Annotated in this window: 105 protein-coding genes, 2 tRNA genes and 2 pseudogenes (1 of these 109 only partly in view); 77 read left to right on the top strand and 32 right to left on the bottom strand. The window is 60.7% G+C overall.

The window, feature by feature from the left end:
- Positions 1 to 119, bottom strand: the beginning of a protein-coding gene (locus GGD57_RS07080) for an NAD(P)/FAD-dependent oxidoreductase (protein ID WP_184468229.1). The gene continues 1180 nt to the left of window position 1, outside the view; only the first 119 of its 1299 coding nucleotides appear in the window; the start codon lies at positions 117 to 119; its stop codon lies off the left edge, out of view.
- A gap of 9 nt (positions 120 to 128) precedes the next feature.
- On the bottom strand, positions 129 to 1565 hold the full coding sequence (locus GGD57_RS07075) for a glutamine synthetase family protein (protein ID WP_184468227.1): 1437 nt from the start codon (positions 1563 to 1565) through the stop codon (positions 129 to 131).
- A gap of 87 nt (positions 1566 to 1652) precedes the next feature.
- Between GGD57_RS07075 and GGD57_RS07070 the strand changes: the two genes are divergently transcribed.
- The 4 genes from GGD57_RS07070 to GGD57_RS07055 all read left to right on the top strand — a co-directional run bounded on the left by GGD57_RS07070 (position 1653) and on the right by GGD57_RS07055 (position 8043).
- Positions 1653 to 2873 carry an NAD(P)/FAD-dependent oxidoreductase gene (locus tag GGD57_RS07070; RefSeq protein ID WP_184468225.1) on the top strand — a complete coding sequence of 407 codons (1221 nt, stop codon included), beginning with the start codon at positions 1653 to 1655 and terminating at the stop codon, positions 2871 to 2873.
- 180 nt (positions 2874 to 3053) lie between these two features.
- Positions 3054 to 3197: a hypothetical protein gene (locus tag GGD57_RS07065; protein WP_010067509.1), complete on the top strand. Its 144-nt coding sequence runs from the start codon at positions 3054 to 3056 to the stop codon at positions 3195 to 3197.
- Positions 3198 to 3510: 313 nt separating this feature from the next.
- A complete protein-coding gene (locus tag GGD57_RS07060) occupies positions 3511 to 6042 on the top strand; it encodes a methyl-accepting chemotaxis protein (protein ID WP_184468223.1) in 2532 nt (843 codons plus the stop codon).
- 153 nt (positions 6043 to 6195) lie between these two features.
- Complete coding sequence (locus tag GGD57_RS07055) at positions 6196 to 8043, top strand: methyl-accepting chemotaxis protein (RefSeq protein WP_184468221.1); 1848 nt, start codon at positions 6196 to 6198, stop codon at positions 8041 to 8043.
- A gap of 89 nt (positions 8044 to 8132) precedes the next feature.
- On the opposite strand, the gene GGD57_RS07050 is transcribed toward GGD57_RS07055, so the two are convergent.
- On the bottom strand, positions 8133 to 8372 hold the full coding sequence (locus GGD57_RS07050; RefSeq protein WP_184468219.1) for a hypothetical protein: 240 nt from the start codon (positions 8370 to 8372) through the stop codon (positions 8133 to 8135).
- A 90-nt stretch (positions 8373 to 8462) separates the two neighbouring features.
- Between GGD57_RS07050 and GGD57_RS07045 the strand changes: the two are divergent.
- Positions 8463 to 9332 (top strand): annotated as a pseudogene (locus tag GGD57_RS07045) (LysR family transcriptional regulator).
- A 51-nt stretch (positions 9333 to 9383) separates the two neighbouring features.
- On the opposite strand, the gene GGD57_RS07040 reads toward GGD57_RS07045, so the two are convergent.
- On the bottom strand, positions 9384 to 9620 hold the full coding sequence (locus GGD57_RS07040) for an SMc00767 family acetate metabolism repressor (protein WP_003570242.1): 237 nt from the start codon (positions 9618 to 9620) through the stop codon (positions 9384 to 9386).
- Positions 9621 to 9641: 21 nt separating this feature from the next.
- Entirely contained in the window at positions 9642 to 10931 is a 1290-nt protein-coding gene (gene aceA, locus GGD57_RS07035) for an isocitrate lyase (RefSeq protein ID WP_184468217.1), read from the bottom strand.
- Between the two features lie 191 nt (positions 10932 to 11122).
- Between aceA and GGD57_RS07030 the strand changes: the two genes are divergently transcribed.
- The 5 genes from GGD57_RS07030 (at position 11123) to GGD57_RS07010 (ending at position 16741) form a co-directional block, all read left to right on the top strand.
- Complete coding sequence (locus GGD57_RS07030; protein WP_184468215.1) at positions 11123 to 12532, top strand: helix-turn-helix domain-containing protein; 1410 nt, start codon at positions 11123 to 11125, stop codon at positions 12530 to 12532.
- A gap of 143 nt (positions 12533 to 12675) precedes the next feature.
- On the top strand, positions 12676 to 13773 hold the full coding sequence (locus GGD57_RS07025) for a polyamine ABC transporter substrate-binding protein (protein WP_184468212.1): 1098 nt from the start codon (positions 12676 to 12678) through the stop codon (positions 13771 to 13773).
- Positions 13774 to 13860: 87 nt separating this feature from the next.
- Positions 13861 to 15003, top strand: a complete 1143-nt coding sequence (locus tag GGD57_RS07020; protein ID WP_184468210.1) for an ABC transporter ATP-binding protein — start codon at positions 13861 to 13863, stop codon at positions 15001 to 15003.
- Positions 15004 to 15007: 4 nt separating this feature from the next.
- Positions 15008 to 15919, top strand: a complete 912-nt coding sequence (locus GGD57_RS07015; RefSeq protein ID WP_184468208.1) for an ABC transporter permease subunit — start codon at positions 15008 to 15010, stop codon at positions 15917 to 15919.
- A 3-nt stretch (positions 15920 to 15922) separates the two neighbouring features.
- Complete coding sequence (locus GGD57_RS07010) at positions 15923 to 16741, top strand: ABC transporter permease (protein ID WP_085736276.1); 819 nt, start codon at positions 15923 to 15925, stop codon at positions 16739 to 16741.
- A 7-nt stretch (positions 16742 to 16748) separates the two neighbouring features.
- On the opposite strand, the gene GGD57_RS07005 is transcribed toward GGD57_RS07010, so the two are convergent.
- A complete protein-coding gene (locus tag GGD57_RS07005) occupies positions 16749 to 18641 on the bottom strand; it encodes an AsmA family protein (protein ID WP_184468206.1) in 1893 nt (630 codons plus the stop codon).
- Positions 18642 to 18815: 174 nt separating this feature from the next.
- On the opposite strand from GGD57_RS07005, the gene GGD57_RS07000 reads away from it, so the two are divergent.
- Complete coding sequence (locus tag GGD57_RS07000; RefSeq protein WP_184468204.1) at positions 18816 to 20768, top strand: acetoacetate--CoA ligase; 1953 nt, start codon at positions 18816 to 18818, stop codon at positions 20766 to 20768.
- 264 nt (positions 20769 to 21032) lie between these two features.
- Here GGD57_RS07000 and GGD57_RS06995 read toward each other — a convergent pair whose 3' ends face one another.
- On the bottom strand, positions 21033 to 24887 hold the full coding sequence (locus GGD57_RS06995; protein WP_184468202.1) for a sensor histidine kinase: 3855 nt from the start codon (positions 24885 to 24887) through the stop codon (positions 21033 to 21035).
- A gap of 213 nt (positions 24888 to 25100) precedes the next feature.
- Here GGD57_RS06995 and GGD57_RS06990 point away from each other — a divergent pair, with 213 nt between their 5' ends.
- The 9 genes and pseudogenes from GGD57_RS06990 (at position 25101) to GGD57_RS06945 (ending at position 31029) form a co-directional block, all read left to right on the top strand.
- The gene (locus GGD57_RS06990) at positions 25101 to 25550 is read left to right on the top strand and encodes a phasin (RefSeq protein WP_085736283.1); all 450 of its coding nucleotides are present in this window, start codon (positions 25101 to 25103) and stop codon (positions 25548 to 25550) included.
- Positions 25551 to 25679: 129 nt separating this feature from the next.
- A tRNA-His gene (locus tag GGD57_RS06985) sits at positions 25680 to 25756 on the top strand.
- A 656-nt stretch (positions 25757 to 26412) separates the two neighbouring features.
- Positions 26413 to 27012, top strand: coding sequence for a hypothetical protein (locus GGD57_RS06975; RefSeq protein ID WP_184468199.1), 600 nt, complete (start codon positions 26413 to 26415; stop codon positions 27010 to 27012).
- Positions 27002 to 27276, top strand: a pseudogene (repC, locus tag GGD57_RS06970) (replication initiation protein RepC); the annotation flags it as partial. The gene GGD57_RS06975 and the pseudogene repC, both read left to right, overlap by 11 nt.
- A gap of 78 nt (positions 27277 to 27354) precedes the next feature.
- Positions 27355 to 28128 carry an NYN domain-containing protein gene (locus GGD57_RS06965; protein ID WP_184468197.1) on the top strand — a complete coding sequence of 258 codons (774 nt, stop codon included), beginning with the start codon at positions 27355 to 27357 and terminating at the stop codon, positions 28126 to 28128.
- A 271-nt stretch (positions 28129 to 28399) separates the two neighbouring features.
- Positions 28400 to 28966: a T4SS efffector SepA family protein gene (locus GGD57_RS06960; RefSeq protein ID WP_184468195.1), complete on the top strand. Its 567-nt coding sequence runs from the start codon at positions 28400 to 28402 to the stop codon at positions 28964 to 28966.
- A gap of 231 nt (positions 28967 to 29197) precedes the next feature.
- On the top strand, positions 29198 to 29812 hold the full coding sequence (locus tag GGD57_RS06955; protein WP_184468193.1) for a hypothetical protein: 615 nt from the start codon (positions 29198 to 29200) through the stop codon (positions 29810 to 29812).
- 563 nt (positions 29813 to 30375) lie between these two features.
- Positions 30376 to 30813: a DUF4174 domain-containing protein gene (locus tag GGD57_RS06950; protein ID WP_184468191.1), complete on the top strand. Its 438-nt coding sequence runs from the start codon at positions 30376 to 30378 to the stop codon at positions 30811 to 30813.
- A 45-nt stretch (positions 30814 to 30858) separates the two neighbouring features.
- Positions 30859 to 31029, top strand: a complete 171-nt coding sequence (locus tag GGD57_RS06945) for a hypothetical protein (RefSeq protein WP_097613114.1) — start codon at positions 30859 to 30861, stop codon at positions 31027 to 31029.
- Here GGD57_RS06945 and GGD57_RS06940 read toward each other — a convergent pair.
- Together GGD57_RS06940 and GGD57_RS06935 are read right to left on the bottom strand one after the other, a co-directional pair.
- Positions 31026 to 31907 carry a LysR family transcriptional regulator gene (locus GGD57_RS06940; protein WP_184468189.1) on the bottom strand — a complete coding sequence of 294 codons (882 nt, stop codon included), beginning with the start codon at positions 31905 to 31907 and terminating at the stop codon, positions 31026 to 31028. The genes GGD57_RS06945 and GGD57_RS06940 overlap by 4 nt on opposite strands.
- Complete coding sequence (locus GGD57_RS06935) at positions 31904 to 32218, bottom strand: putative quinol monooxygenase (RefSeq protein ID WP_184468187.1); 315 nt, start codon at positions 32216 to 32218, stop codon at positions 31904 to 31906. The genes GGD57_RS06940 and GGD57_RS06935 overlap by 4 nt, the downstream gene beginning before the upstream one ends.
- A gap of 178 nt (positions 32219 to 32396) precedes the next feature.
- Here GGD57_RS06935 and GGD57_RS06930 point away from each other — a divergent pair, with 178 nt between their 5' ends.
- The 8 genes from GGD57_RS06930 to GGD57_RS06895 all read left to right on the top strand — a co-directional run bounded on the left by GGD57_RS06930 (position 32397) and on the right by GGD57_RS06895 (position 41096).
- The gene (locus GGD57_RS06930) at positions 32397 to 33893 is read left to right on the top strand and encodes a CoA-acylating methylmalonate-semialdehyde dehydrogenase (protein ID WP_085736289.1); all 1497 of its coding nucleotides are present in this window, start codon (positions 32397 to 32399) and stop codon (positions 33891 to 33893) included.
- Between the two features lie 225 nt (positions 33894 to 34118).
- Positions 34119 to 34601, top strand: coding sequence for an iron-responsive transcriptional regulator RirA (gene rirA / locus GGD57_RS06925; RefSeq protein ID WP_184468185.1), 483 nt, complete (start codon positions 34119 to 34121; stop codon positions 34599 to 34601).
- 359 nt (positions 34602 to 34960) lie between these two features.
- Positions 34961 to 36556 carry an ABC transporter substrate-binding protein gene (locus GGD57_RS06920; RefSeq protein WP_085736292.1) on the top strand — a complete coding sequence of 532 codons (1596 nt, stop codon included), beginning with the start codon at positions 34961 to 34963 and terminating at the stop codon, positions 36554 to 36556.
- Between the two features lie 88 nt (positions 36557 to 36644).
- Positions 36645 to 37649 carry an ABC transporter permease subunit gene (locus GGD57_RS06915; protein ID WP_184468183.1) on the top strand — a complete coding sequence of 335 codons (1005 nt, stop codon included), beginning with the start codon at positions 36645 to 36647 and terminating at the stop codon, positions 37647 to 37649.
- A gap of 9 nt (positions 37650 to 37658) precedes the next feature.
- On the top strand, positions 37659 to 38549 hold the full coding sequence (locus GGD57_RS06910; protein WP_184468181.1) for an ABC transporter permease subunit: 891 nt from the start codon (positions 37659 to 37661) through the stop codon (positions 38547 to 38549).
- Entirely contained in the window at positions 38549 to 39565 is a 1017-nt protein-coding gene (locus tag GGD57_RS06905) for an ABC transporter ATP-binding protein (RefSeq protein ID WP_184468179.1), read from the top strand. Before GGD57_RS06910 ends, GGD57_RS06905 begins: the two co-directional genes overlap by 1 nt.
- Entirely contained in the window at positions 39562 to 40515 is a 954-nt protein-coding gene (locus GGD57_RS06900) for a peptide ABC transporter ATP-binding protein (protein WP_184468177.1), read from the top strand. Before GGD57_RS06905 ends, GGD57_RS06900 begins: the two co-directional genes overlap by 4 nt.
- A 41-nt stretch (positions 40516 to 40556) precedes the next feature.
- The gene (locus GGD57_RS06895; RefSeq protein ID WP_184468175.1) at positions 40557 to 41096 is read left to right on the top strand and encodes a gluconokinase; all 540 of its coding nucleotides are present in this window, start codon (positions 40557 to 40559) and stop codon (positions 41094 to 41096) included.
- Here the strand turns inward: GGD57_RS06895 and GGD57_RS06890 are convergent.
- The 3 genes from GGD57_RS06890 to GGD57_RS06880 form a co-directional block, all read right to left on the bottom strand.
- Positions 41086 to 42333, bottom strand: a complete 1248-nt coding sequence (locus GGD57_RS06890) for an NAD(P)/FAD-dependent oxidoreductase (RefSeq protein ID WP_184468174.1) — start codon at positions 42331 to 42333, stop codon at positions 41086 to 41088. The two genes, GGD57_RS06895 and GGD57_RS06890, sit on opposite strands and share 11 nt — an antisense overlap.
- A 74-nt stretch (positions 42334 to 42407) precedes the next feature.
- On the bottom strand, positions 42408 to 42908 hold the full coding sequence (locus GGD57_RS06885) for an isoprenylcysteine carboxyl methyltransferase family protein (RefSeq protein WP_184468172.1): 501 nt from the start codon (positions 42906 to 42908) through the stop codon (positions 42408 to 42410).
- Positions 42905 to 43960, bottom strand: a complete 1056-nt coding sequence (locus tag GGD57_RS06880; protein ID WP_184468170.1) for a 3-oxoacyl-[acyl-carrier-protein] synthase III C-terminal domain-containing protein — start codon at positions 43958 to 43960, stop codon at positions 42905 to 42907. Before GGD57_RS06880 ends, GGD57_RS06885 begins: the two co-directional genes overlap by 4 nt.
- 170 nt (positions 43961 to 44130) lie before the next feature.
- Between GGD57_RS06880 and GGD57_RS06875 the strand changes: the two genes are divergently transcribed.
- From GGD57_RS06875 to GGD57_RS06865, 3 genes are read left to right on the top strand one after another with little or no spacing between them, the layout of a single operon-like run.
- Positions 44131 to 44667, top strand: a complete 537-nt coding sequence (locus GGD57_RS06875; protein ID WP_184468168.1) for a tetratricopeptide repeat protein — start codon at positions 44131 to 44133, stop codon at positions 44665 to 44667.
- 48 nt (positions 44668 to 44715) lie between these two features.
- Complete coding sequence (locus GGD57_RS06870) at positions 44716 to 45321, top strand: RNA polymerase sigma factor (protein WP_184468166.1); 606 nt, start codon at positions 44716 to 44718, stop codon at positions 45319 to 45321.
- Positions 45318 to 46121 carry an anti-sigma factor family protein gene (locus GGD57_RS06865; RefSeq protein ID WP_184468164.1) on the top strand — a complete coding sequence of 268 codons (804 nt, stop codon included), beginning with the start codon at positions 45318 to 45320 and terminating at the stop codon, positions 46119 to 46121. The genes GGD57_RS06870 and GGD57_RS06865 overlap by 4 nt, the downstream gene beginning before the upstream one ends.
- An 11-nt stretch (positions 46122 to 46132) precedes the next feature.
- Here GGD57_RS06865 and GGD57_RS06860 read toward each other — a convergent pair whose 3' ends face one another.
- The 3 genes from GGD57_RS06860 to GGD57_RS06850 form a co-directional block, all read right to left on the bottom strand.
- Complete coding sequence (locus GGD57_RS06860; RefSeq protein ID WP_184468162.1) at positions 46133 to 46324, bottom strand: hypothetical protein; 192 nt, start codon at positions 46322 to 46324, stop codon at positions 46133 to 46135.
- On the bottom strand, positions 46308 to 48233 hold the full coding sequence (locus GGD57_RS06855; RefSeq protein WP_246713574.1) for a putative bifunctional diguanylate cyclase/phosphodiesterase: 1926 nt from the start codon (positions 48231 to 48233) through the stop codon (positions 46308 to 46310). The genes GGD57_RS06860 and GGD57_RS06855 overlap by 17 nt, the downstream gene beginning before the upstream one ends.
- A gap of 457 nt (positions 48234 to 48690) precedes the next feature.
- A complete protein-coding gene (locus GGD57_RS06850) occupies positions 48691 to 49479 on the bottom strand; it encodes a glycosyltransferase family 2 protein (protein WP_184468158.1) in 789 nt (262 codons plus the stop codon).
- 255 nt (positions 49480 to 49734) lie between these two features.
- Here GGD57_RS06850 and rfbA point away from each other — a divergent pair, with 255 nt between their 5' ends.
- From rfbA to GGD57_RS06740, 22 genes are all read left to right on the top strand, one after another.
- Positions 49735 to 50646: a glucose-1-phosphate thymidylyltransferase RfbA gene (gene rfbA / locus GGD57_RS06845; RefSeq protein ID WP_184468156.1), complete on the top strand. Its 912-nt coding sequence runs from the start codon at positions 49735 to 49737 to the stop codon at positions 50644 to 50646.
- A gap of 25 nt (positions 50647 to 50671) precedes the next feature.
- On the top strand, positions 50672 to 51046 hold the full coding sequence (locus tag GGD57_RS06840) for a sugar 3,4-ketoisomerase (RefSeq protein ID WP_184468154.1): 375 nt from the start codon (positions 50672 to 50674) through the stop codon (positions 51044 to 51046).
- Position 51047: 1 nt separating this feature from the next.
- Positions 51048 to 52154 carry a DegT/DnrJ/EryC1/StrS family aminotransferase gene (locus GGD57_RS06835; protein WP_184468583.1) on the top strand — a complete coding sequence of 369 codons (1107 nt, stop codon included), beginning with the start codon at positions 51048 to 51050 and terminating at the stop codon, positions 52152 to 52154.
- Entirely contained in the window at positions 52151 to 53029 is an 879-nt protein-coding gene (locus tag GGD57_RS06830; RefSeq protein WP_184468152.1) for an ABC transporter permease, read from the top strand. The genes GGD57_RS06835 and GGD57_RS06830 overlap by 4 nt, the downstream gene beginning before the upstream one ends.
- A complete protein-coding gene (locus GGD57_RS06825; protein WP_184468150.1) occupies positions 53029 to 54348 on the top strand; it encodes an ABC transporter ATP-binding protein in 1320 nt (439 codons plus the stop codon). Before GGD57_RS06830 ends, GGD57_RS06825 begins: the two co-directional genes overlap by 1 nt.
- Entirely contained in the window at positions 54345 to 55325 is a 981-nt protein-coding gene (locus GGD57_RS06820; RefSeq protein ID WP_184468148.1) for an NAD-dependent 4,6-dehydratase LegB, read from the top strand. Before GGD57_RS06825 ends, GGD57_RS06820 begins: the two co-directional genes overlap by 4 nt.
- A complete protein-coding gene (locus tag GGD57_RS06815) occupies positions 55318 to 56031 on the top strand; it encodes a nucleotidyltransferase family protein (protein ID WP_184468146.1) in 714 nt (237 codons plus the stop codon). The genes GGD57_RS06820 and GGD57_RS06815 overlap by 8 nt, the downstream gene beginning before the upstream one ends.
- Positions 56024 to 56869, top strand: coding sequence for an NAD-dependent epimerase/dehydratase family protein (locus tag GGD57_RS06810; protein ID WP_184468144.1), 846 nt, complete (start codon positions 56024 to 56026; stop codon positions 56867 to 56869). Before GGD57_RS06815 ends, GGD57_RS06810 begins: the two co-directional genes overlap by 8 nt.
- A gap of 1 nt (position 56870) precedes the next feature.
- On the top strand, positions 56871 to 57941 hold the full coding sequence (locus tag GGD57_RS06805) for a radical SAM/SPASM domain-containing protein (RefSeq protein WP_184468142.1): 1071 nt from the start codon (positions 56871 to 56873) through the stop codon (positions 57939 to 57941).
- 120 nt (positions 57942 to 58061) lie between these two features.
- Positions 58062 to 59078 (top strand): N-acetylneuraminate synthase family protein, encoded by a 1017-nt coding sequence (locus tag GGD57_RS06800; protein ID WP_184468141.1) that lies wholly within the window; start codon positions 58062 to 58064, stop codon positions 59076 to 59078.
- The gene (locus GGD57_RS06795) at positions 59075 to 59752 is read left to right on the top strand and encodes a cytidylyltransferase domain-containing protein (protein ID WP_184468139.1); all 678 of its coding nucleotides are present in this window, start codon (positions 59075 to 59077) and stop codon (positions 59750 to 59752) included. The genes GGD57_RS06800 and GGD57_RS06795 overlap by 4 nt, the downstream gene beginning before the upstream one ends.
- Positions 59734 to 60699, top strand: a complete 966-nt coding sequence (locus tag GGD57_RS06790) for a glycosyl transferase (RefSeq protein ID WP_184468137.1) — start codon at positions 59734 to 59736, stop codon at positions 60697 to 60699. Before GGD57_RS06795 ends, GGD57_RS06790 begins: the two co-directional genes overlap by 19 nt.
- The gene (locus tag GGD57_RS06785) at positions 60696 to 61397 is read left to right on the top strand and encodes a WbqC family protein (RefSeq protein ID WP_184468135.1); all 702 of its coding nucleotides are present in this window, start codon (positions 60696 to 60698) and stop codon (positions 61395 to 61397) included. Before GGD57_RS06790 ends, GGD57_RS06785 begins: the two co-directional genes overlap by 4 nt.
- On the top strand, positions 61394 to 62026 hold the full coding sequence (locus tag GGD57_RS06780) for a PIG-L deacetylase family protein (RefSeq protein WP_064826994.1): 633 nt from the start codon (positions 61394 to 61396) through the stop codon (positions 62024 to 62026). The genes GGD57_RS06785 and GGD57_RS06780 overlap by 4 nt, the downstream gene beginning before the upstream one ends.
- 8 nt (positions 62027 to 62034) lie before the next feature.
- Positions 62035 to 62889 (top strand): hypothetical protein, encoded by an 855-nt coding sequence (locus tag GGD57_RS06775; protein ID WP_246713572.1) that lies wholly within the window; start codon positions 62035 to 62037, stop codon positions 62887 to 62889.
- Position 62890: 1 nt separating this feature from the next.
- Positions 62891 to 63757 carry a methyltransferase, TIGR04325 family gene (locus GGD57_RS06770; protein WP_184468130.1) on the top strand — a complete coding sequence of 289 codons (867 nt, stop codon included), beginning with the start codon at positions 62891 to 62893 and terminating at the stop codon, positions 63755 to 63757.
- Complete coding sequence (locus tag GGD57_RS06765; protein WP_184468128.1) at positions 63754 to 64740, top strand: class I SAM-dependent methyltransferase; 987 nt, start codon at positions 63754 to 63756, stop codon at positions 64738 to 64740. The genes GGD57_RS06770 and GGD57_RS06765 overlap by 4 nt, the downstream gene beginning before the upstream one ends.
- Positions 64741 to 64754: 14 nt before the next feature.
- On the top strand, positions 64755 to 65633 hold the full coding sequence (locus tag GGD57_RS06760; protein ID WP_184468126.1) for a glycosyltransferase family 2 protein: 879 nt from the start codon (positions 64755 to 64757) through the stop codon (positions 65631 to 65633).
- Positions 65630 to 66637 carry a class I SAM-dependent methyltransferase gene (locus GGD57_RS06755; protein WP_184468124.1) on the top strand — a complete coding sequence of 336 codons (1008 nt, stop codon included), beginning with the start codon at positions 65630 to 65632 and terminating at the stop codon, positions 66635 to 66637. Before GGD57_RS06760 ends, GGD57_RS06755 begins: the two co-directional genes overlap by 4 nt.
- Before the next feature lie 12 nt (positions 66638 to 66649).
- On the top strand, positions 66650 to 67783 hold the full coding sequence (locus GGD57_RS06750) for a CgeB family protein (RefSeq protein ID WP_184468122.1): 1134 nt from the start codon (positions 66650 to 66652) through the stop codon (positions 67781 to 67783).
- Positions 67783 to 68595, top strand: a complete 813-nt coding sequence (locus GGD57_RS06745; protein ID WP_184468120.1) for a class I SAM-dependent methyltransferase — start codon at positions 67783 to 67785, stop codon at positions 68593 to 68595. The genes GGD57_RS06750 and GGD57_RS06745 overlap by 1 nt, the downstream gene beginning before the upstream one ends.
- A complete protein-coding gene (locus GGD57_RS06740; RefSeq protein ID WP_184468118.1) occupies positions 68592 to 69563 on the top strand; it encodes a hypothetical protein in 972 nt (323 codons plus the stop codon). Before GGD57_RS06745 ends, GGD57_RS06740 begins: the two co-directional genes overlap by 4 nt.
- A 44-nt stretch (positions 69564 to 69607) precedes the next feature.
- On the opposite strand, the gene rfbB is transcribed toward GGD57_RS06740, so the two are convergent.
- Positions 69608 to 70663, bottom strand: a complete 1056-nt coding sequence (rfbB, locus tag GGD57_RS06735; RefSeq protein ID WP_184468116.1) for a dTDP-glucose 4,6-dehydratase — start codon at positions 70661 to 70663, stop codon at positions 69608 to 69610.
- Between the two features lie 179 nt (positions 70664 to 70842).
- Between rfbB and gmd the strand changes: the two genes are divergently transcribed.
- Both gmd and fcl read left to right on the top strand, forming a co-directional pair.
- Entirely contained in the window at positions 70843 to 71904 is a 1062-nt protein-coding gene (gene gmd / locus GGD57_RS06730) for a GDP-mannose 4,6-dehydratase (RefSeq protein WP_184468114.1), read from the top strand.
- Entirely contained in the window at positions 71905 to 72855 is a 951-nt protein-coding gene (gene fcl / locus GGD57_RS06725) for a GDP-L-fucose synthase (protein ID WP_184468112.1), read from the top strand.
- 306 nt (positions 72856 to 73161) lie between these two features.
- Here the strand turns inward: fcl and GGD57_RS06720 are convergent.
- Positions 73162 to 73235 (bottom strand) — tRNA-Gln (locus tag GGD57_RS06720).
- Between the two features lie 243 nt (positions 73236 to 73478).
- Here GGD57_RS06720 and GGD57_RS06715 point away from each other — a divergent pair.
- From GGD57_RS06715 to GGD57_RS06705, 3 genes are all read left to right on the top strand, one after another.
- Positions 73479 to 75041, top strand: a complete 1563-nt coding sequence (locus tag GGD57_RS06715; RefSeq protein WP_184468110.1) for a Ppx/GppA phosphatase family protein — start codon at positions 73479 to 73481, stop codon at positions 75039 to 75041.
- Between the two features lie 111 nt (positions 75042 to 75152).
- Positions 75153 to 75872 (top strand): RlmE family RNA methyltransferase, encoded by a 720-nt coding sequence (locus GGD57_RS06710; RefSeq protein ID WP_184468108.1) that lies wholly within the window; start codon positions 75153 to 75155, stop codon positions 75870 to 75872.
- A 34-nt stretch (positions 75873 to 75906) separates the two neighbouring features.
- Positions 75907 to 76290 (top strand): VOC family protein, encoded by a 384-nt coding sequence (locus GGD57_RS06705; RefSeq protein ID WP_184468107.1) that lies wholly within the window; start codon positions 75907 to 75909, stop codon positions 76288 to 76290.
- Between the two features lie 4 nt (positions 76291 to 76294).
- Here the strand turns inward: GGD57_RS06705 and GGD57_RS06700 are convergent, their stop codons facing one another.
- Positions 76295 to 77719, bottom strand: a complete 1425-nt coding sequence (locus tag GGD57_RS06700; RefSeq protein ID WP_184468105.1) for a DHA2 family efflux MFS transporter permease subunit — start codon at positions 77717 to 77719, stop codon at positions 76295 to 76297.
- A gap of 241 nt (positions 77720 to 77960) precedes the next feature.
- On the opposite strand from GGD57_RS06700, the gene GGD57_RS06695 reads away from it, so the two are divergent.
- From GGD57_RS06695 to GGD57_RS06670, 6 genes are all read left to right on the top strand, one after another.
- Positions 77961 to 78953 carry an MBL fold metallo-hydrolase gene (locus tag GGD57_RS06695; protein ID WP_184468103.1) on the top strand — a complete coding sequence of 331 codons (993 nt, stop codon included), beginning with the start codon at positions 77961 to 77963 and terminating at the stop codon, positions 78951 to 78953.
- A gap of 208 nt (positions 78954 to 79161) precedes the next feature.
- Entirely contained in the window at positions 79162 to 80646 is a 1485-nt protein-coding gene (gene guaB, locus GGD57_RS06690) for an IMP dehydrogenase (RefSeq protein WP_184468101.1), read from the top strand.
- A 2-nt stretch (positions 80647 to 80648) separates the two neighbouring features.
- Complete coding sequence (locus GGD57_RS06685) at positions 80649 to 81203, top strand: hypothetical protein (protein ID WP_184468099.1); 555 nt, start codon at positions 80649 to 80651, stop codon at positions 81201 to 81203.
- 158 nt (positions 81204 to 81361) lie between these two features.
- Positions 81362 to 81778, top strand: coding sequence for an MAPEG family protein (locus GGD57_RS06680; RefSeq protein WP_184468097.1), 417 nt, complete (start codon positions 81362 to 81364; stop codon positions 81776 to 81778).
- Positions 81779 to 81966: 188 nt separating this feature from the next.
- Positions 81967 to 85062: an autotransporter outer membrane beta-barrel domain-containing protein gene (locus GGD57_RS06675; RefSeq protein ID WP_184468095.1), complete on the top strand. Its 3096-nt coding sequence runs from the start codon at positions 81967 to 81969 to the stop codon at positions 85060 to 85062.
- 274 nt (positions 85063 to 85336) lie between these two features.
- Positions 85337 to 85978: a TetR/AcrR family transcriptional regulator gene (locus GGD57_RS06670; RefSeq protein WP_184468093.1), complete on the top strand. Its 642-nt coding sequence runs from the start codon at positions 85337 to 85339 to the stop codon at positions 85976 to 85978.
- Positions 85979 to 86081: 103 nt separating this feature from the next.
- On the opposite strand, the gene GGD57_RS06665 is transcribed toward GGD57_RS06670, so the two are convergent.
- Positions 86082 to 87038, bottom strand: coding sequence for a LysR substrate-binding domain-containing protein (locus GGD57_RS06665; RefSeq protein ID WP_097613246.1), 957 nt, complete (start codon positions 87036 to 87038; stop codon positions 86082 to 86084).
- Positions 87039 to 87295: 257 nt separating this feature from the next.
- On the opposite strand from GGD57_RS06665, the gene GGD57_RS06660 reads away from it, so the two are divergent.
- Positions 87296 to 87595 carry a DUF1127 domain-containing protein gene (locus GGD57_RS06660; protein WP_184468091.1) on the top strand — a complete coding sequence of 100 codons (300 nt, stop codon included), beginning with the start codon at positions 87296 to 87298 and terminating at the stop codon, positions 87593 to 87595.
- A gap of 89 nt (positions 87596 to 87684) precedes the next feature.
- Here GGD57_RS06660 and GGD57_RS06655 read toward each other — a convergent pair whose 3' ends face one another.
- The 5 genes from GGD57_RS06655 to GGD57_RS06635 form a co-directional block, all read right to left on the bottom strand.
- Positions 87685 to 88548: a DUF937 domain-containing protein gene (locus tag GGD57_RS06655; RefSeq protein ID WP_184468089.1), complete on the bottom strand. Its 864-nt coding sequence runs from the start codon at positions 88546 to 88548 to the stop codon at positions 87685 to 87687.
- 147 nt (positions 88549 to 88695) lie between these two features.
- A complete protein-coding gene (locus tag GGD57_RS06650; protein ID WP_184468087.1) occupies positions 88696 to 90069 on the bottom strand; it encodes a glutamate--cysteine ligase in 1374 nt (457 codons plus the stop codon).
- Between the two features lie 147 nt (positions 90070 to 90216).
- Positions 90217 to 90954 (bottom strand): 16S rRNA (uracil(1498)-N(3))-methyltransferase, encoded by a 738-nt coding sequence (locus GGD57_RS06645; RefSeq protein WP_184468085.1) that lies wholly within the window; start codon positions 90952 to 90954, stop codon positions 90217 to 90219.
- Positions 90955 to 91075: 121 nt separating this feature from the next.
- On the bottom strand, positions 91076 to 92572 hold the full coding sequence (locus GGD57_RS06640; protein ID WP_184468083.1) for an inorganic phosphate transporter: 1497 nt from the start codon (positions 92570 to 92572) through the stop codon (positions 91076 to 91078).
- 63 nt (positions 92573 to 92635) lie between these two features.
- Positions 92636 to 93184 carry an NUDIX hydrolase gene (locus GGD57_RS06635; RefSeq protein WP_184468081.1) on the bottom strand — a complete coding sequence of 183 codons (549 nt, stop codon included), beginning with the start codon at positions 93182 to 93184 and terminating at the stop codon, positions 92636 to 92638.
- A 265-nt stretch (positions 93185 to 93449) separates the two neighbouring features.
- Between GGD57_RS06635 and GGD57_RS06630 the strand changes: the two genes are divergently transcribed.
- Together GGD57_RS06630 and GGD57_RS06625 are read left to right on the top strand one after the other, a co-directional pair.
- Entirely contained in the window at positions 93450 to 94328 is an 879-nt protein-coding gene (locus tag GGD57_RS06630) for a LysR substrate-binding domain-containing protein (RefSeq protein ID WP_184468079.1), read from the top strand.
- A 98-nt stretch (positions 94329 to 94426) separates the two neighbouring features.
- On the top strand, positions 94427 to 95584 hold the full coding sequence (locus GGD57_RS06625; RefSeq protein WP_184468077.1) for an adenosylhomocysteinase: 1158 nt from the start codon (positions 94427 to 94429) through the stop codon (positions 95582 to 95584).
- A gap of 19 nt (positions 95585 to 95603) precedes the next feature.
- Here GGD57_RS06625 and GGD57_RS06620 read toward each other — a convergent pair whose 3' ends face one another.
- Positions 95604 to 96500 carry a LysR family transcriptional regulator gene (locus GGD57_RS06620; protein ID WP_184468075.1) on the bottom strand — a complete coding sequence of 299 codons (897 nt, stop codon included), beginning with the start codon at positions 96498 to 96500 and terminating at the stop codon, positions 95604 to 95606.
- A 146-nt stretch (positions 96501 to 96646) separates the two neighbouring features.
- Between GGD57_RS06620 and GGD57_RS06615 the strand changes: the two genes are divergently transcribed.
- From GGD57_RS06615 to GGD57_RS06600, 4 genes are all read left to right on the top strand, one after another.
- Positions 96647 to 98086 (top strand): FAD-linked oxidase C-terminal domain-containing protein, encoded by a 1440-nt coding sequence (locus tag GGD57_RS06615; RefSeq protein ID WP_184468073.1) that lies wholly within the window; start codon positions 96647 to 96649, stop codon positions 98084 to 98086.
- Entirely contained in the window at positions 98083 to 99282 is a 1200-nt protein-coding gene (locus GGD57_RS06610; protein WP_184468071.1) for an FAD-binding protein, read from the top strand. Before GGD57_RS06615 ends, GGD57_RS06610 begins: the two co-directional genes overlap by 4 nt.
- Before the next feature lie 238 nt (positions 99283 to 99520).
- A complete protein-coding gene (gene glcF / locus GGD57_RS06605; RefSeq protein WP_184468070.1) occupies positions 99521 to 100831 on the top strand; it encodes a glycolate oxidase subunit GlcF in 1311 nt (436 codons plus the stop codon).
- Between the two features lie 43 nt (positions 100832 to 100874).
- On the top strand, positions 100875 to 101315 hold the full coding sequence (locus GGD57_RS06600) for a hypothetical protein (protein ID WP_184468068.1): 441 nt from the start codon (positions 100875 to 100877) through the stop codon (positions 101313 to 101315).
- A 34-nt stretch (positions 101316 to 101349) separates the two neighbouring features.
- Here GGD57_RS06600 and GGD57_RS06595 read toward each other — a convergent pair whose 3' ends face one another.
- The 3 genes from GGD57_RS06595 to GGD57_RS06585 all read right to left on the bottom strand — a co-directional run bounded on the left by GGD57_RS06595 (position 101350) and on the right by GGD57_RS06585 (position 103725).
- Positions 101350 to 102024 carry an outer membrane protein gene (locus GGD57_RS06595; protein WP_085736368.1) on the bottom strand — a complete coding sequence of 225 codons (675 nt, stop codon included), beginning with the start codon at positions 102022 to 102024 and terminating at the stop codon, positions 101350 to 101352.
- A gap of 123 nt (positions 102025 to 102147) precedes the next feature.
- Complete coding sequence (locus tag GGD57_RS06590; RefSeq protein ID WP_097614568.1) at positions 102148 to 102840, bottom strand: L,D-transpeptidase; 693 nt, start codon at positions 102838 to 102840, stop codon at positions 102148 to 102150.
- 135 nt (positions 102841 to 102975) lie between these two features.
- On the bottom strand, positions 102976 to 103725 hold the full coding sequence (locus GGD57_RS06585; protein ID WP_184468066.1) for a L,D-transpeptidase: 750 nt from the start codon (positions 103723 to 103725) through the stop codon (positions 102976 to 102978).
- Positions 103726 to 103973: 248 nt separating this feature from the next.
- On the opposite strand from GGD57_RS06585, the gene GGD57_RS06580 reads away from it, so the two are divergent.
- Together GGD57_RS06580 and GGD57_RS06575 are read left to right on the top strand one after the other, a co-directional pair.
- Positions 103974 to 104603 carry a DNA-3-methyladenine glycosylase I gene (locus tag GGD57_RS06580; protein ID WP_184468064.1) on the top strand — a complete coding sequence of 210 codons (630 nt, stop codon included), beginning with the start codon at positions 103974 to 103976 and terminating at the stop codon, positions 104601 to 104603.
- Entirely contained in the window at positions 104600 to 105103 is a 504-nt protein-coding gene (locus tag GGD57_RS06575; protein ID WP_184468062.1) for a hypothetical protein, read from the top strand. The genes GGD57_RS06580 and GGD57_RS06575 overlap by 4 nt, the downstream gene beginning before the upstream one ends.
- 17 nt (positions 105104 to 105120) lie before the next feature.
- Here the strand turns inward: GGD57_RS06575 and GGD57_RS06570 are convergent, their stop codons facing one another.
- Positions 105121 to 105825 carry an HAD family hydrolase gene (locus GGD57_RS06570; protein ID WP_184468060.1) on the bottom strand — a complete coding sequence of 235 codons (705 nt, stop codon included), beginning with the start codon at positions 105823 to 105825 and terminating at the stop codon, positions 105121 to 105123.
- Between the two features lie 232 nt (positions 105826 to 106057).
- Between GGD57_RS06570 and GGD57_RS06565 the strand changes: the two genes are divergently transcribed.
- Positions 106058 to 107107, top strand: a complete 1050-nt coding sequence (locus GGD57_RS06565; protein ID WP_184468058.1) for an aldo/keto reductase — start codon at positions 106058 to 106060, stop codon at positions 107105 to 107107.
- Between the two features lie 94 nt (positions 107108 to 107201).
- Here the strand turns inward: GGD57_RS06565 and copM are convergent, their stop codons facing one another.
- The 3 genes from copM to GGD57_RS06550 all read right to left on the bottom strand — a co-directional run bounded on the left by copM (position 107202) and on the right by GGD57_RS06550 (position 108819).
- Positions 107202 to 107561 carry a CopM family metallochaperone gene (gene copM, locus GGD57_RS06560; RefSeq protein WP_184468056.1) on the bottom strand — a complete coding sequence of 120 codons (360 nt, stop codon included), beginning with the start codon at positions 107559 to 107561 and terminating at the stop codon, positions 107202 to 107204.
- 54 nt (positions 107562 to 107615) lie between these two features.
- Entirely contained in the window at positions 107616 to 107984 is a 369-nt protein-coding gene (locus tag GGD57_RS06555; RefSeq protein WP_184468054.1) for a hypothetical protein, read from the bottom strand.
- Between the two features lie 82 nt (positions 107985 to 108066).
- The gene (locus GGD57_RS06550; RefSeq protein ID WP_184468052.1) at positions 108067 to 108819 is read right to left on the bottom strand and encodes a hypothetical protein; all 753 of its coding nucleotides are present in this window, start codon (positions 108817 to 108819) and stop codon (positions 108067 to 108069) included.
- Positions 108820 to 109054: 235 nt separating this feature from the next.
- Here GGD57_RS06550 and hisS point away from each other — a divergent pair, with 235 nt between their 5' ends.
- The 3 genes from hisS to hisG all read left to right on the top strand — a co-directional run bounded on the left by hisS (position 109055) and on the right by hisG (position 112623).
- On the top strand, positions 109055 to 110578 hold the full coding sequence (gene hisS / locus GGD57_RS06545) for a histidine--tRNA ligase (RefSeq protein ID WP_184468050.1): 1524 nt from the start codon (positions 109055 to 109057) through the stop codon (positions 110576 to 110578).
- A 231-nt stretch (positions 110579 to 110809) separates the two neighbouring features.
- Positions 110810 to 111931 carry an ATP phosphoribosyltransferase regulatory subunit gene (locus GGD57_RS06540; protein WP_184468047.1) on the top strand — a complete coding sequence of 374 codons (1122 nt, stop codon included), beginning with the start codon at positions 110810 to 110812 and terminating at the stop codon, positions 111929 to 111931.
- Positions 111928 to 112623 carry an ATP phosphoribosyltransferase gene (gene hisG / locus GGD57_RS06535; protein WP_184468045.1) on the top strand — a complete coding sequence of 232 codons (696 nt, stop codon included), beginning with the start codon at positions 111928 to 111930 and terminating at the stop codon, positions 112621 to 112623. Before GGD57_RS06540 ends, hisG begins: the two co-directional genes overlap by 4 nt.
- Positions 112624 to 112794: the final 171 nt, after the last annotated feature.

Genomic DNA, 112794 nt, shown 5'->3' with positions numbered 1-112794 from the left:
GCGACGTCTGCTGTTCTCGACCCGTCGAGGGCGGCATAGGTCGGCCGCTCCCCCGCGGTTGCCTGATACCAGGATAGTCCCGGCGCGATCGGGCTCTGCCACATCTCCAGCGATGCCATGACGGTCCCTCACACGTTGAGCAGAAGGAATTCCCGCTCCCAGGGGCTGATCACCTGCATGAAGGTCTCGAATTCGCCGCGCTTGACGCCGGCATAAAGGCCGATGAACTGCGAGCCGAACATTTCCTCGAAGGCCGGCTCGTCCTCGAGCAGCGCCACGGCTTCCAGGAGGCCGCGCGGCAGGTCGATCGAGCCCTCATTGGCCGAATCTTCGGTCGGCGCCGTCGGCTCGATCTGCTTCATGATGCCGAGCAGGCCGGCGGCGAGCGAGGCGGCGAGCGCCAGATACGGATTGGCATCCGAACTCGGCAGCCGGTTTTCGACGCGCCGGGCCTGCGGATCGGAAACCGGAACGCGGAAGGCCGTCGTGCGGTTGTCGTAGCCCCAGGCATTGTTGACCGGGCAGGACATGTCGGGCTGCAGGCGCCTGTAGGAGTTCACATAGGGCGCCAGCATCGCCATCGCGCTCGGCACGAATTTCTGCATGCCGCCGATGAAATGGAAGAATTCCTTCGATGCCGATCCGTCCGCATTGGAGAAGACGTTCCTGCCCGTCTCGATATTGACCACCGACTGATGGATATGCATCGCCGAACCCGGCTGGCCTTGCATCGGCTTGGCCATAAAGGTCGCATAGATGTCGTGCTTCAGCGCCGCCTCGCGGATCGTGCGCTTGAACAGGAACACCTGGTCGGCAAGTTCGATCGGATTGCCGTGGCGCAGATTGATCTCGAGCTGCGCCGGTCCTTCCTCGTGGATCAGCGTATCGATCTCGAGGCCCTGCTTCTCCGAGAAATGGTAGATGTCGTCGATCAACTCGTCGAACTCGTTGATGCCGGCGATCGAATAGCCCTGGCCGCCGAGGATCGAGCGGCCGGACCGGCCCTTGGGCGGGTGCAGCGGATAGTCGGGATCGTCATTCTTGGCGACCAGATAGAATTCGATCTCCGGCGCCACGATCGGCTTCCAGCCGCGCTCGTGATAGAGGCTGAGGATCCGTTTCAGCACGTTGCGCGGCGTATAGGATACTTCGCCACCGTCCGAATCGACGATGTCGCAGATCACCTGCGCCGTCGGGTCGGTCTCCCAGGGCACGACGGACAGCGTCGAAAGATCGGGCATCAGTTTCAGGTCGCTGTCGCGCGGCTCGTAGCGGAAGCTCTCCGTCTCGTCAGGATATTCACCCGAAATCGTGTGCCGGTAGATCGCCGACGGCAGCGCCAGGGACGTGTTCGAGGTGAATTTCGAGCTCGGCATCATCTTGCCGCGCGGCACGCCGGCAAGGTCCGGCGTGATGCATTCGATGTCTTCGATGCCCCTGTCCCTCAGCCACCGCGCTGCTTCCTTCCAGTTCGCAACGCCGCGCAGGGATCCGGGGTCCGGGGGTGTCTGCTTCGAGGCGGGTACGTTTCTGGCAGGCTTCAGCGTCGTCTTTTTTGGGGACATGACACACCGGTTTGGTTGATCGTGGCGCCATCATAACCGGACTTTGCCAATTGGCGAGGGGTTGAGAACGTTGACTTTCGCCCTTTGATGGAAAAAGAAGGCGCGACTTTCATTGGGGAAACGGGTTTGCAGCGCAAAAGCGACGTCATCGTCATCGGCGCCGGGGCGGCGGGCATGATGGCGGCTATCCGGGCCGGAAAACGCGGCCGCTCGGTCGTGATCCTCGACCATGCAAGGGCGCCCGGTGAGAAGATCCGCATATCGGGCGGCGGCCGCTGCAATTTCACCAATATCCATGCCGGGCCGAAGAACTTCCTCTCCGCCAATCCGCATTTCTGCAAGTCCGCACTCGCCCGTTTCACGCCCGCCGATTTCATCGCCATGGTCGACCGCCACGGCATCGCCTGGCATGAAAAGACGCTCGGCCAGCTTTTCTGCGACGACAGCGCCAAGGACATCATCCGCATGCTGCTGGAGGAGATGCGCGCAGCCGGCGCAACGCTGCATCTCGGCACCGAGATATCAGGCGTCGAAAGGATCGGCGAGGGCTACCGCGTCTCCGCAGGTGAGGACGTCTATGACGCATCGTCGCTGATCGTCGCCACCGGCGGCAAGTCGATCCCGAAGATGGGCGCCACCGGCTTTGCCTATCGCCTCGCCGAGCAGTTCGGCCTTCCCGTGCTCGAAACACGCCCCGGCCTCGTGCCGCTGACACTCGATCCCGGCCTGCTTGAGGCCGTCGCCCCGCTCGCCGGCATTTCCGCCCCGGCCGAAATCCGCCATGGCAAGACGGCTTTCCGCGAAGCGCTGCTCTTTACCCATCGGGGCTTGAGCGGCCCCGCCATCCTGCAGATCTCCTCTTTCTGGCGCGAAGGCGACGAGATCGTCGTGGCGATCGAACCGGATATCGACATCGCGGCGCATCTGAAGACGGCAAAACAGCGCAATGGCCGTCAGTCGCCGCAGACCGCTCTTGGCGACATCCTGCCGAAGCGCCTGGCGCAATTTCTCGCGGAACGCGAAAAAATCTCCGGCAACATGGCCGACCTGCCTGACAAGGCGTTGCTGCGCCTTGCCGCCAGCGCCCAGAATTTTGCGCTCAAACCATCCGGCTCGGAAGGCTACCGCACCGCCGAAGTGACGCTCGGCGGTATCGATACGGCAGCGCTCGATTCCCGCAGCATGGAGGCAAAGGCCGTGCCCGGGCTTTATTTCATCGGCGAATGCGTCGATGTCACCGGCTGGCTCGGCGGCTATAATTTCCAATGGGCCTGGGCATCCGGTTTTGCTGCCGGCGAATACGCCTGAAGCTCCCTGTTTTTTCCTGTCGCCCGGAACGCTTCGCGCTGGAAATACAGATTCAAGACTTCTTAATAGAGGTGCGCCATCCTGTCTCAATTGGCGGTTTGCAACATCGTTCCTAGATAATGCTTTACCGGCAAGCTGTTTTGTTGGATTGTTGTATCAGACAGAAGTGAGGTTTCGAGCATGACCGGAAACACACGACGCGCCCGCGCCATCGCAATTGCCGAGGCAAAGCCGAACGCCCGGATGGTCGCCCTGCGTTATCTGATGCTCGCCGCCGGCGCCACCGCCGCCAGCCTCGCGCTGCTGCTGTCGCACCTCATCTGATCTCGTCCGCCGGCCTTGAAAGAACATTGCGGCATGTCGATTGTCGCGCTGCGGTGTTGCGGCCGGCAATTTGCAACTATTTCACTGCCTTGGCTTAACCTGCCATGACCGCTTATCCGAAAATTAATACCTAATCTGACACAATTGCCCGCGATTATTTGGGCATCTCCAAGTTGTTTGGACATGAACTGGCAATGACTGCCGCCCGGCTTCCGGGTTCCCCAATGTAAATTTAAAAACAGCTCGATGTGTACCCGGCTGGCGCCAGATGGCCGCCTGCGGGAGGAGTGGTGTATGAAAGGCCCGGAACGCCATGTTGATTGACAAGATTCTTTCCCGCTTCAGGATCAAGACGAAAGTTCTGATCTTCGTTCTGCCTTTCGTCGTCTCCATTTCGGCGGTGGGCCTGACGGGCCTTTACGCTTCGGGACTTCTGCAGGGCCGCATGGAAATATCCAACAGCGTGCTGCAGTCGCTGAGCGGCTTCAAGGATCTCTACGGTTCGATGGACGATTTCCTGCGCATCACCAGCCAGCAGGCGCGCGACAAGCTGACTGCGGAACTGAAGACCCAGCAGGGCGTGCTCGACCAGACGCTGAACCAGGTCGGCGAAGAGGCCGCCGGCCGCGACAGCCTTGCCGAGGCGTCGCGCCGCACCAAGGATATATCGGGCGTCGTCGACAAGCTGTGGGCGCTGCATGAACAGGAGCAGGCCCTGCATGAACAGATCGACGCGGCGCAGAAGAGCCTGATCAGCACCCGCTTCACGGTCTCCTACCAGGCCGAGGAATTGCAGACCGCGCTGCAGAACGACGAGGGCGCCGCCACCATCACGCTGCGCACGGCCGACCGCCTGCTGAAGGGCGGCGATTTCCTCGGCACCGTCGCCAGCGGCTACAGCAAGCCGCAGACGCCGCAGGACAAGATCGCCTACATCAACGAACAGATGCCGGCGATCATCAAAGCTCAGCGGCAGATCGCCATTTCGGTTCCGACCAATCAGAAGAACGTCATCGACGCGCTGACCGCAACCATCGACAGCATCAAGGCGATCACCCAGCTGCCCACTCCGAGCGATGAGGACATCGCCGAACTCGGCCGTCTGGTCTCGCGCTTCCGCCAGACCTCGACCTATACGCAGCTGACGGCAACGCAGAAGATGCGCGAGGCGACACAGCGCTTCGCCGAGCTCGAAGGCCGCATCGCCCAGACCAATTCCGTGCTTCAGGATACGCGCCGCCTCGAAAATTCCGTCTATGCGCTGCAGATCGTGCTTTCCGATTTCCTCGCCAACTCCAGCCAGGATAACCTCGTGCGCCTGCAGCAGCAGGCCGGCACGCTCGGCAAGGACATGCAGGTGCTGATCACCAGCGCCAAGGGCATGGGCTTTGCCGAAGGCATCTCCGGCGCGATCCAGCCGGCACTTGACGCCATCTCCGGCGGCGGCTCGAAGATCGTCGATACGATCGGCGAGCGCGTTACGGCCTATGCTGCGGCCCGCCAGGAACTCGACGGCATCTGGAAGAAGCTGACCGATTTCGCCGAGCTGCAGAAGCAGACGGCCGGCACTGAGCGCACCCAGGCAAACAGCATCTCGGTCATGACCACCGGTCTCGGCATCCTCCTGTCGATCCTTGGCGGCATCGCCCTGGTCCTGACGCTGCAGCGCCCGATCAGCCAGATCACCGGCGCCATGCGCCGCATCGCCGAAGGAGCGCTGGATACCAGCATCTCTGGCGAGCAGCGCTATGATGAAATCGGCGACATGGCCCGCGCGCTCGGCATCTTCAAGGAAAACGCCATCTCGAAGATCCGCATCGAGGAACAGAGCGACGAGGAACGCGCCGCCGCCGAACACGAGCGCCAGCGCAACGACGCTGAAAAGCGCGAGATGGATCGCCAGATCGAATTTGCGGTCAACGAGCTCGCCGCCGGCCTCGAACGCATGTCGCAGGGCGATATTTCGACGACGATCGAAACGCCCTTCATCGGCCGCCTCGAGCAGCTGCGCCAGGATTTCAACGGCTCGATGATGCGTCTGCAGGCGACGATGAGCCAGATCCGCGACAATGTCGAACTGATCCAGGGCAACGGCAACCAGATGGCCCAGTCGGCCGAGGATCTGTCGAAGCGCACCGAACAGCAGGCCGCCTCGCTCGAAGAGACCGCCGCCGCCGTCGATGAGATCACCGTCACGGTCCGCTCGTCGGCCGAACGCGCCAAGGACGCCGACCAGATCGTCCGCCAGGCCAAGCGCAGCGCCGATGATTCCGCCGTCGTCGTCAGCAATGCGATCGACGCGATGGGCCGTATCGAGGATGCCTCGCGCCAGATCGAGCAGATCATCGGCGTCATCGACGAGATCGCCTTCCAGACCAACTTGCTGGCCCTCAATGCCGGCATCGAGGCGGCGCGTGCCGGTGAAGCCGGCAAGGGTTTCGCGGTGGTGGCGATGGAAGTGCGCGAACTGGCCCAGCGTTCCGCAGCCGCGGCGCAGGAGATCAAGGGCCTGATCAACAAGTCGACCAACGAGGTCAGCTCCGGCTCGCAATTCGTCCAGGAGACCGGCACGGTGCTCGCCAAGATCAGCGCCCAGATCGTCACGATCAGCCAGCATGTCGAGATGATCGCCCGCGCCAGCCACGACCAGTCCAATGCGCTGCAGAGCGTCAATGCCACCGTCAACCAGATGGACCAGATGACGCAGCAGAACGCCGCCATGGTGGAAGAAACGACCGCCGCCAGCCGCGAACTGGCCGACGAGGCCGATTCTCTGCGCAGGCTCATCCAGCAGTTCAAGATCGACGGCGAGATGGCAGTGGCACCGGTTTACCGCGCCGCCTGATCGTCGCCTGATCTGTCTTCATTCGAACGGCCCCGGCTTTTACCGGGGCCGTTTCTGTGTTTCAGTGTCGCGCAACTTGCGGCCCTGATTTACGGAAAATTTTCCTTAACGCTTTTCGCTTAATTTAGCCTTGGTTTTCCGCCGGGGGTTTTGATGCTGCGCCTTTTCTCTACGTCGATCGTTCGCCAGATCGTTGCGATCACGCTGTTTCTGCTGGCGATCAGCACGGCCGCCATCGTCGGTGTGACCTATTACAATCTGAGCCGCTATGTCATGGACGGCGCGGTTGCCGACGCCCGGGAAGCCACCCGCGCCATGGCCGTCCTCTACGGTGCGGCCGATCAGGCGGCAAAGATCGAGCTGAAGGACAATCAGATCTCCGCCGTCACCGAAGACGCCGTTCCCACGCTTGCCGATCATTCGCTGGTCGACCGCACGGCGCAGTCGATCGCCGGTGTCGCCACCATCTTCCAGAAGCAGGGCAGCGACTACGTTCGCATCTCCACAAACGTCAAGAAGGAAAACGGCGACCGTGCCGTCGGCACCAAGCTCGTCGCCGAGCATCCTGCCCAGCCGGTTCTTGCCAGGGGCGAAGCCTATTATGGCCCGGCGGATCTCTTCGGCCGCAAATTCATGACCGGCTATTTCCCGATCAAGAATGCGTCGAACGCCAATGTCGGCATTCTCTTCATCGGCATTCCGATGGAGCTCTATTACCAAAGGCTGAATGAGCTGCAGATGCTGGTTCTCGGCGTCGGCCTCATTGTCATGCTCATCGTCGGTGTTCTCGCCTTCTATGCAATCCGCCTGTCGGTGAAGCCGCTGCAGGCGCTGACCGCGAGCGTTCATTCGATTTCCGCTGGCGATCTCGATGGCGCAATTCCCTGCGTCGACAAGAACAACGAGTTCGGCGATATCGGCCGGGCCTTGGCATTGTTCCGCGACAGCGCCCGGGCGCGGCGCGACCTGGAAACGCAGGCAGCCGAACAGCGCGCCTTGAGCGATGCCGAACGCGCCCGCAACGATGCCGACAAGCGCTCGCTCGACAGCCAGATCGACTTTGCCGTCAACCAGCTTGCCGCCGGCCTCGGACGCCTGTCGCAGGGCGATGTCTCGGAAACGATCGGCACGCCTTTTGTCGGCCGGCTGGAGCAGCTGCGCGTCGATTTCAACGCTTCTCTGCTGCGGCTCCAGGATACGCTCTCCGGCATCCGCGACAGCGCCTCGACCATCCAGCGCAACAGCGGCGCCGTCTCGGTTTCGACAGGCGAGCTTTCCAAGCGCACCGAGGCGCAGGCGGCAAGCCTCGAAGAGACCGCCGCGGCGGTGGAGGAGATCACCGTCACGGTTCGCTCGTCGGCCGAGCGCGCCCGTGAAGCCAACAATGTCGTTGCCGCCACCAAGAAGACCGCCGACAATTCCGGCGCCGTCGTCGGCGATGCCGTCGCCGCCATGGAGCGCATCGAGCAGGCCTCGCAGCAGATCGAGCAGATTATCGAGGTGATCGACGATATCGCCTTCCAGACCAATCTTCTGGCGCTGAACGCCGGCATCGAGGCGGCCCGCGCCGGCGAGGCCGGCAAGGGTTTTGCCGTCGTCGCCCAGGAGGTCCGCGAACTCGCCCAGCGTTCCGCCGATGCGGCGCGCCAGATCAAGTCGCTGATCGAAACCTCCAGCCGGGAAGTGACGGTAGGCTCCGAGCTGGTTCAGAAGACCGGCAGCGTCCTTGCTTCGATCAGCCAGGAGATCATCGCGATCAGCGGTCATGTCGAGACCATCGCCACCGCCAGCCGCGACCAGTCGGCAGCACTTCAGGAGGTCAACGGTTCGGTGAACGCCATGGACCAGATGACCCAGAAGAACGCCTCGATGGTGGCCGAGACGACGCAGGCAAGCCGCCTGCTTGCCGGCGAAGCCGATACGCTGATGGCGCTGATCGAGCGCTTCCGCATCATCGCAGAGCCCGCCGCCGCTCACCGCGGCGCAAGGAAAGTCGCCTGAGGCACGCGGCTAGAGCATTTCCGCTTTTCTTCAAATCGCGAAAATGCTCTATCTCTTTGTTTTTACGCAATTCCTGACGCAAAACCGCTTCACACTTTTGCTGGAATTGCTCTAGAGCCGCCGCAGGATCGTGCCGCGGCTTTACGGCCCAGTTCCTTCGACGCAACGCGCTTCAAGATGAACTCGAGCGAGGTCAGCCAAGTGGCGAAGCGGATGACGCTATCGTCTCCGAACTCGGCATAGAACCGATCCTCCTCCGCCTTGCCTCCGCCGGGCTTGCGATCGTGCCGAAATCCCTGGATGCCTCCGATGATGAGCATGTCGATCATGGCAATGTCCTTTCCTGGTGAAGACACTCCATGATTTAGGCTTCGAATTTCTCTTCATAAACAGAGAAAATCCCGCTATGTTTTTCATTGATGAAAAACGCGAATTGGGATTCCTACCAGCTTTTCCTGCAGGTCGCCCGCCTCGGCGGCCTGACGGGAGCAAGCATGGCAAGCGGGCTCAGCCCTGCAACCGTCGGCCGGCGCATGCTCGATCTCGAACAGGAGATCGGACGCGCCTTGTTTTCGCGCAGCCAGACCGGCTACCGCCTGACCCGGGATGGCCAGGCGCTGCTCGACCACCTTCAGGAGATGGAGGCCGCCGCCCGCAAGGTCGACGCCTGGCGGCAATCGGGCGAGGGTGGCACGACCGTCCGGATCGCCGCCGGCACCTGAGTCGCCTGGCTGCTGACGGAGAATTTCGCGGCCATCCGCATGCCGGGCGATGCTTTCGCCATTTCGCTGACCATCGGCGAGGCGCGCGCGAGCCTTGCCTATCGCGAGAGCGATATCGGCATTCGCGCCTTCGAGCCGGAGGAGGCCAATCTTGCCGCACGCCGGCTCGGCGAGGTGGCCTATGCCTGTTATATCAGACGCAACGCCGCCGAGACCGACGAACGCTGGATTGCGGTCGCCGAGGAGGAGGCGATCTCGGCCTATCTGCGCTGGCCGCACGCCCATGCCGCAACGGATATCGTCGCCACCGTCAACCGGCCGCGGTCGCTGCCGGATCTGGTGCGCGCCGGCGCCGGCAAGGCGGTGCTTCCCTGTTTCGTCGGCGATCTCGATCCGCAATTGCAGCGGCTTGGCGGCGAGCTGCCGGAATTGCGCCATGCGCAATGGATCGTCATGAATGCCGAGGACCGCCATCGCCCGGAGATCCGCACGGTCGCCGACCGTATGACCAGGCTGATCAGAAGCTATGCCGATCTCTTCGCCGGAAAACGGCCGAGCCGCGGCTGAAATTGACGATGAAACGCCCGCGCATCTCTTGGGATGTGCGGGCGTTTCTCCTCAATGCCGGTTGGTGACGACGACGGGGATCAGCAGGTCGCCCCAGTTGCCGTCTCCGCCGTGATGGCGGGCCGAGCGCACCAGTTCGACCGAGACGCCGGCCTCGACGGCTTTCATGACCGATTGGTTCAGCCGGTGCAGGTCGTTGGCGAGCATGCGGATCGTCGTCTGCTGATCCTCGCTCATGCTGGTCGCCTGCTCCTCGGCCCGTTCCCTGACGCGTGAAATGGATGCCATGGTCTTCTCCTCCTCTTCAGGTTATTCCGCAGCCGGTTTGAACTGCGCATGTTCGGTCGAGCCGTGCATTGCCGTGGTCGAAGACCGGCCGCCGGTGATGGCGAGCGACACGGCGTCGAAATAGCCGGTGCCGACTTCGCGCTGATGTTTGGTGGCGGTATAGCCGTTGGCCTCGGCGTCGAATTCCGCCTGCTGCAGTTCGGAATAGGCCGACATCTGCCGCTGCCGGTAGCCGCGCGCCAGTTCGTACATGCCGTAATTCAGCTGGTGGAAGCCGGCGAGCGTGATGAACTGGAACTTGTAGCCCATCGCCCCGAGCTCGCGCTGGAACTTTGCAATCGTCGCCTCGTCGAGGTTTTTCCTCCAGTTGAAGGACGGTGAGCAATTATAGGCAAGCAGTTTGCCGGGATGGACCTTGTGCACGCCTTCGGCAAAACGCCGTGCCTGCTCGAGATCCGGCTTCGAGGTCTCGCACCAGATGAGGTCGCAATGCGGCGCATAGGCGACGGCCCGGGCGATGCAGGGCTCGATGCCGTTCCTGACCTGGTAGAAGCCTTCGACCGTGCGCCCGGCATCATAATCGACGAAGGGCTGATCGCGCTCGTCGATATCGGAGGTCAGCAGTTTCGCCGCTTCCGCATCGGTGCGGGCAATGACGAGCGTCGCGACCCCCATGACGTCGGCGGCAAGCCGGGCGGCGTTGAGATTGCGGATATGGGCGGCCGTCGGGATCAGCACCTTGCCGCCGAGATGGCCGCATTTCTTCTCCGAGGCGAGTTGATCCTCGAAATGGACGCCGGCCGCACCCGCCTCGATATAGGCCTTCATGATCTCGAAGGCGTTGAGCGGTCCGCCGAAGCCGGCTTCCGCATCGGCGACGATCGGTGCGAACCAGGTGTCGACCGAAAGGCCCTGGCCCTCCGAAGTCTCGATCTGATCGGCGCGCTGCAGCGTGCGGTTGATGCGCTTGGCAAGCTCCGGCCCGGCATTGGCGGGATAGAGCGACTGATCGGGATACATCGCCGATGCCGTATTGGCGTCGGCCGCCACCTGCCAGCCGGAGAGATAGATCGCCTTCAGCCCGGCGCGCACCATCTGCATGGCCTGGTTGCCGGAAAGCGCGCCGAGCGCATTGACGAAATCCTCCTGGCGCAGCAGCCGCCACAGCCGGTCCGCCCCCATTTCGGCCAGCGTATGGGTGAGCGCCACCGAGCCCCTGAGCCGCTGCACGTCATCGGCCGAATAGGGCCGCTCGATGCCGTCGAAGCGGCCCGCCGGTGCATTTGGAACGAGCTTGTAAAAATCGGTCATGCTGATCTCCTCACGAAAAACCGTTGTCTGGGGTGTTGATGACAAGATTGACAATATTATCCGCAAAGGCCAGGAAAACCTTTGATTTCTGGGCTGGAAAGAGGTTAAGATGACGAGGATTGACAGGCCGGCTCTGTGAATTTGTAAAATTTTGTAAATACTGGCGCCGCGTGCTTGTCAAAGGGTGTGACATGACGGAACGGAAAATATTCGCGGGCCCGAAAGTCAGGCGCATCCGCAATGCGCTGATGCTGACGCAGACCGCCATGGCCGAGGCGCTGGAAATATCGCCGTCTTATCTGAACTTGATCGAGCGCAACCAGCGGCCGCTGACGGTGCAACTGCTTTTGAAGCTTGCCAGCGTCTATCGGGTCGATCTGGAGGAGTTGCGCGGGCACACCGGCGGCAGTCTCGGCCAGCTTAAGGAAGTCTTTGCCGATCCGCTTCTCTCCGGCGAACTGCCCGGCGACCAGGAACTGGTGGAGGTGGCCGAGGCTGCCCCCAATGCCGCAAGCGGGATGATCAAGCTCTACCGCGCCTATCGCGAGCAGGCGGCAAGGCTGTCCGACCTGACGGCGCTGATGGCGGCCGAGGGCCATGCGCCGGTTGCCGCCGGCCGGTTGCCGCTCGACGAGGTGCGTGAGACGCTGGAGCGCAGATCTGCCTATTTCGGACGGATCGAGACGGCGGCGGAAGCCTTTGCCGCGACCTTGCCCGGCGGCGTCGATCTTGCGGCCGGCCTGAAGGATTGGCTGCGCGCCGAGCGCGGCATCGCGGTGCGTGTCCTGCCGGTCCACGTCATGCCGGATCTGCGCCGCCGCTTCGACCGGCATTCGATGCGGCTTTTCATCTCGGAGCGCCTGTCGCAGGCCGACCGTGCGCACGAGATGGCGGTCGAGGCAGCGACCCTTGCCTTGGCTCCGGCAATCGATGCCGAGCTCGACGATCTCCAGCTCTCCTCCGCCGAGGCCCGCCGCATCGCCCGCTTCGAGCTTGCCCGCATCGCCGCCCTGGCGCTCGCCATGCCCTACGAAGCCTTTCTGTCGGCGGCCAAGGCGACGCGTTACGATATCGATATTCTGCGGGCGCGCTTCGGCGTCTCCTTCGGCCATGCCGCCGCCCGCCTTGCCATGCTGCAGCGGCCGGGCGCGGCCGCCATTCCCTTCTTCTTGATCGAGATCGATGCGGCCGGCCACCGGCTGCGCAGGGCGGGCGCCCAGGGCTTTCCGCAGGCCCGCTTCGGCGGCGGCTGTCCGAAGCTCAATATCCATGCCGCCTTCCTGCAGCCGGGTCAGATTCTTGCCGAAACGGTCGTCATGCCGGATGGCGCATCCTTCCTGACGGTCGCCCGCACACTGGAGGGGCCGAGCGTCGAATTCGGCGAAAGGCTGAGGCGCACTGCGATCCTGATCGGCTGCGACGCCGCCCTTGGCGACAGCCTGGTTTACGGCCAGGCGACGGCGCTCGATGCGGTCGAGATCGGCCCGTCCTGTCGGCTGTGCGAGCGGCGCGGCTGCCTTTCCCGCGCCGAGCCGCCGGTAACGCGGCCGCTCGGGCTCGACGAGATGGTGGCCGGGCTCAGCGCCTTCGACTTTCAGTGACTGTGAAATCCCGGTGACTGGGAAATCATTGAGCGTGCAGGATTTTGCGCTTGTGGGCTGTGAAATTCCTTCTTAGTCTGCGAGCAAAACCAGAGGGAAAAGATCTCCGGGGGTGCGGAATCTTTGAACAAACAGGAGAAGTCATGAGGTCAATCATCCCAAGCGTGACGGCTGCGGCCGTTGCTGCACTCCTTGCCGCTGCTCCGGCCTTTGCCCAGGAGCGCGTGGTTAACGTCTACAACTGGTCGGATTATATCGACGACAGCATCCTTACCGACTTCACCAAGGAAACCGGCATCAAGGTCGTCTACGACACCTTCGATTCCAACGAGACCGTGGAAACCAAGCTGCTGGCCGGCGGCACGGGTTATGACGTCGTTGTTCCCACAGCCGACTTCCTGCAGCGCCAGATCCAGGCCGGCGTCTTTCAGAAGCTCGACAAGTCGAAACTGCCGAACCTTTCCAACATGTGGGATGTGATCCAGCAGCGCACCGCCGAATATGACCCGAACAACGAACACGCGGTCGATTACATGTGGGGTACCGACGGCATTGGCTACAATGTCAAGAAGGTCGCCGAAATCCTCGGTCCCGATGCCAAGCCCGGGCTCGAAGTGATCTTCGATCCGAAGGTCGCCGCAAAGTTCAAGGATTGCGGCATCTACGTCCTCGACACGCCGAAGGACGTCATCACCACGGCGTTTCGTTATCTCGGCCTCGACCCGAACTCCACCAAGGCCGAGGATTTCAAGAAGGCCGAAGAGCTGCTGACGGCCGTCCGCCCGAATATCCGCAAATTCCACTCGTCCGAATATATCAACGCGCTTGCCAATGGCGACATCTGCATCGCCTTCGGCTATTCCGGCGACATGCTGCAGGCGCGTGACCGTGCGGCCGAAGCCAAGAACGGCGTCGAGGTCAATTATTCGGTGCCCCCGCAAGGCGCCCAGATGTGGTTCGACATGATGGCGATCCCCGCCGATGCGCCCCACGTCGCCGAAGCCCACGAATTCCTGAACTACATGATGCGGCCCGAGGTCATCGCCAAGGCGAGCGACCACACCTTCTATGCCAACGGCAACAAGGCTTCGCAGCAATTCGTCAGCAAGGACATTCTGGAAGATCCGGCGGTCTATCCGACCGAAGCGGTGATGAAGAACCTCTTCACGGTCAAGCCGTGGGATCCGAAAACGCAGCGCCTGGGGACGCGTCTCTGGACGAAGATCGTCACCGGCCAGTAATTCAAGCTTGGGCCCGGACGGAAACGTCCGGGCCTTTCAATTACCGGCCTGGGTGGAGGCCGGGAAAACCTTTATTCGGGGAATAATATGAAGTCTCTCGGCAATATCCGCCGCGCTTTTGCGCCTTGGACCGATCCCTCTGCAAAACCCTTCATTGCTTTCAAGAATGTCACCAAGCGCTTCGGCGATTTTACCGCCGTCGACGATCTGTCGCTGAATATTTATCACCGCGAGTTCTTCGCGCTGCTCGGCGCTTCGGGTTGCGGCAAGTCCACGCTCCTGCGCATGCTTGCCGGCTTCGAGCAGCCGACCTCGGGCGAGATCGTTCTCGACGGCACCGACATGGCCGGCACGCCGCCCTACAAGCGGCCGGTCAATATGATGTTCCAGTCCTATGCGCTTTTCCCGCACATGACGGTGGAGAAGAATATCGCCTTCGGCCTGAAGCAGGACGGTATGGCCAAGGACGAGATGACTGAGCGCGTCGCCCAGATGCTGAAGCTCGTCAAGCTCGAGCAATTCGCCTCCCGCAAGCCGAACCAGCTTTCCGGCGGCCAGCGCCAGCGCGTGGCGCTGGCCCGCTCGCTCGCCAAACGCCCGAAGGTGCTGCTGCTCGACGAACCGCTCGGCGCGCTCGATAAGAAGCTGCGCGAAGAAACCCAGTTCGAATTGATGGATCTGCAGCAGAGCCTCGGCCTCACCTTCGTCGTCGTCACCCACGACCAGGAAGAGGCGATGACCATGGCCGACCGTATCGCGGTCATGAGCCACGGCAAGGTCGTGCAGGTGGCCACACCGGCGGAGATCTACGAGGCGCCGAATTCCCGCTTCGTTGCGGATTTCATCGGCGACGTCAACATTTTCGACGGCAAGGTCGCCGCATCGGGCAACGGCGCCGTCGAGATATCGGTCGACAGCGGCTTCAGCTTGCGCGTCGCCTCTTCCGAGACGCCGTCGGCCGGCAGCGCCGTCGGTTTCGCCATCCGGCCGGAAAAGATGCGGGTCGGGCGCCAGGCGCCCGCCAATGCTTCGGTCAACGCCGCCCGGGGCGAACTCTGGGACATCGCCTATCTCGGCGACATGACCGTCTTCCATGTGAAATTGCAGAGTGGCAAGGTCGTCAAGGCCTCCTCCCTCAATGCGCAGCGCTCCGTCGACGACCCCTTCACCTACGACCAGGAAGTCTGGATCTCGTTCGACGAAAACGCCGGCGTTCTGCTGAAGGATTGACATCATGGGCAAGCTCGCGTCCGGCCTCTACAATCGCCTTGTCATCACCATCCCTTATGCTTGGCTGCTGCTCTTCTTCCTGGCGCCGTTCTTCATCGTCTTCCGCATTTCGCTGTCGACGACGGCGATCGCCATGCCGCCTTATACGCCGGTCTTTGCGCTTGCCGACGGCTGGGCCGGGCTCTGGAGCAAGATCGGGGAGCTTTCCTTTGACAACTACACCTATCTCACCGACGACGCGCTCTATATCAATGCCTATATCTCGAGCGTGGTGATCGCCGGGATCTCCACGTTCCTTACACTGCTGATCGCCTATCCGATCGCCTACGGCATGGCGCAGGCGCCGCGCACCATCCGCCCGACGCTGGTGATGCTGGTCATCCTGCCGTTCTGGACGAGCTTTCTGATCCGCGTTTATTCCTGGATTGCGATCCTGAAGCCGGAAGGGCTGCTCAATCAGCTTCTCCAGTCGATGCACATCATCGACAGCCCGCTGATCATCCTCAACACCAATACCGCCGTCTATATCGGCATCGTCTATTCCTATCTGCCCTTCATGGTGTTGCCGCTCTATTCGGCGCTCGAAAAGATGGACGGCACGCTGATCGAGGCGGCCCAGGATCTCGGCTGCACGCCGATCCGGGCCTTCTGGCGCGTCACCTTTCCGCTGTCGATCCCCGGTGTGGTGGCCGGCTGCATGCTGGTCTTCATTCCCGCCGTCGGCGAATTCGTCATTCCCGACCTGCTCGGCGGTTCGCAGACGCTGATGATCGGCAAGACGCTCTGGAACGAATTCAATGCCAACCGCGACTGGCCGGTCTCCTCGGCGGTCGCAACGATCCTGCTCATGATCCTGGTGATCCCGATCGTCTTCTTCCAGAACGCCCAGGCCAAAGCCGAAGAGCGGGGGAAATAAGCCATGCTGAAATGGACCCGTTTCAACATCGTCTCCGTCACGCTCGGCTTTGCCTTCCTCTATCTGCCGATCGTGCTTCTGGTGATCTTCTCCTTCAACGAATCGAAGCTCGTCACCGTCTGGGGCGGCTTTTCCACCAAGTGGTATGTCTCGCTGCTCTCGAACCAGGGCCTGCTCGACGCTGCCTGGGTGACGATCCGCGTCGGCCTGCTGTCGGCGACGCTCGCAACGATCCTCGGCACGATGGCGGCGCTGACGCTGGTGCGCTATACCCGCTTTCGCGGCCGCATGCTGTTTTCGGGCATGATCTATGCGCCGCTCGTCATGCCTGACGTCATCACCGGCCTGTCGCTGCTGCTGCTTTTCGTCGCGATCGGCTTCGACCGCGGTTTCTGGACGATCACGCTGGCGCATACGACGCTGACCATGTGCTTCGTCGCCGTCGTCGTGCAGTCGCGTCTGCTGAGCTTCGATCGGTCGATCGAGGAAGCGGCCCAGGATCTCGGCGCGCCGCCGGTGCGCACCTTTTTCGAGATCACCCTGCCGATCATCGCGCCTGCCGTGATCTCGGGCTGGATCCTTGCCTTCACCCTGTCGCTCGACGATCTGGTGATCGCGAGCTTCACCTCGGGGCCGGGCGCCACCACACTGCCGATGCGGATCTACAGCCAGGTCCGCCTCGGCGTGACGCCCGAGATCAATGCGGTCTGCACGATCCTGATCGGCATCGTCACGGTCGGCGTCATCTGCGCCTCGATCGTCACCAAGCGCCGCGAAATCCAGCGCGAGCGGGACGAGCGTGCGGCCGCCGCCGTCGCTTAAACGAACTCTATTGCGCGTGGGGCGTATTGCCGAACAGCGGAACCGGCGAGATCACCGGGTTCGGCCATGAGCCGCCGATGAAGAACGGCAGAAGCGGCAACTCGGCCGCTTTGGCCGGATCGGTTGCCTCGAGCGATCCCGAAAGCGCCAGCCCGTTCGACTGATAGGTGATGACGCCCGAAAGCGTCAGCGTCTCCGAGGGACCGGCGATACGGACATCGTGCATCTCGGCGGAGCCATTGGCGAAATCGGCCTGGAGGTTGAGCTGGTTGAAAGCGAAGGCGCCGCCGGCTGCCTCGCTCAGCGGAAAGAACGGTTTTCCGGCTGCCAGCGTCCTCAATGCCGCGGTATCGACGCCGGGGAACGTGCCGTCCCTCGTCCAGAAGTGCAGCCGGCCGGTAACGTCGGCAAGGCCGGTCGTCCAGATCGCCTTTGGCGACTGCAGATCGAGGTCGAGCGATCCGGTCGCAAGCGGCAGCGGTCCCTTCAGCCGCAGGCGCTCGGCAAGGGCTGCGAAATCGGCATCGCGGATCGACAGTTGCAGCTTGCCGCCGCCGTCGAAATCGCGCTGGGTCGCTTCCAGATGCGCGGTCATCTCGCCGCCCTCGAAGCGGCTGTCGCCAATGTCGAATTTCGCTTCGCCGCCGGCAACGATCACGCTGGCGCCGACGTCGGAAAGCTCGAAGAGACCCATCTGCGCGCGCCGCGCCGAAAGTCTGACATCGACATCGAGTACCTGCAGCGGCCCGTTGATGCCGGCGGAGATTTCCTCTGCCTCGCCGGCGGCCAGCCTGAGCGCGAAGGCGTCGAGGAACGGCTTGAGGTTCATCTGGTCGAAGGCGAGCGTGCCGCCGATCTTCGGTCGTTTGCCGGGCTGGGTGAAAAGGTCCATCACACCGGTGGCGCTCGCCTCGTTCAGCGACAGGCTGAGATTGTTGAAGCGTAGCCCGTTGCCCGACGACATGATGTCGGATTCCAGCGAGGCGCTTTTCAGCGTTCCGATGCCGGGGATCGATTTGCCCGACCATGCCAGAAGTGCGGGCATATCGGGAATGCTGGCGCTGATATTGCCGGACAGGGCCGAAAGGCTGGCAATGCTGGCAATCCCCTGGAAGCGCGCCGTCAAAAGGTTCGATGTCAGCGACGTCCGTGTCTCGGCATTCTTGCCTGCAAAGGCGAGCAGCGGCTGGCGGGAGGCGAAATCGACCTTCAGGTCCTCGCCGTTGATGCGGGCGATGACCACTGCCGAGATCGCGCCGGACAATCGCGGCCAGGCGATATCGGCGGTAACATTGTCGAAATGATAGGCCTTGGCGGTCTTGACGTCGGTCACCGTGAGCGCGCCGTCTTCGACCGTCACCGCGCCGATCTCGGCATCGAGATCGGGATCGAGCACCTCAGCGCCGTTTTCGGTGCGCACGCCGCTGATCGCGCGCGCGAGCAAGCCGGCATAACTCCAGTCGATCAGCCCCTTCTCGTCGCGCGTCAGGGCCAGATTGGGGCGCACCAGGTGGAATTCGTGGAAGCTGGTGCGGCCTCTCAGCGCATCGATGAGGCTGAAATCGGCCGACAGGCTTTCGATGCTGCCGAGCAGCTTGTCGCCGCTTTCGCGCGGCTGGCGGATCGTGACCTGGTTCAGCGTGATGCGCGGCGTCGGCCAGAATTCCAGCAACGGGCTGCCCTTGATCTCGGCATGATAGCCCGTCCATTTCGACAGCGCATCCTCGATGCCCGAGCGCACGAAACCGGTCGAAATGAGATAGGGAGCGGCGACCCTCAGCGCCACGAAAAGCCCAAGCGCAATCAGCAGGAAGACAGTCGACAGACGGGCGAAGGCCGGAAGCCAGCGCGAAACGGGTCCGATCTTCCTGCGCCACCTGCGATGTCTTGACGTGCTCATGATCTCCGCCGGCAATTCAGCCGGTCATCCCTTTATGCGCTGGTTCGCGGATATAGGAAATATCGGGCATATGCAAATCCCCTGAGAGGCGCCACGCGTCTTTTCAGATGCGGGTTCCACACTTTATAATGCAATGCAGCATGATATAAGAACGGCATTGGGGAGGAGGATTGAATGCAGGATAACAGACCACTTTGGGTGCCCTCGGAAGATGCGGTTGCGACAAGCCCGATCCATGCCTTCATGGAGCGCTGCAATGCCGATTTCGGGCTGTCTCTTTCGGGCTTTGAGGATCTGCACGCCTGGTCGGTGGCCGAGAGGGAGAATTTCTGGTCGACCGTCTGGGATTTCTGCGGCGTCAAGGGCGAGCGCGGCGCGAAGGTGCTGGTCGACGGCGACCGTATGCTGGAGGCCCGGTTCTTTCCCGATGCGACGCTGAACTTCGCCGAAAACCTGCTGCCCCGCCGCGGCGAGGGCGATGCCATCGTCTTCCGCGGCGAAGACAAGGCTGAGGACCGCTGGTCGTGGGACCGGCTGCGCGCACTGGTCTCGAAGCTGCAGCAGGCCTTCAGGGCGCGCGGCATCTGCGAAGGTGACCGCATCGCCGCCATGATGCCGAACATGCCGGAGACCGTCGCCGCCATGCTGGCGGCCGCCTCGATCGGCGCCATCTGGTCATCCTGCTCGCCCGATTTCGGTGAGCAGGGGGTGCTCGACCGCTTCGGCCAGATCGGCCCCAGGCTGTTCATCGCCTGCGATGCCTATTGGTATTCCGGCAAGCTGCAGGATGTCGGCGCCAAGGTGGCGACCGTCGCCAAAAGCCTTGGTGTGCCTGTTGTCGTCGTTCACTACGCCGGCGACGCCGAGGCGGTGGCGACCAAGACGCCGGGTGCTTCGACGCTTGAGGCCTTTATCGCGCCCTATGAGGTGAAGGAGGTCGAATTCACGCCGCTTGGCTTTGCCCACCCGCTCTACATCCTCTTTTCCTCAGGCACGACAGGCGTGCCGAAATGCATCGTCCATTCGGCCGGCGGCACGCTGCTGCAGCACCTCAAGGAGCAGCGGCTGCATTGCGGCCTGCAGGCGGGCGAGAAGCTGTTCTACTTCACCACCTGCGGCTGGATGATGTGGAACTGGCTGGTCAGCGGCCTTGCCAGCGGCGCCACGCTCTGCCTGTTCGACGGTTCGCCCTTCGCGCCCGACGGCAACGTGCTGTTCGATTATGCCGAGGCCGAAAAATTCGCCATCTTCGGCACCTCGGCGAAATACATCGATGCGGTGCGCAAAAGCGGGCTGACGCCGCGCGTGAGCCACGATCTCTCCAGCCTGCGGCTGATGACCTCCACCGGCTCGCCGCTATCGCCCGAAGGCTTCACCTTCGTCTATCAGGGCATCAAGCAGGATGTGCAGCTCGCCTCGATTTCGGGCGGCACCGATATCGTCTCCTGCTTCGTGCTCGGCAATCCGCTGCAGCCGGTCTGGCGCGGCGAGATCCAGGGGCCGGGCCTCGGCCTTGCTGTCGACGTGTGGAACGATGACGGCAAGCCGGTGCGGGGAGAGAAGGGTGAGCTCGTCTGCACCAAGGCCTTCCCCTCGATGCCTGTGATGTTCTGGAACGATCCAGACGGCGCCAAATACCGCGCCGCCTATTTCGATCGCTTCGACAATGTCTGGTGCCACGGCGATTTCGCCGAATGGACGGAGCATGGCGGCCTCGTCATCCACGGCCGTTCGGATGCGACGCTCAATCCTGGCGGCGTGCGCATCGGCACGGCCGAGATCTACAATCAGGTGGAGCAGATGGAGGAGGTAGCCGAGGCGCTGTGCATCGGCCAGGAATGGGACGACGATGTACGCGTCATCCTCTTCGTGCGCCTTGCCCCCGGTGTGACGCTGACCGAGGATCTCGTCAAGGCGATCAAGACGCGGGTGCGCACCGGCGCCTCGCCGCGGCATGTGCCGGCAAAGATCATCGCGGTTGCCGATATCCCCCGCACCAAATCCGGCAAGATCGTCGAGCTTGCGGTGCGCGAGGTCGTTCACAACAGGCCGGTGAAGAACCAGGAGGCGCTCGCCAATCCCGAGGCGCTGCGGCTTTTCGCCGGTTTGAGCGAACTCAAGGACTGAGATACCCGACCCGAAAATCGATTCCGGTTTTCGGGTCAGGCCCCACCCTACAAGCTTTCACCATCTATCAATCTTTTGTCATTGAAACCTTTCGTTAAGAAAGGTTTGTCAAAGGTGAAGGTAACTTAGCGGCCGCACATGAACGAGGCGGCGTGAAGCCTTCGGGCTTGCAACATGATGTTGATCGACTAAGCTCTTGTTGAACAGCACTCAATTCGAGGCAGCCCAGGGCTGCCTTTTCTTTATGTCGCTGACGGCGCTGTATTAGCCTGCGAGCACCCGCTGCGACGGGAAGGTGATCTCGACGAGCGTGCCCTCGTTCGGCGCCGAATTGATCGAGAACACCGCCCGGTTGGCATCGACCATCGCCTTGGTCAGCGGCAGGCCGAGCCCGGTGCCGTCGCCGCGATGGCGCGATTGGGTCGAGGAGACCTGCCGGAACGGCTTCATCGCCTGGTCAAGTTCGCTACGCGTCATGCCGATGCCGGTATCGCGCACCCTCAGCACGACGCTGCCATTCGCCTCATAGGAGGTGGAAACGACGATCTGTCCGCCCGATGGGGTGAAACGGATGGCGTTCGACAGGATGTTGAGGGCGATCTGCTTGATCGAGCGCAGATCCGCCACGACCTCCGGCACCGCCTGCGACAGCGCCGTGCGGATAATGACGCGCTGGCCGTTCGCCTGCGGCTGCACCAGCGCCACGGCCTCGGAGATTGCCTCGTTGAGGCCGACGGCGGCAAAATCGAGATCCATCTCGCCCGCCTCGATCTTCGAAATGTCGAGCAGGTCGTTGACGATATCCAGCACGTGCCGGCCGGAACGGCCGATGTCGTTGGCATATTCGATGTAACGCGGATGGCCGATCGGCCCGAAGCGTTCGCCGGCCATCATGTCGGAAAAGCCGATGATGGCGTTGAGCGGCGTGCGGATCTCATGGCTGACGCGAGCGAGGAAATCGGTCTTGTGAGCGTTGGCGGTTTCGGCCGCACCCTTGGCGTTGCGCAACTCGTCCTCGGTGCGCTTCCATTGGGTGATATCGCGGATGACGGCGCAATAGCCGTTGGAGGAGGTGAGCTGGCCCATCGTCATGAACAGCGGCACGAAGCCGCCGGCGGCTTCGCGGCCGATCACTTCGCGCCCGTCGTTCAGCACGCTGGCCACGCCATGGCCGGCAAGGCCGTTAAGATAGTCGAGCACGGCCTTCTGGCTCTCATGGGCAAACAGCATGACGAAGGGTTTGCCGCGCGTCTCCTGCTCGTCGTAATTGAAAAGCGCGCTGGCCGACCGGTTCATCGAGCGGATGTCGCCCTCCGTGCCGATGACGACGACGCCGTCGGTCGCCGTTTCCAGGATCGAACGCAGTTCCTCCACCTCGACCTGCAGCTTGGCGACCTTCTCGACCATCCGCTCCGGACGCGCTTCGGACCGGCCGTCGGAACGGTTTGCTTCGCCGCGGCCCTCTTCCTTGCCTTCCACCGGCATCAGCGCCAGCATCAGGGCATTGGCGTCTTCCCAGCGCACCGATTGCAGCCGCGCCGTCACCGGCACCAATCTGTCGTCGGCCTTGACCAGCATCATCGTGCCGGCGCCGGCGGCCTTTTCCTCGAGTTCGCGGCGCTGCAGCAGCGCTTCGATGCCGCCCACCTCACGCAATGCGTCGAGCGAGGTGTAGCCGGTCAGCCGCATGAATTCCGGATTGGCATGGAGCAGCGCATCGCCGACATGGATCAGCACCGCGACAGGCAATTGGTCGACCGTTCCCACCGAAAGCCCGTCGGTCATCTTGACGCGGGGCGGGATGAAGCTCGTGAGAACGTCGATCTGACTGACCGTCTCCTCCAGCCCTTCGGTCGCCTCGTCCTCGCTTATGTCATTGTCGCCCTCGGCGTCGGCGCCGTCGTCGCGCTGGGCATCCGCCGCATTCTCGAAGATTGCCTCCTGCGGCGCGATCTCTTCGCGCGAAGCCAGATCGGCCTCGTCGGCAACGGGTGTTTCGGCCTCGACCTCTGCGGGGCCGGAAGCCTCCTCGACGCTGGCGATTTCCGCGCCGGTCGGTTCCGCCGGCGCCGTGGCGGCGGGTTCGTCCTTGCTGGCGCCGAAGGCCTCGAGCCGCCTGGCGATTTCGCGGAAATTGGCCTGCTCGGCAGCCGTCAGTGCGGCGCCGCTGTTGTGCAACTGAACGATCTTGTCGGAGAAACGGCGATTGGGTGTTTCCGAAATGCGCAGCGCCGGCGGCTCGTCCGACGGTTCCGCTGCCGGCTCGCCCTCGGAAACATCACGGAAATCGGCACTCTCTTCAGCGTCTTCCGCAACACTTTCCTGGACCGGCGGCTCGCCGGACGCCTGCTCGATGGCCGCCTGCTCGGCGGCAATCTCTTCGGGCGCCGTCTCCGTCTGCGGCTCGGTCGCCGCAAGTGTCTGGTCGTCGACCTGCTGCGTCAGCGCAGGTTCGATCGCGGCCTCGTCATGCATTGCCGGCACTTCATCTGCCGTCGCGGCAATGGTCTCGGCCGGCGAGCCAAGGCTTTCCGCATCATGGCCGACGCCATCCGGGCCGAATGTCAGGCCGAGCGCCAGCGGATCTTCCTGCGCATCGGAAAGCCGGACGACGCCGAAGCCGCGGAAACCGTCGAAATCGCGATTGCGGGTATAGGTCGGCAGCGCCGCCAGATCGACCGGAACGACGAGGCTGGTGCCTTCGACCGGCCAGAGGATCGTCTTGCCCGACCATGTGTCGCGGCGGGCGAGCGCCTCGGCAAGCTTGCCATCGGGATCGAGGTTGAATAGGGCGGCAATATCGCCGAAGGCCGAGCCGATAATGTCGGAGGCATGCGGACCGACGGCCTCGGCAAATTCGTGGCTGACCTCGTTGAAGCGGCCCTCGGCATCGATCTTCCAGACGAAGCGCGTGGCGCGGCTGTTCGGCCTGAAGACGAAGCCGGGCTCGGCGGCAAGCTGAGGGGCAGGGGATACTTCGGCAATTTCGGATGCGGCGGCGGGCTCTTCTGCGATCGCTGCCGGCGCTGCTTCGATCCGGCTCTCGCTGGCTTCGACGAGCGGTTCCGCCGCCTCCGCCGTTTCCACCGTCTCGGTGACGGACGTCGGCTCGTCCTCGATGATTGCGGCAGGCGCGTCGGTCTCATCCGCGCCGCCGTCGATCACGCTGTCGTTGTTCTCAAGCTCCGCATGCCCGGCGAGACCGGTCGCGTCCACCGCCTCGTCAGCGGATGCAGCTGGCGTCTCCGCCGGCTGTTCATTTTCGCCTGTGATGTCCTCGAGCGTTTCCTCGACTTCCTCGATGCCCGATACCGCCTCGATGATGTCGGTGAAGCCTGCCGCGGCAGCGGGCTCGCCGCCAGGCGGCACGCTGTCTTCCTGCGCATCGACCGAGTCGAGTGCGGGCGTATCGACCACGTCGAGTGCGGGCGTATCGGTCGCGTCGAGATGGCCGATCGCGGTCTCCACCGCAAAGAGCAGATTGAGCGCCGGCTCGTCGCTGAGCTTGCCGACGGCTGCCGGAAGATTGCCTCTGCCGGTGGCGACGGGGCGCTTGACCAGCCGGTCGGGATGGGCGCCGGCAAGATTGATCAAGGTCTTTGCGGTCTGCTCGGAAATCCCGAGCGAGGCAAAGCCCGGCGAGGCGGCGATGACTTCGCCATTGGCGCCGATGACCGCCATATGCGTGTCGGGATCGTCGAGCCCCTGCAGCATCTGGGCCGCCGAAGCGCCGGCGGCGAGCGGCTTTGCCGAGACCGGCACCGAGAACAGGATGGCCTTTTCGCCCTGGGAAAGACGGATCAGTTCGGCTGCCGCCTGCACCTGCACGCGCTGAAAGCCCTTGGCGACACGGATCATCAGGCTTCTGCTGTCACCGATATCGCTCAGCTGGCGCGCGGCCGTTTCCAACTGGCGGAAGGTGATGTCGGTGCGGTCGGCGCCCTGATCGAGCAGGTCATAGACGGCCGAATGGCCGAAAAGCTCGGCGCCTGCGCCGTTCGCCCAGAGCAGGCGGGCAAGATCGGATGAAAACAGCACCATCGCCTCGCCGCGCGAAAAGCGTTCCCGCACCCGTGCATGCACGGCGATATCGATGAACGGATATTGGACTGCGGGCATGATCGAACCTTGTGGCTGTCGGCCTTCTTAAATTAACGGCTTATTAATAACTGCGGGGCGCATGCGGGTCTAGAAGAGCAGGGTGTTTTCGGCCGGCAAGGTTAACGGATTGTGCGTCGCACAATAATTGTTGCAATGCACAATGAAATGTCCTATATAAGCTGCATCCCAACTATGCAGGCAGTGACTGCCTCAGCCCAAAGGATGCGACCCATGGCTACCATAAAGACCGATGACGTTTTTTCAATCGCTTCTTTCGACCCGTCCAAGTTCGCGGAATCCTTCCGTGATTTCGCCGAAAAGGGCGCCCAGCAGTCGAAAGACGCCTATGCCAAGCTGAAGACCGCTGGCGAAGAAGCCGGCAAGACCCTCGAAGCCACCGTCCAGACGGCACAGGCCGGCAGCGTCGAGCTCGGCCTCAAGGCAATCGACGTCCTGCGCGTCAATGCCGAAAGCTCGCTGTCGCACCTGGAAGCGCTGCTCGGCGTCAAGTCACCGGCTGAATTCTTCGAGCTGCAGACCTCTTTCCTGCGCAAGCAGGCCGAACTCGCCGTCGAACAGGCGAAGTCGATCCAGGAAACCACCAAGCAGGTTGCCGAAAAGCTCGCAAAGCCCTCCAAGGACGCCGCCGAAAAGGCCATGGCTTCCTTCAAGAAGGCCTGATCGGTCTTACCCGTGAGTGACGAAAGGCTGGACCTCGCGTCCAGCCTTTTTGTATATTGACGAGGAATGGGGCTTGAATTCATCGCCAAGTCCTCGTATGTGACCCCCGTCGCGCCAAGCGTGACATATGCGGTTGTAGCTCAGTTGGTTAGAGCGCAGGTTTGTGGCACCTGAGGTCGGAGGTTCGAGACCCCCCAACCGTACCATTTCTTTCAAGGACTTGCGTCGCATGAAAGTCCTGGTTTTATCCCAATCTCTGAATCTATACCGAAGTTCCGCTGGTTCGACCCTCCGCTTGCATGGGCAGTTGAGCTTCAATTGGGCCCGGTGCTGTTAATCAGCCGGTCAAAGCCTGCACCCCATCTCTCCCGATTTCTCTCTCCGTAGCGCAGCCGCCGGTAGCCTGCTTTTGTGGGCAAGTGTCTTTTCCACGCTTCCGTGGTTCTGGACAAAGATCGCTGCGAGATACCAGATCGTTTCGCCGTTCGCGCCCTTTTGTGCTTCAACAACTTTGATATTAACCGTCAGCCTTCGCGGGAGGTCAGTCATGGGCCGCCCAGAACCACGCGCAGGCCGCAGGTCGAGCATGGTGAGGATGGAGCGAAGCGAATCCTTGATGGACCGGAGCGACTATCCTGCCGTATCTGCGGGATTTGGCGCGACGCACTGAGAACGGCGAGTTTGCGATTGGGCCGATGCTTATGGCGCTGCTTCGGGCAAATGGTCCGGTCAGAAGGAGGACTGGCTAGGTAACTGGGTGGATACGTCTTCGAAGCCGTAAGACGGCTTCCTCGAAAGGGGTCTCCGCACGCGTGTAATAATAGTGTACACTCAACTAAACAAACTAAGGGGAGTGTGCACCGTGCTTGAGATGCTTAAAACAGCTGCATTATTTGTTAGTTTTATCGGCGTTATCGCAACGGGTTTATTTACGTTGCTCAGCAACAGGCAGAAGTCAAAACTTGATCGAGAGCTGCGAGAAAGAGTGGCTGAGCTTGATCAAGAGATGCAAGAAAGAGGAGCCGCGTTCGGATTAATGAAATCGGCTTTCGATTTGCGATTTAAGGATGAATTTGAAACCTACAAAGCATTGTGGCCTTCGTTGCAAGCACTGATTTCGAATTTGGAATGGGAAACTGATGGACTTATCGAAAAGCGTGCGGAAGAACGAACGGCTATAATTGATAGGGATTTGCTTCCTGTTACTGAGAGACTTTGCGCAAGCTCGATTTTTCTGCCTCGCGAGATCAGGAAATTGGCCGAAACCATAGTGAACGAATCCGCTAGCTGGAGAAACATTATTGGACATCCCGATCTAGGCAACCCAGCGATATTCACAGCCCCCAGGCCAATCAAAGAGCTAGTACGAGATTTGACCGACCTTCGAGACATGATCGCGAAGCGCATCGATATGCTGCCGGGCGGTGATGATTTCGGAACGACATCGCGCCGCTACGCCTGACTGGCGTGACCTCGTGGCGGCCGCTGTCATCGTTCGATCAAGCTCGGTGTCAGTCCGTCGGCCTACGAGGCGGCCTGCGCGGCAATAGAGCCGGAGAACGCTGCGACTGTGATGGCCTGCATTCTGGAGCGAAGTGGTCACATCAATTCGGCTGGCGGTTATCTCCGCAATCTCACACGGCACCCAGGCCGGGAAATCGCGATCGGGCCCATGCTCATGTCGCTGCTTTGCGCCAACATTCCCGTCAACCGGAGAGCTGGTTGATGAGGCGAGGCTGGCGAGCTTCCGGCAAGTAAACCAGACTGGAATGTGTAATCTGATCGGCATCACGGGGAGAAGAGCATGGCGACCGTAAACTCGGGAACACTGGCGCTGCTGATCGACGGCGATAACGTTTCGCCAAAGATCATCGTCGGTCTGATGTCTGAAATCGCAAATTATGGGACGGCCAGTGTCAAGCGGATTTACGGCGACTGGACAGGACCGAATTTGAAAGGCTGGAAGGAATGTCTTCTTGAGCATTCGATTCAGCCAATTCAGCAATTCGCCTACACAACCGGGAAGAACGCTACTGACGGGGCGATGATCATCGACGCGATGGACCTGCTTTACACCGGACGGTTTTCCGGCTTCTGCATTGTTTCCAGTGATAGCGATTTCGCGCGGCTAGCGGCCCGCATCCGTGAGCAGGCGGTGACCGTCTATGGCTTTGGTGAACGCAAGACACCTCGGCCCTTCATTACGGCTTGCGACAAGTTTGTATATTTCGACGTGCTGAATGCACAGGCTGAAGAGATCGAAGGAGTGGTGGTTCGCGCTCCCCAAAAGCCCGCCGAGGCTAAACCCGCCACCTCAAAACCCGGCGCAAAGAAGGCAGGCTTGAACAAGGCGGCTCAGGATATGCTGATTAAGGCTGTCGTGGCGACAGCCGACGAAGATGGCCGAGCCAACTTGGCCCAAGTCGGTGCACATTTGGCAAAGCAAGCTCCCGACTTCGACGCACGCAACTACGGCTTCCCCAGGTTGAGCGACCTCGTTCGAGCTTCTGGCCTCCTCACTGTCGAACGAGCAACTGACAATCACAAGATAATCATGGTTCGCCTCAAGGACGGGTAGTGTAGGGCCTCGGGCCTGCGATTATCCCGAAGTTTGGCTAACATAATCCGAGACTCCATCGCGAAGCCGCCTAATAGTTTAGGCGAGCGCCGGTTGCTAGGTCGCTGCAAGGGTGGCGAACCGTCATTCGTCTTATTGCTAGGCCTCAGACATTCAATGGGAGCAATTTTCAGGCGTCTTGACCATTATATAGGATATGTAACATATCCTCTTGACTCTCCTAGATGAAAGATGTTACATATTTCCTATGGTGCTCGCATAGGAGAAAGCCATGATGCCTGTAGTCAGAATCAACGATACTACTTTTGCTGATATCAGCACGCTCAAGACATGGTTCGGGACCAAGTCCCCGAGCGAAACCATCGACCGCATCGTGAAGGAGGTGATGGAGCAACTCGGGATCGAACGCGATGACGAAGTGGCGGGCGCTACTGTGGCATCAACTGATGGTGCTTTGGTGTTCGACACCGCGCCCAGTCTTACCTTCACCAAGCCGCTAATAGCGACAATCAACGGCAAGCCCATCCAGAACCCCAATTGGGCATCAATCCTGCATATGATGATCGCGCAAGTGAAGGCTAAGGGGTTCGAGGGCGAGAAGCTGGTCCGGGAACTGGGCGTTCCGTCTAAGGCTGCCAACTATGAGGACGATGGCTACAGATATTTCCCCGAACTTGGCATTTCGGTGCAGGGGCAGTCGGCAGCGGACGCTTGGAAAGAAGTTGATCGGCTCGCCAAAAAGTGGCGAATCCCAGTCACCGTTGAGTTCGTCTGGCGGCAGAACCCTAAAGCTCAACACCCCGGCAAGGCGGGCGTTCTGCGTTCCGGCAATTCATAAACGCGAGGGCGAGGGCGGTGCCATGCCCGTATCCTTGTAGACTTTCCGGACAGAGATCGATCAACATAAGCTCTATAAGCAAAAGCTAGGGGAAGCGGGGGCAATGAGGTGATGTGTGATCTCCGAAACTTCTGGGACGAGGCCGCGCTAGCTCATGCGCCCTATGTTCATCCCCGCGATGCCATTCCTGCGAAACATACCCAGCCTCGCATTTCGTCATACTCAGAGTTTATGAAGGCTTTTGAGAGCGGCTTACTCTCAGAAACCGCCTTGCATCTGAACTTGCTTCCGCAGCCCTATCACGGCGATTTGGAGAACGCCGAAATCCTTCTGCTGCTCATCAATCCGGGGCTATCCGCTTGCGACTATCACATTGAGCAACACTATCCCGCTTTTCGCGATCAATTGATGGCTGCGATTCGTCAAGAACGGCGAACGCATCTGTTTCTCGATCCCCAGTGGGCTTGGACCAGCGGCTTCGTTTGGTGGGAAAGCAAGCTGCGCGAGGTCGCGCGGGTCATCGCCTCTGAACGATTCAACGGTCACTATGGCCGTGCCCTGGCCGATCTGGCGCGCCGCGTAGCTGCCATAGAGCTTGTCCCGTATCACTCCTTTAAGTTCGGTACTTCCAAGAAGTTCGCCTCTGCCCGTGAGGCCCGCCGCTTTGTCGCTTCGGTAGATCGAAGCCGAACGGTCATCGTCACGCGCAGCGTTACTGATTGGGGGCTGCCGGATGCCGCGAACATCATCAAGTATCCGGCCACTCATGCGAGAAGCGCCAGCCTTGGCCTGAAGACCATTGGCGGGAGAGCGATTCTCGAACGATACGGAATTGTGGTCGCCTAGAAGTCTCGGTCAGTCATGGCTGCGGAAGCCTTATACCCGCGGCTTTTCTCTCTCGTACAGACCTGCGCCCTTTCTCGGCAATGTGAGCCTCTCTGTTGGTTTCCACGCAGAACTGAGCCGGTTATGCGATCATCAGCATAAGTGAACAGAGGCCCTTTAGGTGTTGTGTTGTGTCAACAGCTCGCTATACGGCTTCTTTTACATGCTCATCATCAAGGATATCGCGAATTGTCGTCATTCCGGAGCCTCACCAAATCTATAACGCATTTATACCGGCTTCAGGACAACGGATAGCCTGTAATACGGGTTGTAGCTAATGAGCCGCATAGAAGGGAAGAGTCAGATAAATGCCGTAAAATCAGACCTGTATCGCGTGGATAGGCTGTATCACGCAGGTGATAAATATCGTCTAGTTCTGAGCGTAGTGTTGTGGCACCTGAGGTCGGAGGTTCGAGACCCCCAACCGTACCATCTCCCCATCACGAGAATGAAAACCCGGTTCGGCCATTCGATGGAACCCATGCCGCGCCCGGACCGTTCTCCAAGTTAACGGGAGAATATGCATGTCGAAAACCCTTCTCTACGGCGCAACCAAGATCGACGAGACCAACAGCGCCTATGCGCCGGTCGAAAGCCTTGCCGCGTTCCAATGGAAGAACCGTGTCTTCGTCCTTTTCGCCGACAGGGACAATGCCCGCGCCGCCCGCCAGGAAAACCAGTTGCTGGCGCACCGGGCCGGGCTCGATGAGCGCGATATGGTGGTGCTGAAGGTGTCGGGCGGCAGCGTGCGGCCGCTTTTCGGTGCGGCTGACGCTCTTGACGGCGAAGCGATCCGCCGCGAATTGGAGGCGCCCGAGGCGGGCGAATTCGCAGCCTTCCTTGTCGGCAAGGATGGTACGGTCAAGCTCAAGGTCAGCGAGCCGATCGCCAATGGCGAGCTCTTCGCCATCATCGACAGCATGCCGATGCGCGCTGCCGAAACGCTGAAGCCGGATAAATAGCCCGGCCGGACAGCACATTTATCACATCATGAAGGGGAGACGGTCATGTCCGTGCCCAACGAACCCATTCCCGATCAGCCGCCGATGCCGGCGCCCGGCTGGAAGCCGGTGCCGCCGATCAAGGAGCCGGAGCCAGACCGGCTGCCCGACGAGGCGCCGGTTCCGAACCCCGATGAGAACGACGGGCCGGCCAAGCACGTTTCCGCCTCCTGCTAAAAGAAGATGTGCCGTTCGGCGCTGACCAGTTCCTGCAGGAAATCGGCAACGCTCCTGACGCGCAGGAGGTCGCGCGCCGTTTCGTGATAGGTTGTCCAGTAGGCGCGCCGGATCGAAATGTCGGGCAGGATGCGCTGGAGTTCCGGATATTGCCGGGCGATGTAATCGTGCAGGATGCCGATGCCGGCGCCTGAGCGGACGGCCTCCGTCTGGCCGATCGATGTCGAAATCTCGAAGCTCGCATCCCAGCTGCGCATCACCTCGCCGGAGAAATTCAGCGAGGCGGTGAAGATGAGGTCTTCGACATAGCCGATGCGCGGATGCGCCTTCAACGCGTCGATATCGCCGGGTGTGCCGTGGGAGGCGAGATAGTCGCGCGAGGCATAGAGACCGAGCGTATAATCGGTGAGCTTGGAGGAGACGAGCCGGCCCTGTTCGGGCCGCTCCAGGGTGATGGCGATATCAGCCTCGCGCTGCGACAGCGAGAAGGAGCGCGGCACCGGGACGAGCTGGATCTTCAGCTCGGGATGGCGCTCGATCAGCCTGCCCATGCGCGGCGCCAGAAAGGAAACGCCGAAGCCATCGGGCGCGCCGACGCGCACGGTTCCGGCAATGGCCGTGTCGGTATGGCCGAGGCTTGCCTGCACCGCGAGCATTTCCGTTTCCATCCGCTCGGCGGATGCCAGGAAGACTTCGCCTTCGGCCGTCAGCTCGCAGCCATTCGTGCGGCGGATGAAAAGCCGCGTCTTCAGGGCTTCCTCCAGCGACGTCAGCCGACGTGAGAGCGTCGCATGATTGAGTCCCAGCCGCTTCGAGGCGGCGAGAATCTGCCCGGTGCGGGCGACGGCAAGGAAAATGCGAACATCGTCCCAGTTCATGGCTTGGCACGCATAACGATCGGATCGACCTCGATCAGCGTCAGCGATGTCACCATGCCCGCCGTCTCGTTCTTGTACTTCAGGAAATGCGGTGCCTGCAGATGGGCCTCATAGGCCTCCTGGTCGGCGTAGACCTCGAGAATACGGATGCGGTTTGGTTTGTCCCGGATGGAAACGGCGCTGAGCGAAAGCACGCCGTCTTCCAGCGCAACGGATGCCTCGATTTCCTCGCTGAGCACTGCGCGATAGGCTTCCAGCCTGTCCGGATCGATCTCCAGCTCAGCCATTCTGACGACGGTTTTCCGGTTCATCGGTTTGACCTCCCGTTGGGATTTGACTTGTCTGCGGGCCGTACCAAATTTGCAGGCAGCAGCGCTCGACACAATGGCAGAGCTATAATCTGCGCACAACAGTTACTTATTTCAGCGCATTGATTTGTGCAAATTGAAGTGCGATTGTAGGTCATCCCAAAAACAGGAGGAGCATCCCATGCGTGAGATCGGTCATTTCATCGGCGGCAAGCATGTTGCCGGCACCAGCGGCCGCGTGAGCAACGTTTACAATCCGGCGACCGGCGAAGTGCAGGCGACGGTCGCGCTTGCAAGCGTCGAGGAACTGCGCGCCGCAGTCGAAAACGCCAAGGCCGCGCAGCCGAAATGGGCTGCCACCAATCCGCAGCGCCGCGCCCGCGTCTTCTTCAAGTTCGTCGAACTCCTGAACAAGCACATGGATGAGCTTGCCGAACTGATTTCCAAGGAACACGGCAAGACCATCGAAGACGCCAAGGGCGACGTCATCCGCGGCCTCGAAGTCTGCGAATTCGTCTGCGGCATCCCGCATCTCGCCAAGGGCGAATTCACCGAGGGCGCGGGTCCTGCGATCGACATGTATTCGATCCGCCAACCGGTCGGCATCGGCGCCGGCATCACGCCGTTCAACTTCCCGGGCATGATCCCGATGTGGATGTTTGCGCCGGCGATCGCCTGCGGCAACGCCTTCATCCTGAAGCCCTCCGAGCGTGATCCCTCCCTGCCGATCCGTCTCGGCGAACTGATGATCGAGGCCGGCCTGCCGGCCGGCATCCTCAACGTCGTCAACGGCGACAAGGGTGCCGTCGATGCGATCCTGACCGACCCCGATATCGGTGCGGTTTCCTTCGTCGGCTCGACGCCGATCGCCCGCTACGTCTATGGCACGGCGGCGATGAACGGCAAGCGCGCCCAGTGCTTCGGCGGCGCCAAGAACCACATGATCATCATGCCGGATGCCGATATGGACCAGGCCGTCAACGCGCTGATGGGCGCGGGCTACGGTTCGGCCGGCGAGCGCTGCATGGCGATCTCGGTTGCCGTTCCGGTCGGCGAAGAGACTGCCAACCGCCTCGTAGAGAAGCTGACGCCGAAGATCGAATCGCTGCGTATCGGCCCCTATACCGACGACAAGGCCGACATGGGCCCGCTCGTCACCAAGGATGCCTATAACCGTGTTCGCGGCCTGATCGACCGCGGCATCGAGGAAGGCGCCAAGCTCGTCGTCGACGGCCGCGATTTCAAGCTCCAGGGTTATGAAGACGGCTATTTCGTCGGCGGCTGCCTGTTCGACCACGTGACCCCCGAGATGGACATCTACAAGACCGAGATCTTCGGACCCGTCCTCTCCGTCGTTCGCGCCCAGAACTACGAAGAAGCGCTGTCGCTGCCGATGAAGCACGAATACGGCAACGGCGTCGCCATCTACACCCGCGACGGCGATGCCGCCCGCGACTTCGCCTCGCGCATCAATATCGGCATGATCGGCATCAACGTTCCGATCCCGGTTCCGCTCGCCTACCACTCCTTCGGCGGCTGGAAGGCCTCGAGCTTCGGCGACCTCAACCAGCACGGCACGGATTCGATCAAGTTCTGGACGAAGACCAAGACCGTCACCGCCCGCTGGCCCTCCGGCATCAAGAGCGGCGCAGAATTCGTCATGCCGACGATGAAGTGATCTGCACGATCATCGATCTGCAATCTGTCGTTCGGGGGCCTTTTGGCCCCCGAATTCTTTGATTTCAACGTGTTGATTTTTTGCTCGTATCGATTTCCGATGAGTTGCCGATCAATGTCGCGGCAAATGGCCTCATAAGCTGAATGCGAATTTCATATTTTGGAATTGTTCAAAACTGCCAAACCGCCTATATAGGTCCCAACAGGCACGAGTCAGGAGATCGGCATGCGGTTGACGAAGCAGACCAACTATGCGGTTCGCATGTTGATGTATTGTGCTGCCAATGACGGGCACTTGAGCCGGATTCCGGAAATCGCCAAGGCTTACGGTGTTTCCGAGCTCTTTCTTTTCAAAATCCTCCAGCCGCTCAACAAGGCGGGCCTGGTCGAGACGGTGCGCGGCCGCAATGGCGGCGTGCGCCTGGGCAAGCCGGCAACCGACATCACGCTCTTCGATGTCGTGCGGGTGACGGAAGACAGTTTCGCCATGGCCGAGTGCTTTGAAGATGACGGCATGGTCGAATGCCCGCTGGTCGATAGCTGCGGCCTGAATTCGGCGCTGCGCAAGGCGCTCAACGCCTTCTTCGCCGTGCTGTCGGAATATACCATCGACGACCTCGTCAAGGCGCGTCCGCAGATCAATTTCCTTCTCGGAATCACCGGCGAGCAGCCCTACCGCAAGCCCGCGATCGTTGCGCCGGCCGCCTGAATCCAGAGAACAGCACAGAGTTGTGAAACCGCGATTGCCCCGGCAATCGCGGTTTTTCTTTTGCCGCGTTGCGCCGGTTCGACGACGACAAATACCGCAAGCCTGACGCGCTGATCTGATCGGCAGCCACACGTTTAAGAGGCGCAATTATCCAGAATGCGACGAAATTCCGGTCATTTTTATCCAAAAATGTCCAAATGAGGCTGATTTTTGACTGAAAATTTCTAAAATTGTCCAACTGGAAAAATTTTCTCCGTAGACCGTTGCTTTCAGTAGATAAATGTCGTTCCATCGACCGTCGATCGCGATGCCTACTGCGGTCTCCAAACATCAAAAAAGAACAACCGGGAAACAATATTATGAAAAAGATCTCTGTCATGCTGGCAGCGACGGCTCTGATTTCGGTCATGGCGACGTCGGCCTGGTCCAAGACCCTTGTCTATTGCTCCGAGGGTTCGCCGGAAGGCTTCGACCCGAGCCTCTACACGGCAGGCACGACCTTCGACGCCTCGTCGCGCACGGTCTATAGCCGCCTCGTCGAATTCAAGCATGGCGGCACCGAGATCGAACCGGGTCTGGCCGACAGCTGGAGCGTTTCGGCCGACGGCACCGAATACACCTTCAAGCTTCATCCCGGCGTCAAGTACCAGACCACCGACTTCTTCACGCCGACGCGCGATTTCAACGCCGACGACGTCGTGTTCTCCTTCGAGCGTCAGCTGAAGTCCGACAATCCGTGGAACAAGTATGTCGAGGGCGGTTCTTACGAATATGCCGCCGGCATGGGCTTCCCGGAACTGATCAAGTCGGTCGAGAAGGTCGATGACCTCACCGTCAAGTTCACGCTCAACCATCCCGAAGCGCCGTTCCTGGCCGACCTCGCCATGGACTTCGCCTCGATCGTGTCCAAGGAATATGCCGACAAGCTCGCCGCCGACGGCAAGATGGCGCAGCTGAACCAGCAGCCGCTCGGCACCGGCCCCTTCACCTTCGTCGCCTACCAGCCGGATGCCGTCATCCGCTACAAGGCCAACGAAACCTATTTCAAGGGCAAGGAAAAGATCGACGATCTGGTTTTCGCCATCACCTCTGACGCTGCCGTGCGTGCCCAGAAGCTGAAGGCCGGCGAATGCCACCTGATACCCTATCCGAATGCAGCCGACGTTCCCGAGCTGAAGAAGGATGGAAATCTGACGGTCATGGAACAGGCCGGCCTCAATGTCGGCTTCCTCGCCTACAACACCCAGATGGCCCCGTTCGACAAGCCGGAAGTTCGCCGCGCGCTGAACATGGCGATCAACAAGCAGGCCATCATCGACGCCGTCTTCCAGGGTGCCGCGGCTGTTGCCAAAAACCCGATCCCGCCGACGATGTGGTCCTATAACGACGCCGTTCAGGACGACAAGTACGATCCGGATGCCGCCAAGAAGGCGCTCGCCGATGCCGGCGTCAAGGATCTCAGCATGAAGGTCTGGGCGATGCCGGTGTCGCGTCCCTACATGCTGAATGCGCGCCGCGCCGCCGAACTGATCCAGGCCGATTTCGCCAAGGTCGGCGTCAAGGTCGAGATCGTCACCCATGAATGGGCCGAGTACCTGAAGCTCTCCTCCGACGTGAAGCGCGACGGCGCCGTCATCCTCGGCTGGACCGGCGACAACGGCGATCCTGACAATTTCATGGATACGCTGCTCGGCTGCGATGCCGTCGGCGGCAACAACCGTGCTCAGTGGTGCAACAAGGAATATGATGCGCTGATGAGCAAGGCCAAGCAGACGGCCGATGTCGGCGAGCGCACCAAGGCCTATGAACAGGCTCAGTTGCTCTTCAAGAAGGAAGCCCCCTGGGCGACCCTCGACCACTCGCTCGTCTTCGTTCCGATGAGCAAGAAGGTCTCGGGCTTCTTCATGGATCCGCTCGGCATTCACCGTTTCGACGGCGTCGACGTATCCGAATAACAAGAATAATGTCAGAATGCCCGGCAGAGCTGGGCACAGCCGGCGGTCAGGCACCCCCCTGACCGCCGGAAACTATTGGACATCTGCCATGTTGCGTTTTTTCATCGGCCGCCTTGCGGTGCTGATCCCGACATTCCTCGGCGTTTCCCTCATTGCCTTCTCGTTCATCCGCATGCTTCCCGGCGATCCCGTCATGCTTCTGTCGGGTGAACGTGTCATGGCGCCGGAACGGCACGCCCAGATCATGCACGATCTCGGCTTCGACCGGCCCATGTATGTGCAGTATTTCGATTATCTCGGAAAAGTGCTGCATGGCGATCTCGGCACCTCGATCGTCACCAAGCGGCCTGTTCTCGGCGAATTCCTGACGCTGTTTCCGGCAACACTCGAACTTTCGTTCTGTGCCATCATCCTCGCCGTCTGTCTTGGCGTGCCCGCCGGCGTCTTTGCGGCCGTCAAGCGAGGCACGTGGTTCGACCAGAGCGTGATGGGCGTGGCGCTCATCGGTTATTCCATGCCGATTTTCTGGTGGGGCCTGCTGCTCATCATCTTCTTCTCCGGCTATCTCGGCTGGACCCCGGTTTCCGGCCGCATCTCGCTGATGTATTTCTTCAAGCCGGTCACCGGCTTCATGCTGATCGACAGCCTGTTGTCCGGCCAGAAGGGGGCGTTCTCCTCGGCGGTCAGCTATCTCATTCTGCCGACCATCGTGCTGGCGACCATTCCGCTTGCCGTCATCGCCCGACAGACCCGCTCGGCCATGCTCGAAGTTCTGGGCGAGGATTATGTCCGCACGGCGCGCTCGAAAGGCCTGAAGCCGCTGCGTGTCGTCGGCGTGCACGCGCTGCGCAACGCGATGATCCCGGTCATCACCACGATCGGCCTGCAGATCGGCGTTCTTCTGGCCGGCGCCATCCTCACCGAGACGATCTTTTCCTGGCCGGGCATCGGCAAATGGATGGTCGATTCAGTCTTCAAGCGCGATTACGCCGTGGTCCAGGGCGGTCTTCTCCTGATCGCCGGCGTCATCATGATGGTCAATCTGATTGTTGATGTTCTCTACGGCTTCATCAATCCGCGCATTCGTCACTAGGAGCGGTTCATGAGCACCGTCACCGTCAAAACCGGCCAGCCATCCGCCGTTGCGGAATTCTGGCATTATTTCTCCCGCAACAAGGGCGCCGTCATCGGCCTCGTGATCTTCATCGTTATCCTGGTGGTCGCCGTCTTCGCGCCGCTCTTTGCGCCGCATGCGCCGAACGAGCAGAACCGTCAGGTGCTCTTGGCCGTGCCGGCCTGGATGGAGGGCGGCAGCGCCTCCTTCCCGCTCGGAACCGATGCGGTCGGACGCGATATCCTCTCGCGCCTGATCTATGGCGCGCGGTTTTCGCTCTTCATCGGCGTCGTCGTCGTCACGCTTTCGGTCATGTCAGGGGTGCTGATCGGCCTCGTGGCCGGATATTTCCGCGGCAGCGTCGATACCGCGATCATGCGGCTGATGGATATCATCCTGGCCTTCCCGTCGCTGCTGCTCGCCCTCGTGCTGGTGGCCGTGCTCGGGCCTGGCCTTACCAATGCGATGATCGCTATTTCGCTGGTCAACCAGCCGCATTTCGTGCGGTTGACGCGCGCCTCTGTTATATCGGAGCGCGAGAAGGAATATGTGATTGCCTCGCGTGTCGCCGGGGCCGGCACGTTCCGCCTGATGTTCAAGACGATCCTGCCGAACTGTCTTGGGCCGTTGATCGTTCAGGCGACGCTCGCCTTCTCGGCGGCGATCCTCGATGCCGCCGCCCTTGGCTTCCTCGGCATGGGCGCCCAGCCGCCGACACCCGAATGGGGCACGATGCTCGCCGAATCCCGAGAGTTCATTTCGCGCGCCTGGTGGGTGGTAACTTTCCCGGGTCTTGCCATCCTCATCACCGTTCTCGCCATCAACCTGATGGGTGACGGTCTGCGCGATGCGCTCGACCCCAAGCTGAAGAGGTCGTGATGCCACTTCTCGAAATCGAAAATCTGACCGTCGAGTTCCAGACGTCTTCCGGTCTTTTCCGCGCCGTCGACGGCGTCTCGCTTGCCTGCGACAAGGGTGAAATCCTCTCGGTCGTCGGCGAATCCGGCTCGGGCAAATCCGTCGCCATGCTTGCGCTGATGGGGCTTCTGCCCTGGACGGCGAAGATCACCGCCGACCGCCTGCAGTTCGACGGCCAGGATCTGCGCGGCATTTCCGCCCGCCAGCGCCGCCGGATCGTCGGCAAGGACATGGCGATGATCTTCCAGGAGCCGATGTCGAGCCTCAACCCGTGCTTCACGGTCGGCTTCCAACTCGGCGAGACGCTGCGTGTCCATATGGGCCTGAACCGGAAGGAACGCCGCGAACGTTCGATCGAACTTCTGAACCTCGTCGGCATTCCCGCACCGGAAGACCGCCTGTCGAACTTCCCGCATCAGATGTCCGGCGGCATGAGCCAGCGCGTCATGATCGCCATGGCGCTCGCCTGCAATCCGAAGCTCCTGATCGCCGACGAGCCGACCACCGCGCTCGACGTGACGATCCAGGCGCAGATCCTCGATCTGCTCGTGCGGCTGCAGAAGGAGCAGGGCATGGCGCTGGTGCTGATTACCCATGACATGGGTGTCGTCGCCGAAACCGCCGAGCGCGTGCAGGTGCAATATGCCGGCCAGAAGGTCGAGGAGCAGCCGGTGAGAGCGCTGTTCCGCGATCCGCATCACCCCTATACGGCAGCCCTGCTCGCCGCCCTGCCGGAACGCGCTCAGGTCGGCCATCGTCTGCCCTCGATCGCCGGCGTCGTTCCCGGCCAGCACGGGCGCCCGACGGGCTGTCTTTTCGCGCCGCGCTGCGGCTACGCCACGGTCGAATGCGATCGCGGCGTCGTTCGCCAGGGACCGGAGCTCGGACTGGCATTGTGCAACTATCCTTTGAAGGACGGCAAGCCGCTCGGGCATCCCGGCGTGATGGTCACTGAAACCGCAGGAGACCTGGTATGACAGGCGCTGTTCTCGAGGGCAGGGATCTCGCCCGCTTCTACACGGTCAACCGCGGTCTCTTCAAAGCCGAAGCCACCGTCAAGGCGCTGAACGGCGTCAGCTTCAGCCTCCATTCCGGCAAGACGCTCGCCGTCGTCGGCGAATCCGGCTGCGGCAAGTCGACGCTCGCCCGCCTGGTGACGATGATCGAGGACCCGACGGCCGGCGAATTGCTGATCGACGGCAAGCCTGCCCGCGTCGGCGACCGCAGCCTGCGCAGCCAGGTCCAGATCGTCTTCCAGAACCCTTACGGCTCTCTCAATCCGCGCCAGAAGGTCGGCGCCATCCTCGAGGAGCCGCTGAAGATCAACACCGATCTCGATGCCGGCGCCCGCCGCCGCAAGGTGGAGGAGATGATGGCCCGCGTCGGCCTGCGTCCGGAACATCACGGTCGCTATCCCCACATGTTCTCCGGCGGTCAGCGCCAGCGCATCGCCATTGCCCGCGCGCTGATGCTGCGGCCGAAGGTGCTGGTGCTCGACGAACCGGTTTCGGCCCTTGACCTGTCGATCCAGGCGCAGGTGCTGAACCTTTTGATGGACCTCCAGAAGGAGATGGGGCTTGCCTATCTCTTCATCTCGCACGGCCTCTCCGTCGTCCATCACATCGCCGACGAGGTGATGGTGATGTATCTCGGCCGCCCGATCGAAACCGGTCCCGCCGCCGAGGTCTTCGCAAGGCCGCGTCACCCCTATACGGCCGCCCTGCTGTCGGCGACGCCGATCGCCGATCCCGAGCGCGAGAAAAACCGCATCCGCCTGCAGGGCGAGCTGCCGTCGCCGCTGAAGCCGCCGTCCGGCTGCCACTTCAATCCGCGCTGCTGGAAGGCGCAGGACCATTGCCGTCAGGTTTCCCCCGAATTGAGGGGAGAGAGCGCACAACAATATGCCTGTCACTTCCCGCTCGATTGAGCGGGAATGCGGAGACCACAGGTTGGATGCCGGGAGGAAGCATGCCGGACGAGCGGATGAACGGGCCCCATGCGATCATCGTCATGGGGGTCAGCGGCTGCGGCAAGTCCTCGGTCGGCGAAAAGCTTGGCGAAGCCCTGCATCTCCGCTTCGTCGAAGGCGATGGGCTTCACCCGGCAGCCAATGTCGAGAAGATGTCGAAGGGCATTGCGCTGAACGATGAGGATCGGATGCCCTGGCTCGACCTTATCGGCGAACGGATGCAGGCCTCGCTGCAGAAGGGCGAGGGCATCATCGTCTCCTGCTCGGCGCTGAAGCGCATCTATCGCGACAGGCTGCGGGCGGCTGTCGGCGGCAAGCTGTTCTTCGTCTATCTCGAAGGCTCCAAGGCGCTGCTGACAAAGCGCATGGGCGAGCGCAAGGGGCATTTCATGCCGGTCTCGCTGCTCGAAAGCCAGCTTGCGACGCTGGAGGCGCCGACAGGCGAGCCGGGCGTCGTCACCGTCGATATCGACGACACGATCGACGGCATTGCGGCAACGGCCCTCAAGGGCCTCGTCACCCTCGGCGTTACGGCTTGAAACGCTGCGGCGAATAGGCCGTTATATCGATAAATGGCGTCTCGCCGGTGATGCATTCCGCCAGCACGCGGCCGGTCACCGGCCCGAGCGTCAGCCCGTGATGGGCATGGCCGAAGGCGAACCACAGGCCCTGATGGCGCGGCGCCTTGCCGATAACAGGCATCATATCGGGTGTGCAGGGGCGCGCGCCCATCCAGGGTTCGGGATCGAGCCTTTTGCCAAGCGGGAAGATCGTCCGCGCCACGGCTTCGGCCCCGTCGAGCTGGACCGGCGTCTTCGGCGCGTCGAGCGTGGCGAACTCCGCCCCTGTCGTCAGGCGGATGCCGCGGTTCATCGGCGCCAGCAAATAACCGCGTTCGGCATCGAGCATCCAGTTGTTGAGCACGGCGTCGCCCTCGGCGGCATAATGCATGTGATAGCCGCGCTTGACGCCGAGCGGGAAGGAATATCCAAGCCGGCGTGTGGCAACGCCAGCCCAGGGGCCGAGCGCGATCACCGCATCGTCGGCTTCGAGCGGGCCTTCTGCAGTCATGATCTTCCAGCCGGAGCCGAACGGACCGAAGGAGGCGGCGTCGCCGGTGACGAAGCGGCCGCCGAGGCTTTCGAAATAACGGTGATAGGCCGATGTCAACCCATGCGGATCGAGCACCGACCAGGGATCGCGCCAGCGGATGCCGCCGGAAAAATCGCCGGTCAGATGCGGTTCCATACGGGCGATGTCGGCCGATGTCAGGCTGTCATAGCTCACCCCGAATTCGTTCTGCCAGAGGGCTGCCTCGGCAAGCGCCTCGTCGCGCCTGGCCTCCGTCCGGAAGATCTTCATCCAGCCGTCCCTGCGGATCAGCGCCTGCGCCTGCGCGGCCTCGATCAGGTCCTTGTGTTCGCCAATCGAGTTTTCGATCAGCGGCGCGTAGGCCCGCGTGATGATCGCGTGGCGCCGCGCATTCGAATTCCACCAGTAGCGAGCGAGAAAAGCGACCTGGTGCGGCAGCGTGCTGAGGTGATAATGCGCGTCGATGCGGTTATTCAAAGCATAGCGCAGGAGAAGGCCGAGCTGCTGGGGAAAGCCGTAGGGCGCCACGCCCTCGCGCTGGATCAGGCCGGCATTGCCGAAGGAGGTTTCGTTGCCCGGATCCTTGCGGTCGATCAGCGTCACCTGCCGGCCGCGCCGCTGAAGGTGGATGGCGATGGAAACCCCGACGATGCCGGCGCCGAGCACGATTGCGTTCTTCGTCATTTCCCCTGCATTCCGCTGTTTTGCCGGGGTGAAAATGCCCCTGCCGATACGACAGCGCAAACGAAAAATCGCATTCATTTCACAATCATTACGCTTTCCAGTGCGGCATTTTCGGCTTTCATGCGGATATAGAGGACGCAGGCGTTGAGAAGCGAAAAACCGATCGCGTAGAAGGGCAGGCCGAAAGCCAGCGGAAGGGCGGCGATCTCGCCGACGACGATCGCGTAATTCGGGTGCCGGAGGAAGCGATAGGGCCCGGATCTGACGAGCGGCGCGCCGGGCAGGATGATGATGCGCGTCGTCCAGCGCTCCTTCAGCGTCGCCAGTACCCAGAGCCTGAGCGCCTGCAGCCCTGTGAATACGGCAAACCAGAAAAGCTCGACCGGTCTGCCCGCGGCCAGCAGCCATAGTCCGACGAGCCAGCCGGCATGCAGCGCCACCATGGCGGGATAGTGCTCCGGCGCCACCTCTCTGGCACCTCTGGCGAGAAGGGCGGCGGTGTTGCGGCGGGCGAGCACGAGTTCGCCCAGCCGCTGCAGCGTCACGAAGGTCAGGAGCGCGATCGACGGGATCATCGTGCCACCTTCCGGAGCGTCACGCAGCTCGCCGAAAAGCCCGGCCCCATGGCGATCATCGCTGCCCGCTCCGGCAATCCGGCGCGGATCGCCCGCTCCAGGACGAACAGGATGGTGGGTGACGACATGTTGCCATATTCGGCAAGCACGGCCCGCTCATGATCGAGTGTGCCCGGCGGCAGCGAAAGCGCACTCTCCATCGCAGCCAGCACTTTCGTTCCGCCGGGATGGCAGATGAAGCGGTCGATATCACCTGATGTCAGTCCGTTGCGCGCCAGAATGGCCGTCACCGCCGGGCCGAGCTCTCGCTCGGCAAAGGGCGGCAGCGATTGCGCCAGCACGATGCCGAAGCCGCCGTCGTCGATCTTCCAGCCCATGATATCGAGCGTGTCGGGAAAGAGATGCTCGCCGGTTGATTCCACCTCCGCCAGCCCGCCGTCACCGGATCGCAGCACGCAGGCAGCGGCGCCATCGCCGAAAAGCGCCGTCGCGATAATGTTCGGCCGGGTCAGTTCGTCCAGCCGGAAGGCCAGCGTGCAGAGCTCGATCGAGACGAAAAGCACGACGGCGCCCGGCCGGCTGCGCGCCAGCCGCGAGGCGATCGCAAAACCCGACACGCCGGCCGCACAGCCGAGCCCAAAGACCGGCACGCGCTCGATATCGGCCCTGAATCCCATCCGGCGGGCCATCTGCGCATCGAGGCTCGGCGTCGTAAAACCGGTCGACGAGACCGTCACGACACAGTCGACATCGCCGGCATCGAGCCCCGCCTGGCGAAGGGCCGAGCTGACCGCCTCGACGAAGAGTGCGCCCGCCACCTCCGCATAGGCGTGCATCCGGTCCTGCCAGCCATGCGGCTCGTCGAACCAGGCAAGCGGCCGCGCCGCATGGCGCTTTTCAATGCCGGCGCTGTCGAAGACGCGGGCAAGGTGGCGGAAATCCTCGAAACGGTCGGCAAACAATCGGGCCGAGGCTTCGACCGCCTCGCTCTGGAAAATGACATGTTCGGGTGTGGCGACGGCGAGGCTGATGAGTTTCACGGTATCGGTCACAAAATTCTCCTTATCGTTCCCGGCGGAACGACGGAAAACACCCGGTTCCTGCAATCTATTCGGCCTCGAGCACTTCACGAAGCAGTGATGAAGAAAATGGAGAGGCTTTCGAATAAAGCGAGGTGCAACGGTGTTCTCTCCTCGCAACGTCACTCTCGAGGAGTTTTCCCATGACGATCATGACAGTCCGCATTGCTTCAATCCTTCTCGGCGGCTGCCTTGCCGCTTCCGTTTTCGCCGGCCCGATTTTTGCTGCCGGCAATGACAGCAGCACGATGCCGACCTGCAAGAAGGGCGAGATCTACGACCAGAAGACCAAGAAATGCGTCAAGCAGCAGAGCGCCAACGTCTCCGACGAAAACCGCACCGACTATGCCTATTCGCTGGCCAAGGTCGGCCGCTATGAAGAAGCACTTGCCATGCTCGACACGGTCAAGGACCAGAATACGGCCGAGGTGCTGAATTATCGCGGTTATGCCACCCGCAAACTCGGCCGCACCGACGAAGGCATCTCCTATTATCTCAAGTCGGTGAAGATGGATCCGCAATACGCCAAGGTCCGCGAATATCTCGGCGAAGCCTATGTCATCAAGGGCCAGCTCGATCTCGCCAAGGACCAGTTGCAGTCGATCAAGGCGATCTGCGGTACGGGCTGCGAGGAATATCAGGATCTGAACGCCGCGATCATCGATCCGTCGAAGATCTGATCGGGTGGCCCAAGGGCAGGAAAACGGAACCACGAAAGGGATTTCCGAATGTCGGTCGCGCGCACCCTGTTTCCTGCCTATAGTCACGCTAGAGCGGGATCGCCGGTTTATCCGGCGGTTCCGAAGGATGCAGGATCGTCGGAGGCGGCCATCGCGAGCGCAGCGGATATCAGGAGCGGCCTGATGGAAAATCTGGCCAGGCTCTGGCGTTATGGTCTGGTTCTCTCGCATCAGCGCGATGTCGCCGACGATCTGGTGCAGGCGACCTGCCTGCGCGCGCTGGAGCGCGCCGACCAATTCATCCCCGGCACCCGGCTCGATCGCTGGCTGTTTTCGATCCTGCATTCGATCTGGCTTAACGAGATTCGCTCGCGCCGGGTGCGCCAGGGCCAGGGTTTCGTCGATGCCGGCGAGGCGCTGACCTTCGACGGTGCCCACGATACCGAAACCCATGTGATGGCCGCTCAGGTGCTGAAACGGGTGAATGCGCTGCCCGAGGCGCAGAGAACGGCGGTCTTCCTCGCCTATGTCGAAGGACTTTCCTATCGCGAGGTTGCGGGCATACTGGATATTCCGATCGGAACCGTGATGAGCCGGCTGGCGGCCGCCCGCGCCAAGCTCTCCGGCGACGAGCGGGAAGGGGGACGGCAATGAATACGAGAGACACCATTCCCTCCGACGAGGAGCTCACCGCCTTCATCGACGGCGAACTGACGGCCGAGGAGACCGCACGCATCGAAACCATGGTGAATGAAGACCGGGCCGTCGCCGAGCGGCTGGAATTCCTGGCCCGCGCCAGCCTGCCTTTCGAACAGGCCTTCGCCCCCCTTTTGTCGCAGGCCCCGCGCGAGAAACTCGAGAGGATGCTTGCGGCCATCCCCGCGCATGAGAGCGCAAGATCCGCTGCTGCGCCGGCCTTCGCCGGCCGCCGCCGCTTCCTCGGTGCACTGGCCGCCTCGCTGGTCGTCGGTATCGCGATCGACCGCGCCGTCATCGGCATGGGAACGCGCTTTTCGGCAAAGGACGAAAACAGCGAATGGCGCGCCGTGGTCGCCGATTATATCTCCCTCTATACACCGGAAACCCTGGCCGGCCCTGTGCCCGCCGGAGACGTCCAGGCCGCTCAGCTCGGCACCTTCGACGAAAAACTCGGCCTGTCACTTTCTCCCGAAGCCGTCGCACTGCCGGGCATCGATTTCAAACGCGCCCTGCTCCTGCAATATGACGGCAAGCCGCTCGCCCAGATCGCCTATCTCGACCCCGAAACCGGGCCGATGGCGCTTTGCATCGTCCGCTCCGATGCCGGCCCCAAGGCGCCGGATGTCGAAAGCCGCAAGGGCATGAACGTCGTCTACTGGTCGAACGGCACGCACGCCTTCATGCTGATCGGCCACGCGCCCGTGGACAGGATGACGGCGATTGCCGATGGAGTGCGGGAGAGGGTAGCAGCCTAAGTCATGCCCATTCAGGCCGGCGCATCCGCTGTTGCAGACTTGCTCTCAATGGCCGACATGACGACACAATTCCGCGTGACTTTGGCCTGATAGAGCAGGGCATCGGCGGCGACTGGACGAACGACGATCAATGCTCCGATGATGACGACGCCGACCAGCGCGCCGGCGAACAGTAAACCGGCAGGGTCAATGAAGCTGAGCATGATTTCGGCGTGACACGTTGGGCCGCAAACTCAAAAACGCAGGGATGTCGCCTTCGTGCATCGGCCGCGAATAGAAGTATCCCTGGATCAGGAAACCGCCGAGTTCTCCGAGCACGGTCAGTTCTTCTCGCGTTTCGACGCCCTCGATGACGCAGTCGAGGCCCATGTCGCGGCCGAGTGCCAGCAGCGACTTGACGATCTTGTAGCTGGCCGGTTTCTGGTGCAGATCGGTCACGAAACTGCGGTCGATCTTGATCTTGGTCAACGGCAGCGCGTGAAGCCGCGAAAGGCTCGAATAGCCGATGCCGAAATCGTCAAGCGATATGCTGCAGCCGAGTGCCTTCAAGGTGGTGATCGCGCTTTGAATTTGACCGAAATCGGCAGCGAAGGCCGTCTCGGTGATCTCGAGATCGAGACGTTTGGGATCGAAACGGCTTGCGTGGATAATGCTGATGAGATGCAGCAAACCTTCCGGTGAGGTCAGGTCCTGCGCCGACAAATTGAAGGAAAGCCGGATGCCCGCCGGCCAATTGGCCGCGACGGCGAGGGCTTTTTCGAGAAGCGGCCGCGTGATGCGGTTGATGAAGCCCGCCCGTTCGGCGACGGGAATGAACTGGGCCGGCGAGACGTTTCCGAGGACGGGGCTCGCCCAGCGCGCCAGCGCCTCAAATCCGATGGTCTCATCCAGTCGGACATCGACGATCGGCTGAAACACGACACTCAACTCTTCCTGCAAATCGGCCATCTGCAGGACTTGTTCGATCCTGGCATCGCGACGGATTTCCGCATCGTGATCGGAGGAAAACAGGACGGCCCTGCCACGTTTGGTCCGCTTGCCGTGATAGAGCGCATAGTCGGCACGCTCGAAAAGATCTGCCGCGCTTTTGGCCTTTTCCGGGTAGACCGCAAAGCCGATGGAGCAGGAAATCTGCACGGCGGCTTCCGCAAAGACGAAGGGCACGCGCAGCGCTGTGCACAGGCTTTCGCCGAGGGCCAGCAGTTCGGCCTCGTTCGCTGGCCCGGGCATGATCAGCGAAAATTCATCGCCGCCGAGTCTGGCAAGATGCATATTCGCCGGGCATAGCCCGGCCAGACGCTGCCCGACTTCGTAGAGCAATTTGTCGCCGATGCCGTGACCATAGAGGTCGTTGACCGGCTTGAAGCCATCAAGATCGATGATGCCGACCGCAAGGCTTTGCCCATCGCTCTCGGCCTCGCTGAAGGCTCCCCCGAGATGGGAAAAGAATGCACGGCGATTGGGAAGCTCGGTGAGGCTGTCGAGATTGGCGAGCCGAAAGTTTTCGTTGCTCAGCGCCTCGGTCTCTATCTTCGCCGCGATCAGCTGGGTGAAATCTCGGTATTGAATGAGAAGGATGACCAGCATGGTGCCGGAAACAAGCCCGGTATTGATAGCGATGGCAATGAAGACGGCATTGCCCGACAGCGCGAAAAAGATGAAGAACGCGCCGTTGACGATGGCAGCCACGGTAAAGGCTGCCGGACGCAGATGCATCAAGCAGAAAATCACGCCGATAACGGTAATCGCCATATAGAAGGCCACATGGCTCTTCTCAGAGGCGTCGCCGTAGGGAAACAGCATCAGGGACCAGCCTGTGAAGGCGACGGCGATGATGCTGGCGAGCCGATTGGTGCGCGCCAGCGCCCGCGCGGCGACCTCATGGGTCGGCGCGATCCGCAGGGAACGCGACCAGGACAGGATACGAAAGGCGCAGACCAATGTCAGAACGACCGGGATGTAGACAGCCATCCAGGCCGGCGCGACCGACATATGGGTCGCGGCCAACACCCACGTATTGGTCAGGAGAATGACATACATAAGCGGCAGCTGATAGGAGAAGGCCTTGTACTGAGCCTTGAGCAATTCCGGCTTGTCCAAAGGGATGGACATGAACGCGCGAACCTTCGCGAGCCTGCTCGTCAGCGGGATCGGGTCTCTGGTCATGGATCCGCGCTCTGCCCGACTTTCTTGTAGACCATGGTCACTTGCATAATTCTCATGAAGCTGAACGGAACGGCTTCGGTGAATAAACAAGTCGCAGAGCCGGATTGTCTTCCGGCCAGCCACGACGGTTCTATCGGCTTCGGGATCATTGTTTGAAAGATGCAATCGACTCATTCGATCGCATGTGGGCCTCTTGCAGACCGATCGGTTGCGTCTCTGACTTAAATCAAGTCGCGGACAGGCAGCCTGTCGGACGTCTGGCCTTGCGCGATCGATTTAAGCGCATATGCGTTAATGCTTCTGCATCGCAGCCCGGATGCGGGCAGGATTATTCGCAAAGTGGACATCAAGTTCGCAAAGCGGCTGCAGATGCCGCATGAAATCCAACGCGGCAAGTCCGCTGCTACCGATTTCGTGTCAGGAACTGACCGAGGCGGTTTACGAGCTTCGATGCCCAGAACACAGGGACCGAGACCTTGAGGCCATGGCCGGCAAGCGCGCGCAGCACTTCCTTGTTCTGACGCGATATGTTTTGGACGTTTTTGTTTGTCGCGCCCCCCAGGCGCATCCTGACCAACACGCGGGGGATATAAATGGTTTTGATGCGCCCGACTTCCAGAAATCGCATCATCAACTCGACGTCGGCTGCCAGCCGATAACGCAGATCGAACATCCCGAACCGGTCATAGATGCGACGCCGAACATAGAATGTCGGATGCGGCGGGCACCAGCCGCGCGCAAAGGAACCGGGTTGAAACGCACAGGATTTCCAATAACGGACTTTGCGGTCGGTATGCTGGTTGGAAACATAGATGAGATCGCCATAGCAGCCGTCATAGGCTTCGTCTTCCAGCGCAGCCGCCACCGTTTTGAGCGAGCCGCTGCTTTCGAAGGTGTCATCCGCATTCAAGAATCCGATGATCTCGCCGCTCGCAAGGCCAATCCCCTTGTTCATCGCTTCATAGATACCTCCGTCCCGTCCCGAAAGTACACGCCGGTTCTCCGCCGGCGCCGCAGCGATAATGGCGAGCGTGGAATCGCTAGAGCCACCGTCGATAATGATGTGCTCGAAATTGCGGTAGGTTTGAGCGTCGATGGACCTCAGCGCATCGGCAATGGTCTGCTCTGCGTTCCAGCAAACAGTGATAAGGCTTATCCGGGGCGGACGTGGATCGGCTGTGTCTGTGGCCATTTTGACGGGTGTCTTGCTCAAAATTCTAAGAGGCGAAATCTGACCGACCCGTAGCAGACGGAAGGGCGGCGTCGCAATCCACTACTGCAGATTATCTTTGATCAATGCCTGATTGATAGACGATTACGCTAGTTCTCGCTTCGGTAAGTGCATTGCATACAGGTCGATCTATCTGTAGTGAGCAGTGTCGAACAGCGATCGTCATCACGACAGGCTCGTGAACGCGCGCGGATTTACCAAGTTGCAGGAGGTCTCTTGTCTTCTAAGAAAAAGCTGCGCAAAGGCATCTTGCTCGCCGGGGGGTCGGGCACTCGGCTCCACCCCGCGACCCTCGCCATTTCGAAGCAGCTTCTTCCGGTTTTTGACAAACCGATGATCTATTATCCGCTGTCGACGCTAATGCTTGCGGGAATCCAGGATATCTTGATCATCTCGACGCCGCAGGACACGCCGCGTTTTGAACAATTGCTTGGTGACGGCGCCCAGTGGGGACTGAACCTTCAATATGCTGTGCAGGCCGCGCCGGAAGGAATTCCCCAGGCATTCTCGATCGGCAGGGAATTCATCGGGCGAGAGTCCACCGCGCTCGTGCTTGGAGACAATATCTTCTACGGCAACCTCTTGACTCATGATTTATCCGCAGCTTCCGAAAGGTCGGACGAAGCGACAATCTTTGCGTATAAGGTTCACGATCCCGAACGGTATGGGGTGGTGGAGTTTGACGGTCAGGGCAAAGTCCTCAGCCTGGAGGAAAAACCCACCAAGCCCCGCTCTTCCTACGCTGTGACTGGTCTGTATTTCTACGACAATGACGTGATTGAGATTGCTGGCAGTTTGAAACCCTCGCCGCGCGGTGAAACCGAAATTACCGACATCAATCGGCATTATTTATCGGCCGGAAAGCTGAATGTTGCCGTCCTGGGGCGAGGGCATGCCTGGCTCGACACGGGCACGCATGATTCTCTCCTTGAAGCCAGCCAGTTCATTGCCACCATCGAGCGGCGTCAGGGGCTGAAGATTGCTTGCCCCGAAGAAATCGCCTTTCATTTGGGATACATAGATGCCGAGCAATTGCTGAGGCTGGCAGCTCCACTTGAAAAGAGTTCTTACGGTCGATACCTCATCAGCCTGGTGAGTGAGCCAGCTCCGCATTTCCCACCCGGCTGAACCGGCAAAAACTGGAAAACCAATCTTGTCTGCTTTTACCCTGCTTACGTTAAAGACGATGTCCGACGGACGAGGCGCGCTGACCGTCATGGACGGAATACTGCCATTTCCGGTTGTTCGAAGCTTCTGGATCTATGGAGCCGACGGACATACACGCGGTGGTCATCGTCATCACCAGACTCGACAGGCGTTGGTGGCGCTTTCGGGAAGCGTGATGGTTTTGATGGACGATGGAAAAGCCCGCGAAGAGATTACCTTGTCGTCACCGGACCAGTGCCTGCTGGTAGAGCCAAGGGACTGGCATGAAATGACCTTCGGTCCCGGTTCAATCCTGCTCGTTTTTGCCTCTCGCGGATATGATAAGGATGACTACATCGACACCCCCTATGAACGGCTCTGAGATGATTGAGTATGAAAGTCTTGCGCAGGCCAACCGCGCGCTGATGGAAGAGTTGGAGTCGGTTGCTTCCCGTGTCATTCGTTCCGGGTGGTACATACTTGGGAATGAGGTCTCTTCATTCGAAGCTGAATTCGCGGCCTTTGCGGAAAGCAAGCATTGCGTAAGCGTAGCCAATGGTCTGGATGCGCTGATCCTGTCGATCGAAGCGCTCGATCTGCCGAAAGGCAGCGAGATCATGGTCGCCTCCAATACCTATATAGCCACTATTCTGGCAATTCTTCGTGCGGGCCACAAACCCGTTCTGGTAGAGCCCGAACGCGAAACCTTCAATATCGATCCGGAGCGCCTTCTTGCGGCGCTCACACGCAAGACGCGGGCAATCTGCGTAACGCATCTTTTCGGCAAAGCCTGTCGGATGACCGAGATCGCCGCGTTTGCAAGCGAGCATGGTCTCAAGGTGATCGAGGATTGCGCGCAGTCTCATGGTGCGCGCTATGATGGCAAGTTGACCGGCACCTTTGGAATTGCCGGCTGCTTCAGCTTCTACCCGACCAAGAATCTTGGAGCTCTCGGAGATGCGGGCGCGATCGTCACGGATGATGACGAATTTGCAGATCGCTTGAGGCACATGCGCAATTATGGCTCGAAGAAAAAATACGAGAACGTCTATATCGGTGTAAATTCCAGACTGGATGAGATGCAGGCGGCATTCCTGCGGGTCAAGCTGCGTTACCTCGATCAGGTGACTGAACATAAGCGGGCACTGGCCGGCATCTATTTTGCCAATCTGCCCAAATGGCTCGCGCAACCGCTTCGTCGACCTGCCGAGTATGACGTGTTTCATATTTTCGGGATACGTCACCCGGCTCGCGACGAATTGCGCCAGTGGCTACTCGATAACGGGGTCAAGACCGAGATACATTATCCGATCGCGCCGCATAGGCAGAAGGCAATGCAAGGTATTCTTTCCGGCGATTATCCCATTGCCGATGAGCTGCATGCCACCGAGCTGAGCCTGCCGATTTCGGCCGGGCATAGCAGCGATGAGATCGAGCGCGTCTGCAGCCTTCTTGCGGCGCTCCCGGAGAAGCTGAAGTTGTCGGCATGACAGAACATCTGAAAGGATCGGTCTCGGCGCGTGAGGATGACGATTGGGATATCGTTATCAAGCCTTCGAAGGGCAATACGCCGGATCTCAGCCTTGTCTGGCAATATCGCGATCTCGTCTGGATGTTTTTCAAGCGGGACTTCACGACCTTTTACAAACAGACCATTCTCGGGCCTGTCTGGTACATCATTCAGCCGTCACTGACGGCGATGACCTATTATGTCGTGTTCGGAAAAATCGCCAATCTTTCCACGGATGGCCTCCCGCCCTTCTTGTTTTACATGTCGGGCACCATCATCTGGAGCTATTTTTCCGCCTGTCTGACCAATAACTCCGAGGTCTTCTCGAAGAACGCCAATCTGTTCGGAAAGGTTTATTTTCCGAGGCTTGTGGTGCCACTGTCTGTTGCGATGAGCGGCCTTGTCGCCTTTGCGATCCAGTTCCTGCTCTTGTTGACGGTTTCCATTGGCCTGAAAATTGCCAATCCCGATCTGACCCTGAACTATTGGTTCCTGTTTCTGACGCCGCTGGTGCTGCTCTATATCGCCGTGCTGGGCATCGGTGCGGGGCTTGTCGTTTCGGCGCTGACGGTGCGTTTCCGAGATCTTGTCTACGCCGTCGGGTTCATGACGCAGCTCTGGATGTATGGTACGCCAATCGTGTACCCCTTCAGCCAGATCCCGGAACGGTATCATTGGTTTTATTACATCAATCCAATGACCACGCCGGTTCAAACCTTCCGCTGGGCGCTTTTTGACGCTCCCGCCTTGCCCGTCGGTCTTTGCCTCGCCAATCTTGCTGTGACGATGGCGATCACCCTATGTGGGTTGGCACTTTTTTCGCGCGCGGAAGCCAACGCGATGGATACCGTCTGATGAACGATATCGTTATTCGAGCGGAGCACGTCAGCAAGCTATATCGTCTTGGCGTGATCAATCACGGCACTCTCTATCGCGACCTTCAGAGTTGGTGGGCGAAGTGGCGCAACCTTCCGGATCCGAACGTTTCGGTATCCGATCATACGTCCGACCGCGGCGCGCAGTCGCGGCTGAAGGGAGACATCTTCCACGCGCTGGATGACGTCTCTTTCGAGGTCGGGCACGGCGAGATCGTCGGGATTATCGGCAGGAACGGCGCCGGAAAATCCACGCTGTTGAAGGTGATGTCGCGTATCACCATGCCTAATTCGGGCTTCATAGGGATACGAGGCAGAATTGCCAGCCTGCTTGAGGTTGGCACGGGTTTTCATCCAGAACTCACCGGCCGAGAGAACGTCTATCTCAACGGCGCCATCCTGGGCATGAGCCGTGCCGAGGTCAGATCGAAATTCGATGAAATCGTCGAGTTTGCCGAAATCGGCGAATTTATCGACACGCCGGTGAAGCGCTATTCGTCGGGCATGTATGTCCGCCTGGCCTTCTCCGTCGCGGCGCATCTCGAGCCGGAAATACTCTTGGTCGACGAGGTATTGGCCGTCGGCGACGTCAACTTCCAGAATAAATGCATGGGGCGCATGCAGGAAGTCACGAAGGCTGGCCGAACGATTATCTTTGTCAGCCACAACATGACGGCGATCAGCAGCATCTGCCCGAAATCGATCCTGATGGCCGACGGCAAAGTCGCTGCGATGGGCGATACCGCCGATGTGATAAAAGCCTATCTCGACCGACCGGAATTCGGCGGCACGGCAATTTACTCGGTCAATCCCGAGGACGTCGATGGAAAGGCGGTCATATGCCGTGTTGCGGTACTGAACGAGAAGGACGAGGTTTCCGGAACGGTGGAACTGTCCAAGGGCTTCTCCGTCGAGGTCGAATACGAGTTGAGGGAGCCTCTCTCCGGCCTCTCGGTCGGAATGCAGATCATGATGGAGGATGGCTATACGCCCCTCGTCAGCCTTTCCGATCCCGAGCTCGACGTCGGGCGCCTCGACGCCCGGCCAGCCGGTTATTATCGAGCCCGCGTCAAATTTCCCGGATGTCTTCTCAACACCGGCACGTTCTACGTGCGGCTGGGCATATCGAGCCGGTTCTCGATATATTCCGTCGCCGAGGGTATCCGGTTCGACGTGGAGGACAATGTCGGAATTATCCAGATGCTGGGTCAGCAACGGAAGCCGTCGATTTCGGCCATCCAGCTGCCTTGGGAAGTGGAGAAGCTTTTCCTGCGTGATTCTGAGGGTGTTTTGAAATGAAGAGAGCGCTTGTCACCGGGGCAGATGGGTTTATCGGTTCGCATCTTGTCGAGACTCTGGTCAGATCGGGCGTCGAAGTCCGTGCCCTTTGCCAATACAACTCGTTTTCCAGCTGGGGCTGGCTGGACCAATCGGAATATCGCGGCCATTTCGAGGTGGTCCTTGGGGACGTCCGCGATCCCGCGCAGATGCGCGCCGTCGCTAGAGGTGTCGACACGATCTTTCATCTCGCCGCTCTGATCGCCATTCCCTATTCCTATCAGGCACCCTCAAGCTACATCGATACGAATGTGCATGGGACGCTGAACGTCCTTCAAGGGGCTCTCGACGCCGGTGTCGGAAGGGTGATCCAGACTTCGACGAGCGAAGTCTACGGCACGGCGCGTTTTGTGCCGATCAGCGAAAGCCACCCGCTGCAGGCGCAGTCGCCCTATTCGGCTTCCAAGATCGGCGCCGATGCGATCGCCTACAGCTATCATTCGAGCTTTGATCTGCCGGTGACCATCGCACGGCCTTTCAACACCTTTGGCCCGAGACAATCGGCAAGGGCGGTTATTCCGACCGTGATTTCGCAGCTTCTGAGCGGACGGACGACCTTGAAACTCGGTGCGCTCTCACCCACGCGGGATTTCAATTTCGTGCAGGATACATGCGACGGCTTTCTGGCGCTCGCGGCTTGCGACCAAGCGATCGGGCAGACGGTCAATATCGGCTCCGGCAGCGAGATCTCGATCGGCGATACCGTTCAACTGATCGCCGACATCATCGGCATCAGCGTCGAGATCGAATGCGACGAACAGCGTTTGCGGCCGGCAAACAGCGAAGTGGAACGCCTCTGCTGCGACAACAGCCTGATCAGGTCCCTGACCGGATTTTCGCCGCGTTACAGCGTGGAAGATGGCCTGAAGGCAACGATCGAATGGCTGCGTCAGCCGCAGAATCTGGCGCGGTATAAGGCGGATATTTTCAATGTCTAGACGCGCAGTCATTCTGGCGGGGGGAATGGGAACGCGGTTGCGGCCCTATACCGTCGTCCTTCCAAAACCTTTGATGCCGATCGGCGATTATCCTATTCTCGAGGTCATCATTCGACAGCTGATATCGGGCGGATTTCAGCACATAACGCTTGCCGTCAACCATCAGGCGGAATTGATCAAGGCGTTTTTCCAGGATGGCGATAAGTGGGGCGTACGCATCGACTATTCGCTCGAGGACGAGCCGCTTGGCACGATGGGACCGCTCCGGTTGATCAAGGATCTGCCGGAGAATTTCCTGGTGATGAACGGCGACATCCTGACGGATCTCAACTATGCCGATTTTCACGATACCCATGTCCGTGACGGCAACATCTTCACGATCTCGTCCAAGACGCGGCAGCACCGCATAGACTACGGCGTTCTTGATACCAACGAGGCAGGACGCCTGACCGGCTTCCGGGAGAAGCCGACGGCCGAGTATAAGGTCAGTATGGGCGTCTACATGGTGTCTGCGGCGGCCGTCGAACATATACCGCAACGCGGTGCCTACGGCTTTGACCAGTTGATGCTCGATCTCCTGGCGGCAGGCAAACCGGCCACGGTGCGCGATTTTCAAGGCTACTGGCTCGATATCGGACGCCCCGACGATTATGCATTGGCGATCGAAGAGTTCGAAACCATGAAATCCAGGTTCTTGAATGGTTGATGCCATTGTCACCGGTGCGGGCGGCTTTCTCGGGAGGCGTCTGGTGGAGCGGCTTGAACGGGCCGGCGTTGACGTGCTTGCGCTTGACCGAACGCAGGGGGACATAAGCGAAGAGCGCCTTTGGCAGGATCTTCCGGCCGCGCGCACGCTGTTTCATCTTGCCGGCAGGACATTCGTTCCAGATAGCTGGACACAAGGCCCGAGCTTCACCGCCGCCAATGTTCTCGGTACGCAGCATGCTTTGAACTGGTGCAAGCGGCACAAGGCCAAACTCGTCTTCGCAAGCGCCTATGTTTATGGGGTGCCGGAACGGCTGCCGATCCACGAAAGCGATCCGGTCAAGCCGAATAACCCCTACGCGCTTTCCAAATATCTTGCCGAACAACTCTGCGAGTTCGCTGTCACATACGAGCAAATACCGGTGGTGGTATTGCGCCTTTTCAATATATATGGGGTTGGGCAGCGCCTGGAATTTCTGATACCGACGCTTCTGCATCAGATACGAACGAAGCAGGAAATACAGGTCATGGACCTCAGCCCGCGGCGGGACTATGTCTTCGTTGACGATGTCCTGAGCGCCTTCGCCAAAGCCATGGACGTGGCCGAAGGCTACCACTGCATCAATATCGGGTCGGGAACGTCGTATTCGGTGCAGGAAATCATCGATATCTTGCAGAAGGCGGCCGGCACTGATCTACCTGTTGTGTCGTCTTGCGCTGTTCGGCGGAATGAAATACCTGACGTGCGGGCGGATATTACGCGGGCTCGCGCCGTTCTTGGATGGCAGCCGGAGTGGGATCTGCCGGCCGGCATCGGCGTGATGATGAAGGAGTCGTAAATTGAACGAGCGTTACGTTCCGATCAACAAGGGCAACTACTCGATGGACACGGACGAGCGCGAAGCCGCGTTCGACAGGTTCCGTGGCGAGGGATGGGAAGCCGAATACGCGGATTACCGTCGCAAGTGGTCGGAATATGCCCTGAACCAGCAGGTTTCGGACTACCCGCTGCTCGTCGATCTCGAGCTGGCGTCGATCTGCAATCTGCGTTGCCCGATGTGCTATACGATCAGCGACGAGTTCAAGAAGAGCGTTAACACGACCCGGATGGACTGGGACCTTTATTGCCGCATCATCGATGAGATCGGCGGCAAGGTTCCTGCGATCCGTCTGTCGCTGCGCGGCGAGGCGACGTTGCACAAGCGTTTCGCGGACTGTGTGCGCTATGCCAAGGACCACGGGATCAAGGAAGTCTCGACCCTCACGCATGGTTTTAAGCTCAACAGAGACTATTTCGCCCAGCTCGTCGATGCCGGTATCGACTGGATCACCGTTTCTATCGACGGCACCGGTGAGACCTATGAGAAGATCCGCAAGCCGATCAAGTTCCAGGCTCTGCTCGACAAGATCAAGGACATAAAGAAATACAAGGATGAGCGCGGTCTCCATCGTCCTGTCATCAAGGTGCAGGGCATTTGGCCGGCGATCCGGGAAAATCCTGATCTCTATTACGAGACCTTCGCGCCTCATGTGGATCTCGTCGCCTTCAATCCGCTGATCGATTATCTCGGCAAAGATTCCGATATCGCCTATCTCAACAACTTCACCTGCCCGCAGCAATACCAGCGCCTAGTAATCGGTGCCGACGGATTGGTCATGAAGTGCTCGAACGACGAGGAGAACCGTGAGGTTATCGGCGATGCGAACACCGAAACCGTGCACCAGATATGGCACGGGGAAAAAATGAACGCGGTGCGCGCGCTGCACAAGGAACCGCAGGGTTTCCTGAAAAGCGAGGTCTGCCGCAGGTGCTACCTGCCGAGAGAGACCAATGACGAAACCGCTCAGATTTGCGGCAGACAGGTCATTGTCCGGAATTATGTCGATCGGAACCAGGAAATCGGGCGATAATCGGCTGAAATACGCGCGCAGCGGCAACCTTTTCAGGTCGACATTTATCGGGCCTGGGGCAAAGGCCATGCTGCCAAGGGCGCGAGGCAAATTGCCGGTCGTGATTACAGGGAGTAACAGATGTTCCGCAACTATCGGCCTGATCGCTGCTATATCATAGCCGAGATCGGCGGCAACTTTACAACGTTCGATCAGGCAAAGCTCCTGATTGACGAGGCAAAGGCGTCAGGGGTCGATGCTGTCAAGCTCCAGACTTACCGGGCAGAAACACTGTCGAGCCGGAATGCCATGTTTGACATGGAAAACACCGGCGTTACCTCGCAGTTCGAACTTTTCCGTAAATATGAAATCAGCCACGAACTGCATGAGGCCGTTTTCCGCTATGCCGAGGAGCGCGGGCTGGATTGGTTTTCGTCTCCTTCGCACGAGACGGATGTCGATCTCCTGGAGAGATGCGGAGTTGGGGCCCATAAGGTGGGCTCGGACGACGCGGTCAACATTCCTTTTCTTCGCTATCTGGCAAAGACGGGCAAGCCGATCATCCTGTCGACGGGCATGTCCACACTAGACGAAGTTCGGGAATCCGTTGCCGCAATCAAGGAAGCTGGCAACGACAAGCTCATTCTGCTGCATGCCATCACGAGTTATCCGACGCATCCGGAAAATGTGAACCTGCGGGCGATGCAGACGATGATGGAGACGTTTCCGGATCTCGACGTTGGTTATTCCGACCATACGCTGACGCCTGTCGCAAGCCTTTGTGCGGCGGCAATGGGTGCCCGCGTGATAGAGCGGCATTTCACCTACGACAAAGCCGCCGACGGTCCCGACCACATGCTTTCGGCCGATCCGGCGGAAATGAAATGGCTTGTGGATGCGATCCGCGCCTTCGAGATCATGAAAGGCAGCGGCCGCAAAGAACCGGCTGCAAGCGAGGCGACGACCAGGCTGAACAACCGCAAGAGCATCGTTGTCAGCCGACCGCTCAAAGCTGGCCATGTCATCTCCGCCGGCGACATCTCGGTCAAACGGCCGGGGACGGGGATAGAACCTAAACATCTCGAAACTCTTGCCGGGCGACGACTGGTTAAGGATCTCGACGGCGACGCGGTTCTCCATTGGAGCGATCTGGCGTGACGCTTGGGATCGTTATCCAGGCGCGGATGGGATCGACGCGGCTGCCGGGAAAAGTGCTTCGCGACATTTCCGGAAAGCCGCTTCTCGGACATGTCCTTGATCGGCTTCAGATGTTGAAGCGCCCGGCCAAGGTTGTCGTTGCGACATCGTCCGCCAGCGAGAACGATGTTATCGAAGGCTGGTGCCTTGAGCATGGCGTCAGTTGCTTTCGCGGCGACGAAACCGATGTTCTCGATCGTTATTTTCAATGCGCGAAATCGCTTGGGATGTCGGATATCGTGCGGTTGACCGCAGATAATCCTTTCACCGACATCGAAGAACTCGAGAGGCTGATCGATCTGCACCAAAAGCAGGGATTCGATTACACACATGCCTTTGGCCAGTTGCCTATCGGCGTCGGCGCCGAGATATTTACCTTCGAAGCCCTATCGCGCAGCCACCGCGAGGGGAAGCTGCCGCACCATCGCGAACACGTGAATGAATACTTCACCGATCGGCCCGAACTGTTCAAGATCGGTCAGCTCGATGTGCCCTCGGCCAAGATTTCTCCGGCGCTGCGCCTGACGGTGGATACTGAGGAAGATTGGAGCCGCGCCCGTGCGCTCGCAGCGCAGGCGGGTGGAAATTGGCTCGGGACGGAAGAAGCGATCAGACTATGTTCGTCTTCTGCATAGAAAGTTCACATGCACGCGGCATGGGTCATCTCTTTCGGTCGCTGACGCTCGCCACCGAATTGCGTTCACGCGGTTATCGGATCCGTTTTTTGGCGAACGACCATCCGAATTCGTTGAGAATCATCCGGGAGCGCGGGTTTGACCTGGCGCTTTATGAGCTCGCCGCCGTAACGGGATGGGAGAAGGATTTTCTCGACGCCTCTGCTCCGTCTCCGGTCTGGATCAACGACCGCCTCAATACGCAGCGGTTCCATAGCGAGACGATCAAGCGCCTGGGCGCCAAGCTTGTTACCTTTGATGATCGTGGTGATGGCGCGGCACTTGCGGACCTGAATATCTGCGCTCTCCTGTTCGAGAAGACGGAGGGTCTCAAAGGCAGGGATGTGCGGCTGGGGGTGGAGTACATGATACTCAATCCCGAAATCGCCAGGTATCGCCGAGTTCGGGAAAAGCTTGCATCGATACTTGTCACGCTCGGCGGCGCCGATACTTACGGAGTGACGGTTCGCGTCGCCAGATGGCTGAGCAGAAAGCCCTTTCCTGTCACCATCGTAACAGGCCCGAGCTTCCAGCACATGGCGGAGCTTGAAGAGGTCGTCGCGGCGGCTGCGCCGGATCGGTTCAGATTGCTGAACCAGGTGCCGTCGCTTGCGGCGGAGATGTACGGGCACGATCTGGCGATTACCGGGGGCGGTCTCACACCCTTCGAAGCGTGTGCGGCCGGTCTGCCCTGCATCGTGGTCGCAAACGAGCCTTTTGAAATCCCGGTCGGTCGGGCGCTCGAGGAGCTTGGAGCAGCGTTTTTCGCCGGTCATCACTCCGCTTTTGATCTCGGCATCCTGGAAAAGGCAATTCCCATCAGGAGCATGAGTGAGACCGCCATGACCAAGGTCGACCTTGGCGGGGTTGGCCGAGTCGCTGATTTGCTGGAAAGATTGGCTGCATGACCCTGACAGTGGTGATCCATCAACCGGATTTTGCATCCTATCTAGGCTTTTTTCAGCGTTTCCTGAATGCCGACCTCTACATCGTTCTGGATCACGTTCAGTTCGTCCACGGCACGAGCAAAAGCTGGACGCACCGTGACAAGATAAAGACGGCACAAGGCGACCGCTGGCTCACCGTCGGAATCAGAAAGCCAAGCTTCGGTACACCGATCAATGCGGTGGAACTGGCACCCGGCACCGGATGGATAGACCAGAACCTTTCGCTGCTGCGTGAAAACTATCGCAAGTCCGCCGGCTGGAGCGAAGTCTTTCCCCGCATCGAAGCCCTTTACGGCAAGCGGTTCGACCTCTTGGCCGATTTCAATATGCATTTCCTCGACGGTATTCTGGATATGCTTGAAATCACCATGCCGATGGTGCAATCGAGCACTCTAAGCCCCGAGGGTCACAGGAACGAGTTGCTTGTCGAATTGCTGGGCAAAGTGGGAGCGACGCGTTATCTCTCGGGTCTCGGCGCGCGCGACTATATGCGGCCGGAACTGTTTGCGGCAGCCGGAATCGAGATCGAATGGCAGCAATTCGTCCATCCGGTTTATCCACAGCCGTTCGGCGATTTCATTCCCTATCTCAGTATTCTCGACACACTGCTGAATTGTGGTATTGCAGGCACGCGTGACCTGCTCTGGAGTTGCAAATGAATATTCTCGCGATCGGTGCCCATTTTGACGACGTTGAGCTCGGCTGCGGTGGTGCATTGGCGCGCCACACAGCAAACGGCGACACCGTTTACGTCTATGTCGCGACCGTATCCGGCTTTTCCAACCAATATGACCAGTCCGTGCGCAGCAGCCAGGTCGCCAGAGCGGAAGCGGATGCTGCGATGGAAATCCTCGGCGTCCACAAGATGTTCTGCGGCGAGTTCAAGACGCTCCAGATCGAGTTCGTCGACCCGCTGAATATCGAGATCCTCAAGCTGGTGCAGGATCTGAAGATCGATATGGTCTATACGCACTGGGTCGGCGACATCCACCATGACCACCTGGCACTGTCGCGCGCATCGCTGCACAGCTGCCGCCATGTGCCCCGCCTGCTGATGTATCGCAGCAACTGGTATCATTCGACCGTCGATTTCCGGGGGAATTTCTACGTCGACATTACCGCCCATTGGGATCAGAAGGAAAAAGCGATCCTTGCCCATGAATCCGAGATGGAGCGCACCGGGCGGAAATGGGTGAGCTTCTTCCGCAATGAAGCCGAGAACGCCGGCCAGCGCATCGGTGTCAAATACGCTGAAGTCTTCGAGGTGGTGAAGTGGCTTCAGCCTTGAAGAAGGTCATGACCTTCGCCTCCATGCTGCTTCCATACGGCGTGCATGAATTGAGGCGCAGACATAAACAGCGGGCCGAACTCTCCGGACCCATTCTGCAGACTTTGAAGGCCAATCGAAAGCTGGCGGGACGTCATCAGGGCCGGCGCTGCTTTATCGTGGGTAACGGTCCTAGTGTGAAGGCCTTGGATCTGACGGTGCTTGAAGGGGAGACCGTAATAAGCGTATCGAATGGTTATCTTCATGCCGGCTTTATGCGCTTCGCACCGAAATACCATGTCGTTCCGCAGATAACCTATGGCACCATGACTGAGGATCAGGTTGCGCGCTGGTTTACCGAGATGCATGAAAATCTTGGTGAGGCAGACCTGTTTCTGAACGAAACCGAAGCCGGCATCGTCGCCGAGCGCAAACTGTTTGCCGGTCGTAAAGTGCACTACGTAGCTCTTCGAACGAGTTTCGACGAAATCAGTGACACTTCCATTATCGACATTGCAAAGCCGATACCACGGATCGATTCTGTTCCGGTGCTCGCTTTGATGATCGCCATGCATATGGGCTTCGAAAATATCGTCCTGCTCGGCGTCGATCACGACAGCTGGCGAAGCGGATATTATACCTATGCCTTCGATTTGAAGACACAAGCCGATACGGATTTCTCGGTAACTTCCGAAGGGAAGATCCTGTCCCCTAACTACGACACATTTCAAAGCCTTGCCCGTCTCTGGCGCCAGTATCGCCGGCTGGCGACGATCGCCTCCGCCAACGGCATCCGCATAATTAATGCAGGGATAGGCGGCGAACTCGATGAGTTCGAACGGATACCGCTGAACCTGCTGCTCTCGCAAGACAAGGTGCAGTGATATGCGCGCTCGTATCTTTTCGCTGGTGCGCCGTTTTTTTAAACCCAGGGATCCACCCGGCCTTCAAGGCCAAACCGGTTACATCGGTGAATTCCCAACTTGGGAAGAAGCAAAGGCAGGCTTGCCCGGCTATTCAGATCCGAACATCGCACAGAGAGTCGCTTACGGCACGACCGAAGTCCTGAGTGGACGGAAGGCTTACGAACGCGATTCGATTACGTTCGAGACCAGACAATATGCTTTCCCGATCGCAACTGCCCTTTTATGGGCTTCGAATGGGCGCGGCGCGCTTAACGTTCTTGATTTCGGAGGTGGGCTCGGCACGACCTTTTTCCAAAATCGGCCCTTCCTGCAGGCTGTTTCTCAGATCAATTGGGTGATCGTTGAGCAACAGACGTTTGTTGAACAAGGAAAACATCTATTCCGAGATAGCCAAGTTAGCTTCTATTCTGATATGCGCCAAGCGTTGGCGACGGAGATCCCGGATATAGTCCTTTTCTCTAGTTCCCTACAATACGTCGAGAGGCCTTACGATATCCTGGAGGCCGTAAAAGCTTCAAAGGTCCCGATGGTTGTGTTTGACAGAACGTTGTTTTCAGGCTGCCTAGACGACGCCCTGACGCGCCAACATGTATCGGCTGATATATTCTCTGCTGTCATACCGACGTGGATTTTCAGTGAATCCAAATTTCTAAATTACATGGAGTCGAGCTACACGCTCGTCTCAAAATTTCCAGCGTCCTGTTCCACGGTCGAAAATGATCGAGAAAATCGGAACCTGCAGGAGTCCGGTTATTTGTTCGTGCTGAACGGTTCGCAATACGATGTTGCCCTGCAGTCGCCCAAAATCAGCGAGAATAAAGAATGAGTTCATTGGAAAACCATCCCCAATCCTGCCCATTGTGTGCGGGAAAGCAAATCGGATTGCACCGCTGGTTCGACGTGGACGTTTTGAAAGCGGATTGGCAGAAGGGGTTTGGCTTTGAACCGTTCAGTCGGCTTGGCATTGAGGGCGTAGCGCATCAGTTTCGGTGTTTCGACTGTGACTTGAGATTTTTCGACCCCGCAACGACGCTGGCGGGAGACGGTGAGTTTTATAATGAACTTTCGAGCCGCTTTTCCTGGTATTACGAGAAGGACAAATGGGAGTTTGACGTCGCGGCGGAAATTCTCGCCGGTCTAGACGGGATAAAGAGGGTGTTGGAGGTCGGCTGCGGCCAAGGCCACTTCCTCGTTCGAATCAAGAATCGCTACGACGTGAAGGGCTTGGAATTCAACCCTCAGGCGATTGCCGATTGCAGAGCCATCGGCCTTGACGTTACCAGCGAGGCGATGGAGACACTAGGTGAAGGCTGTTTCGACGTTGTCTCGGCGTTCGAGGTTCTGGAGCATTTGCCTGCGCCACGCGAATTCATTGAACAGTCCTTGCGGCTTTTGAGGCCGGGCGGCTACCTGTTGTTCGCAGTACCTGATCCGGAAGGATATTTCACAGAGGCCGAAAAAGTTCTTCTCGATATGCCTCCCCACCACGTAATGGGCTTTTCGAAGAAAGCCTTCAAGAACATGGAGGCCCTCTTCTCCCTCAAGTTGGAGCAGGTCCATCAAGAGCCTCTTCGCTTTGCACACTATAGATCTTATTTGGGTAATTTCCTTGCTCCTCCGCCTCCGCCGCGAAAGCCGAGCCTACTCGATCGCGTCCTTTATCGATTGTTCGGCTATCAGAAGGAGCGTGATGTCGAATTAAAGAGGCTCGGGGAGAGAGTCACGGAAATGCAAATGGCAACGACCTTTCAGAGCGCCAAAGACAAGCTGGTGGGTCAAACACATCTTGTCCTGCTTCAGAAGCAATAGGTTCTCGCGCTGCAATGATCGTGTATGTCCTGATCCCGGTTTTTAATCGTCTCGAACACACAAGGCGTGTTCTCACTTCTCTGCGTGCTCAGAGCATTGCACCGAAACTGAGGATGATAGTCGTCAACGACGGTTCGACCGATCGAACGGCGGAGTATCTACAGTCGCAGGGCGACGTGGTTGAAATCCGGGGCGACGGCAATCTTTGGTGGGGAGGAGCCATCGAGGAAGGGCTGAAACGCGTGCTTCCGTCGTCTCAGGCGGAAGATTACATCCTGTTCCTCAATAATGATACGTGGTTTGGCGATCATTATATTGAAACCTTGATCCGAACGTCGAAGGAAAATGGTGACGCCGCGGTCGGAAGCGTCATCCATGAAGAGGGACGTGACCCACCTTTGGTCAGTATCGGGGCTAAGGTCAACATCAACAGGCTTGCCGTATGGGACCTGCTCTCGGAATTGAATGAAACGGAAAAACGGTCGCCCAACAGCCACTATCGCGTCGATGCGTTGAGTGGCCGGGGAACGCTCTATCCTGCGCATCTGTTTAGGAAATATGGCGGCATGCGGCCGTCGCTTCTGCCGCACTACATGGCTGACTACGAAATCGCCATGCGTTTCGCCCGCGCAGGCGTGCCACTGGTTGTCAGCAGCAATGCAATCGTCTATTCGCCTCCGATATATGGAAATGATACGTCCAGACTTTCATGGTGGAAGCAGTTCTTCGGTAGGCGTTCGCCTCATAACGTGTTTCAGCGCCTGATTTTTTATTCGCTTGTCGGCACACCGGTGCAACGCATGACCGCACCTGTTCGAATGGCGTATTTCTCGTGTAGCCGCGCGTTTTCGACGTGGAGGTCATTGGCGAAACAAAAGGAAGGAATGATATGAGCGGCGGCCAGCATCAGCAATGCATCGCGTGCGGATCGAAGATGCGAACTTTTATCGAGCGGATCAGCGACGACCGATACGGCTGCCCCGGAGTTTATGCGATAGACCGATGCGTTTCCTGCGGTCACATGTCGACCGCGCCACGCCTGACAGAAGAAGATCTGCCCGCGCTCTACAGCAACTATTATCCCCGTCGTGAGATCGACTTCGTTGCGCTGGAGAAAGAGGCTGCGCTCGTCCAAAGACCGCTCGCCGGATTTCGCCGATGGATAGCCGGGACCGATAACCAGGGGCATTATCTTGCCAAGCCGGGGCAAAAGGTGCTCGATATCGGCTGCGGCTCGTGTCTCTCTCTTCTGGAGATGCGTACGCTTGGTGTCGACTGCTGGGGGATCGAGGCTGATCCGAACGTGCGAACGATCGCCGAGAAATATGCCTTACGCGTTCATATCGGCAATATCTATGATGTGCCATTCCACGACCAGAAGTTCGATCTCATCGTGCTGAACCAGGTCATCGAACATGTGCCCGATCCGCTCGCGATGCTTGCGGCTCTGAAAGGCCGTCTCAACAGCGGCGGACGCGTCATATTGGCCTTTCCGAATACGGGTTCCTTTCACCGTAAACTGTGGAAGGAGCGCTGGATCAACTGGCACATTCCATACCATCAGAACCATTTCAATCGAACTTCTTTTGCTCTGCTTGCGCGGAAATCCGGTTACGATGTCGAGCGGATCAGGACCATCACTCCCAATCTCTGGTCGGTGCTTCAGCTCAGGACCTCGCGGGAGCAGCGCCAGGAAGGAAAGGCGTCCAATACCTGGTCGGAAAGCGACAATTCTCAGATGCCGCCGAGCCTTATTCAAAAACTTCGCAACGTCGCTGTTTCGCGCGGCGCACGCCTTGCAGGTGTCATGATGGGATTTGGGAACCGGGCTCTGGATGCGATGGGGCAGGGCGATAGTCTGTTGGTAGAACTCCGTCTTTCCGCTCCAAGGAACTAGGATTTTAACGCCATGCGGATTGCCGTGTTCGATACCTACTATTCCCGATTTCTGACGATGCATTATCGTCGCAATCGGGATTTGAGGTCGGCTTCCTCCGAAAAGCAGACGGCTTCCCTGCTCGAGGCAGCGTTCGGGACGTCCGATTTCTATTCACGCCACTTGAAGGACCAGGGTTGCGAGGTCCTCGATATCATCGGCAATTGTGTTCCGCTTCAATCGGCCTGGGCAGAAGAGAACAGTGAGCCGTTCAGCCCATGGGCGATGAAGCTTCCGCATCGGTTTTTCAGGTTGCCCTATGTCGGGGCGCGCCTGGCGGCACTCCCCGGTTTGCTTGAGGTCGCGATGGCGCGCGTCCGCGCGTTCAAGCCGGATGTGCTCTATTGCCAGGATCTCAGCTTTTTCCCACCTCATGCGTTGATTGAGCTGAAAAAGACGGTGCCACTCATCGTGGGCCAGATCGCTTGTCCGTTGCCGCCGGACGGCTTTTTGCGTCCCTATGATCTCATTCTGACGTCCTTTCCCCATTTTGTGCCCCGGTTCCACGAGATGGGCATAAAATCCGAATATTTCCGGATCGGCTTTGATACCCGGGTGCTGGATATTCTCGGGAATGTCCCCCGCGACGTACCCGTGAGCTTCGTCGGCGGCATAAGCCGTCATCATGGCAAGGCGATCCCGCTGCTCGAACATCTTGCCAATACCACGCCGATACAGTTTTTCGGCTACGGCGCCAGGACGCTTCCGCGCTCATCTCCAATTCGAAAACGTCATAACGGCGAAGTTTGGGGCCCGGACATGTATCGCGCTCTGGCCCGCAGCCGGATCACGCTTAACCGGCATATCAACGTTGCCGAAAACAATGCCAACAATATGCGGCTTTACGAGGCGACGGGTGTCGGATCGTTGCTCATAACCGATAGGAAAGACAATCTCGGTGAGATTTTCGAGGTCGGCAAGGAAGTGGTTGTCTATTCCAGCCCTCAGGAAGCCGCGGAACTTATCCGCTATTACATGGAACACCCCGACGAGGCTGACCTTATCGCGAAGGCCGGTCAGGCTAGGACACTGAAGGATCACACCTACAAGTCGCGAATGAACGAGTTGGCGTCGATTCTTGATAGACATCTGGAGGAACGGGGCTGATGTCGTTTATTCATGCGACTCTCAACCGCTTCCCAGTGTTGAAGCGCCGGTTGAAAAGATTGCGTGAACAACTGATGCCTGCGGCATCGGTGTCCTCGCACTACGTCGAAATAGATTCAGCTCGGCGAGACAGCGAAAGCACGCGTCTGGCTGCATCCTGGAAAGCGAGTGATCTGCCTGCGCGTCAGAGAGCTCTCGTCGAGCGCCAGTTGAAGGAATATCGCGGTGGCGCTTCCATCGATGTATTCGATGTTTTTACCTCTGCGCTCCGTAAGATCGACAATCTGCCGGCTGCCGGTTCATTGCTCGAAATCGGTTGTTCCAGCGGATATTACTCCGAGGTTTTGGAGGTAAATGGCCTACCGTTGCGATATCACGGCTGCGATTATTCCAATGCGTTCATCGATATGGCGCGCAGCCTCTATCCAGTACTATCGTTCGATGTGGAGGATGCAACGCGGCTCAGCTATAAGGATGATGCGTTTGATGTCGTGGTTTCGGGATGCTGCCTGTTGCATATTCCGAACTTTCAAACGGCGATTGCCGAAAGCGCTCGCGTCGCCAAGGAATACGTCATTTTTCACCGCACACCTGTCGTCTATGGCGAACCGACCAAGTATTTCCGTAAGCAGGCCTATGGCGTCGAGACCATCGAGATCCATTTTTCGGAACCGGAGCTATTGGAGAGCTTTCGGGTTCATGGCCTGGAAGTGCAATCCACCTTTACGCTAAATGAGAGCGCGGATCCGCGTGACAGTAGCAAGGGCAATGCCAACCGCACCTATTTGTGCAGGAAACAATCCCCGTTATGACGAATTACTTCTGCACCCTTTTCGACAGCGGCTATCTCATCAAGGGGATGGCGATGATGGAGAGCCTCGTCCAGTGGTGTCCAGATGCGCATGTTTTTGTGCTCTGCATGGATCAGAAGGCGCAGGAGATACTGACTGCATTCAATAGATCCCACATCACCTGCATCCCACTCGCCGATCTGGAGACGCCCGAACTGTTGGAGGCAAAGAAATCGCGCGGTGTCGCCGAATATTGCTGGACTTTGTCGCCCTGTCTTCCAACCTTCGTGCTGCAGCAGCATCCAGAGATCGATTTCATCACCTATCTCGACTCTGACTTGCTATTCTATTCACCGATCCGCCCGATCCTGGACGAAATCGGCGACAGTTCGATCGCAATCATCGAGCACCGTTTTGCTCCTCGGCTGCAGGACAGGGAAGTGAACGGTCGTTTCTGTGTAGAATGGGTGAGCTTCCGGCGCGACGAAGAGGGGATGCGTTGCCTTGCTCGCTGGCGCGAGCAGTGCATTGAGTGGTGCTACTATCGCCTCGAAGACGGCAAAATGGGCGACCAAAAATATTTGGACGAGTGGCCTGTCCTGTATCCGAAGTGCCACATTATCGCGCACCCAGGAGCGGGAATTGCGCCATGGAATTATGAGAAGCTGCATTTCGCCGAGGATGCTTCAGGTCAGATATTGGTCGAAGGCGTGCCGTTGATCTTCTATCATTTTCATCAGTTTCAATTGCTGGCAGACGGCGGTTTCGACAGGCTGTCCGCATTCTACACTTCGGTCTGCAGGGAGCCCGAAGCTGTCTATGCGGCCTATGAGACCGCACTCGTGCGAGCGCTCGCGGAAATAAGAACGATCTCACCAGGCTTCTCCGGCGGCCTTCGCGAGGCCTCCGCTGTCGCGAGGCGTAGATGGGCGCAGCGCTACGTTCCATTCGCAGTCAAGCGCGTCCTGCACCGCCTCCTGCGTTATTGACGCAGTGCAGCCTTGAGGGTCGAAAATCAAGGACGTCAGCATGACTATTGATACTGACGTTCGATCCATTGGCGGTAGCTGCCGCTTGTGACGTTCTCGACCCATGCTTGGTTGGCGAGATACCACTCGACCGTTTTGCGAATGCCCGTATCGAACGTCTCGCTCGGGTGCCAATCCAGTTCACGCTCGATTTTGGCCGCATCGATGGCGTAGCGGCGATCATGGCCGGGGCGGTCTCGCACAAAAGTGATTTGTGACTTGTAGCTTGCCCCGTTTGGCAGAGGCCTCAATTCGTCGAGGATATCGCAGAGCGTATTGACCACCAATAGGTTGGTCAGCTCGTTTCTGCCGCCGACATTATAGGTCTCTCCGATCCTTCCGTTCTCCAGAACGCGCCGAATCGCGCTGCAATGGTCCTTGACGAACAGCCAGTCGCGAACTTGCATTCCGTCCCCGTAGATCGGAATCTGTTTCTCTGCCAGCGCATTATGAATGACCAGGGGAATAAGCTTCTCCGGAAAATGATAGGGACCGTAGTTATTCGAACAGTTCGTCGTCAGAACCGGCAAGCCATAGGTGTGATGATAAGCGCGAACCAGATGATCGCTGGCTGCCTTGCTTGCGGAATAAGGACTGTTTGGTTCGTATTTGCGATGTTCGCTGAAGGCGGCTTCAGTGGGTGCAAGTGAACCGTAGACCTCGTCCGTCGACACATGGAGAAAACGAAAGCTCTCTTGGAAGGCTGCATCCTGCAGGGCGAGAAATCCGCGGACAGCCTCCAACAGCCGAAAAGTGCCGACGATATTCGTCTGGATAAATTCTTCGGGTCCATGGATCGATCGGTCGACGTGACTTTCGGCAGCGAAATTGAGGATTGCGCGGGGACGATGGGAGCGCAGCAGTTCTTCGACGAGATCGTAGTCCGCGATGCTGCCTTTGACGAAGAGATGGCGCGGATCATTCCAGATGGCGCCAAGGTTCTCCAGGTTGCCGGCATAGGTGAGGGCATCCAGGTTGATCACCGGCTCCTCATGAAGTGCAAGCCAGTCGAGCACGAAATTCGCGCCGATGAAGCCGGCGCCTCCCGTCACCAAGATCATCTTTTCCCCTTGCACATCTGATAAATAGAAAGCTGTAGTCTCATTGTGCCAGTCCGGCGTCAACCGCAGAGATCGACAATGCGCATTTCGCTAGACTCGGCTCGGCTGCATGGGGGTTGCACTCGTTCAGTCGTTTCCATAAACACGATCAGAAGATTGTATTGAAAGCGATGTGAAAAATGACAAAAACCGCGCTTATTACTGGGGTGACCGGTCAGGATGGTGCCTATTTGGCCGAATTGCTGCTGAGCAAAGGCTATACGGTGCACGGTATCAAGCGGCGGTCCTCGTCTTTCAACACCGGCCGCATCGAGCATATCTACCAAGATCCACATGAGGCAAATCCACGCTTCGTCCTCCACTATGGCGATATGATCGACTCGACCAACCTCCTGCGGATTGTGCAGCAGACGCAACCCGATGAGATCTATAACCTAGCCGCACAAAGCCATGTGGGCGTCAGCTTCGAAACGCCTGAATATACAGCGGATGCCGATGGTATCGGGACGTTGAGACTGCTCGAAGCGATTCGTATCCTGGGGCTCGAGGGAAAGACCCGATTCTACCAGGCATCGACGTCGGAACTCTACGGTCTTGTGCAGGAAGTGCCGCAGAACGAGAAGACGCCCTTTTACCCTCGTTCTCCCTATGCCGCAGCCAAGCTCTATGCCTACTGGATCGTCGTGAATTATCGCGAGGCCTACGGCATGCACGCATCCAACGGCATTCTGTTCAATCATGAAAGCCCGCTTCGCGGCGAGACGTTCGTCACGCGCAAGATCACGATGGCCGTGGCTGCCATCAGCCTCGGTCTTCAGGATAAGCTCTTCCTGGGGAACCTTGATGCCCAGCGCGACTGGGGCCATGCGCGCGAATATGTCGAGGGCATGTGGCTCATGCTGCAGCAGGACAAGCCGGATGACTACGTATTGGCGACGGGTGAGACGACGCGTGTCCGCCAGTTTGTCGAGTGGGCCTTTGCCGATGTCGGCATTGCCTTGGAATGGAAAGGATCTGGCGTCGACGAAAAGGGGTATGATGCCGCGTCCGGTGCGTGCCTTGTGGAAATCGATCCTCGGTATTTCCGCCCGACGGAAGTCGATCTTCTGCTCGGTGATCCGACCAAGGCGCACAAGAAGCTGGGCTGGCAGCACAAAACCCCGGTTCGTGAACTCGCCGCCGAAATGGTGCGCGAGGATGTCAAGCACTGGAAGGCTCTAAACAGCCGGAAAGAGATCTGAGTGTACGACTTATCCAACAAGAAGATCTGGGTTGCCGGCCATCGCGGTATGGTCGGCAGTGCTCTTGTGCGCCGGCTTCAATCGGAAGATTGCAACGTCATCACAGCTACGCGCCATGAGGTCGATTTGAAGCGGCAGGAGGAGGTCGAGAAATTTGTTGAAGCAAACCGGCCTGATGTGATCGTTCTCGCCGCTGCCAAGGTCGGCGGTATCCTCGCGAATGACAGCTATCCCGCAGAATTTGTCTATGACAATCTGATTATTGAAGCCAACATCTTCGAAGCCGCCCACCGCGGCGGAGTGGACCGGCTGTTGTTCCTGGGTTCGAGCTGCATCTATCCCAAGCTCGCTCCGCAGCCGATCCCCGAAGAGGCGCTGTTGACCGGTGCGCTTGAGCCGACCAACGAATGGTACGCGATCGCCAAGATCGCTGGTATCAAGCTCGCGGAAGCCTATCGTAAGCAATATGGTCGGGATTACATTTCAGCCATGCCGACCAATTTGTACGGCCCGGGCGATAATTTCGACCTGAATTCCAGTCATGTGCTGCCCGCGCTTATCCGCAAGGCGCATGCTGCGAAACTTCGCAAAGACCCGCATATGGTGGTCTGGGGCACAGGAACTCCGCGCAGGGAGTTTCTTCACGTCGACGATTGCGCCGACGCGCTGGTGTTTCTGCTTAAAGCCTATTCGGGTGCGCAGCACGTCAATGTCGGCTCGGGTACAGATCTCGAAATTATCGAGTTGACGCGGTTGGTCTGCCGCGTTGTCGGTTACGAGGGTGAGATCATTCATGATCTTTCCAAGCCCGATGGCACGCCGCGAAAGTTGATGAGCAATCAAAAGCTGCACGACATGGGCTGGAACCCGCGCATTTCGCTTGAGGATGGCATCCGCGCCACCTACGCTTGGTTCCTGGAATCCGAAAAGAGATCCGATCCTGCGGTCTGATATCGGGCCTGCGAGAACCAGTTTCTCTATGTTCCCGACCGAGAATGTCGGTGGAACGATGTCTGAGAACGCGCTAGCGCATCGTTCTTTCCGAAAATCGGAATTGATTTTCGGAAAGAGGCGCAGATTCTAAGAATTAGAGCGTCCCTTGTACTTCTGACAGGACGCGCAGCGCCCTCCATGCCGTGGGTTCGATCTAACGGCCCCGTTAGCGGCAGCGCAGTTCCTGTCGATTTCCAGAGGCGCAATCCATCCAGAATATCTTCACGACTCGGATTCAATATCTGCTTGATCAGTAAAATTGATTGGCTGGGGAACCTGGACTCGAACCAAGATTAACGGAGTCAGAGTCCGTCGTTCTACCATTGAACTATTCCCCAGCAGTTGCCGCCGAAGCATGGCTTGGCTGCTGTGCGGCGCTTATAACCAAAAGCGGGCGGATTGCAAATACCCGTTTTGAAAAAAATCGGTGCTGCGCGGAGGGTGCGAAACCGGCCGCAAATCCCCCGTCCAAAAAAGAATTTGGCGATTTCGGCAGGCGCTGATATCCTTGCGGCAACGCAAAAATCGAATGAGCGCCTGCTGCATACCTCAGGACTTGCGCGGCGCGGTGGAAAAACAACGTGGAAGACCCCGAAGGCGGCGCAAAGCCGCAATTTGACGGGGCGTCGGCGGCAGGGCGCAAGGACGGCAAGAAGTCCAGGCGCCGCAAGGGCAAGCGTGGCGGGCAATCCCGCACCGCGGCTCATCCCGCTTCGCATGAGCCATCCGGCGGTGCCGGACAGCCTGCGCGCCCGATGGAAGATGCGGCCGGCAATCCGGCCCGCAAGCGCAAGCGTCGCCGTCGTGGCGGCCAGGGTGCTGCGCAAGGCGGTTCATCTCATCCCCATGCCATGGAGCAGCCGCAAGCGGCGGTCAATGACGTGCGCTCAGAAGGCGAGCCGGCGCCGGGCCGGCGCAACCGCCGCAAACATCGCGGCAAGCGCGGTCTGCAGGGCCGGCCGCTGACGGCGGCAAAGTCTTCCCCGCCGCAGCAGGAGAGCCGCGCCGAAGAGACGGTGCGCATTTCAGCTCCGCGCGAAGCGCAAAACGGGCCAGCCGTCGGCCGCAAGGGCCGCGGCGATAGCCATCCCGGGTTTCACGGCGATCGCCAGGCCGGTGACTATACGTGGCCGGAAGAACTCTATGCCGCGCTCGATCTCGGCACTAACAATTGCCGTCTGCTCATCGCCCAGCCGACCCGCCCAGGTCAGTTCCGCGTCGTCGATGCCTTTTCCCGCATCGTGCGCCTCGGTGAGGGCCTTGCGGCCAGCGGCCGCCTGTCCGACGAGGCGATGGAGCGGGCGATCGAGGCGCTGAGGATCTGCGCCTCCAAGCTCAGAAACCGCGAGATCCGCCGCATGCGGCTGATCGCCACCGAAGCTTGCCGGCAGGCCGTCAATGGCGAGGAATTCCTCAGCCGGGTCGTTGCCGAAACCGGGCTCGAACTGGAAATCATCGATCGCGAGACCGAGGCGCGGCTTGCCGTCTCCGGCTGCTCCTCGCTGGTCGGGCGCGAGACGCGCTCGGTCGTGCTCTTCGATATAGGCGGCGGTTCGTCGGAAATTGCCGTCATCCGCATCGGCGACAATCGCTTCAGCCGGCTTGCCAATCACATCACCCATTGGACCTCGCTGCCGGTCGGCGTCGTCACGCTGTCGGAGCGTCACGGCGGGCGTGACGTCACGCCAGAGGTCTTCGAGGGCATGGTGCGCGAGGTCGAAGGCATGCTCGTCGGTTTCGACTGCCCGGAGATCGAGATCGCCCAGACCGGCGACTTCCATCTGATCGGCACCTCGGGCACGGTGACGACGCTTGCCGGCGTCCATCTCGACCTGCCGCGTTATGACCGGCGCAGGGTCGACGGCATCTGGCTGTCCGATGACGAGGTTTCCGCCATGCAGGCAAAACTTCTCTCCTGGGATTTCGAAAGTCGCGCTGCCAATCCCTGCATCGGGCCCGACAGGGCCGATCTGGTGCTGGCCGGCTGCGCCATCCTCGAGGCGATCCGCCGCCGCTGGCCGAGCCCGCGCATGCGCGTGGCCGATCGCGGCTTGAGGGAGGGCCTGCTCACCGACATGATGGCCGATGACGGCGTGTGGCGGCGAAACCGCAACCGCCGCGGCCAGCGCGCTAGATCCGGATGATTTTTGGCCCGGCCTGAAATTTGAATCCGGATCCAAGTCAATGAAATAGAGCATGATGACGTCCGAAAACCGCGCACACTTTTCGGCATCATGCTCTAAATAGGGGAAAGCATGACCAAGGCACCGATCGCGGGAAACCGCACCGGCCGCAAGCTCGGCCAGCGCGTCAAGAACAAGAAGATGAAGGCCTCGTCGCGCCAATGGCTGCAGCGCCACATCAACGATCCCTATGTGCAGCGCGCCCAGCTCGAGGGCTATCGCGCCCGCGCCGCCTTCAAGCTGCTGGAGATCGACGAGAAACACCATATTCTGCGAGGCGCCAAGCGTATCATCGATCTCGGTGCGGCACCCGGCAGCTGGTCGCAGATCGCCGCCAAGGTCACGGGCTCGACGGATCAGGATATCCGTGTCGCCGCGATCGATTTCCTCGAAATGGCCCAGTTGCCCGGTGTGAAGATCCTGCAGCTCGATTTCCTCGATCCCAGCGCGCCGGAAAAGCTGCTGGAAGCCGTCGGCGGCACGCCCGATCTTGTCATCTCGGACATGGCTGCCCCCACCACCGGCCACCACCGCACCGACCATCTGCGCACCATGCATCTCTGCGAAGTGGCGGCCCATTTCGCCATCGAGGTGCTGGGGGAGGGCGGGCATTTCCTCACCAAGACCTTCCAGGGCGGCACCGAACGTGAGCTGCTCGCCATGCTGAAGCAGAATTTCCGCCAGGTCGTCCACGTCAAGCCGAACGCCTCGCGCGCCGAATCGGTCGAGATGTTCCTGCTCGCCAAGGGGTTCAAAGGCCGCAAGCCGGAAGCTGAAGCAGAGCAAGCTTGATCTCGGGCCGATCCCGGCGGATGATGAGGACCTCATGCTTCTCTACGTCACGCTCGGAACCAACGACCTCGATCGCGCAGGGCATTTTTACGATGCCGTGCTGCCCGTGCTCGGCTATCGCCGACAGCACTATTCGCAGGAAGAGATCGGCTATTCCACGGACGGCGATACGCGCTGCCGATTCTGGGTGGTGACGCCCTTCAATCGTCGCCGGGCGACCTCGGGCAATGGCGCCATGGTCGCCTTCGCCGCCGAAACGCGTGCGGCGGTTGACGCCTTCCATGCCGCGGTGATCGCGGCCGGCGGAATGGATGAGGGCGGGCCGGGCCTCCGCTCCTATCACGCGCATTTTTACGCCGCCTATGTCAGAGATCTCGACGGCAACAAGCTCAGCGCCGTCTGCGAGAGCCCGCAATAGAAGCCTATTTAACCGCCTGCTGCTCGGCTTCAACGGTCGAGGTCATCACCGCCTTCGATCGGTGGCCGGAAACGAGTGCACCGGCATTGCGGTCCATTCGGATGAAGGGAATGGTGGCAATGACGGTCAGTCCGGCGATGACGTAGAAGGCGAGGTGGAAGTCGACGATACCAAGCGCCTCGCCCCTGACATAGATCGAGCTTTCCAGGATCGCGGCGGCGAGGGCGACGCCGAGCGCCAGGCTGATCTGCTGCATCACCGAGCTCATCGATGTCGCCTGGCTGGCTTGCGCGTCGTCGATATCGGCGAAGGCAAGTGCATTGACGCCGGTGAACATGAAGGAGCGCGAGAAGCCGCCGACGAGCAGCACGCCGATGATGACGAGATGCGGCGTTGCCGGCGTGAACAGGCCGGTGACGATAGTCACCAGCGTCGTCACCATGGCGGCGCCGAGCAGCGTCGTGCGGAAGCCGGCAGCGGCGAAGACGCGCTTTGCCATGAACTTGGTGGTGATCGCCCCGATCGCGCCGGCAAAGGTGATGAGGCCGGATTGGAACGGCGTCAGCCCGAAGCCGAGCTGCAGCATCAGCGGCGTCAGGAACGGCATGGCGCCGACGCAGATGCGAAAGAGCGTGCCGCCCAAGGTGGAGGCCCGGAAGGTCGGGTTTCTGAACAGGTTGAGGTTGAGGATCGGCGCCGGGTGGCGCTTGGCATGGCTGATATAAAGGACGCCGCAGGCAAGGCCGATCACGGTGGCGGTGACGCCGATGGCAGGCGGCAGCGCCGGCAGGCTGACCACCGACAGGCCGAAGACGACGCCGGCGGCCGAAAGCGAGGTCAGAACGAAGCCGGCGACATCAAGCTTCGGCGGCGCCGTCGCCTCCACCTCCGGCAGGAAGATCGTCGCAAGCCAGATGCCGATAATGCCGACCGGCACGTTGATCAGGAAGATCCAGTGCCAGCTGAAATAGGTGGTGATGAAGCCGCCGAGTGGCGGACCGGTGAGCGGGCCGACCAGCGCCGGGATGGTGAGCAGCGCCATGGCCGAAACCAGATCGCTGCGCTTCGTCGTGCGCACCAGCACCAGGCGGCCGACCGGCGTCATCATCGCGCCGCCCATGCCCTGCAGGAAGCGGGCAAACACGAACTCGACGAGATTGGAAGAGACGGCGCAGAAAATCGAGCCGATGACGAAGACGGAGATGGCAAGCCGGAAGATCTTCTTGGCGCCGAATCTATCGGCCATCCAGCCGCTGACCGGAATGAACACCGCAAGCGCCACCATATAGGAGGTCAGCGCCAGCTTCAGCGTGATCGGCCCGACATGCAAATCCGCGGCAATTGCCGGCAGCGCCGTCGAGATCACGGTGGAGTCCATCTGTTCCATGAAAAGAGCGACGGCGAGGATCAGCGGGACGATGCGGTTCATAGGCGGGAGCCTTGATGGGCGGGAAGGCCCGTGCTGTTTAGTCCCACTTCAGAGGCCTGCCAATGCTCAAATCCGGTTCGATGCCATGTTTGCTTCACGTCTGCGTGAGAGCGCTTGTCCGACAAGGTCCCCTGCCAACATTGTCTTATGTCGACGCCGCCAAGACAGGAAATTCGACACAAAATCCGGCGGGAAACGAGATCGTGCGGCGACACACCACACGGCTTGGGGGAAGGGATATATGGCAATTTCGACGCGACTGAAACGGCGTACGTTTTTCGCAGCAGGGCTCGGCCTGCTGGCGGCGCCGGCAATTTTGAGAGAGAAGGCCGAAGCGGCCGCGATTGGAGAAAGCAGAAATATGGATGTAACGCCTTTGCCCGAAATCAATCAGTTCAAACTCGGCTCCTATAAATTTACCGCGGTGCGCGACGGCATCAACATCTCCGAAAAACCCTATGAAACCTACGGCACCAATCAGGATCCGGAAACCGTCAAAGCGTTGCTGACGGCAAACTTCCTGCCCGACGACAAGCTGCTGAACGGCTATACGCCGGCCCTTGTCGATACCGGTTCGGATGTCATTCTCGTCGATACCGGCTTTGGCGAGAGCGGCCGCGCAAGGGGCAGCGGCAAGCTTGTTCAAGGCCTGAAAGCGGCTGGATATTCGCCCGACGACGTCACGATCGTCGCGCTGACCCATCTGCACGGCGATCATATCGGCGGTCTGATGGAGAATGGCGCACCTGCCTTCAGGAATGCCCGCTATGTCATCGGCCAGGCCGAATATGATTTCTGGTCGAACAGATCGCGCGAGGGCACGCCGGCCGAGGCTGGCCACAAGGCGGTGCTCGCCAATGTGGCGCCGCTTGCCGAAAAGACGACCTTCATCAAGGATGGCGACGGTTTCGCTCCCGGCGTCACCGCGATGCTGGCGGCCGGCCACTCGCCGGGACATATGATCTTCCACGTCGAATCCGAGGGCAAACGCCTCGTTCTCACCGGCGATACGGCCAATCATTACATCCTGTCGCTGCTGCGCCCGGATTGGGAGGTGCGTTTCGACATGGACAAGAGGCAGGCAGCCGCCAGCCGCCGCAAGGTTTTCGACATGATCGCGACCGACAAGATCGCCTTCCTCGGCTACCACATGCCGTTCCCGGCGGTCGGCTTCGTCGAGCGGCAGGACGGCGGCTACCGCTTCGTGCCGAAGACCTATCAGTTCGACATCTGAGCGGGAAGCGGTTCGATTTTTCCGAATTGCTCTGGGTGCATGGCACCCATGACGAGCCCGGCTCACATGCCGGGCTTTTTGCTATTTCCTTCCTGTCATAGACGTGTTACCAGCCCTCGCCAACTTCCAAGCAACTCATGCACACCGCCGGGGCGGACGATTCGTTTCCCGGCAGGCTCGCATTTTTCTAAAATGAAGGAATTTGGCCATGGCACGCATCATTGAAACGGCAACCGGCGCGGACGCGCTTACCTTCGACGACGTGCTGCTGCAGCCCGGTCATTCCGAGGTCATGCCCGGCCAGACGAACATCGCAACCCGCATCGCCCGCGATTTCGATCTCAACATCCCGATCCTCTCTTCGGCCATGGATACCGTCACAGAAAGCCGCCTGGCGATCGCCATGGCCCAGGCCGGCGGCCTCGGCGTCATCCACCGCAACCTGACGCCGATCGAGCAGGCCGAAGAGGTCCGCCAGGTGAAGAAGTTCGAAAGCGGCATGGTCGTCAATCCGGTCACCATCGGTCCGGAGGCAAAGCTTGCCGAAGCGCTGGGCCTGATGAAGTCGCACGGCATTTCCGGCATCCCGGTCGTGGAGAAGTCCGGCCGCCTCGTCGGCATTCTCACCAACCGCGACGTCCGCTTCGCCTCCGATCCGGAGCAGAAGATCCACGAGTTGATGACCAAGGACAATCTGGTCACCGTCAAGGAGAACGTCGATCAGCAGGAAGCCAAGCGCCTGCTGCATTCGCATCGCATCGAAAAGCTGCTGGTGGTCGATACCGAAGGCCGCTGCGTCGGTCTCATCACCGTCAAGGATATCGAGAAGTCGCAGCTGAACCCGAACGCCTCCAAGGATGCGCAGGGCAGGCTTCGCGCCGCCGCCGCCATCAGTGTCGGCGATGACGGCTTCGAGCGCGCCGAGCGCCTGATCGAGGCCGGCGTCGACCTTCTGGTCGTCGACACCGCCCACGGTCATTCGCAGCGCGTTCTCGATGCCGTCACCCGCGTCAAGAAGCTTTCCAACTCGGTCAGGATCATGGCCGGCAACGTCGCCACCTATGACGGCACCAGAGCGCTCATCGATGCCGGCGCGGATGCCGTCAAGGTCGGCATCGGCCCGGGTTCGATCTGCACGACGCGCATCGTCGCCGGCGTCGGCGTTCCGCAGCTCGCCGCCATCATGTCGGCCGTCCAGGCGGCCCAGGATCAGGACGTGCCGGTCATCGCCGATGGCGGCATCAAATTCTCGGGTGATCTGGCCAAGGCGATCGCCGCCGGCGCTTCCGCCGTCATGATCGGCTCGCTGCTGGCCGGCACCGACGAAAGCCCCGGCGAGGTCTATCTCTACCAGGGCCGCTCCTTCAAGGCCTATCGCGGCATGGGCTCCGTCGGCGCCATGGCGCGCGGCTCAGCCGACCGCTATTTCCAGGCCGAGGTGCGCGACACGCTGAAGCTCGTCCCGGAAGGCATTGAGGGCCAGGTGCCTTACAAGGGACCGGTCTCGGCCGTCGTCCACCAGCTCGCCGGTGGTCTCAAGGCAGCCATGGGTTATGTCGGCGGCAAGGATCTGAAGGATTTCCAGGAGCGCGCCACCTTCGTGCGCATCTCCGGCGCCGGTCTTCGTGAAAGCCACGCCCATGACGTGACGATCACCCGCGAGAGCCCGAACTATCCGGGCGCCGGCCTCTGATCATGAAAGCGGGCAGCGCAATTCCGCTCTGGATCGTCGCGCTGCTCGCAGCCCTTTGCCTCGCCGTGCTCGCCTGGACGACCTTCGGCTTCGTCGTCCCCTTCAAACACGAGACCGGGCAGGCGGTGCTCGATACTTATTTCGCCGGTTACGACGAGTCGGCCGTCTTCCACATGCAGAAGCTGCTCGATGAGAACGAGACGGCGACCAGGCTGTTGCGCGCCATGTATTTCGGGCCGGAACTGATCTTTCCGGCCTTGCTGACGGCGCTGCTGTTTCTGGCCTTCCTCATGCTTGGTTCTGCCCCCTCATGGTTCGGCCGGTCGGTGCATCCGCTCGCCGCAAAGGCGGTCTATCTGTTGCCTTTCATCTACGGCATCGCAGATTACAGCGAGAACATTGCGAGCTTGATCGCCTTCGGCAACGGCGGATCTGCAAGTCTTGCCGCTCAACTGCTGCCGTGGATGACGCGGCTGAAATTCGCAAGTCTCGCCATCTGCTTCATCCTCCTTGCCCGGCTTGCGATCATCCGCTGGCTCGCGCCGCGCGAGCACTGAGGCGCCGTTCAGCCGATCCGGCGCCATCACGGATCGGAAGGCATATGCCTTAACGACGCAGGGGCCGATAGGGCGTTGTCCTGTGCTGGTATCTGGTGCCTCTTTCGGCTAGTGCATTCGCATCGAATGCGGACGTAAAAAGGACTGAGGCGCGCGATATGACCGGCTATCAAATCTTCTGGCCACTCCTTGCCCATGTGGCTCTGGTCTATGGTCTTTATGCGCTGCTCGGGCTGCGGCGTGCAAAAATGGTCCGTGCCGGCAGCATCGCGAAATCCGACTACCGCGAAAATCGCGACGAGCCGGCGACAAGCCTCGTCGTCAAGAATTGCCTGGCCAACCAGTTCGAACTGCCGGTGCTGTTCTACGCCTGCTCTATTCTTCTCTATGTCACCGAGGCCGATAATCTCCCGGCCGTCTGCCTCGCCTGGCTCTTCGTCGCCCTGCGTTATGCCCATGCCGCTGTGCATGTCACCAGCAACGATCTGCGCTACCGCAGCCCGCTCTTTGCCGCCGGTTACCTCACGCTCGCCGCCATGTGGATCTGGCTCGCCGTATGGATGGCAATGGGATAACGTCTTGCCCGGGCTTGCCGGCAATATAGCCATCGCAACAGTGCCGGTTTCATCGAGGAACACAGGCGGGGGAAACCGCTTATCTCCGTCGATTGAAGAATAATTTCCGAAACATGGTTACTAATATTTAAACCGATTGGGCTATTTCTACGCGAGCGAATTATGGCGGGGACGCTTTGCGAGCGAAGATGGGCGAGGAGACAGACGGGGCGGCAATCCATCGGATGGCCATTCTGCGGCTTGTGGGATCGGCGAGTAGCGCGGCGCTGGCACTGATGCTGGCAGCAGCGCCGGGATGGGCGCAGGTCATCGACGGCAACGATACCGAGATTGTCGATGGCAACGATCCGAACGGCACCGGCCCTGGCACACAACCGAGCCCATGGACGATCAATGCCGACCTCCTCGTTGGCGACCAGAACGGCGACGATGCAGCCCTGATCATCCGCAACGGCGGCGAGGTCAGCAATGATATCGGCGTGCTCGGTGTTGATCCCGGCGCGATCGGCACGGTGACGGTCACCGGGGCTGGCTCGACCTGGAGCAATTCCGACGACCTCTATATCGGCCATCAGGGCACCGGCACGCTCACCATCGAAGATGGCGGCGCGGTCGATAATATATTCGGCCGTCTCGGCTATTTCTCAGGTGCCAGCGGCACGGTCACGGTCACCGGCAGCGGCTCGACCTGGACCAATTCGCAGGGTCTCTATGTCGGTGACAGCGGTACCGGCTCGCTGATCATTTCGAATGGCGGGACAGTCACCAGCGCTTCCGGCTATATCAGCAATGATTCCAGCGCCATCGGCGAGGTCACCGTCACCGGCGCAGGCTCGCTCTGGAGCAATTCCGCCGATCTGTCGGTCGGCGAGGCGGGAGCGGGAACGCTGACCATTTCGGATGGCGGCTCGGTCACCTCAAGCGACGGCTATGTCGGCTTCAGTACAGATGGCAGCGGCGTGGTCAGCATAACCGGGGCGGGGTCGAGCTGGGTCAATTCCGGCGGACTGTATGTGGGCGAATTCGGGACAGGTCGTGTGACTGTCGAAAATGGCGGCCTGCTTTCCGCCTCCGGGGTCGTCATCGCCGACGATTCGGGCGCTGTCGGAACTATAGAACTCGTCGGCAGCGCTGGCGGCGGACGCGGCGTTCTGGAGACTGGTTATATCGATGGAGGCGCGGGCGACGCTACCCTCGTCTTCGACGGCGGCATTCTGCGTGCAACGGGCAACGAGGCGAATTTCCTGGGCGGTTTCAACGCGGGCGAGGTCACCTTCGACACCGGCGGTGCCTTTATAGACACGAACGGCTTTGCCATCGGCATATCCACGGATCTGCAAGGCGCCGGTGGTTTGACCAAGCAGGGTACCGGGACGCTCAGCCTTTCGGGCAGCAACAGCTATGGCGGGACGACGACGGTGGAGGCCGGCACCTTGCAGGCGGGCAGTGCCGGCGCCTTCGTGCAGAACGGTGCCTATGCGGTCAATGGCGGCATACTCGATCTCGGCGGTTTCGACCTGACCATGGGCCAGCTTTCGGGAAGCGGCGGCGAGATCGCGATCGGCAGCGCCGACTTGACCATCGACCAGGCGAGCAACGGCACCTATGGCGGCATATTCTCCGGCAGCGGCGCCCTCACCAAGCTCGGCAGCGGCACCTTGCGCCTGACCGGCAACAGTTCGGGCTTTACCGGCACGACCACGGTTTCGGACGGGCGCCTGATCGTTAATGGCAGCCTTGGCGGCATCCTGATGATGACGGGCGGCACGCTGGCCGGGTCGGGTCATACCGGTGCGGTAACCGCCGGGGTGGGCGCGACCATCGCGCCGGGCAATTCCATCGGAACATTGACCGTCGGCGGCAACCTCACCTTCGATCCCAGTTCCACCTATGAGGTCGAGGTGGATCCCGCCAGCACGGCCAGCGATTTGATCTCGGTCGCAGGCATTGCCTTCCTCAACGGCGCCACTGTTGCCCATGTCGGGATGAATGGCGCCTACAAGCCTTTCTCCACCTACACGATCCTGACCGCCACCGGCGGGATCAACGGCACCTTCGGTGCGGTCACCTCCAATTACGCCTTCCTTTCTGCGGGTCTTTCTTATGATCCGAACAATGTCTATCTGGAGATCGAGCGCAACGACGTCAGTTTCAGCGACATGGCACGGACGCGCAACCAGACTGCCGCGGCCGGCGCCGCAGAGAATCTCGGAACCGGCAACGCTCTCTACGATGCCATAGTCACATTGCCCGACGACGAGTCGCAGGTTCAGGCCGGCTTCAATGCGCTTTCCGGTGAAATCCATGCCTCGATCAAAACGGCGCTGATCACGCAGAGCCTCTTTATCCGCGAAGCTGCCAATGAACGCCTGCGTTCGGCGTTTGACAATGCCGACACGACAGCGATGCCGATACAGGCCTTTTGGCCGGGCGGTCCGGAACTTGCAGCCGCCGATCCTTCGGATGCGCCGGTTTTCTGGAGCATGGGTTTTGGCGGCGGGAGCGAGACACGCACCGACGGCAATGCCGCGACCCTCAACCACCACACCGGCGGTTTTCTCGCCGGCGTCGACACCATGGTCGATGACATCAGGTTCGGCCTGTTGGCCGGTTACAGCAATTCCGAGTTCGATCCCCGGCACCGAAGCTCATCGGGAGCGAGCGACGATTATCACCTCGGTCTGTACGCCGGCACGCAATGGGGCGACCTCGCCTTCCGCTCCGGCCTTGCTCACAGCTGGCACCAGATCGACACCGATCGCAGCGTCGCCATCGGAAGCTTCGAGGACAGGCTGGAAGCGAGCTACGACGCCGGCACGCTGCAGGCCTTTGCCGAGCTGGGCTATCGGTTCGATACCGCGGCGGCCTCCTTCGAGCCCTTCGTCAACCTCGCCCATGTGGGTATTCGGACGTCGGGCTTCACCGAAGAGGGCGGGGCGGCCGCGCTCGAGAGCGCCAGCCGCACGACCAGCACCACAATCGCCACGCTTGGACTGCATACCGAAATGGATATCCGCCTGGGCGAGACGAACGCCACCCTGCGCGGCATGGCGGGCTGGCGACATGCTAGCGGCGACATCGTTCCCGTGTCGACGCAGGCCTTTGCAGGAGGAGACGCGTTCACCGTCGCCGGTGTGCCGCTGGCAGAGAACGCCTTCATTCTCGATGCCGGCCTCGATTTCGACCTGAACGAAACCTCCAGCCTCGGCATCGCCTATTCCGGCCAGATTGCGGAAAACGCGCAGCAGCACGGGGTCAAGGCGACGCTGTCGGTGCGTTTCTGAAGCCCGTCGCAGATCCGGCGATCGAGATGCGTAAATCCGCCTGACCATCATTCCCGAGCGGCGATCCAACGCCGAATTCCGCAACCATTTCAAGGCCGTCGGATATAAGTGCAACCAGCGGGCACGTTAAATTCCCGAATCCCATACGCATTTGCCGATCGTTAAAATGCGAGCCTTTCCGTTTACGGCTGATGAAGACCTGCGATGTCATACCCGCCCGACGCGCTGGTTCGGCATGATGCCTCGCCTTGCGAACGATAAGAACGGGAACGACATGGGCGGGGAAAGCATGGATCGGATCGGCTTGCGCAGAAAGCCGAAGCAGGAGCGCAGCATCCAGAGGCTGGATCTCATTCTCGCCGCCGCCGCCAGGATCATCGCCGAAAAGGGTGTCAACGCCATGCGGATGACCGAACTCGCCGTCGCCGCCAAGGTGCCGATCGGCTCGGTCTATCAGTATTTTCCTGAGAAGGCGGCGATCGTCAAAGCTCTGTTCGACCGGCACGCCTCGGCGATCCAAGCAAAAACAGTGGCGATGTTTGCCGATGTCGGCTCGCTCGACGAGGCGCTCGACCTCGTCTGTGACATCATCGACTGGTATTACGATTCCTACCACGACGATCCCGTCTATCTCGGCGTCTGGATGGGAACGGAGACTGACCAGGATCTGCTGCAACTGAATATCGAGCATAGCGGCCGCGTCGCCGGCATCTTCCGTGACGCGGTGCGTCGGCTGGCTCCCGATCTTTGCGACGAGCAGATGCATGCGCGCACTTACATGTTCAGCCACCTGATCGGCGCCGTCATCCGGCTTGCGGCCGTCAGCGACGAGGCGCTCGCACGGCGCGTGCTCGACGAGTGGAAACGCGTCATCCGCGCCTCGCTTTTCGCCTCCACCCTACCGAATGCTGCCTGATGCACCGTCGCCCGGAAGCGCGCAGCGGTCCCGGGAGAACGACATGCATGAAAACAAAGAACGCGCCGCATGAATGAGATCCGATGCGACGCGCTTTGCAACCTTACCAGCTCGGCACCATGTTGGCGGCCTTCAGCCTGGGATAAAGGCGGGCCTGGGCGGATTTGACATCGGCCTCGAGGGTGTCGTCGACGACAGCAGGCGTGATGTTGTCGAGGCAGGCGGTGATATGCGCGGTGATCGCGTTCATCAGCGAGAGCGAAACGCCCGGCCGCTTCATGATGCCGATCTGCACCGGCGGCAGCGCCGGAAAGCCGTCGGCCTGGCTCAGCACCTTCATGCCGGTTCGCAGCGCCGATTCCGGCATGACCGAGACCGCCATGCCGGCAAGCACGGCCGCGGCAACGACGGTGCAGGACCAGCTGGTGAACAGGATCTGGTGTTCGCGTCCCACGGCATCGAGCGCCGAGCAGGCGAGCTGGCGCCACTGGCAATCGCGCCGGCCGACGGCCAGCGGCACCGGCGCGTCGTCGCGGAGCGGATGGTTGGCCGAACCCACCCAGCAGAGCGGCTCGGTTCTCACCACGTCGGACATGCGCTCGCGCGGATTGTGGGTGACGAGCGCAATGTCGAGCTCGCCCTTGTGCATGCGCTCGGCAAGATCGACCGAGGGTTCGCAGACGATGTAGAGCTCGACGTTCGGATGGGTCTTGGCGAAGCGGCCGATGATTTCGGGCATGTAGCGGTCGGCATAATCGTCCGGCGTGCCGATACGCAGCGTCCCCTCCAGCCTGTTGTCGTCGAAGGCGGCGATCGCCTCGTTGTTGAGGCGGATGATGCGCCGGGCATAGTTGAGCAGTTTTTCGCCCTCGACCGTCAGCCGGTTGCCGCGTCCATCCTTGATGAACAGCTGCTTGCCGATGCGCTCTTCGAGGCGGCGCATCTGCATGGAGACGGCCGATTGGGTCTTGTAGACCCTGTCGGCGGCCTTGGTGAAGCTGCCGGAATCGACGATGGCGATGAAAGTCTGCAACTGGTCGAGATCAAGAGGCGCGGACATGGTGTCACCCATAAAGATAGCTGATGATAATCATTAGAAACATTCGTTGGACTGATCAATAGCTCTTTGGCATCTTCGGGATGCAAATCAAAGCAATGTGAAGGACAGACACCCTGCCTGTCCAAGCGGAATTCAGCTTGCTCCTTCCCGCATGACCTCGCGGGAGGGGTGGGTTGCGTTGCGCGCCGATCTAAAACGTTACAGCGCCCTTCACCCGTCTGAAAAGACGTGCGGCACTGTACAGAAAGGAGAGTTCAATGCGCATGACAGAACAGACACTCGAACTCGACTGCGGCAAGCCGACCCGGACGTTTTCCCAGCGTCTGGCGGCAGGTTTCGCACCGTTGGCCTCTCTCTTTCGGATGTTCCGCAATCGCATGGAGATCAACGCGCTGCACGATCTGAACGACAGTCAGCTGAGGGATATCGGCCTCACCAGGGCCGATCTGACCTCCGCGTTCGTGGCGTCGACCTTTTTCGAGGACCCGTCGGAACATCTGACGCGTTCGGCGCGCAATCGCTGGCGCCTGCAGCTTTTCCGTTCCTACCCGGAGTAGGAGCGTCGAGTTTCCCCGCAGGGTGATAGCCAATAGCCCTGCCGCTTGACCCGGTGATCGGCTTTTCCCAAAGCCATCTCCGGGTTTTTTTATGCCTTGGTGCCGGGGGAGGGCTTCGGCCGATACGTCTCGAAGATCGCCTCCAGGTTCCTCTGGTAGGTCTTCTGCACTTCCAGTCCGCTGTCGAACATGGCGTTCAGCATCTCGCCATAGCTGTCGGCAGTAACCTTCGCCTCTTCCTTCGGCGCCTCGGGCGTCTTGCTTGCCGGCTGGGCGGCCTGCTGGCCGAGCCCACCCATCATCTCCTGGAAGGCCTTGGCGAAGGGGTTGTCGAGGAAGGGGTTCGGCTGAGGCGCCGGTTGAGCCTTCGGCAGCGAAAACATCTGCTGCATCGCCTGCGTGAAGGGATTGTCGAAGATGCTGGGCTCAGGGGCCGTCTTCGGTTTCGGCGCGAAGCCAGTGCTCTCAAGCCATTTCTGGATGGTTTCGCCCATCGCCGTGTTGACGAAGGGGTTGACCGGGGCGGCCATCTGGCCGGTCGTCTGCTTGAAGAGCCCGCCCATCAGCGTATCGGCCAGCACCGGCAGCATCCGCTGGTAGATATCCTGGCCGATCCCGGTCATCTGTGCCGCCTGGGCGGCGACTGCGCGCGAAACTTCCTTCGAGCCGAAAAGCTGGGCGAGGATGTTGTTGCCGTCGGAAATGCCCTCCGGCGTGAAAGCCCGGCTCATATCCTCGAAATAACGCGCGTAATTGCCGGAGGAGACGGCCTGCATCAGGCCGACAAAATCATAAGGATTGCTGGTGCTGCGTTTCAGGCCGGCGGAAAAAGCCGGCATCAACGCCGCCATCGCCTTGGTCGCCTGTTCCTGCGCCAGATTGAACTGCCGGGCGATCGCTTCCATCGCCGCGCCGTTCTGCGCCTGCATCATCATGTCGAAGAGTGGCAGCATGGAGGTCCCTTTCCCCGAGTCGTGACGCGTGTCACGCCACTATATCCGGAAATGGTAATGTGCAAACGGCTTTTTGCCATAAGAACTTAAAGCAAAGCCAGCGAAAGCGCCGAGCGGTTTTCCGGGCGGGAGACAGCCCGGGCAGGCTCAGTACTGATAGTCCTCGAAGACCGGTTCGACGGAGCCGTTCCAGCGGCCGTGATAAAGCGACAGCAGATCCTCGGCGAGTGTCGCCTTCTTGGCGAGCACTTCGTCGAGCGGCGCCAGGAAGATGCTCTCGTCCTGGCCTTCGCGGTTCAGCCGGCCGCGCGCCTTGAGCCCGGCTTTCGATATGGCGACCACCTCGCGCGCCACATCGAGCAGCGCATGCCCGCGAAACACCGCCTTCAGCCCTCCTGCCGGAACGGCATTGCGCAGGGCGCCGACCTCGGCAAAGGTCCAATCTTTGGTCAGCTCGTCGGCGGCCTCAAGCGCTGCGTCGTCGTAGAGCAGGCCGACCCAGAAGGCCGGCAACGCACAGATGCGCCGCCACGGGCCGCCGTCGGCGCCGCGCATTTCGAGGAAACGCTTCATCCGCACGTCCGGGAAGAGCGTGGAAAGATGGTTCGTCCAGTCCCCCATTGTCGGCGCGGGATCTGCGACCTCGCCCTTCAACGCGCCGTTCATAAACTGGCGGAAGGTGACATGGGTACAGTCGTGATAGTGCCCGTCCCGGACGATGAAATACATCGGCACGTCGAGCGCCCATTCGGCATAGTCGCGGAAGCCGAAATCGTCGCGGAAGGTGAAATCGAGCAGCCCTGAGCGCTGGTTGTCGACATCGCGCCAGATATCGCCACGCCAGGAAAGCAGCCCGTTCGGCTTGCCCTCGGTGAAGGGCGAGGATGCAAACAGGGCGGTCGCCAGCGATTGCAGCTTCATCGAGACGCGCATCTTCCGGCGCATGTCGGCTTCCGAGGAGAAATCGAGATTCACCTGGATCGTGCAGGTGCGGTACATCATGTCGAGACCCTGGCTGCCGACCTTCGGCATGTAGCGGGTCATGATCTCGTAGCGCGATTTCGGCATTTGTGGGGTTTCGGCATAGGTCCATTTCGGGCTGCCGCCGATGCCGAGGAAGCGGATGCCCATCGGCTCGGCGATCTCACGCAGCGTCGCCAGGTGCTGGTTCGATTCCCGGCAGGTCTCGTGCAGCGTTTCCAACGGTGCGCCGGAGAGTTCGAACTGGCCGCCCGGCTCGATCGAGATCGCCCCCATGCCGCTCTGCTCGGCAAGGCCGATGATATTGCCGCCGTCCATGATCGGCTCCCAGCCGCTTTTCGCCTGCAGACCGGTGAGCAGGGCCGAAATGCTGGCGTCGCCGAAATAGGGAACCGGGCTGTTGTCGGCGCGGAAGAAGGCGAATTTCTCGTGTTCGGTGCCGATCCGGAAGCGCTCCCGCGGCTTGTTGCCGGCGGCGATGTAATCGGTCAGATCCTGAACCGAAGAGAGCGGTGTCTGGTCGGTGGTGTCGCGGGCCATGCGGGGTACCTGTATTCGAAAAGGCGCCCAGGGGGCGGGGCATCTGGAAGGGTGATTAGGACCCAAGCCACGTATGTTGCAAGTGAAATTCTTTCAATGACGCATCAAAAAAATAGCAGCGATTTCCATGTCCACCCGTTTTCGCCGTCAGCGCCAGTCGCCGATCGCCGCCTGGACCACCGCCAGCGCTGCAACCGCTGCCGTATCGGCCCTGAGGATGCGCGGTCCGAGCGGAATGGCGGTGACGAAATCGAGCCTTCGAAGCCGTGCCCGTTCCTCTTCGGAAAAGCCGCCTTCCGGCCCGACCAGCAAAGCCAGATGCCTTTCCCTGATCGCCGACAGCACCGGCAGCGGGTTCTGCCCGGCATCGCCCTCGTCGCAATAGATGATGCGGCGCTCCGTCGGCCAGCGGTCGAGCAGGTCGGAAAGCCGCACCGGCTCGGCCACCTCGGGAATGCCGAGAATGCCGCATTGCTCCGCCGCCTCGACGACATTGGCGCGCAGCTTGTCGAGATTGGTGATCTTGCCCTGCACGTGCTGGGTCATGACGGGCTGCAGCAGGCCCGCGCCCATTTCGACCGCCTTCTGCACGAGATAATCCAGGCGGCCGACCTTTAGCGGCGCGAAGAGATAATGCAGGTCGCAAGGTGCGGGCTGCGGCCGCGTCTCTTCGGTGGCCGTCAGCTGGATGCGCTTGCGCGTGGGGAAGCTGAGGGTCGCCTTCCACTCACCGTCACGGCCATTGAAGAGCAGGATCTCTGCGCCGGCCTCCATCCTCAGCACATTGGCGAGATAGTTGAACTGGTCGGCGCTCGCCTCGATGGCGGCGCCGGCAGAAAGCGGCGCGTCGACGAAAAGCCGTTGCATGCGGAAATTGGCGCGCATTCGAAAAACTCTTAAAGCATGTTGCGCAAAAGTGTGCAGCGGTTTTGCGACAACAACATGCGTGAAACAGAGACCTAAAGCACGTCACATGAATCAAGTTTGATGCGACGTGCTTTAGGTTTCAGACGAAGAGCGCGAACATAGCCCAATAAATCATTGCCGCAAGCGCTGCCGAAACCGGCACGGTGATGATCCAGGCGGCGACGATGGTCATGAAATGCGAGCGGCGCACCAGATAGCGCCGCCGCCTCTCGTGAACATTCGGCTCCTCCGGCTCCTCGAGATCGAAGCTTTCCGTCTTGCGCCTGATATAGGCGATACGGCGCGTCGAGTGGCGCGTATACCATTCGCGGAAGAAGCCGACGCCGAAGACGGAGCCGACGGCGATATGCGTGGTGCTGACCGGCAGGCCGAGCCACGAAGCGACGATGACGGTGAAGGCGGTCGACAGCGCCACGCAATAGGCGCGCATCGGGTTGAGCTTGGTGATTTCCTCGCCGACGAGACGGATCAGGCGCGGGCCGAACAGCAGCAGGCCGACGGAGATGCCGAAGGCGCCAATCAGCATCACCCAGAGCGGCGGATGCCCCAGGCCGTCGCCGCCGATGCCGACCGAATGGACGATCGCCGAAAGCGGCCCGACCGCGTTCGAAACGTCGTTTGCGCCATGCGCGAAGGAAAGCAGCGCCGCAGAGCCGATGAGCGGCAGCCGGAACAGCACCCGCAGCGAACTGTTGCGGTTTTCAAGGGCCCGCGCCTGGGCAAGAACGAGCGGCCGGGCGGCAAGCCAGCTGACCAGCCCGCTGCCGATGCCGATGAGGATGACGGTGAAGGCCGGAAATTTGCCCGTGGGCGACAGCTGCAGCACCATATAGGCCGTGAAGCCGCCGGCCATGACCGCCACCAGCACCGGCACCCAGCGCTCGGCTGCCGCGATCTTGTCGTCGCGGTAAATGATCAGCGTCTTGACGAGATAAAGCAGCCCGGCCGCGATCAGCCCGCCGATCAGCGGCGAGGTGATCCAGCTCGAGGTGATTTCCGCCATCACCTGCCAGTTCACCGGCTCCGGCCCGACGGCTGCGATGCCGGCGCCGATCACTGCCCCGACGATCGCATGGGTGGTGGAAACCGGCGCGTTCATCCAGGTGGCGAGGTTGATCCAGAGGGCTGCCGCCATCAGCGCCGCCATCATGATCCAGCCGAGCAAGGCCTGCGGCACCCGGACGGTGTCGACGATATTCGAGGAAATCGTCCTGACGACTTCACCACCGGCGATCGTGGCGCCGAGAACCTCGAAAATTGCTGCGATGACCAGCGCCTGGCCCATCGTCATGGCGCGGGCGCCGACGGCCGCGCCGACATTGTTGGTCACATCATTGGCGCCGATGTTCATTGCCATATAGCCGGCAAGGGCCGCCGCCGCCACGACGAGCACCGCTCCCGGCTGGTCGAACACATAGACGCCGGCAAATAACATCGCCAGACCGACGAAGATCAAGCCGAGACCGGGCGCCACCAGCAGCCGCAGGACATGCTTTGCCGCGTCCTCGGCATGGGTGATCTTGTCGAGATCCTTGTCGAGCGTGCGTTTCGTGAGGACTGTGGGACGTGGCGGCATTCGTTTTCCGGGATATGAAATCTGCTTCTAGGCTGCTTTTCTAGCACAGCAAGATGGCAGGATTCATTTCGCCGAAATCTGTTTGGCCGCCGAAATCTGCTTGGCCTCCGGGACCTGTTTGGCCCCTGGGGACGCAAGTCTTTCCGTCATCACCCGCTTGAAGGCGAGCAGCAGGCCACGAAGCTCCGGTTCGCGCACGCGTCCGGCCGCCTCATCGAACGAGACCCATTCGATGGTGCGTTCGCCCTTTTCCTTGAAGTTCTTCGCTATGTCGCTGACTTCGAGCGCATAGACCTGCACCTTGCAGACCACCTGCACGCCGTCGCGCAGCACTTTCGAATAGCTGTAAGCGCCGAGGGTCTCCTTCTCGACCACGCCGCGGACGCCGGCTTCCTCAAGGGCTTCCTGTGCGGCGACCTCATGAGCGCACTTGCCCGTCATCGGCCAGCCCTTGGGAATGACCCAGCGGCCGGTATCGCGGCTCGTCATCAAAAGCACCTCGACGTCACCGCTCTTCTTTTTCACCCGGTAGCAGATCGCACCATATTGCTGTCGCGGCGGACGCCGGAACATCAGTTGCACATCGGATGCCAATCGGGCGAGAAGAGTCAATTGTCGGGTCACCTTCCAAAGGGTCGTTAGGAATCACTCATATACGTGTATCACGAAAAGCCTACACAATCCAAAAGAGCGACGGGACGATCCGAACGCGATTCGATTGCCGTACATAGGGGAATCGAGGCCGGACAGGTTCGGAAATTCCGTCATGCTCTGTCTCGAATGCGCCACATTGCACAGGTGTACAATATGGCGCGGACTTGCCTTTCATTCAATGGCAAGATCAAGTGATCCACTATCATTTGTGCTTGTGGTAATCATGCGTCTTCCACCACTCAACGCCATCCGCGCCTTCGAGGCCGTCTGCCGTCACGGCAGCATCATGAAGGCCGCCGAAGAGCTGAATGTGGTGCGCGGCGCCGTGCGCCAGCAGATCGCTACGCTGGAGAATCATGTCGGGCGCAAGCTCTTCACGCGTGACGGCCGCAGGCTGGTCCCGACCGTGCAGGCGAGCGCCTTTGCCGTCGCTGCAGGCACCGCCTTCGATATTCTGCAACGCGCCGCTTTGGAACTCGAAGGCATCGTGCCGGGCCGCATCCGGCTCGGCGTGCCCTCCGCCTTCGCGGTCTGGTGGTTGATGCCGCGCGTGGCGGACATGCAGGCAAGCCTTGGAGATACGGTGGTCGACATCGTGCCGATGACCGTAGTCGAGCCGCTGCAGACCCACCCGGAACTGGACGCTCTGATCATGGGCGGCGAATATCGGCCGGCCGCAGGCATGACCGCCCTGCGTTTCATGGAAGACGAATTCGGCCCGGTCGTGACAGCCGCGCTTGCCGCGACGCTCTCGGCCGATCCCGAGGCGATGGGCGCCCTGACGATGCTCGTCAGCCGCAGTGCTCCGAAGCTCTGGGACGAATGGTTTGCCGAAAGCGGCACGCCCCCGGTCGCCTTTTCCCGCACCCAGGAATTCGAGGATCTGCTGCTGGCGCTCGGAGCTGCCCGCTCCGGGCTTGGCGTTGCTCTGGCGCCGCGCGCCTCGATCGAAGACGATCTTCAGCGCGGGCATCTGCTGGCGCCCTACGGCTTCATTGCCCGGCCGTCGGGCTACCGCCTCTGCTGCCGGACGCCGGATGCCAAACGGCCGGCCTTTGCGGCGCTGGCCGCCTGGCTGCTTCGTTGCGGGACCGGGACTTGAAAGGGCAGATTTTCTGCTCCTTTGCCAGAATTACTTCCATATTCGTGGGCTCGCTGCTCCGCTAAAAACGGTGCAACGACGGCAACAGGGAAGAGATGATGGAAAAGACCGCAACTCGCATCGACTGGATCGGCGACAGCTGCCGCTTGCTGAAGGCGACGGCTGCCGAATTCGAGCAGACGCGTCCTTTCGAGGGCCTGTCGATCGGCACCGGCATCCATCTCGAGCCGAAGACGGCGGCGCTCTTGATGACGCTGCGCGCCGGCGGCGCGCGTCTCGTCTGCACCGGCAATCTCAACAGCACCCAGCCGTCGACGGTCGAGTTCCTTCGCTCTGAGGGCATTACGGTCTTCGCCACGCAGACGACCGATCCTGCCGCCCATCATCAGAGCCTCAAGACCGTCATCGCAGAAAGGCCGGACCTGCTGCTCGACAATGGCGGCGATCTGTTCGCGATCGCGGCGGAAAAGCCCTATGCCAACCTGCGCGGCGGCACCGAGGAAACCACCTCGGGCCGCACCCGCCTGCTGCCGCTGCGCGAGCGCCTTAAAATACCGATCCTCGTCATCAATGACAGCCCGATCAAGCAGTTCGCCGAAAACAGGCATGCCGTCGGCCAGAGCCTGTTCGAAAGCTATCTGCGCTTCACCAACCGCTCGACCAACGGCAAACGCGTAACGGTCTTCGGTTACGGCGCCTGCGGCAAGGGCGCCGCCGCCTGTTTCCGCAATGCCTTTTCGACCGTCAGCGTCGTCGATATCGATCCGGTCACGGCGCTCGAAGCGCATCTCGACGGGTTCGCGACGCCGCTGCGCGAGGCGGCGATCCGCTCGGCCGATATTCTCGTCACCGTCACCGGTTTTGCCGATATCGTCACGGCAGCCGACCTGCCGCTTTTGAAGGACGGCGCGATCCTGATGAATGGCGGCCATTTCCCGCAGGAGATCGATGTCGAAGCCTTCCGCCGCCATCCCGATGTCACGGCCATCGAGCGCTACGAGGCCGATCATATCGAGACCTTCCATCTGAGCGACGGCCGCTCCTTTCATGTGCTCGGCGGCGGCCACATGGCCAATCTCGCCGGCCCGAGGCCGCTCGGCAACAGCGTCGAATCGATGGATCTCGGCTTCACCCTGCAAGCCCGCTGTCTCGAGCGCATCGCCAAAGGCGAGGCCGGTCCCCATTCCTGCATCGTGCCTGTGCCCAGGGATATCGATGCGATGGTGGCGAGCGCCTATCTCGAATTGGCGCGCTGAGCCTTGGCCGGCGACGTCTCTAGCGCTCCCAATAGGGAACGGGTCCGTACAGCTCGGTGAGATAGTCGATGAACAGCCGCACCTTGGCCGGCAGGAACTGCCGGCTGGGATAGACGACCGACAGCGCGACATTGGGCGAGCCTTCATAGGCCGGCAGCACCTGCACCAGCCGGCCGGCCTTGAGCTCTTCGCCGATATCCCAGGTGGAGCGCAGCGCGATCCCGAGGCCGGCGATGACTGCCTCGCGGATCACCTCGCTGGAATTGGTGACCAGCATGCCTTCCGGCCGCAGGCTGAGCGGCCCGTCCGGCCCGTTCAGCCGCCAGGTGTCGTTATTGTGCGCCGGCAGGCAGCGGTGGTGTTTCAGATCCTCGATATCTCTCGGCCTGCCATGCGCCGCCAGATAATCCGGCGAGGCGCAGAGCAGCCGGCGCACCGGCGCCAGCCGGCGGGCGACGAGGCTCGAATCGGTGAGCTCGGCGATGCGGATCGCCAGATCGAAGCCGCCGCCGACGATGTCGCTGAATTCGTCCGTCAGCACCAGGTTGATCGCCAGCTCCGGATGCGCCTCCATGAAATCCTTCAGATGCGGGGCGATATGCATGCGGCCGAAGGAGGTCGGCGCGGAGATCTTCAGCGTACCGTGCATCTGCGCCGAGCGGCCCGCAATATAGAATTCCGCCTCCTCCAACCCTGCGAGAATGCCGAGAACGCGGTCGTAGAAACCCTGTCCGGCTTCCGTCAGCGAGATCTGCCGCGTCGTGCGCTGCAACAGCCGGGTGCCGAGCCGGTCCTCCAGCCGTTTGATCCGCTTGGAGACGACGGCGGGGGAAAAGCCGAGCGCGCGCCCGGCAAGCGACATGCTGCCCGTCGAAACGACCTTGGCAAAGATTTCGAGATCACCCAGATTGGTCATGCGGTTCTGCGACTTTTTCCTCTTTTGGCATAAGTGCTTAGCATTTGCGCCGCTTTCGGGAAAGTGCTAAGCCGACTGAGTGGCGGCGGGAGGTTTCCGCCGATTTCCGCTGTCATTTTCCCGTCGTCAGGGCTAGGGAGAACGCCATGTCCGACGCCATTTCGTTTCTCGCCCCCCGCGCCGACGTCCTGGCGCGTCGAGCCCAGATCGTCGCCGATCTGACCGATCTTCTGCCGTCGGAATGCCTGGTGCATGAGGCGCGCGAACTGGTGCCGTTCGAGACCGACGCCTTCGTGTCCTACCGCCGCCTGCCGCTCGCCGTCGCCCTGCCGCGCACCACCGCTGAGGTCTCGGCCATCATGCGTTACTGCCACCGTTACGGCATTCCCGTCGTGCCGCGCGGCGCCGGGACGTCGCTCTCCGGCGGCGCCATACCGCAGGAAGATGCCGTCGTGCTCGGCCTGTCGAAGATGAACCGCATCCTCGAAATCGATCTGCCGAACCGGGCAGCCGTGGTTCAGGCCGGCGTCACCAATCTCAATATCTCCGAATCCGTCTCTGCGGACGGATTTTTCTATGCCCCCGATCCGAGCTCGCAGCTTGCCTGCACCATTGGCGGCAATATCGGCATGAATTCCGGCGGCGCCCACTGCCTGAAATATGGTGTCACCACCAACAATCTGCTCGGCGTCCGCATGGTGCTGGTCGACGGTACGGTGATCGAACTCGGCGGCAAGGCGCTGGATGCGGCGGGTTATGACCTGCTCGGCCTCGTCTGCGGCCATGAAGGCCAGCTCGGCATCGTCACCGAGGCGACGGTGCGGCTGATCGCCAAGCCGGAAGGCGCGCGCCCCGTGCTCTTCGGCTTCGAAACTTCCGAAGAGGCCGGCGCCTGCGTTGCCGATGTCATCGCCGCCGGCATCGTCCCGGTTGCGATCGAATTCATGGACAAGCCGGCCATCGAGATCTGCGAAGCCTTTGCCCATGCCGGTTATCCCCTTGATGTCGGGGCGCTGCTGATCGTCGAGGTCGAGGGTTCGGAAGCTGAGATGGACGCCACGCTGAAGGATATCGTCGAGATCGCCCGCCGACACGCCGTCAAGACCGTGCGCGAATGCCAGTCGGCGACCGAGGCAGCCTTGATCTGGAAGGGCCGCAAATCCGCCTTCGGCGCCACCGGCCGCATCGCCGACTATATCTGCATGGACGGCACCGTGCCGCTCAGCCAGCTGTCGCACGTACTGAAGAGAACCGCCGAGATCGTCGATCATTACGGCCTGCGGGTTGCCAACGTCTTCCATGCCGGCGACGGCAATATGCATCCGCTGATCCTCTTCAACGCCAATGATCCGGAAGATGCCGCCCGCGCCGAAGCCGCCGGCAACGATATCCTGAAGCTTTGCGTCGATGCCGGCGGCTGCCTCACCGGCGAACACGGCGTCGGCATCGAGAAGCGCGACCTGATGCGGCACCAATATTCCGACGCCGATCTTGCCCAGCAGATGGCGGCGCGCGCCGCCTTCGATCCCGGCTGGATCCTCAACCCGTCGAAGGTCTTCCCGCTCGAAGGGCGCCCCGCCGCATGATCGATCTGATGCCTTCAAGCGAGGAAGAGGCGGCGGCAATCGTTCGCGCCCATGCGCAGACAGGCCGGCCGCTCGCGATCTGCGGCGGCGATACCCGCTCGGGTTTCGGCAATGCCGTAGCCGCCGAAGACCGGTTGCGCTCGACCGGGCTTGCCGGCATCGTCGCCTATAATCCCGGTGAAATGGTGATGACTGCCCGATCCGGCACGCCGCTGGCCGAGGTCGAGGCAGCACTGTCGGGCAGCGGCCAGATGCTCGCCTTCGAGCCGATGGATCATCGCCCGGTCATGGGCACATCGGGCGAGCCGACCATTGGCGGCGTCTTCGCGGCCAATGTCTCCGGGCCGCGCCGCCTCGTCTCCGGCGCCGCCCGCGACAGCCTGCTCGGTGTGCGTTTCATCAACGGCAGGGGCGAGATCATCAAGGCCGGCGGCCGGGTGATGAAGAACGTCACCGGCCTCGATCTCGTCAAGCTGATCGCCGGTTCGCACGGCACGCTGGGTTTTCTCACCGAAGTCACCTTTCGCGTGCCGCCGTCTGCGAAGACGGAACAGACGGTTGTTCTATCCGGCCTCAACGACGCCGAGGCGGCAAAGGCCATGGCGGCAGCGATGGCGCTGCCGGTCGAAGTGTCCGGAGCCGCCCACCTGCCGCTGACGGTGACGTGGAAATTTCTCGGTGGCAAATTGCCCGAGGGCGAGGCGACGGTTCTGCGCATCGAGGGCCTGGCCGGCTCGGTCGAGGTGCGCGTGGAAAAGCTGGTGGCTGCGATGTCGACCTTTGCGACGGTCACGCGGCTGCAGCAGCCGGAAAGCCGCAGGCTCTGGCAGGAAATCCGTGACGTGCTGCCTTATGCCGATGGCACGGCGCGGCCGGTCTGGCGCGTCTCGGTCGCCCCCGGCACCGGCCATCAGCTGGTCGCAGCGCTGCGTCTGGAAGCCGGCGTCGACGCCTTTTACGATTGGCAGGGCGGCCTCGTCTGGATGCGGATGGAGGCCAGCCCCGAAGCCGAACTGGTCCGCCGTTTCATCAAGGCGCTCGGCGGCGGCCATGCGACGCTGATCCGCGCGTCTGAGGCGGCGAGGGCGGCAATTGCGGCGTTTCATCCGGAGCCCGAGGCGGTGGCGATGCTGTCGCGGCGAGTGAAGGAGAAATTCGATCCGGCCGGGATTTTTAATCCGGGGAAGATGGGGTGAGAAGATGAGTTTGCGCGCGGGTCACCCCCCTCTGTCCTGCCGGACATCTCCCCCACAAGGGGGGAGATCGGCAAGAGGTTGGATCACTGCTCCCCATCTACTGTACTGGAGTCATCGTGCCTTAGTTGTTTGGGGAAGCCATCGCCTCCATCCAATCTCCCCCCTTGTGGGGGAGATGTCCGGCAGGACAGAGGGGGGTGCCCCAGGCACAGCGCCCGCAAAGCGGAGGCCCCGCTAGATGCAAACCAATTTCACCCCCGCCCAGCTCGCCGACCCGCACGTCGCCGAATCCGAACAGATTCTGCGCAAGTGTGTCCATTGCGGTTTCTGCACCGCCACCTGTCCCACCTATGTCACCCTTGGCAATGAGCTCGACAGCCCGCGCGGCCGCATCTACCTGATCAAGGACATGCTGGAAAACGGCCGGCCCGCCGATGCCGAAGTCGTCACCCATATCGACCGCTGTCTTTCCTGCCTTGCCTGCGTCACCACCTGTCCCTCCGGCGTCGACTACATGCATCTGGTCGATCACGCCCGCGCCCATATCGAAAAGACCTACCGGCGCCCGCTGATGAACAGGCTGACGCGCGCCATTCTTGCCGCCGTGCTGCCCTATCCCGGCCGTTTCCGCCTGGCGCTTAATCTCGCCCGCCTCGGCCGGCCCTTTGCCGGCCTGATGCGCGGGAGCGCGCTGAAACCCTTCGCCGCCATGCTGGCGCTTGCGCCGCGCCGTGTGCCCGCAGCTTCGGCCTTCGCAAAACCCGGCATCTACAAGCCCGAGACGGAACGGCGCGGCCGGGTGGCGATCCTTTCCGGCTGTGCCCAGCCGGTGCTCGCCCCCGGCATCAACGCGGCGGCGATCCGGCTGCTGACGCGGCTCGGCGTCGAGGTCGTGCTGCCGGAGGGCGAGGTCTGCTGCGGTTCGCTGGTTCATCACATGGGACGCGCCGAACAGGCGCTCGCCAGTGCGCGGGCCAATGTCGATATCTGGACGCGCGAGATCGACGGGCAGGGGCTCGATGCGATCATCATCACCGCCTCCGGCTGCGGCACGACGATCAAGGATTACGGCCATATGCTGCGCCTCGATCCCGCCTATGCGGCAAAGGCCGCCAGGGTCTCGGCGCTTGCCAGGGACATCACCGAATATCTGGCGACCCTCGATCTGCCGGCGCATATGCCGAGAGGCATCACGGTCGCCTATCACTCCGCCTGTTCGATGCAGCACGGCCAGCGCATCACGCTCGCGCCGAAGCAATTGCTGAAAGCGGCGGGTTTTACCGTGGGCGATCCCGCCGAAGGCCATCTTTGCTGCGGCTCGGCCGGCACCTACAACATCATGCAGCCGGAGATCTCGGCAGCGTTGAAGGCGCGTAAGGTCAAGAACATCGAGGCCACCAAGGCCGATATCATCGCCACCGGCAATATCGGCTGCATCACCCAGATCGCCACCGGCACCGGCATACCGATCCTGCATACGGTCGAGCTGCTCGATTGGGCTTACGGCGGCGCTGTGCCGGAAAAATTAACAGGTTTGCCGCTAGGCTGAAGCTTGCGAAGGCCCGTCGGGCCGGTCTCGGGAGTTTTAGACGATGTGGCGGGGAATGACTGTACTTGCGGGGCTGCTCGGTGCGGCGGGCGCTGCCCATGCCGATAGCCGCTATTTCTGTTCCGCCGATGACGCGCAGGCGCGCTTCACGCTCGAAAGCGGTTTCGCCAGCGATGCCGGCCACAAGCTCAACCATTTCCGCGGCGCGCTTGTCGTCAAGGATCAGGCGCAAGCGAGCGTGTTCGGAAAGCGCGTGTTCGAATCGCAGCACCTGACCAACCATTGGTCGCGTGACGGCGAGCTGCTGCTTGAGGTCGTCGACGGCGGCGAGGACGACACCGGCGGTGCAACGCTGGATCTGGTGGTGGTTGCCGGCGAACGCGGCAAGCCGGCTGCAAATTTCACCGGCACCTATGCCCTGAAGATCGAAGGCGGGGACAAACCCTATGCCGCCGAGGGCAAGGTCAGCTGCGGCACCAAATAGCGCCGCAGCCGGAATTCTCGATTACCAGTGGCGATTACCAGTGGAATGACACGCCGACATTGACGGCATTGGTGAAGATGTTGGTCTTCAGGTCCACGCCGCTGTCGATCGGAACGTCGACGCGCGAATAGGTGCCCTTATATTCGACGAAGGTCGACCAGCGATCGGTCACCTTGAAATCGACACCGGCCTGAGCCTGCAGCGTCACGCCGCCGAATTCATAGGCCCAGGTCTTGCCTTCAGGGCGAATCACTTCGACATGCGGAATATTCACGCCGATACCGGCGCCGAGATAGGGGGTCCAGCGGCGAGCCGGATCCTGGAAGCGGTAGAGCCCGTTCACGGTGAGCAGGTTCAGGCCGTCGGTGAATTCGAAATGCGACCAGCCGGTCTTGGCCAGCGTATCGTCGTCGGCATAGACCTTGTCATGGGTATAATCGAGCGAAATACCCCAGTTCGGCTTGTTGAAATTCTCCAGCCACCAGGTCACGCGGCCGCCGTAGTAAGGCGGGCTGCCGAAGGACTTGCCTTCCCAGCCGGCGGTGAAATGCGTGCCGTCGGAAAGATCGACGCCGCTGTGCGGCGCCGTCTGATAGCCGCCGTAGATGGAGAATTGCAGGTCTTCCGCCGAGGCGGAGGCTGCCGAACAGATCGTGAAAAACGCGATGCCCGCAAGCAGGGAAGCTGAGGAACGCAGCGCATATGTCATTGAATAGCCCCGATATTGCAAATGAGTCGACCTTGCGGCAGATGTGCCAGCTTTCCGCCGCAATGTCTAAGAAAAATAAAAGGCGCATCAAAGAGCGCCTTTCATTTTTTTCTAAAGTGTTGCTCAGCCGCCGAAAAGCGTGCGCAGCACGTCGATGCCGCGGTCCTCGAACGCGACCTTGCCCTGCTTGTTGCCGGGGCCGATAACGATCACCTTGGTGCCGACAGGCGCGCGATCGTAAAGATGCGTCACATCCTCATTCATCATCCGGATGCAGCCGGAGGACATGTTGAGGCCGATCGTCCAGGGCTGGTTGGTGCCGTGGATGCGGAAAATCGTGTCGCGGCCGCCCTGGTAGAGATACATGGCGCGCGCGCCGAGCGGATTGTCCTCGCCGCCTTCCTGATAGGCGGGAATGATGTGGCCCTTGGCGGCTTCGCGGCGGCGCATCTCGGCCGGCGGCGTCCATGCCGGCCATTCCGCCTTGCGCCCGATCTTGACGACCCCCGACCAGCCGAAGCCGTCGCGGCCGACACCGATGCCATAGCGGGTGGCGCGGTTGTTGCCCTCGATGAGATAAAGATACTTGTTGTTGGTATCGATAATGACGGTGCCGGCTGCTTCCGTCGTCACCAGCCGCACTTTCTTGCGCTTGAATTCCGGCTTCACATATTTCGGCATCTGCGCCACACGCACGACCTGTGCCGGGCGCTGCGCATTGTCAGGAGTAGAGCCGGCGGGTGCAGCCAAGGCTGATGTAGACATCAAGGACAGGACAAGTCCGGCGGCAGCCAGACCCGGCATCAATTTGATCATGATCGATTCCCCTCAAGCAGATCCGCCCGAAGCTACATGAACTTCTGCCTGATTCAAGATCGGCGTCGGCGGATAAAGCAGTTTTGGAGAAGGGAGCCACTTGTTCTTGCGGCTCCCGAGGTAATTGCGCCACCGTTACATGACGATGACGCGGGTTCCGACACTGACGCGGTCATAGAGATCGACGACGTCTTCGTTGCGCAGGCGGATGCAGCCGGAGGAAACGGCGCTGCCGATCGACCAGGGTGCGTTGGTGCCGTGGATGCGGTAAAGCGTCGAGCCGAGATACATGGCGCGCGCGCCGAGCGGGTTTTCTTCTCCGCCTTCCATCCGCGCCGGCAGGTAATGGCCCTTGGCGGCTTCGCGGCTGATCATCTCGGCAGGCGGCGTCCAGTCCGGCCATTCCGTCTTGCGGGTGATCTTGTGGACGCCCGCCCATTCGAAGCCCGGCTTGCCGACGCCGACGCCGTAGCGCCGCGCCTTGCCGCCCGCCATCACCAGATAGAGGAAGCGGTTGTTGGTATCGATGACGATCGTGCCTGGCTTTTCCGTGGTGTCGTAATCGACCATCTGCGGCAGGAATTGCGGTTCGATCGGATGGCGGATCGCCGGGATGCCGGGATTGATCGCCGACACGGTCTGTGGTGACACCTGCGGCGCCTGGCGAATGACGCGGCGCTGGAAAAGGCCGCGCTGCTGCGGCTGGATGACCGGCCGCTGATAGACGACGGGACGAACCGTGCCGCCGCCGAGCTGGTTGATCCAGGGCGCCGTCAGATCGGGGCTGAGCACAACAGGCGGACGGGTGGCGTAGCGGTCGTCTGCAAGGGCGGCCGTGGAGAAAATGCCGAAGAGGGCTGCGGCAAGAACAAGCTGTTTCATCATCGGACGAACTCTCTACAAATGACCGAAAATGCGCTGGCGGGAGATCTCCGCCTGGACGGAGATGTTCCGCCCGGGAATGACGCTGCCACCCTATCCGCCAGCGAATGGTAAAGATCGTTTCATGAAAAGCCGACCGATCGGATAAACTTTTCGTCAGGGTTACCGTTCGGTTTGGAAAGACGGTTTGCAAATGGTAAAGCCGGAATCACGACCGGAGAACGAAGCGGACCCCCGCAGAATGAAGGATCATGAGCGCGACAGGCATCATCATCGGCGAGGATGGCAGGAGTCGCTGCCACTGGCACGCCAATCTGCCCGATTATCTCCGCTATCATGACGAGGAATGGGGCCGCCCCGTCACCAATGACATCCGCCTCTTCGAGAAGATCTGCCTCGAAGGGTTCCAGTCCGGCCTTTCCTGGCTGACCATCCTGCGCAAGCGCGAGAATTTCCGCGCCGCCTTTGCCGCTTTCGATTTCGAAAAGGTCGCCCTTTTCGGCGAAGAGGATGTCGCCCGCTGCCTTGCCGATGCCGGCATCATCCGCCATCGCGGCAAGATCGTCTCCACCATCAATAACGCCAAACGCGCAATCGCGCTGAGAGACGAGTTCGGCTCGCTTGCCCATTATTTCTGGCGCTTCGAACCCGGTCACAACGAGCGGCCCGCTGTGGTCGACCGCGAGCATATCGTCGCCAATCCGACGACGCCGACATCGGTGATCATTTCGAAGGATCTGAAGAAACGCGGCTGGACCTTTGTCGGTCCGACCACAGTTTATGCTTTCATGCAGGCGATGGGTCTCGTCAACGATCATCTGGAGGGCTGCTTCTGCCGGCCCGAGGTCGAGGCGATGCGCGCCGTCCTGGTTCGACCATGAAAGATCTGTCCGTGAGAACATTGATCACTGCCGCTGCCCTGTTTTTCCTGACGGCCTCCGCCATGGCGCAGACGCCGCAGCTCGATCCCGGCGAGAAGCTGGAGAAACTGCAATTTCCCGCCGTCACCATGCAGCTCAAGGGCTGGACGAAATTCGGCAATAGCCATGTCTACACGCTGCCGGTGCGCGCCGGCCAGCATGTGAAGATCAGCTTTGCGACGAAGAGCAAATTTGCCTTCCTGGCGATCTTCGATCTGTCCAAACCGGATGACGAGGCCTTCTTCGGCACCGACGAGGACGGCACGAGCTTCGAGACGACGGTCAAGGACAATACCACCTGGCTGCTGCGCCCCTACTATTCCAAGGTCTCGCCGCGCCGCGGCCTCGGCGCTCCCTTCAGCATCCTGATCGAGCCCTTGGCGGCCGCCCGCCAGCAGCCGCAGCCGCCGGCCGAGCCGGAGCGCCCGTCGCTCTTTCCGAAGGCGCCTGCCAAGCAGTAACGACGCGTGCGGCCGATCTATGCCAGCCGGTCGATCAGCCCGCGCAATTCGCCGAGATGGTCGATCTTGCGAAAGCGCGGCGCCTCCGTCGGTTCGTCGACATGTTCCAGCACCCAGGTGAGTTCATGCGGCACGAAGACGCCGTAGCTGCCGGCGGCGATCGCCGGCACGATGTCCGATTTCAGCGAGTTGCCGACCATCATCGCCCGTTCCGGTCCGTCGCCGACCTTGGCGAAAATGCGCCGATAGGTGACGGCCGTCTTGTCGGAGACGATCTCGATCGCATCGAAGAAATCGCCGAGCCCGGATTGGGCAAGCTTTCGCTCCTGGTCGAACAGATCGCCCTTGGTGATCATCACCAGCAGATATTTGCCGGCAAGCGCCTCCAGCGTGTCGCGCACATGCGGCAGGGTCTCGACCGGATGCGAGAGGAGGTCGCGGCCGGTATCGAGGATCTTGGCGATCACGCTCGAGGGCACCTTGCCCTCGGTGATCTCGATCGCCGTTTCGATCATCGACAGCGTGAAGCCCTTGATGCCGAAGCCGTAATGGCGAAGGTTGCGTTTTTCCGCCTCCAGCAGCCGCTCGGAAATCTTCGGTCCTTCGGCGAAATCGGCAAGCAGCCTGGTGAAATGCGCTTCCGTCAGCCGGTAATATTGTTCGTTCTGCCAAAGCGTATCATCGGCATCGAAGCCGATCGTGGTCAGTGGTCCCGTCGCCATCTGCTTACCTCTTGAAATAAGGCCGGTAATCTATCGGTCGCCTGTGTCGAGACAAGGGCATCGCCTTTACGGTGAGACGGCGTTGAAAAGCGCCGGCGCCGCACTACATCGAACCTGCCTCACCCTGCAGCCAGCCACGGCTGTGCCTGTCACGCGCAGGCCAATAATCAAAAAATGAAGTTCAGCGGTTCGCAAGCCCCTCTTGCGGCAGACACAAAGGATTTTTTCGACCATGCGTTACAATCAACTCGGAAATACGGGACTTTTCGTCTCGGAAATCTGCCTGGGCACCATGACCTTCGGCGAAGCCAAACAGGGCAGCATGTGGGGCGCCATCGCCGGCGCCGACCAGAATGACGCCGACCGGATCGTCGAGCGTTCGCTCGCCTCAGGCGTCAATTTCATCGACACGGCCGACGTCTATTCATCAGGCGAGTCCGAAAGGCTGCTCGGCCAGGCGCTGAAAAACCTCGACGTGCCTCGCAAGGACGTGGTCATCGCCACCAAGGTCTATGGCGTCATGGGCGACAAGCCGAACGACCGTGGCGCCTCGCGCGGTCACATCATGGATTCCGTCGAGGCGAGCCTGAAGCGCCTGCAGACGGATCATATCGACCTCTACCAGATCCACGCCACCGATACGGTGACGCCGATCGAGGAGACGCTGCGCGCCTTCGACGATCTCGTTTCCCGCGGCCTCGTGCGTTATATCGGCGTCTCCAACTGGCAGGCCTGGCGCATTTCCAAGGCGCTCGGCCTCTCCGAACGCCGAGGCTTTGCCCGCTTCGAGACGGTGCAGGCCTATTATTCCATCGCCGGCCGCGATCTCGAACGCGACATCGTGCCGATGATGCAGGAGGAAAAGCTCGGCCTGATGGTCTGGTCGCCGCTCGCCGGCGGCCTGCTCTCCGGCAAATACGGTCCGGGCTCCCCCGGAAACGGCGAGGGCCGCCGCGCCAGTTTCGACTTCCCGCCCGTCGACACGGATCGGGCCTGGGCCTGCGTCGCCGTCATGCGCGAGGTCGCCGAAAAGCACGGCGTCAGCGTCGCCACCGTGGCGCTCGCCTATATCCTCGCCAAGCCTTTTGTCACGACGGTCATCATCGGCGCCAAGCGGGTCGACCAGCTCGACCAGAACCTCGCCGCCGTCAAGCTGAAGCTCGATGAAGACGATTTGAAAAAGCTCGACGAGGTGAGCGCCCTTGCGCCGGAATATCCTGGCTGGATGCTGTCGCGGCAGGGCGCGGGCCGCCGGCCGGCGGATTTCGAGCAGAAGGACTGAGGTCGCCCGAACCACTAGGGAACGCCTTCAGGCGTTCCCTAGTTTGTTCATTACCTCTCTTCCGTCATGCTCGGCCTTGTGCCGAGCCGATCGCCTACTTGCCGTGGGCCTTGAGCCAGGCGTTCATCTCGGCGATCTCGGCTTCCTGCGCCTTGATCACGGCCTCGGCGAGCTTGCGGATTTTCGGATCCTTTCCGTATTGAAGTTCGATCTTCGCCATATCGATCGCGCCCTGATGATGAGGGATCATGCCGCGGACGAAATCCTTGTCGGCATCGCCGCTATACTCGATCATCATATCCTTGTGCATCTTGTCGTTCGCCTCGCTGAAGGCGTGGCTGGCCGCATCGTGGCTGCCCATCGGCTTGCTCATGTCCATCGGCATGTCTTCGGCAAGGACAGGGGCGGCAATGGCGGTAAGCACGGCGGTAACGGCGATGATTTTCAGAGACATGAGAGTTCCTTCCTCTGTCTGACAATAGGTTTACGAATCTGCAGGGGCGTGATGTCAGGACAATCGGGGAGGGGGCGCCTGCGGGGCGGGGTGATTATCGTCAAGGGCGCGGACCGGCACCGGGGCGGGATAGCCGAAAACGGACTTTCCGCCGTCCATGACCGTCACCGCCGGCGGCAGCAGAAGGCAGGCGGCGCAAAGCGGCATATGCGCTGAGTTGCCGGTGGTGCAGGGGTCTTTCAGAGGAGCAGTCTTGGCTGCCCCCTCGGGCATATCCATGCCGGCCATCTGATGGTGCACGCTGCCGGTCTCGACGGCGACCGGCGCAGTCATCGAGGCGCATGTCGGACAGCCTGCCCATGCGGACATGGCGCTATAGACCAGCCAGCCGAGGACCATCGTGATGAGAGCAAGCGTGCGCATGGCACCTTATAGGCGAATGCCGGCCGCAAGCCAAGCTGGCCGACGGTGACACACCGGCCGATCACGGCATCGTCATGCCTCTTTACCAGGCGGCAATGACCTTGTGTTCGATCTTGTAGTCCTTGCTCTCCTCGCCGAGCGGGGCGACCGGCCATGTCCAGGTCGCTCTTGCCGGCGGCGGCGAAACGCCGTGCAGCAAGTCGGCCTCTTCATGCGTCCGGCCGTTGCGGTCGACGACGGCATAGGCGATGTCGGTCACCAGGCAGCTGCGGCAGGGCAGATCGGAAAGCCCGGTGAGATGCGCCGCGATCAGCCTTTCCACGGTATCTTCAGGCATTCCCGCCTCCGCTGCATATCGCCGCTTCACGCCGCGGCCGATTTGCGACAAAAGATTGGCGGACACCACGAAATCGAGATAGGGAACCGAGCGCAGAAACCCCAGCGGTTCGGGCACGCGGCCGGCGGCGAGATCGTCATAGCCGGAGAGATCGCGCTCGATCAGCCTGATATTGCGATAGGTCTTGGCCGCGAGCCTCAGGCGCACCGAGGCGAGATGAACGAGATCGACGAGCACGACGGTGTCGAAGCTTTTCGCCAGTTCCTCGATCGGCACATCGCGCAGCAGACCGGAACCGAGCACGACGGCCGTCCGCTTCTGCCGGAGATCGGCCGCAGCCATGCGGATCGCATTGCGGCTCTTCTCCTCATGCTCGGCCCATTCGGCGGCACAGCGGCCGGCCCGCGACCAGAGATTGACGGAATAACGGATGAATTTTCGATAGGGCTTGCCGGTCAGAGGCAATGTCGCGGCATAGAGAAGCGCTTCAGTGATCATGGGACTATCCGCATTTCGATCGATGCCTCTTCGTTCAATCGATTCTGGCCCACTGCATAATTCCTTAAATCGGAATCGATTTAAGGAATTATGCAGTAGTTCAAAGTGCTACAGCGTCCTTTGCGCGTCTGAAAAAGACGCGCGGCGCTGTAGACATCAAGACCCTTCGCCCTTGCCGCTCCCCGCCCGATCGGTTAGGAAACCGCCACTGTCACAGTCAGCGGAATTCCCGGAAATGAACGACAAACAGAAGAAACCGCAAAAGCTCAAGGCCCGCCTGCCGCGCGGCTTCGTCGACCGGACGGCCGGCGACATCCGCGCCGTCAACGAGATGACGGCAAAGATCCGGGAAGTCTACGAGCATTATGGTTTCGATCCTGTGGAAACGCCGCTGTTCGAATATACCGATGCGCTCGGCAAGTTCCTGCCCGACAGCGACCGGCCGAACGAGGGCGTCTTCTCGCTGCAGGACGACGACGAGCAATGGATGTCGCTGCGCTACGACCTGACGGCGCCGCTTGCCCGCCATGTCGCCGAAAATTTCAACGAGATCCAGCTTCCCTACCGCACCTATCGCGCCGGTTACGTCTTCCGCAATGAGAAGCCGGGCCCCGGCCGCTTCCGCCAGTTCATGCAGTTCGATGCCGATACGGTCGGTGCGCCTGGTGTTCAGGCCGATGCCGAAATGTGCATGATGATGGCCGATACGCTCGAAGCGCTCGGCATCAAGCGCGGCGACTATGTCATCCGCGTCAACAACCGCAAGGTCCTGGACGGGGTGCTGGAGGCGATTGGCCTCGGCGGCGACGACAAGGCCGGCCAGCGCCTCAACGTGCTGCGCGCCATCGACAAGCTCGATAAGTTCGGTCCCGAAGGTGTGGCCCTGCTGCTCGGTCCCGGCCGCAAGGATGAATCCGGCGACTTCACCAAGGGCGCCGGGCTCAACCAGGAACAGATCGACAAGGTGCTGTTCTTCGTCGGTATCAAGGACTACGCCGAAAGCGCCGCACGCCTGGCCGAACTCGTTGCCGGAACCTCGCGGGGTGGCGAAGGCGTCGAGGAGCTGAATTTCATCGGTGCGCTGGTTGCGAGCGCCGGTTACGGCTCCGATCGCATCAAGATCGATCCCTCCGTCGTGCGCGGCCTCGAATACTATACCGGCCCGGTCTATGAGGCCGAACTCACCTTCGACGTCACCAACGAGAAGGGCGAAAAGGTCGTCTTCGGTTCGGTCGGCGGCGGCGGCCGTTATGATGGTCTCGTCTCCCGCTTCATGGGCCAGCCGGTACCGGCGACCGGCTTTTCGATCGGCGTCTCCCGCTTGATGACGGCGCTGAAGAACCTCGGCAAGCTCGGCGCCAGCGCAGTCATCGAGCCGGTGCTGGTCACCGTCATGGACGGTGATGTCGAGGCGATGGGCCGTTATCAGAAGATGACGCAGCAGCTGCGCGCCGCCGGCATCCGCGCCGAGATGTTCCAGGGCAACTGGAAGAAATTCGGCAATCAGCTGAAATATGCCGACCGCCGCGGCTGCCCCGTCGCCATCATCCAGGGCGGCGACGAGCGCGCCGGGGGTGTCGTGCAGATCAAGGATCTGATCGAGGGCAAGCGGCTCTCCGGCGAGATCGAGGACAATGCCAGCTGGCGCGAAGCCCGCGTGGCGCAGGAGACGGTGCCGGAAGCCGATCTCGTCGCCAAGGTGAGGGAGATCCTTGCCGCGCAGGCGGAGGATCGGAAGAGGGCGGGCGGTGATGTCTGAGGCATACCCCCCTCTGCCCTGCCGGGCATCTCCCCCACAAGGGGGGAGATCGGATAGAAGCGGTCGCTTGCCCCGATCGAACACCTTAGTTGGCCGAAGCCGCTTGGCGCGTGCTCAATATTCAGCGAAGCCGGTGCGCCCAGCCGATCTCCCCCCTTGTGGGGGAGATGCCCGGCAGGGCAGAGGGGGGTACTTTCCCACGCGCCCTTCGCTTATCGCTTGGAGCCCGGCATGCCCCTGATCAACCTCCCCGAATTCTCCGCCGACCTGCTGGCCGAATTTGCCGCGCGCAACGCCGAGCGCATCGACACGCCCGTCATCCAGCCGGCCGAGCCTTTCCTCGATATCGCCGGCGAGGACCTTCGCCGCCGCATCTTCATGACCGAGAGCGAAACCGGCGCCAGCCTCTGCCTGCGTCCCGAATTCACCATCCCCGTCTGTCTGCGCCATATCGAAACCGCAACCGGCACACCGAAGCGTTACGCCTATCTCGGCGAGGTCTTTCGCCAGCGCCGCGACGGCGCCAATGAATTCTACCAGGCCGGCATCGAGGATCTAGGCGATATCAACATACCGAGCGCCGACGCCCGCGCGATCGGCGATGCCACCGGCATTCTCGCCCGCCTGCTGCCGGGCCGGCGCTTAGCCGTGACGCTGGGCGATCAGGCGGTGTTTGAGGCGGTCGTCCAGGCACTTGGCCTGCCGCTCGGCTGGCAGAAGCGCCTGATCCACGCCTTCGGCAACATGACGCAGCTGGAAGCACTGCTGGCCGGCCTGGTGAGCCCGCAATTCGTCACCGGGCTGGATGACGATATTGCCAGGCTTGTCGCCTCGGGCGACGAGCAGGCGCTGGTCGCCCATCTCGAGCAGGAAATGCAGGCGACGGGTTATTCCACCAATGCCAGCCGCTCGCCGGTCGAGATCGCCCGGCGGCTTAGGGAAAAGCTGATCCTCTCCGAAACGCGCCTCGACGACGCGGCCTTCCATGTGCTGGAAGAGTTCCTGTCGCTCGACGTGCCGCTCGTCAACGCGTCCGCGGCTCTTGCCGGTTTCGCCGATGCGGCCGGTTTGAAACTCGGCAACGCACTCTCTCGTTTCAACGGACGGGTCGCGGCCCTTGCCAATGCCGGTGTCGATCTCTCCGGTCTTGGTTACCGCGCTGCCTTCGGACGGCCGCTCGACTATTACACCGGCCTCGTCTTCGAGGTCACAGTGGAAGGCTCGAGCGCGGTTCTGGCCGGCGGCGGCCGCTTCGATAAACTTCTGACCTTCCTCGGTGCGACGGACCGCATTCCGGCTGTCGGCTTCTCCTTCTGGCTCGACCGCATCGAAACCGAAAGGGCAGCGGCATGACCATCACCATCGCGCTTCCCTCCAAGGGCCGGATGAAGGATGACGCTTCGGCGATCTTCGAACGCGCCGGCATGCCGATCACGGCCGTTGGCAACGACCGCTCCTATCGCGGCCGTGTCGAAGGCTGGGACGATGTCGAGGTCGCCTTCCTCTCGGCCTCCGAAATCTCCCGCGAACTCGGCAACGGCAGCGTCGATTTCGGCGTCACCGGCGAGGATCTGATGCGGGAAGGTTTTTCCGAAGTCGACAAACGCGTCGAATTCTGCGCCCGCCTCGGCTTCGGCCATGCCGATGTCGTCGTCGCCGTGCCGGAGATCTGGCTCGACGTCGAGACTATGGCCGATCTCGGCGACGTCGCTGCCGATTTTCGCGCCCGTCATGGCCGGCGCCTGGCCATCGCCACCAAATACTGGCGCCTGACCCAGCAGTTCTTTTCGAGCCAGCACGGCATCCAACTCTATCGCATCGTCGAAAGCCTCGGCGCCACCGAGGGCGCTCCGGCCTCCGGCTCGGCCGATATCATCGTCGATATCACCTCTACCGGCTCGACGCTGCGCGCCAACCACCTCAAGGTGCTTCAGGACGGCGTCATCCTGCATTCGCAGGCCTGCCTCGTGCGCGCCCGCCGGGAAAGCCATGCGGACGAGCCCGCCGTGCAGGCGATCATCGAGGCGGTCCGCGCCGCCCTCTGATCCCGGCCGTCAAGGCACAAGAAAACCCGCCGTCGGATGACGGCGGGTTTCGCATTGTGCGCCCAGCATGGGCGCACTCTTGTGGGTGGAAGTCCCACCGTAAGCTGGTCATGGCGAACGAAGAGAAGCGCAACTGCGAGAGGGCGACCGATCGTGGGGAGGCAGCGTGGA

The sequence above is a fragment of the Rhizobium esperanzae genome (assembly GCF_014197615.1).
Lineage (GTDB): Bacteria > Pseudomonadota > Alphaproteobacteria > Rhizobiales > Rhizobiaceae > Rhizobium > Rhizobium esperanzae_A.
This window is presented reverse-complemented; position numbering and strand designations above follow the sequence as displayed.

What these genes read in the sequence shown, in the direction of transcription:
- GGD57_RS06670 (WP_184468093.1), top strand. Translation starts at nt 85,337, where the DNA reads ATGGGCGGGGAAAGCATGGATCGGATCGGCTTGCGCAGAAAGCCGAAG.
- GGD57_RS06760 (WP_184468126.1), top strand. Translation starts at nt 64,755, where the DNA reads ATGATCGTGTATGTCCTGATCCCGGTTTTTAATCGTCTCGAACACACA.
- GGD57_RS07000 (WP_184468204.1), top strand. Translation starts at nt 18,816, where the DNA reads ATGCAGGATAACAGACCACTTTGGGTGCCCTCGGAAGATGCGGTTGCG.
- GGD57_RS06835 (WP_184468583.1), top strand. Translation starts at nt 51,048, where the DNA reads ATGATTGAGTATGAAAGTCTTGCGCAGGCCAACCGCGCGCTGATGGAA.
- guaB (WP_184468101.1), top strand. Translation starts at nt 79,162, where the DNA reads ATGGCACGCATCATTGAAACGGCAACCGGCGCGGACGCGCTTACCTTC.
- GGD57_RS06950 (WP_184468191.1), top strand. Translation starts at nt 30,376, where the DNA reads ATGTCGAAAACCCTTCTCTACGGCGCAACCAAGATCGACGAGACCAAC.
- GGD57_RS07020 (WP_184468210.1), top strand. Translation starts at nt 13,861, where the DNA reads ATGAAGTCTCTCGGCAATATCCGCCGCGCTTTTGCGCCTTGGACCGAT.
- glcF (WP_184468070.1), top strand. Translation starts at nt 99,521, where the DNA reads ATGCAAACCAATTTCACCCCCGCCCAGCTCGCCGACCCGCACGTCGCC.
- GGD57_RS06890 (WP_184468174.1), bottom strand. Translation starts at nt 42,333, where the DNA reads ATGACGAAGAACGCAATCGTGCTCGGCGCCGGCATCGTCGGGGTTTCC.
- GGD57_RS06815 (WP_184468146.1), top strand. Translation starts at nt 55,318, where the DNA reads ATGTCTAGACGCGCAGTCATTCTGGCGGGGGGAATGGGAACGCGGTTG.
- rirA (WP_184468185.1), top strand. Translation starts at nt 34,119, where the DNA reads ATGCGGTTGACGAAGCAGACCAACTATGCGGTTCGCATGTTGATGTAT.
- GGD57_RS06615 (WP_184468073.1), top strand. Translation starts at nt 96,647, where the DNA reads ATGTCCGACGCCATTTCGTTTCTCGCCCCCCGCGCCGACGTCCTGGCG.
- GGD57_RS06855 (WP_246713574.1), bottom strand. Translation starts at nt 48,233, where the DNA reads ATGTCCATCCCTTTGGACAAGCCGGAATTGCTCAAGGCTCAGTACAAG.
- GGD57_RS07010 (WP_085736276.1), top strand. Translation starts at nt 15,923, where the DNA reads ATGCTGAAATGGACCCGTTTCAACATCGTCTCCGTCACGCTCGGCTTT.
- GGD57_RS06860 (WP_184468162.1), bottom strand. Translation starts at nt 46,324, where the DNA reads ATGCTCAGCTTCATTGACCCTGCCGGTTTACTGTTCGCCGGCGCGCTG.
- GGD57_RS06585 (WP_184468066.1), bottom strand. Translation starts at nt 103,725, where the DNA reads ATGATGAAACAGCTTGTTCTTGCCGCAGCCCTCTTCGGCATTTTCTCC.
- GGD57_RS06965 (WP_184468197.1), top strand. Translation starts at nt 27,355, where the DNA reads ATGGCGACCGTAAACTCGGGAACACTGGCGCTGCTGATCGACGGCGAT.
- GGD57_RS06800 (WP_184468141.1), top strand. Translation starts at nt 58,062, where the DNA reads ATGTTCCGCAACTATCGGCCTGATCGCTGCTATATCATAGCCGAGATC.
- GGD57_RS07065 (WP_010067509.1), top strand. Translation starts at nt 3,054, where the DNA reads ATGACCGGAAACACACGACGCGCCCGCGCCATCGCAATTGCCGAGGCA.
- GGD57_RS06540 (WP_184468047.1), top strand. Translation starts at nt 110,810, where the DNA reads ATGCCCCTGATCAACCTCCCCGAATTCTCCGCCGACCTGCTGGCCGAA.
- GGD57_RS06775 (WP_246713572.1), top strand. Translation starts at nt 62,035, where the DNA reads ATGACCTTCGCCTCCATGCTGCTTCCATACGGCGTGCATGAATTGAGG.
- GGD57_RS06990 (WP_085736283.1), top strand. Translation starts at nt 25,101, where the DNA reads ATGGCTACCATAAAGACCGATGACGTTTTTTCAATCGCTTCTTTCGAC.
- GGD57_RS06920 (WP_085736292.1), top strand. Translation starts at nt 34,961, where the DNA reads ATGAAAAAGATCTCTGTCATGCTGGCAGCGACGGCTCTGATTTCGGTC.
- GGD57_RS07075 (WP_184468227.1), bottom strand. Translation starts at nt 1,565, where the DNA reads ATGTCCCCAAAAAAGACGACGCTGAAGCCTGCCAGAAACGTACCCGCC.
- GGD57_RS06900 (WP_184468177.1), top strand. Translation starts at nt 39,562, where the DNA reads ATGACAGGCGCTGTTCTCGAGGGCAGGGATCTCGCCCGCTTCTACACG.
- GGD57_RS06905 (WP_184468179.1), top strand. Translation starts at nt 38,549, where the DNA reads ATGCCACTTCTCGAAATCGAAAATCTGACCGTCGAGTTCCAGACGTCT.
- GGD57_RS07055 (WP_184468221.1), top strand. Translation starts at nt 6,196, where the DNA reads ATGCTGCGCCTTTTCTCTACGTCGATCGTTCGCCAGATCGTTGCGATC.
- GGD57_RS07050 (WP_184468219.1), bottom strand. Translation starts at nt 8,372, where the DNA reads ATGATCGACATGCTCATCATCGGAGGCATCCAGGGATTTCGGCACGAT.
- GGD57_RS06825 (WP_184468150.1), top strand. Translation starts at nt 53,029, where the DNA reads ATGAACGATATCGTTATTCGAGCGGAGCACGTCAGCAAGCTATATCGT.
- GGD57_RS06650 (WP_184468087.1), bottom strand. Translation starts at nt 90,069, where the DNA reads ATGGCCCGCGACACCACCGACCAGACACCGCTCTCTTCGGTTCAGGAT.
- GGD57_RS06705 (WP_184468107.1), top strand. Translation starts at nt 75,907, where the DNA reads ATGCTTCTCTACGTCACGCTCGGAACCAACGACCTCGATCGCGCAGGG.
- GGD57_RS06785 (WP_184468135.1), top strand. Translation starts at nt 60,696, where the DNA reads ATGACCCTGACAGTGGTGATCCATCAACCGGATTTTGCATCCTATCTA.
- GGD57_RS06865 (WP_184468164.1), top strand. Translation starts at nt 45,318, where the DNA reads ATGAATACGAGAGACACCATTCCCTCCGACGAGGAGCTCACCGCCTTC.
- GGD57_RS06600 (WP_184468068.1), top strand. Translation starts at nt 100,875, where the DNA reads ATGTGGCGGGGAATGACTGTACTTGCGGGGCTGCTCGGTGCGGCGGGC.
- GGD57_RS07030 (WP_184468215.1), top strand. Translation starts at nt 11,123, where the DNA reads ATGACGGAACGGAAAATATTCGCGGGCCCGAAAGTCAGGCGCATCCGC.
- GGD57_RS06750 (WP_184468122.1), top strand. Translation starts at nt 66,650, where the DNA reads ATGCGGATTGCCGTGTTCGATACCTACTATTCCCGATTTCTGACGATG.
- GGD57_RS06790 (WP_184468137.1), top strand. Translation starts at nt 59,734, where the DNA reads ATGTTCGTCTTCTGCATAGAAAGTTCACATGCACGCGGCATGGGTCAT.
- GGD57_RS07005 (WP_184468206.1), bottom strand. Translation starts at nt 18,641, where the DNA reads ATGAGCACGTCAAGACATCGCAGGTGGCGCAGGAAGATCGGACCCGTT.
- GGD57_RS06620 (WP_184468075.1), bottom strand. Translation starts at nt 96,500, where the DNA reads ATGACCAATCTGGGTGATCTCGAAATCTTTGCCAAGGTCGTTTCGACG.
- GGD57_RS06755 (WP_184468124.1), top strand. Translation starts at nt 65,630, where the DNA reads ATGAGCGGCGGCCAGCATCAGCAATGCATCGCGTGCGGATCGAAGATG.
- GGD57_RS06765 (WP_184468128.1), top strand. Translation starts at nt 63,754, where the DNA reads ATGAGTTCATTGGAAAACCATCCCCAATCCTGCCCATTGTGTGCGGGA.
- hisG (WP_184468045.1), top strand. Translation starts at nt 111,928, where the DNA reads ATGACCATCACCATCGCGCTTCCCTCCAAGGGCCGGATGAAGGATGAC.
- GGD57_RS06645 (WP_184468085.1), bottom strand. Translation starts at nt 90,954, where the DNA reads ATGCGCGCCAATTTCCGCATGCAACGGCTTTTCGTCGACGCGCCGCTT.
- GGD57_RS06595 (WP_085736368.1), bottom strand. Translation starts at nt 102,024, where the DNA reads ATGACATATGCGCTGCGTTCCTCAGCTTCCCTGCTTGCGGGCATCGCG.
- GGD57_RS06590 (WP_097614568.1), bottom strand. Translation starts at nt 102,840, where the DNA reads ATGATCAAATTGATGCCGGGTCTGGCTGCCGCCGGACTTGTCCTGTCC.
- GGD57_RS06995 (WP_184468202.1), bottom strand. Translation starts at nt 24,887, where the DNA reads ATGCCCGCAGTCCAATATCCGTTCATCGATATCGCCGTGCATGCACGG.
- GGD57_RS06555 (WP_184468054.1), bottom strand. Translation starts at nt 107,984, where the DNA reads ATGCGCACGCTTGCTCTCATCACGATGGTCCTCGGCTGGCTGGTCTAT.
- GGD57_RS06915 (WP_184468183.1), top strand. Translation starts at nt 36,645, where the DNA reads ATGTTGCGTTTTTTCATCGGCCGCCTTGCGGTGCTGATCCCGACATTC.
- GGD57_RS06820 (WP_184468148.1), top strand. Translation starts at nt 54,345, where the DNA reads ATGAAGAGAGCGCTTGTCACCGGGGCAGATGGGTTTATCGGTTCGCAT.
- GGD57_RS06935 (WP_184468187.1), bottom strand. Translation starts at nt 32,218, where the DNA reads ATGAACCGGAAAACCGTCGTCAGAATGGCTGAGCTGGAGATCGATCCG.
- GGD57_RS06930 (WP_085736289.1), top strand. Translation starts at nt 32,397, where the DNA reads ATGCGTGAGATCGGTCATTTCATCGGCGGCAAGCATGTTGCCGGCACC.
- GGD57_RS06830 (WP_184468152.1), top strand. Translation starts at nt 52,151, where the DNA reads ATGACAGAACATCTGAAAGGATCGGTCTCGGCGCGTGAGGATGACGAT.
- GGD57_RS07025 (WP_184468212.1), top strand. Translation starts at nt 12,676, where the DNA reads ATGAGGTCAATCATCCCAAGCGTGACGGCTGCGGCCGTTGCTGCACTC.
- copM (WP_184468056.1), bottom strand. Translation starts at nt 107,561, where the DNA reads ATGTCTCTGAAAATCATCGCCGTTACCGCCGTGCTTACCGCCATTGCC.
- GGD57_RS07060 (WP_184468223.1), top strand. Translation starts at nt 3,511, where the DNA reads ATGTTGATTGACAAGATTCTTTCCCGCTTCAGGATCAAGACGAAAGTT.
- GGD57_RS06940 (WP_184468189.1), bottom strand. Translation starts at nt 31,907, where the DNA reads ATGAACTGGGACGATGTTCGCATTTTCCTTGCCGTCGCCCGCACCGGG.
- GGD57_RS06745 (WP_184468120.1), top strand. Translation starts at nt 67,783, where the DNA reads ATGTCGTTTATTCATGCGACTCTCAACCGCTTCCCAGTGTTGAAGCGC.
- GGD57_RS06565 (WP_184468058.1), top strand. Translation starts at nt 106,058, where the DNA reads ATGCGTTACAATCAACTCGGAAATACGGGACTTTTCGTCTCGGAAATC.
- GGD57_RS06695 (WP_184468103.1), top strand. Translation starts at nt 77,961, where the DNA reads ATGGCAATTTCGACGCGACTGAAACGGCGTACGTTTTTCGCAGCAGGG.
- GGD57_RS06630 (WP_184468079.1), top strand. Translation starts at nt 93,450, where the DNA reads ATGCGTCTTCCACCACTCAACGCCATCCGCGCCTTCGAGGCCGTCTGC.
- GGD57_RS06610 (WP_184468071.1), top strand. Translation starts at nt 98,083, where the DNA reads ATGATCGATCTGATGCCTTCAAGCGAGGAAGAGGCGGCGGCAATCGTT.
- GGD57_RS06675 (WP_184468095.1), top strand. Translation starts at nt 81,967, where the DNA reads ATGGGCGAGGAGACAGACGGGGCGGCAATCCATCGGATGGCCATTCTG.
- GGD57_RS06665 (WP_097613246.1), bottom strand. Translation starts at nt 87,038, where the DNA reads ATGTCCGCGCCTCTTGATCTCGACCAGTTGCAGACTTTCATCGCCATC.
- GGD57_RS06895 (WP_184468175.1), top strand. Translation starts at nt 40,557, where the DNA reads ATGCCGGACGAGCGGATGAACGGGCCCCATGCGATCATCGTCATGGGG.
- GGD57_RS06850 (WP_184468158.1), bottom strand. Translation starts at nt 49,479, where the DNA reads ATGGCCACAGACACAGCCGATCCACGTCCGCCCCGGATAAGCCTTATC.
- GGD57_RS06870 (WP_184468166.1), top strand. Translation starts at nt 44,716, where the DNA reads ATGTCGGTCGCGCGCACCCTGTTTCCTGCCTATAGTCACGCTAGAGCG.
- GGD57_RS06575 (WP_184468062.1), top strand. Translation starts at nt 104,600, where the DNA reads ATGAAAGATCTGTCCGTGAGAACATTGATCACTGCCGCTGCCCTGTTT.
- GGD57_RS06875 (WP_184468168.1), top strand. Translation starts at nt 44,131, where the DNA reads ATGACGATCATGACAGTCCGCATTGCTTCAATCCTTCTCGGCGGCTGC.
- GGD57_RS07040 (WP_003570242.1), bottom strand. Translation starts at nt 9,620, where the DNA reads ATGGCATCCATTTCACGCGTCAGGGAACGGGCCGAGGAGCAGGCGACC.
- aceA (WP_184468217.1), bottom strand. Translation starts at nt 10,931, where the DNA reads ATGACCGATTTTTACAAGCTCGTTCCAAATGCACCGGCGGGCCGCTTC.
- GGD57_RS06685 (WP_184468099.1), top strand. Translation starts at nt 80,649, where the DNA reads ATGAAAGCGGGCAGCGCAATTCCGCTCTGGATCGTCGCGCTGCTCGCA.
- GGD57_RS06910 (WP_184468181.1), top strand. Translation starts at nt 37,659, where the DNA reads ATGAGCACCGTCACCGTCAAAACCGGCCAGCCATCCGCCGTTGCGGAA.
- GGD57_RS06550 (WP_184468052.1), bottom strand. Translation starts at nt 108,819, where the DNA reads ATGATCACTGAAGCGCTTCTCTATGCCGCGACATTGCCTCTGACCGGC.
- GGD57_RS06580 (WP_184468064.1), top strand. Translation starts at nt 103,974, where the DNA reads ATGAGCGCGACAGGCATCATCATCGGCGAGGATGGCAGGAGTCGCTGC.
- GGD57_RS06885 (WP_184468172.1), bottom strand. Translation starts at nt 42,908, where the DNA reads ATGATCCCGTCGATCGCGCTCCTGACCTTCGTGACGCTGCAGCGGCTG.
- GGD57_RS06810 (WP_184468144.1), top strand. Translation starts at nt 56,024, where the DNA reads ATGGTTGATGCCATTGTCACCGGTGCGGGCGGCTTTCTCGGGAGGCGT.
- GGD57_RS06945 (WP_097613114.1), top strand. Translation starts at nt 30,859, where the DNA reads ATGTCCGTGCCCAACGAACCCATTCCCGATCAGCCGCCGATGCCGGCG.
- GGD57_RS06955 (WP_184468193.1), top strand. Translation starts at nt 29,198, where the DNA reads ATGAAGGCTTTTGAGAGCGGCTTACTCTCAGAAACCGCCTTGCATCTG.
- GGD57_RS06625 (WP_184468077.1), top strand. Translation starts at nt 94,427, where the DNA reads ATGGAAAAGACCGCAACTCGCATCGACTGGATCGGCGACAGCTGCCGC.
- GGD57_RS06680 (WP_184468097.1), top strand. Translation starts at nt 81,362, where the DNA reads ATGACCGGCTATCAAATCTTCTGGCCACTCCTTGCCCATGTGGCTCTG.
- GGD57_RS07015 (WP_184468208.1), top strand. Translation starts at nt 15,008, where the DNA reads ATGGGCAAGCTCGCGTCCGGCCTCTACAATCGCCTTGTCATCACCATC.
- GGD57_RS06710 (WP_184468108.1), top strand. Translation starts at nt 75,153, where the DNA reads ATGACCAAGGCACCGATCGCGGGAAACCGCACCGGCCGCAAGCTCGGC.
- GGD57_RS06655 (WP_184468089.1), bottom strand. Translation starts at nt 88,548, where the DNA reads ATGCTGCCACTCTTCGACATGATGATGCAGGCGCAGAACGGCGCGGCG.
- GGD57_RS06660 (WP_184468091.1), top strand. Translation starts at nt 87,296, where the DNA reads ATGCGCATGACAGAACAGACACTCGAACTCGACTGCGGCAAGCCGACC.
- GGD57_RS06960 (WP_184468195.1), top strand. Translation starts at nt 28,400, where the DNA reads ATGATGCCTGTAGTCAGAATCAACGATACTACTTTTGCTGATATCAGC.
- GGD57_RS06700 (WP_184468105.1), bottom strand. Translation starts at nt 77,719, where the DNA reads ATGAACCGCATCGTCCCGCTGATCCTCGCCGTCGCTCTTTTCATGGAA.
- rfbB (WP_184468116.1), bottom strand. Translation starts at nt 70,663, where the DNA reads ATGATCTTGGTGACGGGAGGCGCCGGCTTCATCGGCGCGAATTTCGTG.
- GGD57_RS07070 (WP_184468225.1), top strand. Translation starts at nt 1,653, where the DNA reads ATGGAAAAAGAAGGCGCGACTTTCATTGGGGAAACGGGTTTGCAGCGC.
- GGD57_RS06780 (WP_064826994.1), top strand. Translation starts at nt 61,394, where the DNA reads ATGAATATTCTCGCGATCGGTGCCCATTTTGACGACGTTGAGCTCGGC.
- GGD57_RS06740 (WP_184468118.1), top strand. Translation starts at nt 68,592, where the DNA reads ATGACGAATTACTTCTGCACCCTTTTCGACAGCGGCTATCTCATCAAG.
- GGD57_RS06770 (WP_184468130.1), top strand. Translation starts at nt 62,891, where the DNA reads ATGCGCGCTCGTATCTTTTCGCTGGTGCGCCGTTTTTTTAAACCCAGG.
- hisS (WP_184468050.1), top strand. Translation starts at nt 109,055, where the DNA reads ATGAACGACAAACAGAAGAAACCGCAAAAGCTCAAGGCCCGCCTGCCG.
- GGD57_RS06640 (WP_184468083.1), bottom strand. Translation starts at nt 92,572, where the DNA reads ATGCCGCCACGTCCCACAGTCCTCACGAAACGCACGCTCGACAAGGAT.
- gmd (WP_184468114.1), top strand. Translation starts at nt 70,843, where the DNA reads ATGACAAAAACCGCGCTTATTACTGGGGTGACCGGTCAGGATGGTGCC.
- GGD57_RS06570 (WP_184468060.1), bottom strand. Translation starts at nt 105,825, where the DNA reads ATGGCGACGGGACCACTGACCACGATCGGCTTCGATGCCGATGATACG.